Here is a 115,343-nt window from a genome sequence, read left to right as displayed (position 1 = left end):
CAGGACTTGAGCGGAATTGATCCAAAAACGATTCCGACAGATGATCCTGAGGTCATGAAAATCTTCCAAGGAACGGAACCTCTCGGTGTCACAGAAGAACAAATTGGATGTAAAACGGGAACACTTGGGATTCCAGAGTTTGGCACAAGGTTTGTTCGTCAGATGCTTGAGGATACAAAACCGACCACCTTCTCGGAGCTTGTTCAGATCTCTGGTCTATCTCACGGTACAGATGTATGGCTCGGCAACGCCCAAGAGCTGATTCATAATAAAACGTGTGAACTAAGCGAAGTGATTGGCTGTCGTGATGATATTATGGTCTATCTGATTTATCAAGGTTTAGAGCCGTCACTTGCCTTTAAAATCATGGAATCTGTTCGTAAAGGGAAGGGACTTCCTCCTGAATGGGAAGAAGAAATGAAGAATAATAACGTACCGAACTGGTACATTGATTCTTGTAAAAAGATTAAATACATGTTCCCTAAAGCCCATGCGGCTGCTTATGTATTAATGGCCGTTCGGATTGCTTATTTCAAAGTGCACCATGCACTTCTGTACTATGCGGCTTATTTTACCGTTCGTGCTGATGATTTTGATATCGAAACGATGACAAAAGGATCGAATGCGATTCGAGCGGTCATGGACGATATTAACTCAAAAGGTCTTGATGCATCACCGAAAGAGAAGAACCTATTAACTGTACTAGAGCTTGCACTTGAAATGTGTGAAAGAGGCTATCACTTTAAAAAAGTAGACCTATACCGATCAAGTGCCACTGAGTTTATCATTGATGGAGACGGGTTAATCCCGCCATTCAACTCCATCCCTGGACTAGGAACAAACGTTGCGTTAAATATTGTACGCGCACGCCAAGATGGTGAATTCCTTTCAAAAGAAGATTTACAAAAACGAGGAAAAGTGTCTAAGACCATCCTTGAGTATTTGGATCGTCAAGGCTGCTTAGAAGCACTTCCTGATCAAAACCAGCTTTCTTTGTTCTAATGTGAAAAATGAAGAGCGCCCTTAAAGGGCGCTCTTTTTTGTATATACAATAATATTATTATGTTAACTAAATATTTTAACTGGAATTATTTTCTTGTTGGTTCATATATCTTGATTTAACGTCGTGTTTTGAGAGAAGAGATTGTATGTCATTCTTTCTACCCAAATAGAGCAAAAAAGAGAATTTAGCCGTCTGAAATGTTCTCATACGACATATGATCATTTTGGGTACAGTCACATGAAGAATCAGGAGAAAACCCTCGGTGAGCGTCAAGCTGATGGCTGTTTACTATGCACATTTTTGAAACACGCTTGATTCTTTTCAACACTGTACAAAACACGAACGGAATGACAAGGAGGTGGTCATTTCTTGTTCAATGTTTCACGTTTAAGAAAACAGAAGGGGTGAGAAATAGGTACATGTCAGATTACAACTATGTAGAGGTGCTTCAAAAATCAATTTTGTTTTACGAAGCCCAGCGTTCCGGAAAGCTTCCTGAAAGCAATCGTCTTAACTGGCGAGGGGATTCTGGACTGGAGGATGGGAAAGATGTTGGTCATGATTTAACAGGCGGCTGGTACGATGCTGGTGATCATGTGAAGTTCGGGCTTCCGATGGCTTACTCTGCAGCCGTGCTTGCATGGACAGTCTATGAGTACCGAGAAGCTTACGAAGAGGCAGAACTGCTTGATGATATGTTAGATCAAATCAAGTGGGCAACCGATTATTTTTTGAAAGCCCATACAGGTCCAAATGAATTTTGGGCACAAGTAGGCGATGGGAACGCAGATCATGGCTGGTGGGGTCCAGCAGAAGTGATGCCGATGAACCGGCCAGCATTTAAAATTGATGAACATTGTCCAGGAACAGAAGTAGCCGCCCAAACCGCAGCCGCTTTAGCAGCAGGTTCAATTATTTTTAAAGAAACAGACGCGCCATATGCAGCAAAACTTCTCACCCATGCAAAGCAGCTTTATGCATTTGCTGACCAATATCGCGGTGAGTATACAGATTGTGTCACCAATGCGCAGCCATTTTATAACTCCTGGAGCGGCTATATTGATGAGCTCATTTGGGGTGGAATATGGCTGTACTTGGCGACAAATGACCAGACCTATTTAAACAAAGCACTAAAAGCAGTAGAAGAATGGCCGAAGGATTGGGATTATACGTTTACGATGTCGTGGGACAATACCTTTTTTGCTTCGCAAATTTTACTTGCGAGAATCACAAAGGAGAAAAGGTTTATCGAATCGACAGAGCGTAACCTCGATTACTGGTCCACGGGTTTTGTTCAAAATGGAAAAGTAGAAAGAATCACTTATACGCCTGGCGGACTAGCGTGGTTAGATCAATGGGGTTCACTTCGTTATACAGCAAATGCTGCATTTTTAGCGTTTGTGTACGCAGATTGGGTCTCTGATCAAGAAAAAAAGAATCGATACCAAACGTTTGCGATCAAGCAAACACACTATATGTTAGGGGATAATCCGCAAAATAGAAGCTATGTCGTTGGGTTTGGCAAAAATCCGCCGATGCATCCACACCATCGAACTGCACATGGCTCATGGTCTAATCAGCTGACAACTCCTTCTTCTCATCGGCACACGCTTTATGGAGCGCTTGTTGGGGGGCCTAATGCACAGGATCAGTATACCGATGACATCTCTGACTATGTATCAAACGAGGTAGCAACAGACTATAATGCCGCTTTTACTGGAAATGTAGCCAAAATGGTGCAGCTGTTTGGTCAGGGGCAGTCAAAGCTGCCGAATTTTCCGCCTAAAGAAAAAGTGGAAGATGAGTTTTTTGTAGAGGCAGCTGTCATGAGTAACGATACAACATCTACTCAGATCAAAGCCATTCTATACAATCGATCAGGCTGGCCGGCCAGAAGTAGTCAATCACTTTCTTTTAGATATTATGTCAATCTAAGCGAGATATTTGCGAAGGGATTCACTGATAAAGATATTCAAGTGACAGCTGTCTACAATGAAGGCGCTTCCTTATCTTCGTTAACGGTGTATGACGCATCATCCCATATCTATTTTACAGAAATCGATTTTACTGGCGTAGCTATTTTTCCAGGAGGCGAATCGCTTCATAAGAAGGAAATACAGTTCCGGTTATCTGCGCCAAATGGTGCGAATATATGGGATGCCTCAAATGATTATTCCTTTCAAGGATTAACATCCAATATGCAGAAAACAGCGAGAATTCCTGTTTTTGATCAAGGTGATTTAGTATTTGGTACGCTTCCGAATAAATAAATATAAAGGGTGAGGACATGACAAATAAAGAACGGTTTTTAACACTTTATCATCAAATGAAAAACGATGCGAATGGATATTTTTCAAAAGAAGGCATTCCGTATCATTCCGTTGAGACACTCATTTGTGAGGCACCTGATTACGGGCATATGACCACTTCAGAAGCTTACAGCTATTGGTTATGGCTTGAAGCATTGTATGGTCACTACACAGGCGATTGGAGCAAACTAGAAGCGGCTTGGGATAATATGGAGAAGTTTATCATTCCAGTAAACGAAGATGGACATGACGAACAGCCGCATATGAGTTCTTACAATCCATCTAGCCCAGCCACATACGCATCAGAGAAACCATATCCAGATCAATATCCGAGCCAGTTGACGGGTGCTCGCCCTGCTGGTCAAGATCCGATTGATCAAGAACTGAGGTCAACTTACGGAACGAATGAAACGTATTTAATGCACTGGCTTCTTGATGTAGACAACTGGTATGAATATGGGAATTTGCTCAATCCATCACATACAGCCGCATATGTAAACACATTCCAGCGGGGTCCGCAAGAATCCGTATGGGAGGCAATCCCTCATCCATCACAAGATGATAAAACGGCCGGAAAGCCCAATGAAGGTTTCATGAGCTTGTTCACAAAAGAAAATCAAGCGCCAGCCGCCCAGTGGCGCTACACAAATGCGACGGACGCTGATGCACGTGCGATACAGGCAATGTATTGGGCAAAGGAACTTGGCTATAATGGTTCAGCCTATCTTGATAAAGCGAAAAAGATGGGGGATTTCCTTCGTTACGGAATGTACGATAAATATTTTCAAACAATTGGAAGCGGAAAGCAAGGTAATCCGTATCCTGGAAATGGAAAAAGTGCATGTCATCACTTAATGGCATGGTATACCTCTTGGGGCGGGGGACTTGGAGAATATGCGAAGTGGTCATGGCGTATCGGAGCGAGCCATTGTCATCAAGGGTATCAAAACCCAGTCGCTGCCTACGCTTTATCCTCAGATAAGGGAGGCTTAAAGCCATCGTCACCGACTGGTGCAAGTGATTGGGAAAAGACGTTAAAGAGACAGCTTGAATTTTACGTCTGGCTTCAATCAAAAGAGGGAGCGATTGCAGGAGGTGCTACCAACAGCTGGAATGGAGACTATAGCGCTTATCCAGCAGGAAGAAGCACATTTTATGATATGGCTTATGAAGATGCGCCTGTTTACCATGATCCTCCGTCCAATAACTGGTTTGGAATGCAAGCATGGCCGATTGAGCGTGTAGCAGAGCTTTATTATATCTTTGCAAAAGATGGCGACAAAACATCTGAAAATTTCCAAATGGCTAAATCTGTCATCACAAAATGGGTCAACTATTCACTAGATTACGTTTTTATTGGCACTCGTCCTGTGTCAGATCAAGATGGATATTTTTTAGATGGTCAGGGTCAAAGAATTCTAGGGGGGACAAATGTTACTGTTGCTACGACGAGTGCACCTGGAGAGTTTTGGATTCCTGGGAATATAGAATGGAGCGGTCAGCCTGACACTTGGAGCGGGTTCCAATCTGCAACAGGTAATCCAAATTTAACGGCAGTTACAAAAGATCCTACTCAAGATACTGGTGTACTGGGCAGTCTCATCAAAGCACTCACATTCTTTGCTGCTGCAACACAGAAAGAGACAGGAAACTACACAGCACTTGGCATGAGAGCAAAAGAGACAGCGGCACAGCTCCTTGAGGTTGCTTGGAATTACAATGATGGTGTAGGGATTGAGACAGAGGAAGACAGAGAAGACTACCACCGTTTCTTTAAAAAAGAAGTGTACTTCCCAAATGGCTGGAACGGAACATTTGGTCAAGGAAATCAGATCCCTGGTTCTAGCACCATTCCTTCTGACCCGCAGCGAGGAGGTAACGGAGTGTATACGAGCTTTGCAGATCTTCGTCCAAAAATCAAGCAAGACCCAGCTTGGTCAGCACTGGAGAGTAAATATCAAGCATCTTTTAATGAAGCAACAGGCAAATGGGAAAACGGAGCGCCAAGTTTCACCTATCACCGTTTCTGGTCGCAAGTTGATATGGCTACGGCTTATGCAGAATACCATCGTCTCATAAACGAATAGAACGTAGTGCAGCTGCCGGCTTTTTTAGTCGGCGGTCTCCTCATGAGATAAATGAAGTGAAAGCAAAGGTGATGTCATTATGGTTAAAAAGAAAGAATTTATGAATCATTCATCGAATGGCGGATCACAGGAACAAGAAAATCAAAGCTGGAGAAAAGAAGCAAATGATCGAATCTTACAACATAGACAAAGAGAGCTTGTCATAAACGTCATTGATAAGGAACAAAAGCCAGTTGCCGGAATAGAGGTGGAAATAAAACAAATCAGACATGAATTTGCATTTGGTTCAGCAATGAATGACCAAGTACTATTCAATCAAACGTATGCTGATTTTTTTGTCCAACACTTTAATTGGGCTGTGTTTGAAAATGAGGCAAAATGGTATGCAAATGAGCCTGAAAGAGGGAAAATAACCTACGAAAAAGCAGATGCCATGCTGAATTTTGCCAATAGACACCAAATTCCAGTGAGGGGGCACGCCTTATTTTGGGAGGTAGAGGATGCCAATCCAAACTGGCTGAAATCATTACCGAATCATGAAGTATATGAAGCCATGAAAAGGCGGCTTGAGCATGCAGGCAATCATTTCAAAGGGAAATTCCGTCATTGGGATGTAAACAACGAAATGATGCATGGTTCATTTTTTAAAGACCGGTTTGGGAAACAGATTTGGAAATGGATGTATGAAGAAACGAAGAAAATTGACCCTCAAGCCTTGCTGTTTGTCAATGATTATAATGTAATCTCATACGGCGAACATCACGCATATAAAGCACATATCAATGAACTTCGTCAGTTGGGGGCACCAGTTGAGGCTATTGGAGTTCAAGGTCACTTTGAAGATCGAGTGGATCCAGTCGTTGTAAAACAAAGACTAGATGTGCTTGCTGAGCTGGGTCTACCGATATGGGTGACAGAGTATGACTCTGTTCATCCGGATGCCAATAGACGAGCGGATAACTTAGAAGCTTTATATCGGGTAGCCTTTAGTCACCCAGCCGTAAAAGGTGTGCTGATGTGGGGATTTTGGGCAGGTGCGCATTGGAGAGGTGAGCACGCAGCCATCGTGAATCATGATTGGTCGTTAAATGAAGCAGGCAGGCGTTATGAAAAGCTACTACAGGAATGGACGACACAAAGAGTGGAAAAAACAGATGCGAATGGCCAAGTGACATGTCCAGCGTTTCACGGGACGTATGAGGTTCGAATTGGTGAAGTAAGTAAAATGTTGCAGCAGCAGACGATTGAACTTGATTCAACTAAACAAACACCGCTTCAACTAGATATCATCGTACCAGTAGAATAAGAGATTGTGAGGAGAATGGAATGAAAAAATGGGTTCAACGGGTGGCTTGTTTTATGCTGCTGATCACTTTATGGGCGGGTTGGTTCACTCTGACCGTAAAGGCCTCCTCCTATGTGCAAACATCTGGTACACATTTTGTATTGAACAACCACCCATTTTACTTTGCTGGCACAAATAATTATTATTTCCATTACAAATCAAAAAAGATGGTAGATGCTGTTTTTGACGATATGAAGGCAATGGATTTAAAGGTTATTCGTATTTGGGGATTTCACGATGGTACCCCTCAAGAAAACTCAGTCTTACAATCTCGTCCAGGTGTTTATGAAGAATCCGGTTTTCAAAAACTAGACTATGCGATTTATAAAGCAGGGCAGGAAGGAATCAAGCTGGTCATCCCACTCGTGAACAATTGGGATGACTTTGGCGGGATGAATCAATATGTGAAGTGGTTTCAGGCAGGATCACATGATCACTTTTATACAGATCCTCGGATTAAAACAGCTTACAAAAACTATGTGCGCTATGTATTAGAGAGAACCAATACGTACTCAGGTGTTCAATATAAAGATGATCCTGCTATTATGACATGGGAGCTCGCCAATGAGCCGCGCGCTCAGTCAGACCCTTCGGGAGATATACTAGTAAACTGGGCAGATGAAATGAGTGCATGGATCAAATCAATTGACTCGAATCACCTTGTTGCAGTAGGAGACGAAGGGTTCTTTCGCATGACAGGTCATGACGATTGGTTTTACAGTGGGGGAGAAGGTGTTGATTGGGATCGTTTGACTGCTCTCCCTCATATTGATTATGGAACCTATCATTTATACCCGGATCACTGGAATCAGTCTGCTGTATGGGGAGTGAAATGGATCAAAGATCATATCACCCGAGGAAACGCAATTGGCAAACCTGTTGTATTAGAAGAGTTTGGCTATCAAAATCAAGCAGCCCGTCCTGATGTATATGATAGCTGGCTGAAGACAATTGAACAGCTCGGAGGCGCAGGTAGCCAATTTTGGATTTTAACAAGCATTCAAGACGATGATTCCCTCTACCCGGATTATGACGGTTTTCGAGTTTTAAAGGAGAGCCGGGAGGCAGGAATCATTCGTGAACACGCCAAAAGAATGAATGAAAAGAACTGATGAAGAATGCCTGTTTATAAGGAACTTCATTTGCATAAAAAAATTGGATATGGTATAGTTTTTATGGAAATGCTAACGATTACCGAGACAAGAGTGGGGAAACCCGCTCTTTTGTATTGAACAGGCAATTTTTGTCTCGACATTATTCATCCGTTTTCTGCTCCCCCTGCTCACAATAAAGCAGGGTTTTTATGCAGAATGATTGATAAGAGCGTTTATCGAAAGCACAAGGAGGAAGAGAATGAGCAAAAAAGTAGTGGATATCGTAAGCGACATGGTGCAGCCAATTTTAGATGGCTTACAGCTTGAACTCGTTGATGTTGAATTTGTCAAAGAGGGTCAAAACTGGTTCCTTCGCGTATTTATTGACTCTGACAAAGGCGTCGATATCGAGGAGTGTGCCAAAGTGAGCGAAGCCTTGAGCGAAAAGCTTGATGAGGCAGATCCAATTAGCCAAAACTACTTTCTTGAAGTGTCCTCTCCTGGAGCGGAGCGCCCATTAAAGAAAAAAGCTGATTTTGAAAAAGCACTTGGAAAAAATGTTTTCATGAAAACATACGAACCAATTGATGGTGAAAAGGCATTTGAAGGTGAGCTTACAAGCTTTGATGGTGAGATTGCAACAGTGACAGTGAAGATCAAGACAAGAAAGAAAGAGATCAATATTCCATACGAAAAAATTGCTAACGCAAGATTAGCAGTTTCGTTCAATTAACCTTTTCATTGATATAAGGGGGAACCATAAAAATGAGTAGTGAGTTGTTAGATGCCCTGACTGTTCTTGAGAAAGAGAAGGGCATTAGTAAAGAAATTATTATTGAAGCGATAGAAGCTGCACTCATTTCTGCATACAAGCGTAATTTTAATCAAGCACAAAATGTGCGTGTTGATTTAAACCGTGAAACGGGAACGATTCGCGTATTCGCAAGAAAAGATGTTGTAGATGAAGTGTATGATTCTCGCCTTGAAATCTCTGTAGATGATGCAGCAAATATCAACCCAAATTACATGGTTGGTGACGTGGTTGAAATTGAAGTCACACCAAAAGATTTCGGACGCATTGCAGCTCAGACAGCGAAACAAGTCGTGACGCAGCGAGTGAGAGAAGCAGAGCGAGGTGTGATTTACACTGAGTTTATCGATCGTGAGGAAGACATCATGACGGGAATCGTTCAGCGAATTGACAGTAAATTCATTTACGTGTCACTTGGCAAAATCGAAGCCCTTCTTCCGGTCAATGAACAAATGCCAAATGAGGACTACAAACCACATGACCGCATTAAAGTGTTCATTACGAAAGTAGAAAAAACAACAAAAGGACCACAAATTTATGTATCAAGAACACACCCAGGTCTTTTAAAGCGTTTATTTGAAATCGAAGTGCCAGAAATTTATGATGGTACTGTAGAGCTTAAATCTGTCGCTAGAGAAGCAGGGGACCGTTCTAAAATATCTGTTCGTACAGATGATCCTGATGTTGATCCAGTTGGTTCTTGTGTAGGACCTAAAGGTCAGCGTGTACAAGCAATTGTCAATGAGCTGAAAGGCGAAAAAATTGACATTGTTCATTGGTCGAATGACCCTGTTGAATTTGTTGCCAATGCGTTAAGTCCATCAAAAGTTCTTGATGTCATTGTAAATGAAGAAGATAAGGCGACAACTGTCATTGTCCCTGATTATCAGCTGTCATTAGCCATTGGTAAAAGAGGTCAAAATGCGCGTCTAGCAGCGAAATTAACGAGCTGGAAGATTGACATTAAAAGCGAAACAGATGCAAGAGAACTCGGTATTTTCCCAAGAACTGAAGACTCTGAATCTCTTTTCTTAGAGGCTGAACCAGTAGCTGAGGAATCTGACGAATAAGAGGTGATATAAAAGGTGAAAAGCCGAAAAAAAATCCCGCTTAGAAAATGCGTCGTGACGGGAGAAATGAAACCAAAGAAAGAACTGATTCGCGTTGTTCGTTCAAAAGAAGGTGAAGTGTCTGTTGACGCAACCGGAAAAATGAACGGGCGCGGCGCTTACCTTTCTCTCGATAAAGAAACCATTCTTGCGGCGAAGAACAAACGTAGTTTACAGCAGCAATTTCAGACACAGATTGACGAACACATTTTTGAAGAATTACTAGAACTAGCTGAAAAGGTGAAAAAACCTAATGACTGAATCTGAATGGTATCCTTTGCTTGGTCTAGCAAATCGAGCTCGTAAAGTCGTGTCAGGAGAAGATCTGGTGATCAAAGAAATTAGACATGCGCGTGCTAAGCTGGTTCTTCTTGCAGCAGATGCCTCATCCAACACAGAGAAAAAGGTATCTGACAAATGCAAATTTTACAATGTTCCGGTTAGAAAAGTTGAAGACCGTTCCGTTCTCGGACGTTCTATAGGGAAGGAAGCTCGCGTAGTTGTCGCTGTCACTGACCAAGGCTTCGCTAAGAAGCTCATAAGCTTGCTCGATTAATTTATTTGGGGGTGAACGAATGGCTAAAGTGAGAGTATATGAATACGCAAAAGCCATAGATGTTTCAAGTAAAGATATTATAGCAGCGCTTAAGGATATGAACGTGGAAGTGAACAACCACATGGCGACGCTTGAAGACGACACTGTGAAAAAGCTAGACGCTATCTATAAAAAAGCCAAAGCAAAAGAGACAGCTAACGAGAAACCCGCAGAACAAAAAAAACAATCATCTAACAAAAACAATGATAGAAAGAAGAATGACGTGCAGAATAATCAATTTAATAAAAACAAAAAAAACAACAACCAAAACAAAAACAAAAATAAACGCGGCGGCAACAACAAGGCGCAGCATCAGCAAGCAAGACCTGTGAAGCCGAAAAAAGAGCTTCCTGAAAAAATTGAATTTACAAATTCAATGACAGTCGGTCAGCTTGCTGACGAGCTTGGCAAAGAAACTGCTGAAATCATCAAAAAACTGATGATGCTTGGTGTTATGGCTACGATCAACCAAGAGCTCGACAAAGATACAGTCGAATTAATTGCTTCTGAATATGGTGTTCCAGTAGAAGAAGTCATCATTTTAGAAGAAACTGAACTTGAAAAGTATGAAGTTGAAGATAAAGAAGAAGATATGCAAGTACGCCCTCCAGTCGTAACGATCATGGGACACGTTGACCACGGGAAAACAACGCTTCTTGACAGCATTCGTAAAACGAAAGTTGTTGAAGGCGAAGCGGGTGGAATTACGCAGCATATTGGTGCATACCAAATTGAAGAAAACGGTAAGAAAATCACGTTCCTTGATACACCAGGACACGCAGCTTTCACTACGATGCGAGCACGCGGTGCTGAAGTAACAGATACGACGATCTTGGTCGTTGCAGCAGATGACGGTGTCATGCCGCAAACGATTGAAGCGATCAACCACGCAAAAGCGGCAGAGGTGCCAATCATTGTGGCTGTCAATAAAATTGACAAACCAACAGCGAACCCTGACCGCGTGATGCAGGAATTAACTGAGCATGGTCTTGTACCTGAGGCTTGGGGCGGCGAAACCATTTTCGTTCCTTTATCTGCAAAAACAGGTGAAGGCATTGACGAATTGATCGAAATGATCCTTCTTGTCAGCGAAGTAGCAGAACTAAAAGCCAACCCAAATCGTGCGGCAAAAGGAACTGTGATCGAGGCTGAGCTTGATAAAGGAAGAGGTTCTGTTGCAACCCTTCTCGTTCAAACTGGTACACTTCAAGTAGGTGACCCAATCGTTGTCGGAAATACATTTGGCCGTGTACGTGCAATGGTCAATGACATCGGACGCCGCGTGAAAACTGCAGGACCATCTACACCTGTTGAAATCACTGGTTTAAATGATGTACCGCATGCAGGGGATCAGTTCCTCGTATTCAAAGATGAAAAAACAGCTCGTCAAGTCGGTGAGGCGCGTGCGTCTAAACAACTTGATGAACAGCGTTCAGACAAAGCGAAATTATCTCTCGATGACCTATTTGAGCAAATCAAACAAGGTGATGTGAAAGATATCAACTTAATCGTAAAAGCAGACGTACAAGGTTCTGCTGAAGCACTGACGGCAGCTCTTCAAAAAATTGAAGTAGAAGGCGTAAAAGTGAAAATCATCCATACGGGTGTTGGAGCGATTACAGAATCTGATATCATTTTAGCAAGTGCTTCTAATGCGATTGTGATCGGATTTAACGTACGTCCTGATGGAAATGCGAAGAGCACAGCTGAAACAGAAAACGTAGATATCCGCTTACACCGCATCATCTACAAAGTCATCGATGAAATTGAAGCTGCGATGAAAGGGATGCTTGACCCTGAATATGAAGAAAAAGTCATCGGTCAAGTTGAAGTTCGTCAAACGTTCAAAGTATCAAAAATCGGTACAATTGCTGGTGGCTATGTCACTGAAGGTACCATTACTAGAGACAGTGGTATCCGCTTAATTCGTGATGGCGTTGTCATCTTTGAAGGTGAAGTCGACGTATTAAAACGATTCAAAGACGATGTGAAAGAAGTTTCACAAGGCTATGAATGTGGTATTACCATTAAGAAATACAATGATATCCGTGAAGGTGATGTCATGGAGTCATTCGTTATGCAAGAAATCGAAAGAAAATGATCGGTTATACCGAGTGTGAGTGTATGATCTATGATGCATCCTCACTGAAGGAAAAACGTGCGGTTCTGCAGCGTATCATGACAAGAACGCGCCATAAATTCAATGTGACCATTGCTGAAATGGACTATCAGGATACATGGCAGCGTACTTCGATCGGAATCGCCGTCATTTCCTCCTCCCGGGTTCAAGTGGAAAAGGAACTTCAGCGTGTGTTAAGCTTTATTGATTCTTTTCCGGAAATTGAACGAACGATCACGAAAACTGAGTGGTTTTAATTAGAGGTGATAAGATCATGAGTATGAGAGCAACCCGTGTGGGTGAGCAAATGAAAAAAGAATTAGGCGACATCCTTGGCAGAAAGCTAAAAGATCCAAGAATCGGCTTTTTGACTGTAACGGATGTTGAAGTATCCGGTGATTTGCAAATTGCTAAAGTCTATATTTCTGTTCTTGGCGACGAGAAGAAAAGAGAGGAAACCTTAAAAGGCCTTGCAAAGGCGAAAGGGTATATCCGCTCTGAAATTGGCAATCGAATCAGACTTCGCAAAACACCAGAGCTTCACTTTGAATTCGATGAGTCTGTAGACTACGGTAACCGAATTGAAAGCCTGATTGCTGAACTAAACACAAAAGATCACGAATAAGACGTTGAAATAAGGATAGGCGATGATCGTCTGTCCTTTTTCATCGTTTATGAAAGGAGAGAACGCAGGTGCAAAACGGTGTTCTTTTATTACATAAAGAAAGAGGCATGACCTCTCACGACTGTGTGTTTAAAGTGAGAAAGATTTTACACACAAAAAAAGTGGGACATACAGGGACACTCGATCCAGAGGTTTCAGGTGTTCTGCCTATTTGTATTGGACGAGCGACAAAAATTGTGGAGTACTTAACAGATAAATCGAAAACGTATGATGCGGAAATCACCATTGGATTTTCTACAACGACAGAAGACCAAACAGGTGAAGTAGTAGAAGAAAAAAAAGTGCCGGTACCGATGTCAGAAGATGACATTGATGCTGCGTTGAAACAATTTGAAGGAACCATTGAACAGATCCCCCCCATGTTTTCTGCTGTAAAAATTGGCGGAAAAAAGCTCTATGAATATGCAAGGCAAGGCAATGAAATTGAACGTCCAAGCCGTGAAATTACCATTCATCGCATCGAGCGGACAACACCTGTCACATTTGAAAATGGTAAAGTATCATTTAGATTCACCGTACTGTGTTCAAAAGGCACATATGTGAGAACGTTAGCCGTCGATATCGGAAAAAAACTTGGGTTTCCAGCCCACATGTCTCACCTCATTCGCATAGGATCTGGTGACTTTACGTTAGATGAATGTATCACTCTTGATGAGTTGCGGGAGATCAGCGAGAAAGGAACGGTTGAGGAACATCTTGTGCCGATCGAGCGTGCGCTCAATCATTTGCCGAAATGGGAGATAAATGATACATTAGCAAGTAAAGTGGAAAACGGTGCAGTCCTACCTATGCCTGATGAATTTGCTCATTTTGCAGAGGAAGATCGTGTCGCTGTCTTTGCTCCTTCAGGCCGTTGTATGGCGATTTATATGAAGCACCCGACCAAACAGAACCTGATGAAGCCGGCGAAGATTTTATCACAGGACAAGCAATCTTAAAGAAAAGGTGACCATCTCGTGAAGACTATACATATTTCACACCCACATACATTGAATCAAAAGGATCAAGTCCCGTCTGTGATGGCTTTAGGGTATTTTGACGGTGTTCACCTCGGACACCAAAAAGTGATTGATGCAGCGAAAAACATTGCGGAAAAAGAGGGTTTAGCTCTAGCTGTCATGACTTTTCATCCGCATCCATCACATGTTCTGCAAAAAGCACGTGAACCAAAAGACTTAATCACACCGCTTGAGGATAAGATTGATTTTATCGAACAATTAGGTGCTGACTACTTATACATTGTGCAATTCAGCGAAAGCTTTGCAGCACTGTCTCCTCAAGACTTTGTCGATCAATATTTGGACGAACTGAATGTGAAGCATGCAGTCGCTGGTTTCGATTTTACATTCGGCCGGTTTGGCGCAGGCACAATGGAAACGTTTGACGAATACGGGAAAGGGCGGATTGCTGCGACCATTGTACCTAAGCTTTCCAACCAAGACCGGAAAGTCAGCTCGACCCTGATACGTTCCGCATTGAAAAATGGAGACGTTGAATATGTGAGTGAGCTTTTAGGGAAACCGTATCAGCTGCGCGGCATTGTCATTCATGGAGATAAACGAGGACGCACGATTGGCTTTCCAACCGCCAATGTTGGTTTGTCTGCTGAATACATCATCCCGCCAACAGGCGTATATGCAGTGAGAGCGGAAGTGAAAGGCAAGGTGTATGACGGTGTTTGTAACGTTGGCTACAAACCAACATTTTATGAAAAACGTCCTGATCAGCCTGCGATTGAAGTGAACCTTTTTGATTTTAACGAAGAAATTTATGGTGAACCGATTAAATTACAGTGGTACAAACGGATTCGCAGTGAACAAAAATTTAACGGTATCCAAGAATTAACGGCTCAAATTAGTCAAGATAAAGAAGAAGCGATTCAGTTTTTTCAAAATCATCTTCATTAAACAAAAAAATCGCAGAAAAACCGCTCTATCATTTGCAAAATCGGCATATTTTTAGTATGATAATTCCTGTAGCTTTAAAACCACTTACTTGGCAGGCCGACTTCACCGACGGTTGCGAGGTAGATGGGGCTAACATGATTTGGAGGTGAAACAGGATGGCTATTACTCAAGAGCGTAAAACTCAATTAATTAATGAGTTCAAAACACACGAATCTGATACTGGATCTCCAGAAGTTCAGATCGCTGTCCTAACAGAATCAATTAACAACTTGAACGAGCATTTACGTACTCATAAGAAAGATCACCACTCACGTCGCGGTCTTTTGAAAATGGTAGGTAGACGTCGTAATCTTCTTACGTATCTACGTAATAAAGACGTAACTCGTTACCGTGAGTTAATTAACAAACTAGGCTTACGTCGATAATCGTAAAAAGCGGGAGGATTCCCGCTTTTTTATCGTATAATCACTAATATTTTATGGTTAAAATGTTGAAAGAATGGCAAAAACCCTTCTACATACAGCTTTCACATTGATATGTGAAAATCATTTTGTTCATAATAAGAAATAACCTAAAAACTTTACGACAAGAGAGGAGTTTATCACAGAATGGGACAAGAGAAACAAGTCTTCACCATAGACTGGGCTGGACGTCAACTGACAGTTGAAACTGGCCAGCTTGCAAAGCAAGCAAACGGAGCGGTTCTCGTACGCTACGGAGATACGGCTGTGCTTAGCTCAGCAACAGCTTCTAAAGAACCAAAACCACTTGATTTTTTTCCGCTCACTGTAAACTACGAAGAAAGATTATATGCAGTTGGTAAAATTCCTGGTGGTTTCATTAAAAGAGAAGGCCGCCCAAGTGAAAAAGCAATCCTTGCGAGCCGCTTAATTGACAGACCGATCCGTCCACTATTTGCAGACGGATTTAGAAATGAAGTACAAGTCATTAGTATTGTCATGAGTGTGGATCAAGATTGTTCATCTGAAATGGCTGCAATGTTTGGCTCATCTTTAGCTTTATGTGTGTCTGACATTCCATTTGAGGGACCAATCGCTGGCGTGACAGTAGGACGAGTAGATGGAAAACTCATCATCAACCCAAATGTTGAGCAGCTTGAACAAAGCGATATCAACCTTGTTGTAGCTGGAACAAAAGATGCAATCAACATGGTAGAAGCTGGTGCTGATGAAGTACCAGAAGAAACAATGCTTGAAGCTATCATGTACGGCCATCAAGAGATCAAACGCTTAATCGAATTCCAAGAAGAAATTGTGAAAGCTGTCGGTAAAGAAAAAATCGATATTCCTTTATATGAAGTCGATCAAGCATTAGCAGAGGAAGTAAAACAACTTGCTGAAGCGGATCTACTGAAAGCGATTCAAGTACATGAGAAGCATGCTCGTGAAGATGCCATCAGTGCTGTGAAAAAAGCTGTCGTTCAAAAATTTGAAGAAGAAGAGCGTGACGAAGCAACGATTAAACAAGCGAAGGATGTCTTAAACAAGCTTGTGAAAAACGAAGTTCGTCGCCTTATTACTGAAGAGAAAGTACGTCCAGATGGACGCGGCGTCGATCAAATCCGTCCACTTTCTTCAGAAGTAGGACTTCTTCCAAGAACGCACGGTTCAGGATTGTTTACAAGAGGCCAAACACAGGCACTCAGTATTTGTACATTAGGTGCACTTGGTGATGTACAGATTCTTGATGGTCTTGGTGTTGAAGAGTCTAAGCGATTCATGCACCATTATAACTTCCCACAATTCAGTGTTGGTGAGACCGGCCCAATGCGTGGTCCAGGCCGTCGTGAAATTGGACATGGTGCGCTAGGCGAACGTGCATTAGAGCCAGTCATTCCATCTGAAAAAGATTTCCCTTATACGGTTCGCCTTGTGTCTGAGGTGTTAGAATCAAACGGTTCTACTTCACAAGCAAGTATTTGTGCGAGCACACTTGCGATGATGGATGCAGGTGTTCCAATTAAAGCACCAGTTGCAGGGATTGCAATGGGACTTGTTAAATCTGGTGAATACTACACAGTGCTGACAGACATTCAAGGAATGGAAGATGCACTTGGAGATATGGACTTTAAAGTAGCAGGTACATCTAAAGGTGTAACAGCGCTTCAAATGGACATCAAAATCGATGGTCTATCAAAAGACATTTTAGAAGAAGCACTTCAACAAGCGAAAAAAGGAAGAATGGAAATTTTAGATAGCATGCTGTCAACGATTCCAGCTTCTAGAGGAGAATTGTCGCGTTATGCACCAAAAATCTTAACGATGACAATCAATCCAGATAAAATTCGCGATGTCATTGGACCAAGCGGTAAACAAATCAATAAAATCATTGAAGATACCGGTGTGAAAATTGATATTGAACAAGACGGTACAATCTTTATCTCTTCTACTGAAGAAGACATGAACCAAAAAGCGAAGAAAATCATTGAAGATCTTGTCAGAGAAGTTGAAGTTGGCCAACTTTACTTAGGTAAAGTAAAACGAATTGAAAAATTCGGTGCCTTCCTTGAAATCTTCAGCGGCAAAGATGGACTTGTTCATATTTCTGAGCTTGCACTTGAACGTGTTGGCAAAGTAGAAGATGTCGTGAAGATTGGTGACGAGCTACTCGTCAAAGTCACTGAGATCGATAAACAAGGCCGTGTGAACCTTTCTCGTAAAGCTGTTTTACGTGAAGAAAAGGAAAAAGAAGAAAAGCAGTCTTAATGAGAACAAATAAAATGTGTTAGAAGCCAGGTATCCGTGCCAGGCTTCTTTCTTTTCTTGCGCGTAACTATAGTTCTAGCTTGTTTCTCCCCATCATAATTTGTGGTAAAGGGGAGGGACAACCATTGAAAAAAACGATACCATTCTTTGTGTTTGTATTTTTACTGCTCGTGTCATATCAAACGATGAAGCAGCCGGCTGCTGTTACATATATGAATTCAATGAAAGAGCACGCCGAGGTAGCATCTGTTTCAAAACATATTCTGTATCAAGAGATCGAATCGAAGTCTTCTGACTATGAAGAGAAGCCGCAAAATGCTAAGATTGATAAAGTGTGGAAAAAGATGCCTGGTTTAAATGGACAGACAGTCGATATCGATGCTTCTTACGAAAAAATGAAAAAACAGGGCTCTTTCGATGAAAAGCTGCTTGTTTTTAAAGAAACAAAACCATCTGTCCATTTACATGAACTTGGTGCTGAACCTATCTATAAGGGACATCCAGACAAAAAGATGAATGCATTCTTGATCAATGTAGCTTGGGGCGACGAGCATTTAACAAAGATGTTGAATACACTAGAAAAGCATCAAGTGAAGGCAACCTTTTTCTTAGAAGGCAAATGGGTGAAAAACAGTCCAGACCTTGCTAAAAAAATCGTGGCAGATGGTCATGAAATTGGAAATCATTCATACAATCACCCGGATATGCGCACACTGACAAGAGAACGAGCATTAGAGCAGATGATTAAAACAAATCGCCAAATTGAAGAATCCCTTGGGAAAAAACCGATATGGTTTGCGCCTCCAAGTGGCAGCTTTAAAGAAGAAACAGTAAAGCTTGCGAAACAAGAAGGAATGGAAACCATTATGTGGACAGTAGACACGATCGACTGGCAAAAACCATCACCAGCTGTATTACAAAAACGAGTGCTTGGGAAAATTCACAATGGGGCGATGATATTAATGCATCCAACAGACGCAACAGCGAGAAGTCTTGACGCACTTATCATTCAAATCAAAGAAAGAGGATATGAATTAGGAACGGTTTCTGACCTCCTAAGTGAAAAAAGACATCCGTGATGCGATCTGTTTGTTGAATAGGAGGAGCAAAACTTGGTCAAAACGTATACATGCCAAAACGGAGTAAGAATTGTACTTGAAAACAATCCCACTGTAAGGTCTGTCGCCATTGGTGTCTGGATTGGAACAGGTTCTAGACATGAGACACCAGAAGTAAATGGGATCTCACACTTTTTAGAGCATATGTTCTTTAAAGGAACAAAGACGAGATCTGCACGTGATATCGCAGAATCCTTTGACCGCATTGGTGGTCAAGTGAATGCCTTTACGTCAAAAGAATATACTTGCTATTATGCAAAGGTACTTGATTCACATGCTGGGTATGCCCTCGATGTATTGAGTGACATGTTTTTCAACTCTGCTTTTGACGAAGAAGAGCTGAAGAAAGAAAAAAATGTGGTCTATGAAGAAATTAAAATGTATGAAGATACTCCTGATGACATCGTTCATGATTTGTTAAGTAAAGCCATTTACGGTGATCATTCATTAGGTTATCCGATTTTAGGGACAGAGGAAACACTCTCTACTTTTAACGGTGATTCCCTTCGAAAATATATGGACGAATTCTATACGCCGGATCGCGTCGTCATCTCTGTTGCAGGGAACGTCGATGACACCTTCATTCGTGAGGTCGAAACATTATTTGGCTCGTATGAAGGAAAGGGGAAAAAGCAGCCTGTCGAAGCCCCGCAATTCCACTATGACAAACTGACACGCAAAAAGGAAACAGAACAAGCGCACCTTTGCATGGGCTTTAACGGACTTCCTGCTGGAGATCAGGGCATCTATGACTTAATCGTCTTAAATAATGTTCTAGGCGGTAGCATGAGCAGCCGGTTGTTCCAAGACGTAAGAGAAGATAAAGGACTTGCGTATTCTGTATTCAGCTATCATAGTTCATTTGCAGATAACGGAATGCTGACGATCTATGGTGGAACTGGAGCGAAGCAGCTGAACCTGCTATCTGAAACCATCTTACAAACATTAGACGTCTTAAAACGTGAGGGAATTACGCAGAAAGAACTTGAAAACTCTAAGGAGCAAATGAAAGGCAACCTCATGCTTAGTCTTGAAAGCACAAACAGCAAGATGAGCCGAAATGGTAAAAATGAATTACTCCTTGGCAAACATCGTACGCTTGATGAAATTATTGATGAAATCAATCGCGTCTCATTAGACGGCGTGAACAATTTATCGAAAAGAATCTTTACAGAAGATTATGCTCTCTCGCTTATTAGTCCAACGGGTGATCAGCCATCATAATGTAAACAACACGGCAGACTTCTCAAGAGGTCTGCCGTTTATTGTATACCAAGAAGAAAGGGGCTCTGCGTTCATGAAACACGAAAAACTGAAACAGCTATCTCCGCTTCTTAAACAAGCCATCTCTTTCCGGCCGATGACATCTGGATTTTCGGGAGACCGCACCTTTTTGGTCACAACGCCTAGTGAAAAGCTAGTACTCAAGCTATCAGACATTCAGAAATATTCCAGTTTGAAAAAGAAAGCGTCCATTCAGCAGAAGTTAAAAAATCGAGGCGTTATTTGTTCTGAAGTGATGGAGGTCGGAGTGAGTGCTGAACAAAACTGTACTTTTCGTATTTTTCCATTTATCGAAGGAGAGATTGCTAGAGCATCTATTCATCTGCTCACAGAAGAAGAGCAGTATGAAATCGGAAGGCGGGCAGGCAGAGACTTGAGTATCATGCATACATTCGATGCCCCTTTTTATGCAGCCCCCTGGGATAAGAAGGTATTAGCGAAACATGAACGGTATGTACATGCCTATCAATCAAGTGGAGTGACCTTTTCCCATGATCAGTTCGTATTAGATTTTATTCAGTCACATGCTGATGCGGTAAAAGGGAGGCCAAACCAGTTCCAGCATGATGATTTTCATTTAGGGAATATCATTATACAGCGTCATCAATATGCTGGGGCGATCGACTTTGATCAATCCGACTGGGGTGATCCGATTCATGACTTTTATAAACTGTCTTTATTTAGTCGAGAAAGCAGCATTCCATTTTCAGCCGGGCAATTGGATGCCTATTTAAGCACCACGCAGGTAACACGTAATTTTTGGCTTCTTTTTTCCATTTATACAGCAATGAGTTGCTTTTCTTCTATTGTTTGGACGTTATCCTATGATCCGGGACATGTAAAAGATATGGTGAATCGAGTGGAGAGAATACTGTCAGACCATAATCGTTTTACTCAACTTATACCAGTTTGGTATGTAGATAGGCTTCATTCGTGACCTATAGAATGGCCCGGTCTATTCACCCTCTGTGCTGCATATATGATATGGAAGGGGAGTGATGCGATTTTGAGGCTGAGTGAGCTGTCAGGAAAAGAGATCGTCGATATTAAAAGAGCGGAGCGGCTTGGCGTGCTTGGACAAACCGACCTTGAAATAAATGAACAGGACGGTCAAATTACAGCACTCATCATACCTTCCGTCAAATGGTTTGGCTTTCGAAAACAAGGAAATGACATCCGCGTTCCGTGGAATCACATTCAAAAAATAGGATCAGATATGATCATTCTCGATGTGCCTGAAGAACTTCAGCCGCACGGAGAAAAAGAGCACCCATCATAAAAGGGTGCTCTTTTTCTTTTCTCTTCCCGATTTGTTCACAGGCTGAATCCTCTCCTCATATGCTGAAAGGGAGATTCGGAAAATATTACAGACTTTTTTAAATAAAGAAGGTGAACGGTCAGTATGTTGAGCGGTTTAACGGTTGCGGTGATCGGGGGAGATGCTAGGCAGCTTGAAATCATTCGCAAGCTGTCACAGCAGCATGCCAAAGTGTTTTTGGTCGGTTTTGATCAGCTGGATCATGGATTTATTGGTGCTGAAAAGCTGAAAATGTCAGAGCTTCCATTTGAGCAGGTAGACAGTATGATCCTTCCGGTATCAGGTGCTACAGACGAAGGGGTCGTTGCCACCGTTTTTTCAAATGAGAAGGTCGTGCTAGAAGCTAAATATTTAGAAAGAACCCCTGCACATTGTACCTTGTACTCAGGTATTTCTAATATGTACTTAGACAATATGGCAAAGCAGGTGAACCGGAAGCTTGTGAAGCTGTTTGAGCGAGATGATATTGCCATATATAACTCTATTCCAACAGTTGAAGGGATTATCATGATGGCTATTCAGCAAACGGACTATACGATTCATGGGTCACATGTCGCTGTTCTCGGACTTGGTCGAACAGGGCTCACCATTGCCCGCACATTTCGGGCGCTAGGTGCGGAAGTGAAAGTTGGTGCTGCGGATACAGCCCATTTAGCGCGAGCCTTTGAGATGGGACTTGATCCATTTTCAATGGACCGTTTAAAAGATGAAGTAACGGATGTCGACATCATCATCAATACGATTCCAAGCTTAGTATTAGATTCATCTGTCATCGTCAGCATGACACCAAAGACACTCATTTTGGATATCGCCTCCCGCCCAGGTGGAACAGACTTTGACTTTGCACAAAAGCATGGAGTGAAGGCACTTCTTGCACCAGGACTTCCAGGGATTGTGGCACCAAAGACAGCCGGGCAGATCATTGCAAAAGTGCTTTCTGGGCTCTTATGTGAACTTGCGGAGGAAAAAAGGGGGATGAAATCATGACTACACTAAAAGGGAAAAGAATCGGCTTTGGTTTAACAGGTTCTCACTGCACGTACGAAGCCGTTTTTCCGCAAATCGAATCACTCGTGAAAGAAGGGGCAGAAGTGCGTCCTGTCGTGTCATATACGGTGCAAAATACGAATACGAGATTCGGAGAAGGAGCGGACTGGATTGAGCGGATTGAGAAGCTGACAGGATTTCAAGCGATTGACTCAATCGTCAAAGCAGAGCCACTCGGACCAAAACTTCCACTTGATTGTATGGTCATTGCACCTTTAACAGGCAATTCAATGGCGAAATTTGCAAATGCACTGACAGACAGTCCAGTCTTAATGGCTGCTAAGGCGACCATTCGTAATCACCGCCCTGTCGTTTTAGGCATTTCCACCAATGATGCATTAGGTTTAAATGGTACAAATCTCATGAGACTCATGTCGACAAAGAACATTTTCTTTATTCCATTCGGCCAAGATGATCCATTCAAAAAACCGACTTCCATGGTAGCGCATATGGATCTACTGACGAAAACGGTAGAAGAGGCGCTCGAGCATAGACAAATTCAGCCCATTTTAATTGGAGCAAACGAATAATAGATTCACTAGAAAATCATGAAAGATTCAAAAAAGGTACTTCAAGCCTTGCTTTTCTATGGTAAAATAAAATGTAAAAAGTCATAGGATGGCCATCCGAAAGAAAAGAATCATGGATGGGTCGGAAGGAGTTTTACTGATGGGAAGAGGATTGCATGTAGCTGTAGTTGGAGCGACTGGAGCTGTCGGTCAACAAATGTTAAAAACACTAGCTGACAGAGATTTTGAAATGGATACACTTACCCTACTATCCTCAAAACGTTCTGCTGGAACAAAAGTGACATTCAGAGGTCAAGAGTATACCGTTCAAGAAGCAACACCTGAAAGCTTTGAAGGGGTCAATATTGCACTATTCAGTGCGGGAGGAAATGTTTCCAAAGCGCTAGCTCCTGAAGCAGTCAAACGAGGTGCAATTGTTGTCGATAATACAAGTGCTTTTCGTATGGACGAAAATACCCCTCTTGTCGTACCAGAGGTAAACGAAAAAGATTTGCATGACCATCAAGGGATCATTGCAAACCCTAACTGTTCAACGATTCAAATGGTGGCGGCGCTAGAACCGCTTCGTCAAGCGTATGGCATGAAAAAAGTCATTGTGTCTACTTACCAAGCAGTATCAGGTGCAGGACATGAAGCCATAGACGAACTGTACAGCCAGTCGCAAGCCATTTTAAATAAAGAAGATGTGAAACCAGAAGTCATGCCTTATCAAATTGCCTTTAATGCGATTCCGCAAATTGATAAATTCCAAGATAATGGCTATACATTTGAAGAAATGAAAATGATCAATGAAACGAAAAAAATCATGCATTTGCCAGAGCTGGAAGTAGCAGCAACATGTGTGAGACTACCAATTGAAACGGGTCATTCAGAATCGGTTTACGTTGAACTTGAATCAAATGACGCAACGGTTGATGACATCAAGTCCATCCTAAAAGATGCACCAGGCATCACATTACAAGATGATCCGTCTCAGCAAATTTATCCAATGCCTGCAGATGCTGTTGGTAAAAACGACGTATTTGTCGGCCGCATTCGGAAGGATTTGGATCGTCCAAATGGCTTCCATATGTGGATTGTATCTGATAACCTGCTAAAAGGCGCTGCATGGAACTCCGTTCAAATTGCAGAAAGCTTACGAGCATTAAAATTAGTTTAACATTCAATGGATGATGAGGACGAATAGAAGAGAGTTAGGCATCTTTCGCCTGCTCTCTTCTGTTACGTCAGAATGAACTTGGAGTGAAAACAGTGAAAATAATTGTCCAAAAATTTGGCGGTACATCTGTCAAAGATGATCAAGGAAGAAAAAGGGCACTTGCACATATCTTATCTGCAAAAGAGAAAGGCTATAAATCGGTCGTTGTCGTGTCTGCGATGGGACGAAAAGGCGATCCTTATGCGACAGATACACTGCTAGGTCTGCTTTACGGCAGTGCGCAGCATATGACAAACCGAGAAAAAGATTTACTCGTGTCTTGCGGAGAAAATATTTCAGCTGTTGTTTTTTCAAGTATGCTGAATGAAAACGGGCTAAAGGCTGTTGCGATGACTGGATCACAGGCAGGCTTTGTGACAGATAAAGAGCATACAAATGCGAAAATTATTGATATGAAGTGTGAACGTCTTGAGGCGGCACTTTCAGAGCATGATGTGGTTGTCGTTGCTGGATTCCAAGGCGCTGCAAAAAATGGAGACGTGACAACAATCGGACGAGGCGGCAGTGATACGTCAGCTGCTGCGTTAGGCGCTGCATTGCAGGCAGATTTCATCGATATTTTTACAGATGTAGAAGGGGTCATGACAGCAGATCCCCGTATCGTAGAAAATGCAAAACCACTGAGAGTCGTGACATACACAGAAATTTGTAACCTCGCATACCAAGGGGCAAAAGTCATTCACCCTAGAGCTGTTGAAATTGCCATGCAAGCAAAAGTACCAATGAGGGTCCGTTCAACATACTCTGATGATGAGGGCACACTCGTGACATCACACTACTCAGATAAAATGAGTCATGATGTGTACGACCGCCTGATTACGGGTATTGCACATGTCAATGATGTCACACAAATCAAAGTCCCAGCTAAAGAGGGACAGTACAGCGTACAAACAGAAGTCTTTAAAGCAATGGCAAATGCCCAAATTAGTGTCGATTTCTTCAACATTACACCGAGCGAAATCGTCTATACGGTGACAGGTGCAATGACTGAAAAAGCAACGGCGATCCTAAAAGATCTGGGCTATACGCCGATTGTCACGACAAACTGTGCAAAGGTATCAGCTGTTGGAGCAGGCATTATGGGTGTACCAGGTGTCACATCTAAAATTGTATCTGCACTATCTGAGCAAAATATTCCGATCTTACAGTCCGCTGACAGTCATACGACGATTTGGGTGTTAGTGAACGAAGAAAACATGAGAGCGGCTGTTAATGCCCTTCATGAAGTGTTTGAACTTTCAAGATAAATGTGATTGAATCATGATGAGGTGAAAAAAATGAATTTCGGAAATATCGCAACAGCTATGATTACACCTTTTGATAAAAAGGGCAACATTGATTTCCAAAAGCTATCAATTCTCATTGATTACTTGTTAAAAAACGGCAGTGACTCTTTAGTCGTTGCAGGGACAACAGGCGAATCGCCAACTTTATCGACTGAAGAAAAAGTCGCTCTTTTTCAGCAATCGGTGAAATTAGCAAATGGTCGTTGTAAAATCATTGCAGGAACAGGCAGTAATAACACAAATGCGTCTATTAAACTAACGAAAAAAGCAGAAGAAGCGGGCGTTGATGCAGTGATGCTTGTCGTACCTTACTACAACAAGCCATCACAGGAAGGCATGTATGCACACTTTAAAGCAATTGCCGAGTCTACATCTCTTCCTGTCATGCTTTACAATGTACCAGGAAGAACGGTTGCTTCATTAGCACCAGAAACAACGATTAAGCTTGCGCAAATACCGAACATTGTCGCAATCAAAGAAGCAAGCGGTGATCTAGATGCCATGACAAAAATCATTGCAGAGACACCAGAAGATTTTGACGTTTACTCTGGTGACGACAGCCTAACGCTTCCTGCGGTTGCGATTGGTGCAAAAGGAGTTGTCTCTGTGGCTTCTCATATTGTAGGCCTTGATATGCAGCAAATGCTAAAAAGCTACGCTTCAGGACAAACAGCGAATGCGGCATTGATTCATCAAAAGCTGGTGCCGATCATGAACCAGCTGTTCTCAGCGCCAAATCCAACGCCTGTCAAAACAGCTCTTCAGCTGAAAGGATTAGATGTCGGATCCGTTCGACTCCCGCTTTTACCTTTATCAGAAGAAGAGAGACTGAATTTAAGCAGCGTATTAAACAGCTGATCAAAACAAAAAAATTCGTAAGCGGTCATTCTCAGATGTCCCTGAGTATGACCGTTTTTTATACATAAACACTTTCTTAAAATGTGACTTCATCTTGTTTTCTAAAATTAGATTCAGTTATAATAGCATTAAGCGATGATGGACGGGCTTGAGACTAGGAGGATAAGAATTTTGAAAAAGAAAAATACAGAGAACGTAAGAATTATTGCACTGGGAGGCGTTGGAGAAATCGGGAAAAACTTATATGTCATTGAGATTGATTCCGACATATATGTTGTAGATGCAGGACTCATGCATCCAGAAAACGAAATGCTAGGCATTGACGTGGTCATTCCTGATATCTCTTATTTAACAGAACGAGCTGATCGGGTGAAAGCAATTTTTCTTACCCACGGACATGATGAAGCAATCGGAGGCGTATTCCATTGCTTAAGCAAATTGTCTGTACCAGTTTATGGCACGAAGCTGACCCTTGCGTTACTTCGAGAAAAGTTAAAGCAATACGGCTTCAATCAAAAAGCTGATTTGCGAGAGGTTCATGCAAAGTCAGTCATTACATTTGAAACAACAAAGGTATCATTCTTTAGAACGAATCACAGTATTCCTGATTCAGTCGGAATCAGCTTCAAAACATCTCTTGGTTCAATCGTATGCACAGGTGATTTTAAATTTGATCAAACCCCAGCGCTTAACCAAGCCTGTGACATTGGAGAGATTGCGAAAATTGGAAACAATGGCGTTTTAGCACTTCTTTCAGACAGTGCAAATGCTGAAAAACCAGGCTATACACCTTCTGAGGCGCTCGTCCAAGACGAAATCTCAAATGCGATGTACAATGCTGAAAACCGTGTGATTGTCGCTGTATCTTCGTCAAATATTAACCGTGTACAGCAAATCATTAATGCCACAAACCAAAATGGCCGTAAGCTTGCAGTAGCAGGGAAAAATATGATGACAACTCTTCAGCTTGCGATCAAACTTGGTTATGTGACAGCGGACGAAGAATTATTTGTTCCAGTCCAAGAAGTGAAAAAAATGGCGAAAAACAGTGTGGTCATTCTCACAGCAGGAAGCCACGGCGAGCCTCTCGCTGCTTTAACAAAAATGGCGAAACAAAATCACAAACAGCTTCATATTGAAAAAGATGACACGGTTGTGATTGCGTCTACACCTCTTCCAGGACAAGAACTTACCTATTCAAAAACGGTGGATTTCCTTACAAGAAGCGGAGCACAAGTGATTTTTGCTCAAAAACGTGTGCATGTATCTGGACATGGCTGTCAAGAAGAGTTAAAGCTTATGCTGAACTTACTGAAGCCAAAGTATTTAATTCCAGTAAACGGCGAATATCGCATGCAAAAAGCACATTCTCGTATTGCTGAAGAAGTGGGCATGAAACGAAGCGACATTTTCTTAATTGATAAAGGGGATGTTGTGGAATTTAGAGGTCAAAACGTCAAAATCGGTGAAAAAGTACATCAAGGGAACATTTTGATCGATGGTCTTGGTGTTGGTGATATTGGGAATATTGTCTTACGTGATAGACGCCTATTGTCTCAAGATGGCATCTTAATTGTGGTCATTACGCTCGATAAACAAAAGAAACAATTAATTTCTGGACCTGAGATCATCACAAGAGGATTTGTTTATGTAAGAGAATCCGAAGAGCTGATTGTGAAAGCAACAGAAATGGTCAAAGGGATTGTGAAAGAGCAAACGGAAAACTCAATTGTTGAATGGTCAACACTGAAACAATCCATGCGCGATGTACTAAATCAATTCCTATATGAAAAAACAAAACGCAAGCCAATGATCATTCCAATTATTATGGAAGTGTGATGAGAAAAGTCCAAAGAGCATAAGCTCTTTGGGCTTTAGATTGTTGACAAAGTGCTAAAATGAACTTTATTTTAGCACTTTGTCTTCTTTTTAGCGTGATAGAAAACCTTTGCAGTCTAGAAAGGACGAGCACCGGAGCGGAGCGAATTTGACATTCGTGAGTACCGAAGCGCAGGACTGCTGGCGAATGCGAGGGTTTGTCTACACGCTAAGCCCAAAGAGCACAAGCTCTTTGGGCTTTTTTGATGTGACATGATGAATGCGGATGGAATGTGGCGATCTTGTTCATAATAGGAGGAGAGTTTTTAGGAAAGGATGGAGACAAATGGACGAACAGAATGAACAGCAGCCTGAGCGAAAACCAGAAGAAAAAGATAGCATTATGAGTAAAATACAACAGCTTGGTGAAACAGCCGTCCCGCAGTTGTCACAAGATACAAACATACATTGCCTGACTATTATTGGACAAATTGAAGGGCACATGCAGCTACCGCCACAAAATAAAACAACCAAATACGAACATGTCATTCCACAAATCGTAGCAGTTGAACAAAACCCAAAAATTGAAGGACTTCTAATCATTTTAAATACAGTGGGCGGCGATGTAGAAGCAGGACTAGCTATTGCAGAAATGCTTGCTTCTTTATCCAAACCGACTGTATCCATTGTGCTTGGCGGCGGCCACTCTATTGGGGTCCCAATCGCCGTATCGTGTGATTATTCATACATTGCCGAAACAGCAACGATGACCATTCACCCTGTACGCTTAACCGGTCTAGTCATCGGTGTTCCGCAAACCTTTGAATACTTAGATAAAATGCAGGAAAGAGTCATAAATTTTGTCACGAGTCACTCAAACATTACAGAAGAGAAATTTAAAGAGCTTATGTTCTCTAAAGGCAATCTAACAAGAGACATTGGGACAAATGTCGTTGGCCATGAGGCGGCGGAATACGGGCTGATGAATGAAGTAGGCGGCGTTGGACAAGCGATTAAAAAGCTGAACGAGCTTATTGGAGAACGGGCAGCACAAAACGAGGGGCTGATCCAATGATTTTATATACACCTATGCCTTATGAAGCCATTTACGCTGAGGAACAAGGAGAACGCAAACTCCAGCAGGTAAACATTCAGGGCGTGCCAGTGATGGTTGAAATGAAAGAAGATGAAGCGGAAATCGTTCAAGTGATGAGTACGAATCCAATGGACTTTTTGAATCAGGAGCTTGCACCAGGTAAGCGATTGAAGTTACATTTAGGCACCAATCAAACCGACTCATATGAATGATTCTATGCTATAATAAAGGGAAAACTTACAACAAGATGCAGCCAAAACCAGGCTGCTTTCTTTCTGATCTTTTCGTAGGTTATATTTTCTTTTGTAGTAAGGTGATGAGTATGGCGAAAAAGAGAAAACGTAAAACAAGAAAAAAACAAAATAAACAGCTAAAACTGAAATATGAACTAAATGGGTTAGTCTGTATTGCCATAGCGATCATTGCCATTTTACAGCTAGGTGTAGTTGGACAAACCTTTGTACATCTATTCCGATTCTTTGCAGGTGAATGGTTTATTCTCTGCCTTATCGGATTATTTCTTTTTGGTGTGACGATCTTTTGGAAAAAACAAATTCCTGATTTACTGACAAGAAGAAAAGCAGGTTTATACTGCATCATTGCGAGTATCTTGCTTTTGTCACATGTGAAGCTTTTTCAGCATCTTTCAGCTGCAGGCGTGATAGGCTCTCAAAGTGTGATCAGAAATACGTTTGAATTATTCTTAATGGATATGAAAGGTGAGACAGGCTCGCCCGATTTAGGAGGCGGTATGATCGGTGCTGTATTATTTGCGGCCTCCTATTTCTTGTTTGCACAAGCAGGGTCGCAAATCATGGCCATTGTGCTAATGCTGATTGGAATTGTGCTGATCACAAACCGGTCACTGCAAGAAATGGTCAAAAAAGTGACGCTGCCTGTATCACAATTTTTGGTGAAGCAGTGGAAAGCATTTATTGAAGATATGAAAGGCATAAGGCAGGCGAAAAAGAATGCACCTGCGCAGAAAACAAGTGAAAAGAAAAAACGTTCACGCTTGCAAGAAGAGGCCGAAGAAGATCATGATCATATCTTGATCGAGGAAGGAGAGCAGGCTTCTGATAATCGTCAGCCGATTATCTCAAGTTTTGCTGATCGAGATGACATGCTCACATCGCCGGTTCAAAAAGATCAGCCGGTCAAAGAGCCAGATCCTCTTCAAGAAACTGTACAAGGCACTCCGTCTCCTGATACAGGGGATGAACCGAAAGAAGCTCCGCCTATGACGTTCACGGAGCTTGAAAATAAGGATTATGAGCTGCCATCGCTTGATATTTTAGCTGAGCCGCAGCATTCAGGTCAGCAAACAGATAAGAAGAATATTTATGAAAATGCAAGAAAGCTTGAAAAGACCTTCCAAAGCTTTGGTGTAAAAGCAAAAGTGACACAAGTTCATTTAGGGCCGGCCGTCACAAAATATGAAGTATACCCTGATGTCGGCGTGAAGGTAAGTAAGATCGTCAACTTGAGTGATGATTTAGCCCTTGCATTAGCTGCAAAAGACATTCGAATTGAAGCGCCGATTCCTGGTAAATCCGCCATCGGAATTGAAGTTCCCAACGCAGAAATTGCAATGGTTTCTTTAAAAGAGGTTTTAGAATCGAAACAAAATGACCGCCCAAATGCCAAACTGCTCATCGGACTGGGCCGAAATATTTCTGGTGAAGCTGTGCTGGCTGAAATGAACAAAATGCCGCATTTACTTGTGGCTGGCTCGACAGGAAGCGGAAAGAGCGTATGTATCAATGGCATTATCACAAGCATTCTCATGAGAGCAAAACCTCATGAAGTGAAGATGATGATGATTGACCCGAAAATGGTTGAATTAAATGTTTATAATGGCATCCCGCATCTGTTGGCTCCAGTTGTGACTGATCCTAAGAAAGCCTCACAGGCACTTAAAAAAGTGGTTAGTGAAATGGAGCGCCGTTATGAATTGTTTTCTCATACGGGCACAAGAAATATTGAAGGGTACAATGATTACATTAAACGAATGAATCAATCAGAAGAGGCGAAGCAGCCAGAACTACCTTATATTGTCGTCATTGTAGACGAGCTTGCTGATTTAATGATGGTTGCTTCCTCTGATGTAGAAGATTCCATTACAAGGCTTTCTCAAATGGCACGTGCTGCGGGGATTCATTTAATTATTGCTACACAAAGGCCTTCTGTTGATGTCATTACAGGTGTCATTAAAGCAAATATCCCTTCCCGTATTGCATTTAGCGTATCGTCACAAACCGATTCAAGGACCATTCTTGATATGGGAGGCGCAGAAAAATTGCTGGGCAGAGGGGATATGTTGTTCTTACCTGTCGGTGCGAACAAACCAGTTCGTGTACAAGGCGCCTTTTTATCAGATGAAGAAGTGGAACATGTCGTTGATCATGTCATCACGCAGCAAAAAGCACAATATCAAGAAGAAATGATCCCGAGTGAAGAAACGCAAGATCAGCTTGGGGCTGTGGACGACGACTTATATGATGAAGCAGTTGAACTGATCATTGGCATGCAGACGGCCTCTGTTTCTATGCTGCAAAGGAGGTTCCGCATCGGTTATACCCGTGCCGCACGTCTTATTGACGCAATGGAAGAGCGCGGGGTTGTCGGACCATATGAAGGCAGTAAACCGAGAGAAGTCCTCCTCTCAAAAGAACAACATGACGAGCTCTCTTCATAATTCGAAGAGAGCTTTCCTAACATGAAGTTAACGATTATTGATTATGTTAACTGGATGTCAGACTATTTATTTATTTGCAAAAACGTGATATAGTTATGTTCATCTTATCTCGGAATAAAGATTTCTCATCTTATCATTTGCATTGATTAGACGGAGGGAAAACATGTCGACCAAAACAGACAATCGCCATTTATATTTGAAAGTGATTGACCGTATTAAAGAAGATATTCAAACAGGTGTATATGCCGAAAAAGAAAAGCTCCCTTCTGAGTTTGAGCTCTCAAAGCTTTTAGGCGTTAGCAGAGCGACCCTTCGTGAAGCCCTTCGTATATTAGAAGAAGAGAAGTATTTAATTAGAAGGCATGGTGTGGGAACTTTCGTCAACTCAAGACCGCTTTTTTCTACTGGCATTGAACAGCTGACAAGTGTCACAAAAATGATTGAACAGGTCAATATGACGCCAGGTACCATCTTTTTGTCCTCACAAGAAGGAGAGCCGACAGAGAATGATGTCATTCGTTTTCAGTGTGATGAATCCGAGAAGGTTTTTTCAATGGAACGCGTTCGAACAGCAGATGGACAGCCAGTCGTCTATTGTTTAGATAAAATTCCGGTCAAACATCTTCCCGCTTCTTTTACTCATGAGGAAGAATCGCTTTTTGAGCTGTTTGGCAGAGAACCGCACAGCGGAATTAAATATGCAGTGGCAGACATCGAACCGATTGGTTATCACGATCAGGTTTCACCGATACTAGAATGTGACCCAGAAACAGCCTTACTATTACTGAAACAAATGCACTATGATCAAGATGATCAGCCGGTCTTATACTCGCTCAATTATTTTCGAGCGGATAAATTCAGCTTCCATGTCATACGTAAACGATTTTAACAAAGCAGTCGCTTCCATAGGCGGTTGCTTTTTGTTTGCCCATACATAAAACCCGTGAAACATGCCACACTAAACGTAACAGTATATAGAATTGGGTGAATGATGTTGGGCGAGAAAACGGTCAGTAAAAAGAATATTATTGCATTATCATCAGTGCCTCTAATCATGACGCTTGGGAACTCGATGCTAATACCCGTATTACCAGAGATAGAAAAGAAACTCTCAATCACTTCCTTTCAAGTGTCACTCATTATTACGGTATACTCCGTTGTGGCGATTTTATGTATTCCGATTGCCGGTTATTTATCTGACCGAATTGGGCGGAAAAAGGTACTTTTGCCGTGTCTTTTAATCGCAGGACTTGGAGGAGCTGTGGCAGCTGTTGCCTCAAGCATCATGAAAGAACCCTATATGTGGATTCTATTTGGCAGGGTCCTTCAAGGAGTTGGCTCAGCCGGGGCAGCACCTGTCGTCATGCCGTTTATTGGCGATTTGTTTCACGATGATGAAGAGGTAAGTGCGGGACTTGGAGCAATTGAAACTTCTAATACAGCTGGAAAGGTACTAAGTCCTATTATTGGGGCACTTCTCGCTTCTTGGTTTTGGTTTGTACCGTTTTGGTTCATTCCATTCTTTTCAATCATCAGCTTTGTGATGGTACTGTTTATGGTTGAATCCGCAAAGAAAGAGGAAGATCCGCCTACATTTAAAGAGTTTTTAAAATCAACAAAGACGATTTTTAAGCATGAAGGACGCTGGCTTTATGCCATTTTTGCTATTGGCGGTTTTATTATGTTTCTTCTTTTTGGCGTGCTCTTTTATTTATCAGATAACCTAGAGGCGGCGTATCAAATAACGGGTGTCAAAAAAGGCTTGCTGCTAAGCATCCCGCTCCTTTTTTTATCAATCAGCTCGTACATTGCAGGGAAAACAATTGGAAAAGAAAAGGGGAAAATGAGGATATTTCTCATCGTTGGTATGGCTCTTTTATCACTTTCGTATCTATTTTTATGGTGGAATCACAGTTTTTACGTGTTGTTTGTCTGCTTAAGTATTGGCGGCGTAGGGATCGGCATTGTGCTTCCAGCACTTGATGCGTTGATAACAGAAGGTATTGAAAAAGAGCAGTGCGGAACCATTACGTCATTTTATAGCAGTATGCGTTTTATCGGTGTTGCTTTAGGACCTCCAATTTACGCATTTCTTATGGATAAAGGAGACTCCATCGTTTTTATTCTATCGACCATATGTAGTCTCATTTCATTATTTTTGGTCCTCTTTTTCATCCAGCCAGATGAAAAGGATGAAAGTGAACAATTGAAAACGGTTTAAACATAGAAAAAAGACGGTATTTTGCCATCTTTTTTCTTTTTTATAAATTGACATGTAAAATTTTGATAGTTAAACTAATGTATAGTAATATCTTTTAAATTATCCCAAATAGGAGGTGTTCAAAAACATTCATTTTCTGTCTTTGTTTTAAGGCAGAAATTGAGCTCGTGGCTGATGATGGATATGCGTTTCTTCAACACGAAAGGACAATTGAATAGGTCATCCTGCCATTAGCACGTTGAAGGAGACGAAGTCAGCACTTCAGACACGCTCAAAAACAGCAAATTGATTGATGAACTAGAAGGAGCTTGAAGCAGCTATGTTGCAAATAATTAAAGCAAGATGGATTGTATTAATGGTGTGGATGATAACAGCTGTGATTCTGTTTATTACTGCGCCCAATTTAGAGGAATTAACAAGAGAAAAAGGGCAGTTAAAGGTTCCAGAGGGGACACCAACAGCTGAGGCACTTCACTTATTGGATAAGCTTTCAGATCATAATGGGAAAAAAGATACTGGTGTGATTGTATTCTCCGAACAACATTTGTTCCCTGCCAAAGAGCAGGAATTAAAAAAGGCTTTAGCTGCACTCATGACACATGCCCCAGAACTCCACATTGACGGAATTACTTCGTATTTTCATGTAGATCGTGACATTCAAAAACAACTTTTATCAAAGGATAAAAGTACACTTCTTGTTCCATTCAAATTCGACCACTACGAAACAAAAGCTGTGAAGGTTAAAGAACGAATTGAGGAAGTTTTAAAGCCCTACAACGTCTCATATGAAATGACAGGTCAAAAATTTGTGGACTCAGATGTCATTAAAAGCTCTCAACAAGGTCTGAAGAAAACTGAACTTATTACGATGATTTTTATTTTCTTTATTTTAATAATTGTATTCAGATCGATACTGGCACCTGTTGTTCCGCTTATTACGATTGGCATTTCTTATGCTGTCAGCCGGTGTATTGTGGCTTTTCTCGTAGAATATACACCATTTCCTCTGTCTAATTTCACTCAGATTTTTATGGTAGCTATTATGTTCGGTATAGGAACGGATTATTGTATATTACTTTTAAGCCGTTTTAAAGAGGAGATTGGTCAGGGGCGTGATGTCAAAGAATCAATTATCATCACGTATCAATGTGCAGGGAAAACAGTCTTTTTCAGCGGTTTAGCTGTGTTAGTCGGCTTCTCAAGTATTGGTTTCGCAAAATTCCAATTGTACCAATCAGCCGTCAGCGTTGCCGTAGGCGTTGGCATCCTGCTCATTGCACTTGTCACAATCGTTCCCTTTTTTATGTCGGTTTTCGGAAAATCCCTTTTTTGGCCGTCTAAAAGAGAAAACATTCGTCATCCACAAAGTAAGATTTGGGAATGGGCTGGACGCTTTTCATTTAAAAGACCGCTCATCAGCTTAGGTGTAGTTGCACTCATCACTGTTCCTCCGATTCTGATGTATGACGGCACTCTTTCTTATAATAGTTTAAATGAGATTGGGACAAAGTATGAGTCAGTGTCTGCATTTAATACGATATCTGAGCAATTTGGCTTTGGTGAAGCGCTGCCGCTGAATGTGCTTGTCGAAAGTGACAATGAGCTCGATAATCAAGAAAAGATCGTCATGATTGAAAAACTGACCCGTAAGTTAAATGACATTGAGGAAGTGAAAGCAGTTCGCAGTGTCACTCGCCCAGTTGGAGATGGGTTAAGTCAGCTCTACGTTACCTCTCAAGCGAAAGAGCTAGGAGGAGAGCTTGGGAAAGGTCACGAGGGCATCGGGAAAATTACAGATGGCTTGACCGAAACAAACTTAGCACTTCTCAAACAAAAACCAAAAATTGAAGAATCCGCTAAAGGGATTGATCAATTGATTGATGGGACAAAAGCTATCAAAGGCGGTATCGGAGAAGTGAGGAAATCACTCATTTCTTTAGAGGATGGTGTGAGGCGCAGTAAAGAGGGCGTAGGAACCATTCGCACTGAAATCAAACAAGCGAAAAAAGAATTAGAGCAAGAATACCGCAGAAGTGAAACCATGATTCAAGATCTTGAACGAGTCGTAAGCACACTGGAAGGTCACGCAACATCAAATGAGCAACTGATGACAACGATTAAAAAAGTGAAACAATCCTATGAAAACGTATCATTTGAAGGGCTTGAAAACCGGCTTCCAGAAATCAAAGACATGAATGAATATAAAGAAATCAAAAAAGTATTCAAAGACACAAAAGGAATGCTCGATCAAGCTGGAGAGCAAATGAGTGTCTATGAAGAGGAAGCATCTGCCTTTAAACAAAAGATCAAGAAAGCAGATCAAGTCATTCAAACGTTCTCAAGCAAGCAAAAAGAAATCAAACAACAAGTAAAGGCGCTGATGACAGGTCTAGATCAAATTTATGATGGTCTTGATGAAACGAATAAAGGCCAAAAACAGCTCATCAAAGAAATGCCTAAAATTGAAGATGGCGCAGATCAGCTGACAGATGGCCAAAAAGCCGTGAAAAAAGGGTTTAACCAGCTATCATCTAAACTATCACTATTAACAGATGGATTAGATGAAAGTATTTCCGGACTTGAGCAAGTAAAAAGCGGCTTTACCGAGGCAGACAGCTACTTAAAACAGCTTCAGGAAGCACCAGATGAAGAAGTAACGGGCTGGTTTATACCAGAAGAAGTATTGAAACGCCATGAGTTTAAGAAAATATTTAATACGTATATGTCCCCAGATCGCAAATTAACAACCTTTGAAGTAATTTTAAATGTAAATCCATACAGCAATGAAGCAATGAAAGGTGTAGCAAAAATCGAAGAAACCCTTGATCAATATTTACCTGTAAGTGGTTTGAAAAATGCCAATTACGGTGTATCTGGTATCTCCAGTTTAAATGTTGACTTAAAAGAAACGTCAGACGGTGACTTTATCAGAACGGTTATTTTCATGTTAATTGGTATCTTTATTATTTTAGTTTTATTACTAAGGTCAATCGTCATGCCGATATACTTAACACTTTCACTCATATTAACGTATTTTACATCCATTGGCTTAACAGAATGGATTTTCAAAACATTCTTTGGCTACGATGGTGTCAGCTGGGCTGTTCCATTTTTCAGCTTTGTGATCCTTGTGACCCTTGGCATTGATTATTCGATCTTCCTGATGGATCGCTTTAATGAATGGAAGGGAGAGCATGTTCAAGCATCCATGATATCAGCGATGAGAAATATGGGGTCCGTCATTATTTCAGCAGTTGCTATTTTAGCGGGTACTTTTGCTGCGATGCTGCCATCGGGTGTATTATCATTAGTTGAAATTGCAACGGTCGTACTCATTGGACTTTTATTATATGCTTTTGTTGTTCTACCACTCTTTATCCCGGTCATGGTTCGCATCTTTGGAAAATGGAATTGGTGGCCGTTTAGAATGAAATAACAACCTGCGTCTCTGCTTTTAGCAGAGGCGTTTTTATTTCCTATCCTTTCCTCTGATTGATATAATGACTATTAAATGGCTGTTTCACGTATATATCAGCTATGTTCTAATACATAATAAATAGGATGAACAAAGGAGGTTTCTCATGACGTACTTACAAGAGAAGACATTTGATACACCTGGTCTTCATACTCATATTGTCAAAACAGAAAAATTTAAAACCGTGACGATCCTTTTTAAAATGCTTGCGCCTTTATCCAAAGATGACGTCACCATGCGTTCCCTTTTCCCGCATGTGCTTTTAAGAGGAACAGAAAAAATGCCGAAAACGGGAGAGCTTCGTGCTTATTTCGACGAGCTCTATGGGGCGACCGTTTCCGCAGACATGGCGAAAAAAGGTGAAAATCACATCATTACCTTCCGTCTAGAAATGGCGAATGAAAAATATTTAAAGGATCAAACCCCTTTACTAGAAAAAGGGATTGCCTTACTTTCTGAACTTTTATTCCACCCGTACGTGGAAAACGGAGTATTTCATGAATTGTACGTTGAGCAAGAAAAACGAACATTGAAACAGCGCATTCAAGCCGTTTATGATGACAAAATGCGCTATTCAAACTTAAGACTTGTGCAGGAAATGTGTAAAGGTGAGCCATATGCACTGCACGTCAATGGTGAAATGGAAGACGTCGAAGCGATTACGGCAGAAGCGCTCTTTAAAGCATACGAACGTGCACTTAAGTCCAACCAGCTAGATCTCTATGTTGTGGGAGACGTTGATGAACAAGACATCAATCGAATGGTCTCGCAATACTTTAAAACAAGTGAAAGAGAGCCAGTCAAACAAAATACCGAATCATCAAGATCACAAATAGAGCCAAAAGAAGTCATTGATGAAGAGGACGTAAAACAAGGAAAGCTGAACATTGGCTTTCGCACACATACAACGATAGCAGATGAAGATTATCCGGCGCTGCATTTGTTTAATGGCATATTCGGCGGCTTCTCTCATTCAAAGCTATTTATCAATGTGCGGGAAAAAGCAAGTCTTGCGTACTATGCTGTTTCTAGACTTGAGAGCTTTAAAGGTTTGATGATGGTCATGTCAGGAATTGAAGTCGGCAACTATCAGCAGGCAGTAGACATTATCAAAGAACAATTTGATGCCATGCAAAAAGGCGATTTTTCTGATGAAGCAATTGAACAGACAAAGGCTGTCGTCAAAAATCAGCTGCTCGAAACCATTGATACGTCTTATGGAACAGCGGAATACTTATATCAGCATGCCGTCGTGCCAACAGGGGAGAGCCTCGATTCCTTTTTAGAAGCGTTAGACAGAGTGACAAAAGAGGACATCATCAAAGTGGGTCAAAAAATCGAATGGGATACGACCTATTTTCTTAAAGGAACGGAGGGTGCTTCATGACAGTGAAAACAATTCAATTCGACCAGCTGCAAGAAACGGTCTATCACGAAAAAATGGAGAGCGGACTTGACGTCTATGTACTGCCAAAGCAAGGGTTTAACAAAACCTATGCAACCTTTACAACAAAATACGGCTCTGTCGACAATGAATTTGTGCCTCTTGGCAAAGAAGACATGATCCGAGTGCCTGATGGAATTGCCCATTTCTTAGAGCACAAGCTGTTTGAAAAAGAAGATGGAGATGTGTTTCATACATTTAGTAAACAAGGAGCATCCGCAAATGCTTTTACGACATTTACGAGAACAGCTTACTTATTCTCAAGCACCTCAAATGTCGAACAAAACCTTGAGACACTCATTGATTTTGTGCAAGAACCTTATTTTACTGAAAAAACGGTCGAAAAAGAAAAGGGCATCATTGGTCAAGAGATTAACATGTATGATGACAATCCCGACTGGCGTTTATTCTTCGGTTTGATTGAAAATCTATATCAAGAGCATCCTGTGAGAATTGATATAGCTGGAACAGTAGAAAGCATCGCTCCGATTACAAAAGATCATTTGTATGAATGCTATGAAACGTTCTATCACCCAAGCAATATGCTTCTATTTGTTGTCGGTCCCGTTGATCCGAAGCAAATATTAGATCAAGTTCGAGCGAATCAGGCGAAAAAGCCATTTACAGACCAGCCAGAGATCAAACGAAAAGACATCAATGAGCCTGAAGGTGTGTACCGAAAAGAATATGAACTTCCAATGAACGTACAAGGCTCAAAATGTATGTTTGGATTAAAAACAAAGAATCCTCATAAAAAAGGCAATGAACTGTTAAAACATGAACTTGGCATGAATCTTATTTTAGAGACATTGTTTGGTAAAAGTTCTCTGCAATATGAGCGTATGTATGAAAAAGGCTTGATTGATGAGACATTCAGTTACGATTATACGGAAGAAGGCGGTTTTGGCTTTACTTCAGTTGGCGGAGACACAAATGACCCTGATCAACTCGCAGATGAATTAAAAGAAACGCTTCTTCAAGCAAAAAGCCTGATCACAGAAGAAAAGATTGAACTTGCTCGCAAGAAAAAAATTGGCAGCTTTTTAAAAGCGATGAACTCCCCGGAGTACATCGCCAATCAATTCACTCGATACGCATTCTTAGAAATGAGCTTATTTGATGTCGTGCCAGTACTGGAGCAAATCCAATTAACAGATATTCAGCAAATCTTAGACGAAGAAATTGATGAAGAACGAATGTCAGTTTTTAAAGTCGTACCGAAAGCAAAATAAATGAAAAAAAGACAAACTCAACGTATAAGAGTTTGTCTTTTTTGTGTCCAGCTAAAGAAATCGCTTTATATGCGAAGATATTGATTGACAATTGTTTGGGGATTTAGTTAAACTCTTTAATAGTTAAACAATCAAACTAAAGGAGCAGCATATGGTACAAAATAAAATTGCCCAGCTCATCCAGAGATATGCGGACGTCTATCTCATGATGGAAAAAAAAGTATCGAGTATGATCACGGAAAAGCTCGATAAAGAACTGACACTTGATCAATATTACTCGCTTCGATACATCAATTTACACCCAGGATGTACATCAACAGACCTTGCCATCGAATGTAATGTCAACAAAAGTGCTGTGACATCCATGACCAATCGTCTTTTTAATAAAGATTATATTTATCGAGAGCATGATCAAGCTGATCGAAGAAACGTTCATCTTTATGTGACACCCGAAGGAAAAGAAGTGGTCAGCCGAATGGAAAAGCAGCTTCAGGATCTTGTTCGGTCATATTTAGAAAAATTTGATGAAAAAGAAATCGAATCATTTATTCAAACATATGAAAAGATTTATCAAATTATCATCGAAGAGGAGGCACAACATAGTAATGAGAGCAATCATAAAGGGTAGATGGCTGATCACGATCCTTTGGGTCGTACTAGCGGCTGTATTATTAATCACCGCTCCTAATATGGCGCAATTAACAAAAGAAAAAGGGCAGATTTCTGTTCCAGATGGTTATCCCTCTTCCTACGCCGATCAATTATTAAAGAACATGTCTGAAAATGGGGATACGGAAAAATCGATCGTCATTGTCTTTCAAGGAAAGGATATCGTCAAAGAAAGAGAAGCCTCTTTAAAGAAAGCGATGGAGATTTTAGAAAAGGATCAAGATCTCCATGTTGAAGACATCACTTCTTATTTTGATGCAAACAAAGATATCAAAAAACAGATGCTCTCTAAAGATCAAACAACACTTCTTGTTCCAGTTACATACGACTCGAACAAAATCAAAGCATCCGATTTTAAAGAAAGAGTCAATGAAAAGCTTAAGAGCCTGAACCTGAAATTTGAAATGACAGGGCAGCCGCTAATTGACGATGATGTCATCACAAGCTCACAAGAAGGTCTGAAAAAAACAGAATTCATTACAATAGGGTTTATTTTAATTGTTCTTGTGCTTGTCTTTAGATCCGCAGTGGCACCGTTCGTTCCTTTAGTGGCCGTGGCGCTTTCCTATTTGGTCAGTCAATCCATTGTGGCTTACCTAGTAAAGTATGTTGATTTTCCGCTCTCGACCTTTACCCAAATTTTTATGGTCGCCATCATGTTTGGGATTGGAACCGACTACTGCATCCTGTTGCTAAGCCGGTTTAAAGAAGAACTATCTCACGGAAAAGATAAGATTGAGGCGATTATTACAACATATAAGACGGCAGGTAAAACCGTTTTATTCAGCGGAATTGCTGTCCTCATTGGTTTTACATGTATCGGTTTAGCTGAATTCCAACTGTATAAATCAGCTGTCGCCGTGGCGGTTGGTGTCGCCGTGTTAATTGTGGCACTGCTCACTGTCGTTCCATTCTTTATGGCGGTTTTAGGAAAAGTGTTATTTTGGCCGATCAAAGGCGATATTGCCCACCCGCAATCGAAAATGTGGGAAACAGCCGGCCGTTTTTCATTTAAGAAACCACTTCTCAGCTTGCTAATCGTTGCAATTATTACCCTTCCAGCGATTCTTATGTATAAAGGAACACTTTCATATAACAACCTAGACGAAATCGGCAATAAATACGAATCCGTCAATGCATTTAATACGATCTCTGACAAATTTGGACCAGGTGAAGCCCTTCCAGCAACCGTTGTCGTGAAATCATCCGATCTTTTAGACAATAACGAAGGTCTAATTGCTGTTGAAAAACTCAGTCGTGCGATTGAACAAACAGATGGCGTGAGTAAAGTGAGAAGTGCGACACGCCCTGTTGGAAAAGGACTGAATGATCTGTACGTGAAATCTCAAGCCAAAGAGCTAAATAGCGGACTTGATAAAAGTAACGAAGGGTTGAAAAAGATCCAAGATGGACTTGCGAAAGCGAGTAAATCTATTGAAGATCAAACTCCACAAATCAAATCATCAGGAAAAGGCATCAACCAACTCATTTCGGGTACTGAGTCGGTTCAAACGGGTATTCAAAACGTCGAGAAATCGTTAAGAAAACTAAAAGACGGTATCGATCAGAATAAACAAGGTGTTGCTAAAATTAAAAATGAAATAAAGGCAGCGAAAAAAGAACTAACGGATCAGGTTGCACAAGTAAACCAGCAAGTGGCCTTATATAAAAACATTTCCAAAGAATTAAAAGCAGCATTGGCACAAGTCGATACGTCATCCTCTGCCGCAGCGGATGTGAAAGCTTTGATCAGTCAAGCGAATAAACAGTTCAGTACACTTGAGCAGCAAATTCCGCAAGTGAAAGAAAATCAATCATATCAAGCCATCAAGGCTTCATATAAGGAACTTTCTACTACCTTGCAAGAAGGAGCCAAACAGGCTGACAGCTATGCAAAACAAGCAAAAGAAGCAAAAAAACAGCTTGAAGCAGCAGATGCTTTTATCGCAAAAGCTTCAGAGCAGCAAAAAGTGTTTACAAATCAAATTGATGAGCTGATTGCTGGCTTAGAAGCCATTGAAAACGGGCTAGATCAAACGTCTAAAGGCCAAGGAAAGTTAGCTGATAGTATGCCTAAACTTGCAAATGGAGCCGGCGACATCATTAATGGTCAAAAACAAATGAAAGAAAAAATTGGCGGCTTTGGTGACGATCTGACCAAGCTGACGGATGGTCTAAACAAAAGTGTCGACGGCCTTGAGAAAATTTCAAACGGCTTAATGGGTGCAGGAGACTACTTAGATGAACTGAAAAACGCACCAGATCAAGACATGGCCGGTTGGTTTATTCCAAAAGATGTCCTAAAAAATAAAGCATTCAAGCAAGTGTTCGATTCCTATATGTCGGATGACCGCAAAATGACAAAGATTGACGTCATTTTAGAAGACAATCCATATGGAAACGACGCCATGAAAACAATTAAACAAGTAGAAGCTTCGGTCAAACGTGCACTTCCTGAAACAAACCTAAAAGATGTTTCATTTGGCGTATCTGGTGTATCAAGTATGAACGCTGATTTAAAACAGCTGTCAGACCAAGACTTCAATAAGACGGTTCTTTACATGATGATCGGTATTTTCCTGATACTAGTGATTCTGTTCCGTTCTCTCGTGATGCCGCTTTACTTAGTGGGCTCGCTTATTTTGACATATTTTACAGCAATCGGTATAACCGAATTTATTTTCACTCATTTCTTCGGATATCCGGGCATCAACTGGGCTGTTCCATTCTTTGGATTTGTCATCTTAATGGCGCTTGGAGTCGATTATTCGATTTTCTTAATGGAACGTTTCAATGAATACAAAACAAAAGACATTCAGTTTGCCATGACTGAATCAATGAAAAATATGGGATCTGTTATTATGTCTGCTGCCGTCATTTTGGCAGGAACATTTGCAGCGATGCTGCCATCAGGTGTATTGTCACTCTTACAGATTGCAACACTTGTTCTCACAGGGCTTTTATTGTATGCGCTCGTTGTGCTACCATTGTTCGTACCTGTGATGGTCAAATTGTTCGGATCAGCGAATTGGTTCCCATTTAAACGAAAAGAATAAGGATTCCATAAAGAAAGTAGGAACAAAGTATGAGTCGTTGGGCACTGATTACTGGTGCCAGTGGCGGAATTGGGCAGGCGACAGCCAAAAAGCTTGCCCAAGAAGGCTGCCATCTGATGCTCCATTATCATCAAAATGAACAAGCGGCTAGTCGTCTTTCCGCTGATCTCAAAGAAACATATCAAGTAGAAACGCACGTCGTTCAAGCTGATTTAGCGAAAACAGGCGGAGCAGCAGAGCTTGTCAGCCGCCTGCCGCTTGATCCAGATATTCTTGTTTTAAATAGCGGAAAGAGTCATGTTGGTTTAGTGACAGATACTGAAAAAGAAGTTCTAGCCAGCATGGTGCAGCTTCATGTGACAAGTCCATATGAGCTTACCCAATCCATTTTGCCTGCCATGATCCAAAAAAAGTCAGGTCATATTATTGCGGTTAGCTCAATATGGGGGGAAACGGGTGCTTCGTGTGAAGTGCTGTATAGTATGGTCAAGGGTGCTCAAAATGCTTTCATTAAAGGGCTTGCCAAAGAGCTTGCCCCAAGTGGAATTAGAGCAAATGCAGTCTCACCAGGTGCGGTTCAGACTGATATGATGAAAAGCTTCACACAAGAAGACCTTGCGATGATGGAAGAGGAGATTCCACTCGGTCGTCTTGCCGCACCTGAAGAGATAGCCGATGCCATTTGGTTTCTTGCCTCCAAGCAGTCAAGTTATGTCACAGGTCAAATTTTATCTGTAAATGGCGGCTGGTACTGTTAAAAAACGTGTATAATTCGTCTCTCCATGACAAAAGCTATGGCTGTAATTCATCTTTTCGAATGGAGGAATCGACATGTCTGTACTTGAGAGCTGGGACCATTGGAAAAACTTTTTAGGTGACCGTTTAAATCATGCACAGGATAAAGGTTTATCAGATGATACCATCAATAACCTTGCGTATGAAATTGGCGGATACCTGGCTAATGAAGTTGAAGCAAAGAATGAGCAAGAAAGAGTACTTGCTGACCTTTGGAGCGTCGCATCAGAAGATGAGCAGCGCGCAATTGCCAATATGATGGTCAAACTGGTTGAAAATAATAGCTCGCACTAAACAAAAAGAGGGGTCGTTTGTGCCTCTCTTTTTATTTTAACTGTTTCACAACATTGTGCTTTCTAAAAATGTGAAAATGCTTTATGATAAAGGAAGGTAAAAATTTGCCACAATGAAGGGGGTAATATCATTTGGCAAAGCTCGAATGGTATTTTGAATATGAGATACAGGTGAACCGTCCCGGACTTTTAGGAGACATTTCTTCTTTAATGGGGATGCTTTCAATTAATATTGTGACAATTAATGGTGTTGATGTATCAAGACGCGGCATGCTTCTTCGATGTGACCACACAGATCAAATTAAGCGGCTTGAATCAATTTTAAATACAATGGAAACGATAAAAGTAACGAAACTAAGACAGCCAAAACTTCGTGACCGTTTAGCTGTTCGTCATGGAAGATACATTCAGCGTGATGCGGATGACAAAAAGACGTTCCGTTTTGAAAGGGACGAGCTTGGTCTACTTGTCGATTTTATGGCTGAATTATTTAAAAAAGAAGGACATAAATTGATTGGAATTCGTGGAATGCCGCGGGTTGGAAAAACAGAATCAATTGTTGCTTCAAGTGTATGTGCAAGTAAGAGATGGCTGTTTGTATCGTCGACTCTTTTGAAACAGACCATTCGCAGTCAGCTGATTGCAGATGAATACAGCCCAGATAACGTCTTTATTATTGATGGGATTGTGTCGACAAGAAGAGGTTCTGAAAAGCACTTACAGCTTTTAAGAGAAATTATGAGACTGCCTGCTACAAAGGTGGTAGAGCATCCAGATATCTTTATTCAAAATTCAGAATATACAATGGATGATTTCGACTACATCATTGAATTGCGTAATAGTGCAGACGAAGAAATTACATACGAGCACGCTGAAGAACCACAAGTGTTTGATCATTCTGGTTTTTCTGGCTTCGATTTTTAATATGGTAATGGTAGGTGTTTGTTTTGACTGAATTGGGAAAACGGCTCGTTGAGGCCAGAGAGGAAAAAGGGATGTCGCTGGAGGATCTGATGGCGGCTACCAAAATCCAAAAGCGCTATTTGCTAGCAATAGAACAAGGAAACTATGATATCATTCCAGGTAAATTTTACGTCAGAGCGTTTATTAAACAATATGCCGAAGCCGTTGGACTGAATCCTGAACAATTGTTCGAAGAGTTTCGTAAAGATGTACCAAGTACGTATAACGATGAAGTGTCTGATAAATTATCAAATATTAAACCGCAAAGAGAGCTGCCAAAGCCTGCCTCAAAGGTACTGGAGCTGCTTCCGACGATTTTAATCATTGGAGGGATCCTTGTGGTGATCGCTATCATTTATGTGATCGTTCAAGCGGTTAATCATGATAGCGGACAGAAAAATAATCAGGCGGCTCCTCAGCAATCAGAATCAAAATACGAAGTGTCTGAGGATTCATCGCTGGCAAAGGATCAAAAGAAAAAGGAAAAAGCTTCGTCAGATGATCAAGAAAAATCATCTGAAAAAGACGATTCCTCAAAGGATTCATCTAAAGGCGATGAAGATGTTTCTTTGAAGGCGACGAATACAGAGGGTTCTACGACAACGTATGAAGTATCAGGTGCAGAAGAGATGGAGCTAACCATTTCTGCCTCACAAGCTTCATGGCTTCGTGTGAGAGACGAATCTGGAAAAGTGCTGAAGATGGGTGAATTGAAAGATGGCGAATCGTTTAAAACAGACTTGACTGATCTTTCCCAAGTCGATATCCGCTTAGGAAATGCATCGGGAATCGATATTAAAGTCAATGACGAAACGCTGAAGTACGAATTAGACCCTAAAAACACCATGACACAAAACATTGTGATTGTGAATAAAGGAAAGGAAAAGTCATCTTAAGCAAGTAGATGACTTTTCTTTTGTTCCTACTATTATATACATAAAAAAATGCTTTATTGGAGGATTGGAATTCATGTTTAACTTACCGAATAAAATTACTCTTTCTAGGATCGCCTTGATTCCTGTGTTTATGTTGATTATGCTTGCTCCATTAGATTGGGGTGTTGCGCGCTTTGGTGACGTCAGCATCGAAGTCACTCACCTTGTTGGAGCGATCTTGTTTATTGTCGCTTCGACAACCGACTGGATTGATGGTTACTATGCACGTAAGCTCAATTTAGTCACAAACTTTGGTAAGTTTTTAGATCCGCTTGCAGATAAATTGCTTGTTTCAGCGGCTTTAATTATACTTGTTCAATACAATCTCACACCGGCATGGATGGCAATTGTAATCATTAGCCGTGAATTTGCTGTAACAGGTCTAAGGCTTGTCTTAGCTGGAGGCGGTGAAGTGGTCGCAGCCAATATGCTTGGAAAAGTGAAGACGTGGGCGCAAATCATTGCGATTTCGGCACTTCTTTTGCATAACCTGCCGTTTGAACTTGTATCATTCCCATTTGGTGATCTTGCTATGTGGGTAGCGGTGTTCTTCACTGTTGTCTCAGGCTGGGATTACTTTGCGAAAAACTGGGAAGCCTTAAAGAATTCTAACTAAAAAGGACGTGTACGCTTTGAAGTCAGAGAGAAAAGCAGAAATTATTGCAGTCGGTTCCGAACTTTTGCTAGGGCAAATTACGAATACGAATGCACAATTCATCAGCAAACAACTAGCTGAAATTGGTGTGAATGTTTATTACCACACAGCTGTTGGTGACAATCCAGAGCGTTTAAAAAGGGCCATTCAAGTGGCACAGGAAAGATCAAATTTTATTATCTTCTCAGGTGGTCTTGGACCAACGAAAGACGATTTAACAAAAGAAACCATTGCGAGTACGCTCGGTAAAGAGCTTGTGCTAAATGAAGAAGCATTTGAGTCTATTCAAGAATACTTCCGTAAAACCGGACGTGATATGTCGCCGAACAACCGTAAACAGGCGCTCGTTCTAGAGGGATCTGATGTGCTCGTAAACCGTTTCGGAATGGCACCTGGCATGTTTATACAAGAGGGAGATACGTTTTACATTCTGCTCCCTGGACCGCCAAGTGAATTGCACCCGATGTTTGAAAACGAAGCGAAGCCGCTTATTTCTGAAAAACTTGGCCTAAAGGAAAAAATCGTGTCTGTAGTCTTGCGTTTCTTTGGCATCGGTGAATCTCAACTGGAAACAGATCTTGAAGATTTAATTGATGCACAGACCAATCCAACGATTGCACCGCTTGCAGCTGACGGGGAAGTGACGCTAAGGCTGACAGCCAAGCATGAGGATGAAAAAGAAACAGAGCGTCTGTTAAAAGAAACAGAAGCACAAATTTTAGAACGGGTCGGCGAGTACTTCTACGGATATGGTGATACATCTCTGGCCTTTGAAGCTTCAAAGGCCTTGCATGAACACGGGAAAACAGTAGCAGCGGCTGAAAGCCTGACTGGTGGTATGTTTTCAGAGTGGCTGACAGATCTCGAAGGGGCATCATCCATTTTAAACGGCAGTGTGGTTTGTTACACAAATCAAGTCAAGCAGCAAGTGCTGGGCTGCCGTGAAGAAACATTGTCTTCTCATGGTGCTGTTAGCAAAGAGTGTGCGTTAGAGCTCGCAGAAGGCGTTAGAAAACTGACGGGAAGCGATATCGGTATTAGCTTTACAGGTGTGGCAGGTCCTGAACCACACGAAGGACAGCCGGTTGGAAAAGTATTTATCGGGCTATCGACAAAAGATCAGACAGACGTGTTTGAATGGATGTTTACTGGCAGTCGATCAGGCATTCGCAAGCGTGCTGTGAAATATGGTTTGCACCACCTTCTCAAATTATTAAAAGAAAGTTAATTTTGTTTTTTATGAGGTTTACTCCTTTATAAAAGAGCGTTTTTTCTAATAGAAACAGCTCTTTTCTTAAATAATCTGCCAAGAAAAAATCGAATATGTGTTCGTTTTTTTCTTGGCAAATGACGTAAAACAAGGTATAGTATAGATAGTGGAATTGATAAAGGAGGAAACAATAGAATGAGTGATCGTCAAGCAGCCTTAGATATGGCTCTTAAACAAATAGAAAAACAGTTTGGTAAAGGCTCTATTATGAAACTAGGAGAGCAAACAGATACACGTATTTCAACAGTACCTAGTGGTTCGTTAGCACTTGATACTGCGCTTGGAATAGGTGGGTACCCTCGCGGTCGTATTATTGAAGTATATGGTCCAGAGAGTTCTGGTAAAACGACAGTAGCACTTCATGCGATTGCTGAGGTTCAGCAGCAGGGGGGACAAGCTGCATTTATCGATGCGGAGCATGCGCTAGATCCAGTTTATGCTCAAAAATTAGGTGTCAACATTGATGAGTTGTTACTTTCTCAGCCGGATACAGGAGAACAAGCACTTGAAATTGCAGAAGCACTTGTTCGTAGTGGTGCAGTTGATATTGTTGTCATTGACTCAGTAGCTGCTCTTGTACCAAAAGCAGAGATCGAAGGAGACATGGGAGATTCACACGTTGGTCTTCAAGCACGTTTGATGTCTCAAGCACTTCGTAAACTATCTGGTGCTATCAACAAATCAAAAACAATTGCGATCTTTATTAACCAAATTCGTGAAAAAGTAGGGGTTATGTTTGGTAATCCTGAAACAACGCCTGGTGGACGTGCACTTAAGTTCTATTCATCTGTTCGTTTAGAAGTACGCCGTGCTGAACAGTTGAAACAAGGGAACGACATTATGGGGAACAAAACGAGAATTAAAGTTGTGAAAAACAAAGTGGCACCGCCATTCCGTATTGCCGAAGTAGACATTATGTACGGTGAAGGGATCTCGAAAGAGGGAGAAATCATCGACCTTGGAAGCGAACTAGATATCGTACAAAAGAGCGGGGCTTGGTATTCTTATCAAGAGGAACGTCTTGGACAAGGACGTGAAAATGCGAAGCAATTCCTAAAAGAGAATAAAGACATTCTTCTTATGATTCAAGAGCAGATCAGGGAGCACTACGGTTTGGATACAAACGGAGTGAAATCAACTGACGAAGAAGGACAAGAAGAATTGGAATTGAATGACTAAAAAGACGCTGAAAAGCGTCTTTTTTTTACAATTACATAACAGCTAGCGGGTCAAAAGTTCTGTCTTTGCTTGAAATAACGACTTACGCCTTAGTCTGACTAGCTTGACAAGTATTTCCGACACAATTACAATGGGAATGTATCACTTGTTTTTCTTAACATGATTGATAACTAATTTAAACTTGACAAGGGCAGTGAGGATCTCATTCCCTGTGAAGGCCCTGTATGTTGAGACACAAAACAATGTACATGCCGACACTTTATTTGTAAAACCAAGTTCATAGCAAGAGGAGGTGAAAATATGTCGCCTACGATGTTTACGATCATCTCCATTTTGCTGAGCCTAATCTGTTTAGTTGTTGGCTACTTTGTTCGTAAAACCATTGCAGAAGCAAAAATATCCGGCGCAAGAAACATGGCCGAACAAATTGTTGAGGATGCAAAGCGTGATGCGGAAGCATTGAAGAAAGAAGCGCTCTTAGAAGCGAAAGATGAAATTCATTCGTTTCGTGTAGAGGCGGAGCAAGAAGTTCGTGAAAGACGTAATGAGCTTCAAAGACAAGAAAACCGTTTACTTCAAAAAGAGGAAAACCTTGATCGCAAGGACGAATCTTTAGATAAACGGGAGTCCCTGTTGGAGAAGAGAGATCATTCTCTGAATGAACGACAACAACATATTGAAGAGATGGAAAGCAAAGTGGATGATATGATTCGTTTGCAGAAAGCTGAGTTGGAGCGTATTTCTAGTCTAACTCGAGATGAAGCGAAACAAATCATTCTGGATCAAGTTGAAAATGAGCTTTCCCACGACATTGCAGTCATGACGAAAGAATCTGAAAACCGGGCGAAAGAAGAGGCTGATAAAAAAGCGAAAAACATTCTTTCACTTGCGTTACAGCGTTGTGCAGCTGATCATGTAGCTGAAACAACAGTATCTGTAGTCAATCTTCCAAATGATGAGATGAAAGGTCGTATTATCGGACGTGAAGGACGAAATATCCGTACGTTAGAAACGTTAACAGGTATTGACCTGATCATTGATGATACACCTGAAGCTGTCATCTTATCGGGCTTTGATCCGATAAGACGTGAAACAGCGAGGATAGCTCTGGACAAGCTAGTCCAGGATGGACGTATTCATCCTGCACGAATTGAAGAAATGGTGGAAAAATCACGCCGTGAAGTCGATGATTATATCCGCGAGATGGGTGAGCAAACGACATTTGAAGTCGGAGTTCACGGTTTGCATCCGGATCTCATCAAAATTCTCGGTCGCTTAAAATTCCGTACTAGTTATGGACAAAATGTCCTGAAGCATTCAATTGAGGTTGCACATCTTGCAGGTCTCATGGCTTCAGAGCTTGGAGAAGATGCAAAGCTTGCAAAACGAGCAGGTCTTCTGCATGACATTGGAAAAGCCATTGATCATGAAGTAGAAGGAAGCCACGTGGAAATTGGCGTTGAGCTTGCGACGAAATATAAAGAGCATCCTGTTGTCATCAACAGTATTGCATCTCACCATGGTGACCAAGAACCGACATCTATTATCGCTGTTCTTGTTGCGGCAGCCGATGCATTATCTGCAGCACGCCCTGGTGCAAGAAGTGAGACGCTTGAAAATTACATTCGGAGACTTGAGAAATTAGAAGACATCTCTGAATCTTATGAAGGTGTTGAAAAATCGTTTGCGATACAAGCTGGACGTGAAGTGCGTATTATGGTGAAGCCAGATTCAATTAATGATCTTGAAGCTCACCGTCTAGCAAGGGATATTCGTAAGCGGATTGAGGACGAGCTCGATTACCCTGGTCACATTAAAGTGACAGTTATTCGAGAAACTCGCGCAGTAGAGTATGCAAAATAGAGCGGTGCGCTTAGCGCCGCTTTATTTTTTTGTGTAAATATGCAACACTGATAAGAAGATCATTTTATAAGAGAAAGGGTTCAAAACGTATGAAAATATTATTTGTTGGAGATATCGTTGGTTCACCTGGCAGAGATACACTGAAAGAATACTTGCCAAAGCTAAAGAAAAAATATCAGCCACACTTTACGATTGTCAATGGAGAAAATGCGGCTCATGGGAAAGGTCTTACTGAAAAAATCTATCACGAGCTGCTTCAAGCTGGGGCTGATGTGCTCACGATGGGGAACCACACATGGGATAAAAGAGACATTTTCGATTTCATCGATGATGCACCCCATATTGTTCGTCCGGCAAACTTCCCGCAAGGTACACCAGGGAAAGGGCTTACTTTTATTAAAAAACAAGGTAAAGAACTAGCTGTCATCAACTTGCAAGGCCGCACATTTTTACCTCCGATTGACTGCCCATTTCAAAAAGTAGATGAGCTCATAGCAGAAGCTTCAAAACGTACACCGTTTATTTTTATTGATTTTCATGGTGAAGCCACAAGTGAAAAGCAAGCAATGGGTTGGTATACAGATGGCCGTGCATCATGTGTCGTTGGAACACATACACATGTTCAAACAGCAGATAACCGCGTCTTGCCAAAAGGAACTGCTTATATTTCGGATGTTGGCATGACTGGTCCTTATGACGGTATTTTAGGTGTTGATCGGGAAACGATTATTAAACGATTTAAAACGAGCCTCCCTGTCCGTTTTGAAATTGCAGAAGGCCGCACGACATTAAGTGCAGTGATCGTAGAAATTGACGAATCGTCGAAAAAAGCTGTCAAAATTGATCGAATTTTGATAAATGATGACCATATTTTCTTTGAATAAATATTCACATATTTATTTCAGAAAAATATTAATCAGAAAGAAGGAATATGCGCCCTCTATCGTGAATATAGTAAAAATGGTAGGTAGCCTGCTATTTTTGAAAAACATTTTGGGGATGGATTTTCAAAAAAATAGCAACATCTAACAAAGATTGTTCTAATGAACACTCACTTATCCATTGTAAATTTAAGGGGGAGCAAAAATGGAAATTTTAAAAGTTTCAGCAAAGTCAAATCCAAATTCAGTAGCAGGAGCATTAGCCGGCGTTTTACGTGAACGCGGTGCAGCGGAAATACAGGCTATCGGCGCTGGAGCACTGAATCAGGCGGTCAAGGCTGTCGCCATTGCAAGGGGATTTGTTGCGCCTAGCGGAGTGGATTTGATATGCATTCCAGCCTTTACTGACATTCTTATCGATGGAGAAGAAAGAACAGCAATCAAACTGATTGTTGAACCACGATAATTCTAATTTTATTATTTTCAACCTGCTTACATCATGTAAGCAGGTTGTTTTTGTTTACCGCTATACATTTCTCATATAACATATTTCTTTCACAAAATAGATAGAAAATGACATATTAGAGCTTGCATTTTTTCACCATGATGATAAATTAAGATTAAGTTGAAAATACTTCATCAAAAATAAATATTTAAGTAGGTGAAATAATGATTGAAGCTTTTTTAAAAAGGGGAAAGCTTGTTTTTATTTTATTTTTTATCGTTCTCATTGCTGGAGGTTATTTGTTTACACAGCTTCCTAAACGAGAACTGCCAGAGTTTCAAGCAAATATTGTAACCATTTCGACTGTTTTCCCTGGTGCTGATGCAAAACAGGTAGAAAGTGATGTCACCAATAAGCTCGAGTCGGCCATTTCTGATATCAATGGTGTAGAGAAGACAAGCTCTGTTTCTGCTATTGGTTTCTCAAATATTGTGCTTGAAATTGATGATCAAGCCGATTTTCAAAAGGTGGCAAGTCAAATCAAGAGTGAAACCACAAATGCCGCCTCTTCTTTTCCAGATGGTGTGATGGAGCCAGATGTAAAGGATGAGTTTGGCAATGTGCCAGTTGGTTCTTATATGATTGTAGCAAGTAACTCATCTGATTTAGCAAAAAGTCAGGAATCGCTGCGTGCGTTAAAAGAAAAAGTGGAGGACATCAAAGGTGTTGATGGAGTCGTCATCAAAGGGTTCAATGACAAACAAGCAATATTGAACTTGGATTCAAGTAAACTGGAGGATAACGGGTTAAACGTGACCGATGTCACAAATGCCATCAATCAAGAATTTGACACATCCCCTCTAGGTGACGTCCAGGCAGATGGAGAAAAGGTCAAGCTGTCCATTGATGCCTATGATCGTTTAGATCAAATCAAAAAGATTGAGATCTTCTCAAAAACGAGCCGAGAGCCTGTTACAATCGGTCAGCTTGGTCGTTTAAAAGAAGTAGAAAAAGAGAAAAGTGATATCGTTTCATATAACGGAAAGCCAGCCTATTCATTTACAGTCAATATCAAGCCAGGACTGGATATTCCTAAAATGTATGACAAAGTCAGTGCGGTCATTGAAAAAGAGAAAGAGCTGCCAAATGGTGTGGATTGGATAGACTACTATTCACAAAAAAGTGAAGTAGATGCTATTTTTAACGATTTAATCAAAGAAGCGATCGTGGCTGTCATCGCCGTCATTGTCGTCACCACACTTGGTCTAACCATTGGTGGTGCGTTTATCGTTTCACTTGCGATTCCGCTATCCATAACGATCGGAACCATCCCGCTGCCGTTTTTACAAGTGGACCTTAATCAAATTTCAATTATTGGCTTTATCATTGCCCTAGGGATACTTGTAGATGACGCCATTGTCGTCAACGATAATATTTTAAGGCAGATGAAAAAATACGAAAGTCCGCTTAAAGGAACAATTGCAGGTGTAAAAGAAGTGGCTGGATCCATTTTAACGTCAACACTGGCAGTTGTCTTTGCCTTCTTGCCGCTTGTTTTCCTTTCTGGTGCGAACGGTTCATTTATTCGAGCGTTACCGTCTGTTCTAGTCACAACTGTACTTGCGTCAATGGTTATTTCATTGACACTTGTGCCAGTGTATCAATATACAGCAAACCGAAAAAGAAAGAACAAGAAGATTCAAAAGGAACCGGGCTTTTTAGGCAAACCATTAAAAAGATTAGCTGATTTTTATGCAGATCGAGTACTGACAAACATCGTGAAGCGGCCACTTCTCATTGGATTAAGTGGTTTGCTCGTTGCCACACTTGCCTTTTTGCTTATTTTCGCCACACCATTTGAGTTTTTCCCTGCGGCGAATAAGAAAGAAGTTGTTGTCACTGTGACACTTCCAAGTGAAACAACCTTAGATAAAACAAATGACACATTAGAGAAAATAGAACAAGAGATCAAACAGCAAAAAGGCATTGAAGAGACGGCCATTTTTGCAGGCGGCGGTGTGCCGAACTTGTTTAATGAAAGCATTTCAAACGCAAGTGATCATACTGGTCAGATTGTTGTCAGAGTAGACAATGAGCAGATGACAAGCAAAGCATTGATCGATCGTATGACAGAGCCATTGCGAAAGAAATTTAAAGATGCTGATATCTTTATGAAAACCATTGTTCAAGGTCCGCCAACTGGAGCGCCTGTGACCGTAACCATTGCAGGAGAACAATTTTCAAAGCTCGTGGATGTGAAAGAGAAGCTCACAAAAGAAATGAAAGAAAGCGGAGCGAGCCTGATCACAGACGATGTCAATCAGCCGGTGAAAACCATCTCATTTGAATTAAATCGTGACCGAATGGCAGAGGATGGGCTCACTGCTCAGTTTGTCAGCAGACAGCTTGGCCTTGTTACAGAAGGAATTCCATTAGGCACCTTTAAACAAGGAACAGATGACATCGACCTCGTAGTGAAACAAGACATGAGCACACATCAAAACGGACTGAAGCTAAAAGACATCAAGGTGCCTGTGAGTGCAAATGAAGGTGGCATGCCTCAACTGGAGCCGCTTAGCCGATATGTAAAGGAAAAAGAAACAGAGCAGTATGAAAGCATTCCTCATGAAAACGGGATGCCGACGATCACGTTAAAGGCATATCCTGGTACATCAGATACGTTTAAAGCCGATATGACAGAAGTCATAAATGAAGTTGGGAAAAGCGATGTAGCGAAGAATTTGACCATTTCTCAGGGCGGAGAAAATGAAGATCAAACCCAATTCTTTATTGAAATTAGTCTCTTATTTGGGGTAGTTTTGCTGCTCATTTATGTGACCATCGCTTTCCAATTCAATTCACTCATGCTTCCGCTATTAGTTCTTGGAACGGTTTACTTAGCGATATCCGGAGCCATTATTGGACTATTTGTCACTCAAACGCCGTTTAGCTTTATGGCCACAATGGGGATTGTCTCATTGGCAGGTATTGTTGTCCGAAATGCGGTCGTTTTGTTTGAATTTATTGAACAGCGGCGCAAGCAAGGTCTCGATCAACAGGCAGCTGTGATTGAAGCGGGGAGAGCAAGGATTAGACCTATTTTGCTGACAGCATTTACAGCACTTGTCGCTCTTATGCCCGTTGCTTTAAGTAATGATCCACTCTTTAAGCCGCTAGCGATCTGCATCGTATCAGGTGTCTTTTTCTCAACGATTCTGACACTACTGATTGTGCCGGCTTTATATGTGGCCGTTTCAAAAAAACGCTGACAACTTAAAAGCAAATCTCCGAATAAAAGGAGATTTGCTTTTTTTTTTTAGAAAAATATCTAAAAAAATATGTGGAGTGTTCATTTGTCTTCTCCTGAAAGACAGCGGTATTTACGTCTAAAATAAGACATGATAAGATCGGATTAGGAGAAGTTTTTTAACAAAGGGGTTGTACGTCATGTGTGGAACGATGAAAGCGATTGTCAAAAAAGAAAGCGCTTACGGAGCGGCGATGATGGAAATGCCGATTCCAGAAATAAGTGATCATGAAGTGCTCATCCAGGTAAAGGCTACATCGATATGCGGAACGGATGTGCATATTTATAATTGGGATGATTGGGCGAAGGGGAGAGTCAAAGCACCGTACATTTTTGGTCATGAATTCACAGGGGAAGTTGTCAAAACGGGGAACCAAGTCTCACGAGCAAAAGTAGGGGATTTTGTATCGGCTGAGACGCATATTGTCTGTAATCAGTGTTATATGTGTTTAACGGGTCAGCAGCATTTGTGCAGCGATACGAAAATTTTAGGGGTAGACATTGATGGCTGTTTTGCTGAATATGTCAAAGTACCAGAACAAAATGTGTGGCATAATCCAGCTCAAATGCCAGTGGAACTTGCATCTATTCAAGAGCCGCTTGGAAATGCTGTTCATACAGTTCTGCATACACCTGTTTCAGGAAAGTCAGTGGCGATTTTTGGCTGTGGTCCCATTGGTTTAATGGCGATTGCGGTTGCAAAAGCCTCCGGGGCTGTCCAAGTGTTCGCTGTTGATAAAAATGAATACAGACTGGATCTTGCCCGTAAAATGGGTGCAGATCATATCGTGGATATCGGAAAAGATGATCCTGTTGCCATGATCAAGCAGCTCACGCGGATGGAAGGGGCAGACGTGATGTGTGAGATGTCAGGACATCCCGTTGCGATTAATCAAGCACTCGAAGCTTGTGCAAATGGAGGGAAAGTGAATATACTAAGTTTGCCAGAGCGGCCGGTAACCATTGACATTACGAATCAAATTGTTTTTAGGGGATTAACCGTGCAAGGGATCACGGGGAGAAAAATGTTTGAGACGTGGCGTCAAGTATCTGAACTTTTAAGAACGAATACCATTGATGTACAGCCGGTTGTCACCCATACGCTGCCATTTGAAGATTTTGAAAAGGGATTTGAACTTATGAGAAATGGTACGTGCGGGAAGGTCGTACTGATCATGCCATCATATCAAAGGGGGACGAAATGATGAAAGAATTTACGTATTTACAAGATGAATTGGACACAATGAAGCAGCAAGGCACCCATCAAACACTGAAAGAAATCGATTCCAAACAATCATCCACGGTGACACTAAATGAACAATCCGTCATACAACTCTCTTCAAATAACTACTTAGGTCTCACCTCACATCCAAGGCTGATGAAAGCGGCAAAAGAGGCGATTGATGAATTCGGTGCTGGAACAGGATCTGTACGAACCATTGCTGGAACGATGACAATGCATGAACGGCTTGAAAAAAAGCTCGCAGCTTTTAAAAAGACAGAGGCAGCCCTTGTATTCCAATCAGGCTTTACGACCAACCAAGGGGTCTTATCCAGTATTCTCACAAAAGATGATATTGTCATTTCAGATGAGCTGAACCATGCATCAATCATCGATGGGATTCGCTTAACAAAGGCAGATAAAAAAGTATATGCTCATTCTAATATGGAAGAGCTTGAGAAAATTTTAAAGAAATCGATGAATTACCGCGTCCGTCTTATCGTGACAGATGGTGTGTTCTCAATGGATGGAGATATTGCACCGCTTCCTGAGATTGTAAGACTTGCAGAAACATATGATGCCTTTGTGATGGTAGACGATGCCCATGCGTCTGGAGTACTTGGTGAAAATGGCCGCGGAACAGTGAATCATTTTCAACTTGACGGCAGAGTACATATTCAGGTTGGCACACTTAGTAAGGCAGTTGGTGTGCTAGGCGGTTACGTCGCTGGTTCTGCCGTTTTAATCGACTACTTAAAGCATAAAGCAAGACCATTTTTATTCAGCACCTCACATCCGCCGGCTGTCACAAGAGCCTGTGAAGAAGCTATTGAAGTGCTGTTAGACGAACCGGAGCGCATTGAAACTCTTTGGGAGAACGCTGCCTATTTTAAAGAAAAAGTCATCGGTCTTGGATTTGAGGTGGCACCAACAGAAACGCCTATTATTCCAATGATGATTGGAGACGAGGCACTCACTTTCCGGTTTTCAAAAGCATTAATCGAGCGCGGCGTTTTCGCTCAAGGCATTGCTTTTCCAACTGTAGCGAAAGGAAAAGCGAGAATTAGAGCCATCATCACAGCTGAGCACACAAAAGAAGAGCTTGACCGTGCACTGACAATCATCGAAGAAGAAGCAAAAAAACTGAATATACTTGATTGAGAGAGCTGAGGCTCTCTTTTTCTTTTGATCAAGAGAATTGATGACTGTCCAGATGAATAGACATTTTTCATAGAAAAAACACATATGAATTTATTTTCAATTCACGACAAAATAGTCTATACTGTAGGGTGGAGCTTGGTTTGAAAGGAGTACAAATTCATGAATGAAGAGCAGAGAAAAGCGAGCGGACAAGTAAGTTCATCGGACAAAAAATCCGAGAAGGACTACAGCCAATATTTTGAAGCTGTGTACATTCCGCCTTCCTTAAAAGATGCAAAAAAACGGGGTAAAGAAGAAGTCGAATACAATCAATTTCAAATTGACGAGCGGTTTCAAGGGTTAGGGAACGGCCGCAAGTTTTATATTCGCACATATGGCTGTCAAATGAATGAGCATGACACAGAAGTGATGGCTGGTATTTTTATGGCGCTTGGTTATGAACCAACAAATTCGACTGAAGATGCGAATGTCATCTTATTAAACACTTGCGCCATTCGTGAGAATGCAGAAAACAAAGTGTTTGGAGAGCTTGGTCATTTAAAAGCATTAAAGCGTGAAAAGCCAGATTTAATCTTAGGCGTCTGCGGATGCATGTCGCAAGAAGAATCTGTCGTTAACCGTATTTTAAAGAAACACCCATTTGTTGACTTGATTTTCGGTACCCACAACATTCACCGCCTGCCAGAACTATTATCTGAATGCTACCTTTCAAAAGAAATGGTCATTGAGGTTTGGTCTAAAGAAGGCGATGTGATTGAAAATCTTCCGAGAGCCCGCCAAGGAAAAATTAAGGGCTGGGTGAATATTATGTACGGTTGTGATAAATTCTGTACATACTGTATCGTCCCTTACACGCGCGGTAAGGAAAGAAGCCGCCGTCCGGATGAAATTATTCAAGAGGTCAGACGCTTAGCAGCAGAAGGATATAAAGAAATTACCCTTCTTGGTCAAAACGTGAATGCGTATGGAAAAGATTTTGAAGACATGGAATATGGTCTTGGTCACCTAATGGATGAGCTGCGTAAAATCGATATTCCACGAATCCGTTTTACAACAAGCCACCCGCGTGACTTTGATGATCACTTAATTGAAGTGCTTGCCAAAGGCGGAAACCTTCTCGACCATATTCATTTGCCAGTTCAATCAGGAAGTTCTTCTGTGCTGAAACTCATGGCAAGAAAATACGATCGTGAACGTTACCTTGACCTAGTGCGCAAAATCAAAGAGGCAATGCCAAATGCTTCATTAACAACGGACATTATCGTTGGGTTCCCAAATGAAACAGATGAGCAGTTTGAAGAGACGCTTTCCCTCTATCGTGAGGTTGAGTTTGATGCGGCTTATACGTTCATTTACTCTCCAAGAGAAGGAACACCAGCAGCCAATATGAAAGACAACGTGCCAATGCGTGTAAAAAAAGAACGTCTGCAGCGCCTGAATGCACTCGTAAATGAAATTTCTGCGAAAAAAATGAAGGAATATGAAGGGCAGACTGTCGAAGTATTAGTAGAGGGTGAAAGTAAAAACAACCCTGAGATCCTAGCCGGATATACAAGTAAAAGCAAGCTTGTGAATTTTAAAGCACCAAAAGAAGCGATTGGCAACATCGTCAAAGTGAAAATCACACAAGCCAAAACTTGGTCTCTTGACGGAGAAATGGTTGGAGAAGCTATCGAGGTGAATTAAAATGACGCTTTATTCAAAGAAAGAGATTGTCGAGCGCGCAAGAGAGCTCGCAAAAATGATTTCTGAAACAGAAGAAGTTGATTTCTTCAAAAAAGCAGAAGCGCAAATCAATGAAAATACAAAAATTGCAGCGATCATTAATCAAATTAAGGCGCTTCAAAAGCAAGCTGTGAATTTAAAGCATTATGGCAAACATGAAGCCTTAAAACAAGTGGAAGAAAAAATTGATGCCCTGCAAGAAGAACTGGATGAGATCCCAGTGATTCAAGAATTCAAAGAATCACAAACAGAGGTTAATTCCCTGCTTCAGCTTGTAGCGCACACAATTTCTAATCAAGTAACGGATGAAATCATTCTTTCAACCGGCGGTGACCTCTTATTAGGAGAAACCGGTTCAAAAGTGAAAAACTCATCCCCAAGTTGCTCCATTAAATGAGAAAACCCCGCAGATGCGGGGTTTTTTGTTTTCTGATGTAAGAATTGCATACCTTCTTTCTCCTTCAGCTTCCATCAACCTCAATCTCCCACTCTCCAACTTTTCCAATTTTCAAGGCAAGTTTATGGGCGACCATGCATACACTGAAACAGAAATGAATTTAATTGAACATGAGACTCAAAATCGTGACACACTAGACGAATGCCCAGCATAAGATAAAACGATCAAGAACAAGGAGGCATGCCGGAATGTCTGAATACAGAGAAATTATTACAAAAGCGGTGGTTGCAAAAGGGAGGAAATTTACCCAAAGCACACACACCATTTCTCCATCGCAAAAACCAACCAGCATCCTAGGCGGTTGGATCATTAATCATAAGTACGATGCTGAAAAAGTCGGTAAAACAGTTGAGATTGAAGGTACATTTGATATTAACGTGTGGTATTCTTACGCAGACAACACGAAAACCGAAGTGGTCACAGAACGTGTAAAATATGTAGATATCATCAAACTGAGATATAAAGATAAAAACTTTCTTGATGATGAGCACGAAGTGATTGCGAAAGTCTTACAGCAGCCCAATTGCTTAGAAGTCACCATTTCTCCAAATGGCAATAAAATTGTCGTTCAAGCAGAGCGTGAATTCATTGCTGAAGTAGTAGGGGAAACCAAAATTGTTGTAGAAGTCAATTCAAGCTGGAAAGAAAAAGATGATCACGAATGGGAAGAAGAAGTGGATGAGGAATTAGAAGATATTCATCCAGAATTCCTCGCGGGTGATCCAGAAGAGTAATTGATGACTAGGGCGCATATCCCCCTAGTTTTTTTGTGCTTTGATCTAGGGAAAAAAGGTGAATTTTTATGCTATAATGAAAGATGGTATGAATTCGAAAGTAATATAGTGAGGGATTAGAAATATGGCAAGTTATACGCCCATGATACAGCAATATTTAAAGATCAAGGCAGATTACCAAGATGCCTTTTTATTTTTTCGCTTAGGCGATTTTTATGAAATGTTTTTTGATGATGCAAAAGAAGCAGCACAAGAATTAGAAATTACGTTAACAAGCAGGGATGGCGGGACGATTCCAATGTGTGGTGTTCCATATCATTCTGCGTCTGCATACATAGAACAACTGATAGAAAAAGGCTATAAAGTCGCCATTTGTGAGCAGGTGGAAGACCCTAAAACAGCAAAAGGTGTGGTCAAAAGAGAGGTCGTTCAACTGATTACACCAGGTACGGTCATGGACGGCAAAGGACTGAATGAAAACGAAAATAACTTTATCGCGTCTGTTTCCAGCTTTCAAAATGGCTACGGTCTTGCGCTTTCCGATTTATCAACAGGTGAAAACATGGCGGTTTTCATTGAACGGTTAGATGAAGTTGTGTCTGAAATTTATTCTGTCGGTGCAAAAGAGATTGTGGTATCAAAGCAGCTCGATGAAGAAACGGTGAAAACCCTGAAGGAACGCTGCCAAGCGACCATCTCATACGAAGATAGCGATGAATTAATAGATGAAGCTGAACGACTCGTTTCTCATCTTGACGAGCATCTGAAAATAGCATTTTTAACACTCTATGCATACTTAAGAAGAACGCAAAAAAGGAGTCTTGATCATCTTCAGCAAGTTCAAGTATTTGAGCTTGAACAAACAATGAAAATTGATCTTTACTCAAAAAGAAACCTTGAATTAACAGAAACCATCCGTTCAAAAAGCAAGAAGGGTTCTTTATTATGGCTCTTAGATGAAACAAAAACGGCAATGGGTGGAAGATTGCTGAAGCAATGGATTGATCGTCCGCTCATCCGCCTTTCACAAATCAAAGAACGCCAGGAAATGGTGCAAATTTTGATGGAACATTTCTTTGAGCGAGAGGATCTGCGAGAACGTTTAAAGCAAGTGTATGATCTTGAACGTCTAGCAGGCCGTGTGGCATTTGGAAATGTGAATGCCCGTGATCTTATTCAATTGAAAGAATCTCTCAAGCAAGTGCCGGCTATTAAAGAGCTTATCCATTCTCTCCCAGAGGATATGGCGAAATCTAGAGCAAATGACATTGACCCATGCGGTGATTTACTGGATTTATTAGAAGATGCTCTTTATGAGAATCCGCCGATGACGTTAAAAGAAGGCAATTTGATTAAAGACGGCTACAATGCAAAATTAGATGAATATCGTGATGCGAGCCGAAACGGGAAAGACTGGATTGCTCGTCTTGAACAGCAAGAAAGAGAATATACAGGCATTCGATCGTTGAAAGTCGGCTTTAATAAAGTGTTTGGCTACTATATCGAAGTGACCCGTGCAAATACGCATTTATTAGAAGAAGGCCGTTACGAAAGAAAACAAACCCTTGCCAATGCAGAGCGGTATATTACACCTGAATTGAAAGAAAAAGAAGCCCTTATTCTTGAGGCGGAATCAAATATTAGTGAATTGGAATATGAACTATTTTCTGCGCTTCGGGAACAAGTAAAAGCCTATATTCCTAGATTACAGTTGCTCGCAAAACAAATGAGTGAGCTTGATGCGCTGCAATGCTTTGCGACTGTGAGTGAAAAGCGGCGTTATGTCCGCCCTGAATTTTCATCAGATGAAGTGGAAGTCATTGATGGTCGTCATCCTGTTGTTGAAAAAGTGATGGATCATCAAGAGTATGTGCCGAATGACTGCCAAATGGGCAAAGGGAGACAAACCTTGCTCATTACTGGTCCGAATATGTCAGGGAAAAGCACATATATGAGACAAATGGCATTGATCTCGATTCTTGCGCAAATTGGCTGTTTTGTGCCAGCATCAAAGGCAACCCTTCCGATTTTTGATCAAATCTTTACACGTATTGGGGCGGCAGATGATTTGATTTCTGGCCAAAGTACTTTTATGGTAGAGATGCTCGAAGCAAAAAATGCGATGGTACATGCGACAAAGAACAGCTTGATTTTATTTGATGAAATTGGACGCGGGACAAGCACTTATGATGGAATGGCTCTTGCACAGGCAATCATTGAATTTGTGCATGATCATATTGGTGCCAAAACCCTTTTCTCCACTCATTATCATGAGCTGACGGTACTTGAATCCCAATTAAGCGAACTGAAAAATGTCCACGTACGAGCTGAAGAACATGAAGGGACAGTTGTTTTCTTACATCAAATCAAAGAAGGAGCAGCGGATAAAAGCTACGGCATCCATGTAGCGCAGCTTGCTGAACTGCCTGATGCGATCATTGATCGAGCCCAGACCATCTTAACAGAGCTTGAGAGCGGATCACATGAAGTGATTCCGCGCGTCTCTAAAGCCCCGAAAAAAGAAATGGCTGAGGAAAAGCAGCAGCTTTCTTTCTTTGAAGTGGAAGAAAAGCCGCAAACAAAACCTGTGCTGAAAAACAAAGATCAAGCAGTGATCGAAGAATTGAAGTCATTTAATTTAATGGATATGACACCGCTTGAAGCGATGACAAAGCTATATGAATTGCAAAAGAAATTATAATGTAAGGTGAGGTGAGCAAGAAATGGCAAAGATTATTCAGTTATCCGATGACCTATCAAATAAAATTGCAGCTGGTGAAGTGGTCGAACGCCCGGCTTCGGTCGTGAAGGAGCTCGTGGAAAATGCGATCGATGCTAGTAGTACTGTCATTGAAATCGATGTAGAAGAAGCAGGACTTTCTTCTATTAGAATTATTGATAATGGGGTGGGAATCGATGCTGAAGATTGTAAGCTCGCCTTTCAGCGTCATGCGACGAGTAAAATCAAAGATGAAAATGATCTGTTTCGTGTCAGGACGCTCGGTTTCAGGGGGGAGGCGCTGCCAAGTATTGCCTCCGTCTCTCACTTAGAAATGAAGACAAGTACCGGTGAAGGTGCTGGAACACACTTAGCTCTCCAAGGCGGGAAGATCATTTCGGAGAAAAAAACCTCTGGCCGTCGCGGCACGGAAATTGTGGTCACCAATTTATTTTATAATACACCAGCCCGTCTAAAATACATGAAAACTGTTCATACGGAGCTTGGCAACATTTCTGATGTTGTGAACCGAATTGCACTTGCTCATCCAGAAGTGTCGATTCGTTTGCGACATCAAGGAAAAGTGCTGCTTCAAACAAATGGAAACGGGGATGTGCGGCATGTGCTTGCGGCCATTTATGGAACGGCAGTGGCCAAAAAAATGCTGCCACTACATGTACAATCACTTGATTTTGAAGTGAAAGGTTATATTTCCTTACCAGAAGTGACAAGGGCATCACGTAATTATATGTCTTCTGTTGTCAACGGTAGATATGTCAAGCATTTCCCGCTGGTGAAAGCCATTCATGAAGGATACCATACACTGCTCCCAATCGGACGCCATCCGATTACATTTATTGAGATGAAGATGGACCCAATTTTAGTCGATGTGAACGTACATCCTTCTAAACTTGAAGTAAGACTAAGTAAAGAGCAGGAACTTCATGAGTTGATCAAACAAGGGATTAAAGACGTCTTTCAAAAGCAGCAGCTTATTCCAAGTGCTTCAGTGCCAAAAAAAGCACCAATGCCAGCAGTGAAAAATGAGCAGCAGTCCTTATCTTTTGATTCTAAACAAACAATGAATAGCCGAATGGAAACACCTGTTTCCTATGAGCCGGACTCGCTCGAATCGGCTGTATACGAGACCAGTCAGAACGACACATACGGGGTGCGTGAACCGGAAAGTACGGAAGCGACTTTACCAGCATCGTCTGAAGAAACGTTTGATCATGTATATGTAGAGGAATCTGCAGCTTCGCATGAACAACATGACGAAGTGATACTGGAAGACAGTGCAGCCCAGCATCAGGCTGAGAGTGAACGTGTCCCTGTGATGTATCCGATTGGACAAATGCACGGAACGTATATTTTGGCTCAAAATGAACGCGGTCTTTATATCATCGATCAGCACGCTGCCCAAGAGCGAATCAAGTATGAGTACTTTCGTGAAAAGGTAGGAGACGTTGAACAGGAAGTGCAAGAAATGCTTGTTCCATTAACCTTTCACTACTCAAAAAACGATATGTTGATTATTGAAGAGCATATCGATATTTTAGCAAAAGTAGGGGTCTTCTTAGAGCCATTCGGATCAGGCAGCTATATCGTTCGATCGCATCCGCAGTGGTTTCCTAAAGGAGAAGAGGCTGAACTCATCGAAGAAATCATTCAGCAAGTACTTGATGAAAAGCGTGTGGATATCAAGAAACTGAGAGAAGAAGCGGCGATCATGATGAGCTGTAAAGGCTCGATTAAAGCAAATCGTCATTTGCGCCACGATGAAATCAAAGCCTTATTAGATGAACTCCGGCAAACACAAGACCCATTTACATGTCCGCATGGTCGGCCGATTATAATTCATCATTCCACATATGAAATGGAAAAAATGTTTAAACGGGTGATGTAGAAGGATTTTAGCTGGTGGGTGAATCGGTTTGCCCACTAATTAATTTTTTAACCCGATAGTCTGTTTCGTGTTGTTGTGATGTGAAGATAAACATCCGCTGTCATGTTGTAAGGATAACCCCTTTCCTCAAATGGATAGGGGTTTTTGTTATTTGGTTATACGATTAAGTGAAGCGTGATATGAATGTAAAAAGGAGGGAATATGATGACATTTAAAAAAGCGTTCAATATAGGTTACTTTGTTTTGCTTTTATCTTTTTTTGTCGTATATTTTTTGCTTCCAGTCGATCAACTATTTACCGCAATTATGATCCTAACCTTACTATTTGGCGTATATCAATTTGTGATTTTTAAAAAACTAAAAGAGCAAAAATAATAATAAAAAACGCCATATGTGGTTTTGCCAACTAAATGATGACAGACCATCATGAGATATGGTGTAACAATTATATAAAATGCAGTAAACACAGCGGCGATAGTTGTGATAAATGAGAAAAAGCGCTCTAAGAGCGCCTTTTTTTGTTTAGCATCCGCAAGGATTTGGCGGTGTGACGACAACTGGCCGTTTATTAATATCAATCGTATCCTCTGCATAAAATGTGGAACCGATGCTGATCGCACGATTTTCTGCGCGGAACGTATATGTACCTGCAGCAGGAAGTACTTTATGAGAAAGTTGTAATGTATATTGGGAACTTCCGAATAAATCGAAACGAGCTGGAATGCGGACAGTTTTTCCATTGTTCAAAATGTAACTGTCTTTTAAAGCTTTTCCATTGATAATATCCTTTGTTGTGGCTTGAAAGCCTGCTGGTAAAGTAAATTCAACTGCACCAATACTTAGAACAGAATTTGGACGGTAAGTCAGGTCAATGTCAGAAAAAGACCATTCTTGTTTACTTGCTCCTGTGATTTTTGCATAAAGGGCAGCTGGCCTTGCATTCGTTGAAGCTTTGCTTTCCTCTGTTTTAGCCCCTTCAGCTGATGCGGCTAGCGGTACTGAGAGTGCCATGACCAATGTAAGCATCCCCATCATAATCATTGTCCATGTTTTCTTCATTTCTTCCTTCCCCCTTGGTTGATTATAGGTAAATAATAGATGATTACATCCATTATTTACCTACAAGGTTACCATATTCCTATATGTCATTAAATGGTATTTTATACCCTTATTTTGCTTGTTTTTTAGTAATAACGGGGTAGGAATGCATTTGGTTGGTTCATTCCGTAAGCATTTCCTGTCATATGATGATTTGCAGGCATCATCATTTGCATATCATGATAGCCGTATGGATGGTAGGGAGCCATACCATAACCGCCGTAGTGACCGAAGTGATGGTGATCGTTCATCTGTACATTTGAATAGGGTTCATACTGCTTCGTAAAAGGGGAATAGGCTGAATGATGATGCGGGTGGTGTCCGCTATAAGCATCTTTTTTACCGGTATGATAATGATTTGGCATATTCATATGGTCATGCATGTTTGGTGCGATCATATGCTCATGATTGGCTGTATACACATTTTCAAACGTGTGATAGGGATTTCCTTGATGGTAATGGTTGGTTTGGTTATTCATATTATTCATTTTGTATCTCATCCTTTTTTTCAGGTTGCCATATCTTATGAGCTGCACCTGTTTCATGAGCCTATCCATATGAAAGAAAAGAACGACATGTAACAAAAAAACCGGCTTTTCAGCCGGGAAAACAAAAAGCAGGTGCAGCGTCAAACACTAAAATGAGAAGCTATGTCTTTTTCTGCGACGCTTTTTACATCTGCTGCAGACACTTTTAGGAAAATAATGGGGATCGTAGCTTCTTGACGTATCCCAAAAATCGCTCTCAAACCAATCATCTTTTTTATGATAAAACTTCTTTTTTTCACATGGATCCATATGGTGATGATCGTCATGCTTTTTATAGCATTTTGAGTGGGAATGTTTGCTCTTGCATTTGCACATTGTCATCCCTCCTAAATGTGACTCAATGCTAGTATATGCAAGAAAGGTGTACGAGGACTGGATGGTGGCGCTCCTTTTGTAAAAAAAGGCTAATTCTTTAAAAACTCAAATAAAAAGAATTGACTAGTGCTAAATTAACATGATAAAATATAAATTTTTATCCTCTGCTGAAATGTGTTATAATGATATTGTGAATACTTTCGGAGGTGGCGGATTTGTTTCAAATAGGTGATAAAATTGTTTATCCAATGCATGGAGCCGGTGTGATTGAAGGAATGGAAGAAAAAGAGATTTTAGGTAAGACGCAGGAATATTTTCTGATTCAAATGCCGAATATGCAGATGATGGTCCCAAAAGGCAGAATCAATCAACTAGGTATACGTCCAGTAGCTGATCAAGCTACGCTGAAAGTTGTGATGAACAATTTTGCAGAAGAAACAAACGACGACACGCTTACTTGGAAGCAAAGATATGATGAAAATCTGAAAAAGCTAAAAACAGGTTCGATTGAAGATGGTGCAGACGTTGTCAAAGATCTGATGAGACGTAATCAGAAAAAAGCCTTAAATTCTAGTGAAAAGAAGATGCTTGAAGATGCACGGGGCATGTTAGTGAGCGAAATTTCACTTGCACAAGGCATGTCGCAAGATGAAGTGCTGACAGCATTAGAGAATGAATTAAGAGTTTAATGCTGGATATACAGAGACTGGCTGTAAACAGAAGGAGATATTCCTTTTGTTTACAGCTTTTTTATTTGAAAAAAGATGAAAATTCCCAATTTTGTAGGCGTTTTTGACTAAAACTAAAATGAGGTCATAGGATTTAGTTTTTACTTGCACATGAACCGTTTTAAAGAAGCCGAAAATACCTAGGGCAACATAAAAAAACAGGTAAGTTCTCCTGATTCATGAAAAGGAGCCGGACATTCTTTGAATTCTTTTAGCGATTGATAGTAAAATAATGCGATAAGATGACATCGAAGAGAATGAAAAGGAGCGGTGAAATGAAAAGACTACTCATAAGTGGATTCATCTTTCTCATCCTGTGTGCTCTTTTAATGGTGAAATGCAGCCATTCTATCCAAGAAAATAAAGAGCAAAAACAACATCATGAAGAAGTAGAAAAGTATAAGAAAGAGCGAAAAAAAGGGGATCAATATGAAAGTTTTAAACAGCTTATACGGCATGAAAGAGACGGCTATGAGATAGAGTTTCATGAAAAAGGAGGAAGTGACTTACTTGTCTTTTCTCCTCACGGCGGTGAAATTGAGCCAGGAACAAGTGAAATTGTAGAAGCATTTGAAAAGAAGTACTCTACGTATTTATTTGAAGGGACAAAACAAGACAACAATCGTGATTTGCATATCACTAGTACAAAATTCGATGAACCGATTTTGGTTCAAATGATTAAAACATATCCCTTTTCTATATCTATCCACGGCTATAAAAGTGATAGAAGACATACACTTGTGGGCGGGACAAACGAAAAAATGCAAGAAGCGGTTGTGCGAGAACTAAAAGACAGGGGCTTCTCCGCAGAGCTCGTGCAAAAAGGCGAGCGCCTCTCTGGAACGGATCCAAACAACATTAATAATCAAAATGCAAGTGGCGAAAGTGTCCAATTAGAAATTAGTACGGCGCAGAGAAAAGCCTTTTTTGACAACTTTGATACAAGAAAAGGAAAGAAAAAAGCATTTAGTCGCTATGTCAGTGGTTTAAAAGAAGTGCTTAGAGAATTCGACCCTTCTTCGTAGAAAAAAGGTTTTGATGGGCAAAAGTACTCTCTTTAAACTTGGTAAAAAAGATAGAAATGTGCAAAATCAACATAAAATATGAAATAAATGACAATTTGCCTTAAAATCATAAATTATGTAAAATAATAGTTATCAGTTTGATATGATAGAATGGGGCTGAAGTGGATGGCACACAAAATACCATCTTCCGAAGTAGGTGTAAAAATCAATCAATGGTACACACATATTTGCAAATTTGAAGTTGATCAGGCAAACGATATGAAGCGCCTTGTTGAAGAAGACATTCATGAGATGGAAGAAGATCAAGATTTATTACTCTATTATTCTCTCATGGATTTTCGCCATCAAATGATGCTTCAGCACTTAACGCCAGTCCATGCAGGGAATGAATCGCTTCAAGCGGTTTCTTTTCCAAAAGATATTGAAGAGGCAGAAGATGAGATGACGGGTTTATTGGGCTATTACTTTCATTTTTTCCATGGAATGTATGCATTTACCCAGCACCGGTATATCGAAGCCATTTCCTATTATAAGCATGCGGAACATCAGCTGATCTTAGTGACAGATGAGATCGAAAAAGCGGAATTTTATTATAAAATTGCTGAAGTATACTATCATATGAAACAAACCTATTTTTCTATGCATTATGCGAAAAAAGCGAGAGACATCTATAAGAAACATCAGCTTTATGGAAAAAGAAGCATTCAATGCGATTTTGTGATGGCAGGTAATTGGATTGATGTAAGTCAGCATCAAAAAGCGCTCCCGTATTTAGAAAAAGCTTTAAAAGTGTGTGAAGCAATGGAAAGAAAAGAATGCACATCTTATTTTAAGGCGATGGCCCTCAATAACTTAGGAACTTGTCATTATAGTATGGGAACCTATCATACAGCGACGGTCTTCTTTGAACAAGCCATTTCACTTTATCAAAAAGATCAAGCTGCAACGATGATCAAATCATTGTTTTCACTGGCTCTTACTTGTTTTAAACTCGAAGATATGGAGCGAGCGAGTGAGGCTATAAAGGAAGGCATGAATCAGGCATCTATATTGGGAGATGAAATTTATCAATTGAAATTCCAATTTTTACAGGCACTCTATATAGAAACAGACAGCTCTGAACAATTGAGATCAGCCCTTTTGGGACTACGAAACAAAAAAATGTTTGCTGATTTAGAGGAATTGGCACTTGATGCGGCTAATTATTATAAGGAACGCGACATGTACAAGGAATCTTCCACTTTTTTTGAAATTGTGATCGAAGCGCGTACGCACATTCAAAAAGGAGATGAGATGTATGAGAACGAAGCATAACATGTCAGCTGCTCAAGTAGAAGAAAGACTTCACACATAAAAACAGACAAAACAACACCCTTTACGAAAAACGTAAAGGGCTTTTTTATTTATTCTTGGATGGCTTTTTCTGCGTCGATGGCACCTGCTCCGTAAATCATTGGGTCCTCTCCAGACCACTTGCTTGTATTTTCTTTTAATAAGGCTTTGACTTCATCAGGTGTTAAATCTGGTGAATGCTCTAATAATAGTGCGCAGATACCGGCACAAATGGGTGTCGCCATCGAAGTGCCAGATAACGTCGTATAATCATCATCGACTCTACTTGATTTATCTAGTTTATCTAGGAATGATCTTGGTGATCTAAGAGAGACGATATTGACTCCTGGTGCGAGGAGGTCGGGCTTTGTTTCACCGTAGACCGTTGGACCTCTGCTCGAAAATGGTGCCACGACATCGTCACTTGATTCTGGCGTATTTCGATCATCATAGGCTCCGACCGTAATGACTTTTTGACTCACGGCAGGGCTTGCGATTGTTTGACTGTTAGGACCGGAGTTCCCAGCAGCAACGCATACAACAATCCCTTGATCCCAAGCTGCATTGACAGCGCGCACCATCGGATCGTCTTGTTCGTCATCATAACGCTGCGCATCGCCGCCTAGCGACATACTGATAATGTGAATTGGGTCATCAGGATGGTCTTCGTTGAACTGTATGCACCATTCAACACCTTCTATAATAGTAGAAAGTGATCCAGCGCCTTGTTTATTTAACACTTTTACCCCAATGATATTGGCTTTTGGAGCGGGTCCTTTGTATAAGCCGTCTGAGGCAGCTCCGTCTCCAGCCACATCCCCAGCGCAATGCGTTCCATGACCGTTATCATCGTAAGGTTTCGTTTTTTGTTTGACTAAATCTACAAAGTCGCGAATTCTTCCATCTAAGTCCTCATGTGGGTATATGCCTGTGTCAACGACCGCTACCGTAATGCCTTCACCGGTTAAGGTTGTGCCATTTCGAACGACTTCATCCGCATGACTTGATTGTGTCGCCACATCCAGCAGTGCATGTACCTGTCTGTCTAAATATATTTTGCGAATATGCTCCCCATTTGCTAAGAGTTCCTCTAAAGCAGCAGGGGTAAGATCAGCTGCGCAGCAGTTAATATGTGAAAAATGTTTTTTGATGTTTGTTTTTCTGCTTTTTTTCATTAGCTGCTTTGTGCTTTGAATACCTGCTTCGACTGCATCTTCTTTAAATTCAATGATGACCCGAAGCTTCTTGCTCTTCTTTAACCTTCCTTCAAAAAAACGATGAAGAAAACAAGGCGTCCACTTAAAAGGCTTATAGAGGTGAAGGACGGTCTCTCTTAAAGGCTGATCCAATTTACTAGCATGTGTTCTGACCATTTGTACCATGGAAAATCCAAACATGTGATGCCCTCCATTCTAGCTATCCATTCTCGTACACTCTTACGTTATGAACATGACAGCATCTTCGTTCGGATTCTTGTCCCTTCTTTTGTTCATATTGGCGTCTGACTCATTTCATCCAAAAAGAAAAAGCGTTTACATTTTGTAAAATAATAGAAAAAGGTGGAAATCATATCAAAACTGCCGATGATAGGTGGGAGAGTTCTTCTTAGAGAACCAGTAAAACAGAGGATTCTGCAGAAAAAAGGGGGTTCTAGACAGGGTCAATGCTCATACAAATGTGATTCATTCCAGATGAAAAAAACCAAATCAGCATAAAAAAAAGACGAATTAAAGAAAACAGACTGGGTAGGACTAGGTCATTTTAAACATAACTTCATTTGTTTGTCATACTATTCTAACTCTGTTTTCAATCAGGAAAGGCGTTTCTGTGTATATAAATGCAATTATCTTATTTTTGAGGAATCTCATGATCTAGAGTGTTATGATCAAATTTGAAGAGAAAATGTGGAAAAAATGAAAAGAAATGATGATTCAATATTAATCATAGAAACGGCTTAGAAATCTGTTAAAGGAGAACGGGAATGAAGAAGTTTTTTGCTTTGCTTCTCCTGCTTGTCATCGGATGGGGCGTCTATTATACCATGCAAGCACAGGAACATGATGAGCCAGTGTCATCAGGTGGAGAAGACGAAAGCGGTTCAAATGATATGTATCGAAATTTTAAAGAACTGGAAGAGAATGAATCAACAGATCATTATCAAATCACATCCAATCCAGTGCCCGGCAGCCGTCTTCTAGTGATGTCGCCTCATGGCGGGAGAATCGAAGGCGGCGTTAGTGAGATTGTCCATTTTTTTGATAACGATTTTTCTACGTACTTATTTGAAGGTTTTAGAGAAAATGCATCAGAACTTCATATTACAAGTACAAACTTCGATGAACCAATCGGAGTCGCACAGGCAAAAGCACATGATTATGTATTAGCTGTTCATGGATATAAAGGGGAGCCGGGAATTGACCACACCCTTGTTGGCGGAACAGACTATGACCGTGCTGAAAAAATTGTGAACTCATTAGAGCGCAACGGTTTTTCTGCTGAACTTGCAGTTGCACACGCAACCCTAAGCGGAACGAGCAATCATAATATTAATAATCTTACAAAAACAGGGCAAAGTGTACAGCTTGAGATTAGTAGAAGTCAACGGGAAGCGTTATTTGACAGTTTCGATTTTCGGCAGCGATCGAGTACAAAAAACGAGACGTTCTACCGGTATGTCAGGGCGATTCGAACGGTGCTGGATGAAGAATATACGTAAGGATGGTGCACATCTTAAGACAGCAAGGTGAATTCTTGTTACACTATAAAAAGTGATAACAAAAGGAGAGACAGATATGGCGCGTCATCATTTTCATCTTCAGGCAAGCTGGCCTGGTCTGCGTAACGATGTGGGGACAATCGAATGTGCACAGTTAAAGACGGAGATTTCCATTCCAAAAGAAATGGATGGACCGGGTATTGGAACAAATCCAGATGAGATGCTCCTAGGTGCAGCGGCCACATGTTATATCATTACACTTGCAGCCATGATGGAGCGGAGTCAATTAGAGAAAGAGGATCTATCGATGAGCTCTGAGGCAGTTGTCGATGTGACAAACGGTGTGTTTACATATGAGAAAATCATTCACCGTCCTGTCATCATTCTCAAAGAGTCTGCTACTGCACAGGACATAGAACGAGCTCGTAAGCTTGCACATAAAGCTGAAAGCTCATGTATGATCTCTAGAGCTGTGCAAGGGAATGTCCATATTTCTTTAGAAGAAACCATCAAAGCGGGTCATTAAGACAAAAAAGTCATTTTCTCTTGATTAATGGAGAAAATGACTTTTTTTATGACGTCCATTCGGTTTGATCGAATGGTTCTTTCTTTTCTTCCTTTTGTTTTTTGGATTGATTTAAGACAATGACGCCGCATATGACAAGTGCAAGACCAATGAATCCTTTCATATGAATGGTTTCGTTAAATAGTACGAGGCCCACAAGAGCAGTAAGTGCTGTACCGACCCCAGACCAAGTGGCATATGCAGATGACAGCTCAATTGTTTTGAGTGCCAAACTGAGAAAGGTAAAGGCGCACCCAAATCCGATCAGGACCCCCATACTCGGCAGCACCTGTGTAAAACCTTGCGAAAGCTTCAGCATCGTACTGCCAAAAACCTCTGTCAAAATGGCTCCTGTTAAATAAAGCATTCCTTTCATATCACTTCACATCCTTTAAGACATATTTAATAGTACGACCCCTGAAACAAGCATTGCCATTCCAATAAGTGCTTGACGGTTCAAGGTTTCTTTGAAAAAGAGCACGCCAAAAAAAGCCGTGAGGACGGTACCTACCCCAGACCATGTGGCGTAAGACATGCTAAGTGGAATGATATTAAGGGTCAATGACAGCATGTAAAAAGCAAGTGTATAGCCAGCGACAACGACAGCGCTAGGTTTAAAGCGTGTGAAACCATTTGATAGTTTCAGCATCGCTGCCCCAATCGCTTCTGAAAAAATGGCGATAGCCAAAAAAAGATATCCGAGGATCATCATCATCCCTCCTCTAAAATGTGTAAAATCCGATGAAGTAAAAGGGTTTTTTCCTCTCGATTCAATGGTTCAAGCTGAAACATTTCTGAAAACCATATGCCATCACAGGCAAGACGGATCAATTGGCTAAGTGCAGGGTCATTGATTTCCTCGGCTGCTTTTTCTTTAAATTCCGCATAAAAATGACGCCAAGGATTTAATAACGCTTCATCAAATGACATGGTTGCCAGCATACTTGTACATAGCTGTGTGGTGTTTTGCCTATCAAGATCATTTAATGTGGCCAATATATAGGCACGTACATAAGGCGCCTTTTCGTTTTTGTATGTTTCCTGATACGTGTCAAGCTGCTGACGAAAAGAGGCAACCGCATGCTCATTCATTTGCTGGATCAGGTCTTCCTTGCTCGAAAAATGATACAGTAGCCCGGCTTTGGTCATATTTGCATGTTCTGCCACCTGCTGAAGGGTGAGCTGACTCAATCCTTCTTTTAGAATGGTGTGAGCTGCTGCCTCAAAAATTTGTTCTTTTTTCGTTTTAGACATAAAAAAAACACCTACTTTACTGAACGGTCGGTAAAGTAAATGTTAACCTATGAAAAACAAATGTGTCAATCGATTCATTTTATAAGAGGATGTTTTCACTAAATCGTCATAATTAATAATAAGGGTATGGTCCATATGGCGGGTATGGCGGTGGATAAGGATAACCATAGCCATATCCTGGAGCAAGAAGCGACCCAGCTAGAAGCCCTCCAGCAAAACCACCTAAAAATGGCGGTCCAAAAAATCCAGGTCTCCCATAGCCAAAACCAGGGCGCCCAAAACCAAACCCAGGTCTTCCAAAACCAAATCCAGGGCGTCCAAATCCAAAAGGTCTTCTCATCTCATCTTGAACAAACGGTGCGTCAAAATAATTCATAAAAAAAGACTCCTTTCACATAAAATCACTGTAACTGACATCAGTGTATTCGAGTGGCCCACTTGTGTTTGGGTGAATGCCTAAAATAAGGAGGAATATAAAAAATGGGCCTGTATCCGTCTGATTGGGCTAAATGTCCACCTCATGCTCATGCTTATAAAGCGCGAACGGATGTAACAGAAGAACATTATCATTTAATAGAAGGTATTTCTCAGCCTGTGAATGGAAGCAGTACCGACAGACATACTCATTATTACCGGGGGATCACGTCATTTGAAAGAGGGCATTTTCATAGATATTATGGCGTCACTGGACCTGCTATCCCAAGAGTGGACGGGACGCACTATCATGAAATTGAGGAAGTCACGTTTTCTGCCTATACCGATTCTGTCCCGATTCCATACGGGGGAGTCGTTTACAGTCCAGATGAAGAAAGGCCAACGCATAAGCACCGTTTAAAAGGAAAGACATATGAAGTGGTCGGGAATGAACCACTTGGCTGGTGACGAGGAGTATATAGGAGAGAAAGAGAAGTTATGCTATACTGTAGGCAGTTTGTAAAAGAGAGTGATGTTATGAAAAAACAACCAGTGATTGTATTAGTAGGTCCGACGGCTGTCGGAAAAACAAAGCTGAGCATTGATATAGCGAAAGCATTTAATGGAGAAATTATCAGCGGGGATTCCATGCAGATCTATAAAGGGATGGATATTGGCACAGCGAAAATCACCCCTGAAGAAATGAATGGCGTTCCGCACCATTTAATCGATATTAAACAACCGGATGAATCGTTTTCTACAGCTGAATTTCAGCAGCTTGTCCGCTTAAAAATCAAAGAGATTGCTGCGAGAGGAAAAACGCCCATGATTGTTGGTGGAACTGGGCTATATATTCAGTCTGTTTTATATGATTACACGTTTACTGATGAGAAAAGTGATCCTGCTTTTAGAGAAGAGATGACGCTGTTTAAGCAGCAGCATGGACCGATCAAGCTGTATGAAAAGCTAAAAGAAGCCGATCCTGACGCTGCAAAAGCGATTCATCCGAATAACGTCCGCCGCGTGATCAGGGCCCTTGAAATCATCCATACAACAGGTCAGAAAATGTCTGATATGCAAAACGGGCATCAAGAAGTTCCTCTGTATGACACTGCCTTCATTGGGCTGAAAATGGACCGAGAGCTTTTGTACGAGCGCATTCATCAAAGAATTGATATGATGTTAGATGAAGGCTTAATTGAAGAAGTGAGCGCACTTTATCAATCTGGTTTGAAAGATTGTCAGTCTGTTCAAGCGATTGGTTATAAAGAGTTGTATGCCTATTTTCAAGGCAACTGCTCACTTGATGAAGCCATCCAGCAATTAAAACAAAATTCCCGAAGATATGCGAAGCGTCAGTTTACGTGGTTCCGTAATAAAATGGATGTCACCTGGTTTGATATGACACCACCTTGCCACTTTTCGGACAAAAAAGAGGAAATTTTCGCATATATAGCAGGAAAGCTTGGACTTAAAGCGAAACTGTAGTTATCAGAATCAAGGAGGACGAAACATGAAACCGATTAATATTCAGGACCAATTTTTGAATCAGATCCGCAAAGACAATACATTTGTCACAGTATTTTTACTGAATGGCTTTCAGCTTCGCGGTCAAGTAAAGGGATTTGACAATTTCACGGTGCTGCTTGAGACAGAAGGGAAGCAGCAGCTTATTTATAAACATGCGATTTCAACATTTGCACCTCAAAAAAATGTAAATCTTGAATTAGAATAAACACCCGTGTTCACCAATAGCCCCATGCAGCTGCGAATAAACCGGCCGAAACCCGCTACGTTTTTTGTCAGTGCAGAGGGGCTATTTTGCATGCCATGAAACTTTTCTGTCCAAGTTGCGTATAAATCCTTATTGGACATTTAAAAGGGTGAGGGGATTTATATGGAAAATGCAGAGCTTGAATTAAGAAGGATTAGAGTGATCCTTCTTTTGATTGGAATCGTTGTCTTATTTGGATCATGCACCATCTCGAACATCGAAACGAGACAAGAAAGTTGGCATAACCATTCTGGTGAGCATGATGGGAGCCGTGTTGATGGTCTTTTGCCATCATCTGTTGCGCTAAAAAATAATCACATTGCTGTTGTGAAAGATGATGAAGTACATGTATACCGGTTTGATGAAAAAGAAGGAGAGCTGACGCTCATTACGACAAAGTACATAGATGAATGGGATGAAGATGATGGTGATAGTGAAGACTTTGATGAAGAGTAAGCACGTAAATTTACAAATGAATGTGAAGTCGCTACACTATAAACATGCATCAGACATCTAGACAGAAAAGGATGAGTTCATGACACACAAAATTAAAATTAATCATTGGGAACAAACTTGTGAAGATGACTCCTGTTTCGAATATGGAACAAGTGTTTCTGTAAACGGGAAAGAGTTAGTAAGAGAAGCCTCGATCGTCTCTGCGCTTGAAGCGGTGCTGAAAGAATTAGGTGTTGAAGTGGAAATAACAGAAGTGTCAGAAGATTTACAGTGCGATGCCTACAAAAAATAAAACAAAAAGTCTAGTCTACTAAGCGATTTTTTTTCGTGTTATGATAGATTTCGGTTTCAGTTGAATAGGGAGTAGGGCAGTCTATTTTTAGAACCTGCTCTGCTCTATTTATTTGAACGTACGAGTTCGGCTATGAATGTTCGGCCGGGTTGGTTGATTTTTTTCGTTTCGAGCATCTATATATTGTGTTTTGAAAAAACATAGTATACTATATATAGTGAATAACGAAATGATCAACAATACTAAAAACTAGGTCGTGATGGAATTGATTCAAATCGTATTTGATTCAAAAACAGGAAATGTTCAACGCTTTTTGGACAAGACCCCTTTTACAGACAAACGAAAATTGACTGGAGAAGAGTTTTTGGATACGCCGTTTATTCTCGTCACCTTTACGACAGGATTTGGACAAGTCCCTGGTACCACTCAGTCATTTTTAGAGAAAAATGCGCACCTTTTACTAGGTGTAGCGGTGAGTGGGAACAAAGTGTGGGGAGATAACTTTGCCAAAAGCGCCGATACGATTTCTAAACAATATCAAGTTCCTATTTTGCACACCTTTGAACTAAGCGGAACAAAAAGGGATGTTGAATTGTTTACACAGGAGGTAGAAAGAATTGTCACAAAATCAGGTTCCAAAGTGGATACAATTAAATAACGAGATTATGATTCAAAAAGAAGGAAAGTTTCAGTTCGACAAGGACAAAGAAGCTGTACATAGTTATTTCGTAGATTATATTAATCAAAACACGGTCTTCTTTCATAATCTAGAAGAGAAGATTGATTACTTAATAGAAAACGACTACTATGAGGAAGAATTTTTAAGACAATACAGCATGTCAGATATTAAAGAAGTATTTGAAGCTGCATATGCCAAGAAATTTAGATTCCCATCATTTATGAGTGCGTTTAAGTTTTACAATGACTATGCACTGAAAACAAATGACAAAAAGAAAATCCTTGAACGCTATGAAGACCGCATTTCAGTTGTGGCTCTTTTCTTTGCGGGTGGAGACAAAAAGAAAGCACTTGAGTTTGTGGAACTGATGATCAACCAAGAGTATCAGCCAAGTACACCAACATTCTTAAACGCAGGCCGGAAAAGACGTGGTGAGCTGGTGAGCTGCTTCTTGCTTGAAGTGAATGACTCATTAAACGATATTTCAAGAGCCATTGATATTTCCATGCAGTTGTCTAAATTAGGCGGCGGCGTCAGCTTGAACCTTTCAAAGCTTCGTGCGAAAGGTGAAGCGATCAAAGATGTAGAAAATGCGACCAAAGGTGTCGTAGGCGTCATGAAACTTCTTGATAATGCATTCCGATATGCAGATCAAATGGGACAAAGACAAGGTTCAGGCAGTGCGTACTTGAATATTTTCCACAGAGATATTAATGATTTCTTAGATACGAAAAAAATCTCTGCGGATGAAGATGTTCGTGTGAAAACACTTTCGATCGGCGTCGTCATCCCAGATAAATTTATCGAGCTTGCTAGAGAAGATAAAACAGCTTACACATTCTATCCTCATACAGTTTATAAAGCTTATGGACAGCATCTTGATGAGATGGATATGGAAGAAATGTATGACGAGCTTGTAGAAAACCCGAAAGTCAAAAAAGAAAAAGTCAATCCGAGAAAACTTCTTGAAAAATTAGCTGTTCTGCGCTCAGAATCAGGCTATCCATATATCATGTTCCAAGATAATGTGAATAGAGAGCACGCACTGAACCATATTTCACGTGTGAAATTCTCAAACCTTTGCTCAGAAGTACTTCAAGCTTCAGAAGTCTCTTCTTACACGGACTATGATCAAGATGATGAGATCGGACTTGATATTTCTTGTAACCTTGGTTCTTTAAATATCATGAACGTGATGAAAAACAAATCCATTGAAAAAACAGTCAAGCTTGCAACGGACTCACTCACACTTGTGTCTGAAACAACAGATATCCGCAATGCACCAGCTGTTAGAAAAGCGAACAAAGCGATGAAGTCAATTGGACTTGGTGCGATGAACCTTCATGGGTATTTAGCTCAAAACCAAATCGCTTATGAAAGTGAAGAAGCAAGAGATTTTGCTAATACGTTCTTTATGATGGTGAACTATTACTCCATTAAGCGTTCAAGTGAGCTTGCAAAAGAAAAAGGGGAAACATTCCACCGTTATGAGGGCTCTGGTTATGCAACAGGTGAGTACTTCAATAAATACGTAGAAAATGATTTCACTCCAAAAACAGAAAAAGCAGCTGCGCTATTTGAAGGCATGCACATTCCAACAAAAGAAGATTGGGCAGCACTCAAAGACTTTGTAGCGGAAAATGGCATGTACCATAGCTATCGATTATGTATTGCACCAACAGGTTCTATTTCGTATGTTCAATCGGCAACAGCGTCTGTGATGCCAATTATGGAACGTATTGAAGAAAGAACATACGGAAACAGCAAAACGTATTATCCAATGCCAGGACTTTCAGCACAAAACTGGTTCTTCTATAAAGAAGCATACGATATGGACATGTTTAAAGTGGTCGATATGATCGCAACCATTCAGCAGCACGTCGATCAAGGAATCAGCTTTACATTATTCCTAAAAGATACGATGACAACGCGTGACTTAAACCGCATCGATCTTTATGCACACCATAAAGGCATTAAGACACTTTATTATGCAAGAACGAAGGATACAGGGCAGGAAGGCTGTCTTTCTTGTGTTGTTTGATTAAAGGAGAGTTTAACGTGACAAAAATTTATGATGCAGCCAACTGGTCAAAACACGAAGACGATTTTACACAAATGTTTTACAACCAAAACGTCAAGCAATTCTGGCTTCCAGAAGAGATTTCCTTAAACGGGGACCTTTTAACATGGAAATATTTAGGTGAAGAAGAGCGAGATACGTACATGAAGGTACTGGCTGGACTGACGTTACTTGATACAGAACAAGGAAATACAGGAATGCCGATAGTGGCTGAACATGTGGACGGTCATCAACGTAAAGCCGTGTTAAACTTTATGGCCATGATGGAAAATGCCGTGCATGCAAAATCATACTCAAATATCTTCATGACGCTTGCACCGACTGAAACGATTAGTGAAGTATTTGAATGGGTCAAGAAAAATAAATTCTTGCAAAAGAAAGCAGATATGATTGTAGGTCTGTACCGTTCCATTCAAAAGGATGACCCGATTTCCTTATTTAAAGCAATGGTTGCTTCAGTGTATTTAGAAAGCTTCCTATTCTATAGCGGCTTTTACTACCCGCTATATTTCTACGGTCAAGGAAAGCTCATGCAAAGTGGTGAAATCATTAACTTGATTTTGCGCGATGAAGCGATTCACGGTGTGTATGTTGGATTATTAGCACAAGAAATTTACAACAAACAAACACCTGACGTGCAAAAAGAGCTTTATGATTTCTCTATCGATCTGCTTAATGAGCTTTATGAAAATGAACTTCATTACACTGAGGATATTTATGACCAAGTCAATTTATCGCATGATGTGAAAAAGTTCATTCGTTACAATGCCAATAAAGCGTTAATGAACCTTGGATTTGCCCCTTACTTTGAAGAAGAAGAGATCAACCCAATTGTATTGAACGGACTCAATACAAAAACAAAGTCACATGACTTCTTCTCAATGAAAGGGAACGGCTACAAAAAGGCAACAGTTGAGCCGTTAAAAGATGACGATTTCTTCTTTGGAGATGAATCATAATTAAAACGCAAAAGTCAAAACGCATCACTCGTTTTGGCTTTTTGCCATTTCTAACAATGTGTTACATACTGGAGGTTACCGAACATGGGAAAAATGGACGAAATGATTTTAGTTGCACCGCGCGCACGCGTGTTCCAAAACGAAACACTTGCGTTTAATGGTGTGAATAGTGAAGAGAAAACAATCAGCACCATTATGAAAGAAATCGAAGAACACTTCGAGCAGATGCGAAGAGGCGATGCAGAAGAAAATCCTGACTTCAAACAGCCGATACCTTATGTCGTAATTAAGCGTGAGGACGAAGTGTATGTATATGAAAGACTTCAAGGCGGGGGAGAGACGCGCTTACATCATAAGTTATCTCTTGGCTTTGGCGGTCATATGAATTTCATTGAAGGAAAAAATTTTGCTGAGATTCTAAAAGAAAATACCGATCGTGAACTGGACGAGGAACTTTCGATTCAAGAAGAAGACAAACTTGAGATGAAAACCCTTGGACTCATTAATGATGATGACAACAGTGTCGGCCGTGTGCACATCGGACTGTTATCAGCCCTTGAATTATCGCCAGGTGCTCATGTAGAAGTAAAAGAAACAGATCAAATCTCAGGAAAATGGATGAAAGTAACAGATTTGAAAAAGCCTGAGTACTTCGATCGTCTTGAAACATGGTCTCAATTTGTCGTGAACATTTTAGCATAATTGGATAGACAACAAACCGGCTCTAAAGATGACTTGAGCCGGTTTGTTTTTTAGATTATTGAAAAACGAATGCGTCGTGACCGGCCTGCTTTAATCGAGCGACGAGGTCATCTGCATTTTGCTTTGAACGGAAAGCGCCAGCTTGGACTCGGTACATGCCGCTATCCAGTACGACCAGCGCTTCAAATCCTTTGGATCTGAGTGTAGCTGCTAGTTCATCCGCATTGGCTTTGACCTTGAAAGCCCCTGCTTGCACTTTATATAGGTTACTTGCTTTTTTTTTCAATTGAAGGGCTTTTTCTAATCCAGTGGCATGAGCACGAGCGATCCCTTGAAGGAAAGTAGCGTTACGGAGCTTATTTGCATCAGCTACCGTATCAATGAAACCGTTTTCAGTTAAAATGGCAGACATAGAAGTTTCCCGCAGAACGTGGAAGTTCGCCGTTTTCTTGCCGCGGTCGGCAAAATCAACGGAGCGGACAATCTCATCATGAAGGGCATTGCGATACGTGGTGGTTGGTGCTGAAACGCCAGGGTACACATAACTTTCAAAACCTGTGCCTCCGCCAGCATTAATATGAATAGACACGAAATAGTCAGCTCCCCAGCTGTTTGCCGCATTCGTACGCTGGGATAACGTGACGGATTGGTCAATTGAACGACTTAAGCGGACGGAAACCCCATCATATTCACTAATCAACATATCTCTCAGAAAAAGCGCAATTTGCAGTGTGATATTTTTCTCCAAAAGTCCATTAGCAGCAGCTCCAGAATCTGTTCCTCCGTGGCCAGGATCAATAAAAATTTTCACCATCTATTCATCACCTCGTCTTTATTTTATGAGGAAATAGAAAAATTGCCTGTACAAAATGCGGAAATCATTGAGACTCTTTTCTGCACAATTTGGGAAGAAAAAGCGCCATTTTTCTAAGAAAAAACAAATTGTTGGTTTGTCCGCCCGAAATGGATGAATACAATGGAAATAGCACATCATTTCCTGGGAAACCGCACAATCCCCTACAATAACCGGTATCTCGGGTCATTTTGACAGTAAACCGATGCTAGTGCGGGCGATTGTCACGATTACAGCTCCACCCGAATAGATTATAGAGAGAAGAGCGAGAGGTGAATACGTTGGAGCGAGCTGTCACATATAAAAATAACGGCCAAATCAACATTATACTTAATGGACAAAAGCAAGTATTGGTTGATGCAGATTCAGAGGCAGAATACTTAGAGGCCTTGCAAAAAAATGAGGCCAAACACAGCATCTTACGAGAAATAGAACGAGAAATGAACAGCCTTGTCGGGATGGATGAAATGAAACGAAACATAAAAGAAATTTATGCTTGGATTTTTGTCAATCAAAAAAGACAAGAACAAGGATTAAAGGTAGGAAAACAAGCGCTTCATATGATGTTTAAAGGAAATCCTGGCACAGGGAAAACAACGGTTGCACGGCTTGTCGGGAAGCTTTTCTTTGAAATGAATGTTCTTTCAAAGGGGCACTTAATTGAAGCAGAACGAGGAGATCTAGTTGGAGAGTACATTGGACATACAGCTCAAAAAACAAGAGATTTGATTAAAAAATCACTAGGCGGCATTTTGTTCATCGATGAAGCCTATTCTCTTGCCCGCGGAGGAGAGAAGGATTTCGGGAAAGAAGCGATTGATACCCTTGTAAAACATATGGAGGATAAGCAGCATGAATTCATCCTCATCTTAGCTGGATACTCCAAGGAAATGGATCATTTTCTTTCTCTAAATCCTGGTCTGCAATCGAGATTTCCGATCAATATCAACTTCCCAGATTATACGGTCGATCAGCTGATGGATATTGCAAAACGAATGATGGCCGATCGGGAATATGTCTTTACCCAAGAGGCAGAATGGAAACTGCGAGACTATTTAATGCACATCAAGAGCACAACGAGTCCTGCCAAATTCAGCAACGGCCGTTTTGTGCGAAACACCATTGAAAAAGCGATCCGAACTCAGGCGATGAGGCTGCTTCTTGTGGATCATTATGATAAAAAAGATTTACTTACGATTAAAAGCCATGATCTGCAAATGAAAGAGGATACGCCTTCTTGAAATGGCGTATCCTTTTTGTAAAGAGACAAGAAATTAAACCTTCCGAATGGTGGTATACGTGTGATGTGTTTGGTATGATGGTACTACTGAAACTTAAGTACAGAAAGGAAACAACTGACGTTGAATGAACATGAAATGATCGAAAAAGCGATCCTTGTCGGCTGTCAACTGCCGCATATAACGGATGAACGCTTTCAATATTCTATGGAAGAATTAGCTTCCTTAACCAAAACAGCTGGCGGTGAAGCTGTCAGCATCATGACACAAAAAAGAAATAGACAGGACAGCGCGACTTACATCGGAAAAGGGAAAGTGGAAGAGCTTGAAGTGCTTTGCGACGAGTTAGACTGTGACGTTATTATTTTTAACGACGAGCTTTCGCCTAGCCAGTTAAAAGCTTTGGCGACTGCCTTAGATGTGAAAATCATTGACCGTACGCAATTGATTCTAGACATCTTTGCCAAAAGAGCCCGTACAAGAGAGGGGAAGCTGCAAATAGAGCTTGCCCAGCTTCAGTATGCCTTGCCGAGACTGAGTGGACAAGGGATCAGCCTTTCAAGACAAGGCGGCGGAATTGGCGCAAGAGGTCCAGGTGAAACAAAACTTGAAACAGACAGACGTCATATTCGAAACCGCATACACGAAATTCACGGACAACTGTCTGCAGTCAAAGAACACCGCACGAGATACCGGGAACGACGGAAGAAAAATGGCGTATTCCAAATCGCTATTGTCGGGTACACAAATGCCGGGAAATCTACATTGTTTAACCAGTTAACAGAAGCGGATAGCCATGAAGAAGATTTGCTGTTTGCTACACTTGACCCAATGACGCGTAAAATGACACTTGAATCTGGCTACAGTGTGCTGATTTCCGATACAGTTGGTTTTATTCAAGACCTTCCAACCACACTGATTGCAGCATTTCGTTCCACTCTTGAAGAAGTAAAAGAAGCAGACTATTTGCTTCATGTGATTGATTCTTCGAATGAGGATTATGAAGGGCACGAACGAACGGTTCATAAGCTTTTAGAAGAATTAGAAGCTGACCGTATTCCGATGCTGACTGTCTATAACAAAAAAGACCAAATCCGGCCGGATTTTATCCCTTCCTCAAAGCAGCGCCACATTTTAATCAGTGCTAGGCGCGAGGAAGATGTGAAGCGGTTAAAAGCGGATATCATGGCTGAACTGAAAAAAGATTTTTTAAAGCCATATCATGTAAGGATTCCGGCATATGAAGGGAAACTCATATCTGCCTTAAAGTCAGAAACCTTGGTGGAATCACTGGAATTTCAAAAGGAAGCAGAGCTTTATGACATCACTGGATTTAGTGGTGAGGAGCAAACCATATTAGGACAAATCAAGAAGTATATGTTGTAGGAAAGGAATTAAATCACGATGTTTCACACTTTAAAACATGGCACCATTTTAGAAAAAATAGCAGCAGAAGCAGAACAAGACATTTCACAAATACATCAGCAAATTGATCGAAAGAGCGAACAAAATGAGTGGCGGGTTCTTGAAAGCTACCGGAAACATAAAGTCAGCGACTCTCATTTTAACCCGACAACTGGTTATGGCTACGATGATATGGGAAGAGACACATTAGAAAAGATCTATGCGGATGTATTTGGAGGGGAAAGCGGTCTTGTACGCCCGCAGATCATTTCTGGAACACATGCCATTTCCATCGCCTTATTCGGTGTGCTAAGACCTGGCGATGAATTGATCTACATGACGGGGAAACCTTACGATACCCTAGAAGAGATTGTCGGGATTCGCGGCAAAGAAGGGACAGGCTCATTAAAAGATTTTCAGATCGATTACAAAGCCATTGATTTGCGTCAAGATGGATCTGTCGATTTCCACAAAGTCAAAGAATCTATTTCCCAAAAAACAAAAGTCATCGGGATTCAGCGTTCTAAAGGTTATGCGTCAAGACCATCCTTTACAATAGAAGAAATTGAACAAATGATTTCATTTGTGAAAGACATCAATGAGGACATCATTGTGTTTGTTGACAACTGTTATGGTGAATTTACTGAGTTGCAAGAGCCGTGTCATGTGGGCGCAGACCTTATGGCAGGTTCTCTCATTAAAAACCCAGGCGGCGGCCTTGCCAAAACGGGTGGCTACATCGTCGGAAAAGAAAAATGGGTAGAAGCTTGCTCTTATCGAATGACATCTCCAGGCATCGGCAGTGAAGCGGGTGCATCGCTGTATGCGCTTCAGGAAATGTATCAAGGATTTTTCTTAGCGCCGCATGTTGTTGCACAAAGTTTAAAAGGTGCCGTGTTTACAGCGCGTTTTCTTGAAAAACTCGGGTTCCAAACAAACCCGTCGTGGAATGCGAAAAGAACCGACTTGATTCAATCTGTAGAATTTGGAGACCCTAAAAAAATGATTGCATTTTGTCAGGCGATTCAATATGCATCACCGATTAACAGTCATGTCACACCGCATGCGAGCTATATGCCGGGATACGAGGACGATGTTATTATGGCAGCGGGCACATTTGTCCAAGGAGCCAGCATTGAATTATCAGCTGATGGTCCGATTAGACCGCCGTACACAGCCTATGTACAGGGCGGTCTCACGTATGCCCATGTGAAAAATGCCATTTGCAGTGCTGTAGATGCCTTATTAGAGCAAGGTTTTATTGAAGTGCCTGCTCGATAAAAAAATCCATGTTAATATTCCTAACATTTCGTTGACACATAATATAACATGACATATAATAAATTTAAGCAAAGAGGAGGAGACAGTTGAGATGAGTGATAACATTCGCCGCTCAATGCCTTTATTCCCAATTGGGATTGTCATGCAGCTAACAGAATTATCTGCAAGACAAATTCGCTATTATGAGGAAAATGGTTTAGTATTTCCAGCTAGAAGTGATGGGAATCGCCGATTATTTTCTTTCCATGATGTTGATAAATTACTAGAAATCAAAAACCTCATCGAACAAGGTGTAAACATGGCAGGAATCAAAAAACTTTTTGCCAAAGCTGAGGCAGAAAATCCATCGTCTGAAACAAAGACAGAGGAGAAAACCACAGCGAAGCACAACTTGACAGATGATGAACTCAGGAAGCTACTGAAGAAGGAACTCATTCAGGCTGGACGTTTCCAACAAGGAACGACCTTTAGGCAGGGGGATATGTCAAGGTTCTTCCGTTAACCAATTAGCAAAAGCATTGCTATACACATTTTACCTTTTGTAGGGGAGGAGTTTTACGAAATGGCAAAGTACACAAGAGAAGATATCGTAAAATTAGTAAATGAGGAAAACGTAAAGTACATCCGTCTGCAATTTACAGACATTCTCGGAACAATTAAAAATGTTGAGATTCCTGTGAGCCAGTTAGAAAAAGCTCTCGATAACAAATGTATGTTTGATGGTTCATCTATTGAAGGGTTTGTACGTATCGAAGAATCAGATATGTACCTATATCCAGATCTAAACACGTTTGTTATTTTCCCTTGGACAGCAGAAAAAGGTAAAGTTGCACGCTTTATTTGTGACATTTATAAGCCAGACGGAACACCATTTGATGGAGACCCTCGTAACAACTTAAAGCGTATCTTAAAGGAAATGGAAGAACTAGGATTTAGTGATTTCAACCTTGGACCTGAGCCAGAATTCTTCTTATTTAAATTAGACGAAAAAGGCGAGCCAACGCTCGAACTAAACGATAAAGGTGGATACTTTGACCTTGCACCAACAGATTTAGGTGAAAACTGCCGCCGTGACATCGTGCTTGAGCTTGAAGAAATGGGCTTTGAAATTGAAGCGTCTCACCACGAAGTAGCACCTGGACAGCATGAAATTGACTTCAAATATGCAGGCGCTATCCGTTCTTGTGATGACATTCAAACGTTCAAACTCGTTGTGAAAACAATTGCGAGAAAGCACGGACTTCATGCGACATTCATGCCAAAACCATTGTTCGGTGTAAACGGATCTGGTATGCACTGTAACCTATCATTATTTAAAAATGGTAAAAACGCATTCTTTGATGAGAAAGCAGACTTACAATTAAGCGAGACGGCTAGACACTTTATCGCAGGTATTGTGAAGCACGCAACAAGTTTCACAGCGGTCACAAACCCAACGGTGAACTCTTACAAACGTCTTGTACCTGGTTATGAAGCACCTTGCTACGTAGCATGGAGTGCACAAAACCGCAGCCCATTGATTCGTATTCCAGCATCACGCGGCATTAGCACACGTGTAGAAGTACGCAGTGTAGACCCATCTGCAAACCCATACCTTGCACTAAGTGTATTACTTGCAGCAGGTCTTGACGGCATCAAAAACAAACTAGACGCACCAGCGCCAATCGACAGAAACATCTATGTCATGGACAAAGAAGAGCGCCTTGAAAATGGCATTGCTGACTTACCTGCAACACTTGCAGAAGCACTTGAGCTGCTCAAGTCAAACGAAGTCATGATCAACGCACTAGGCGACCACTTATTCGAGCACTTCATCGAATCAAAAGAAATCGAATGGGATATGTTTAGAACCCAAGTACACCCATGGGAACGCGATCAGTATATGTCTCAGTATTAATCAAGAAATCCCCTTGGAGCCATTGGCTTCAAGGGGGATTTTTGTTTTTGTGGGTGTTTCTATAAGCGAGTGTTGGAGGCGGATCCTTATGTATATTATAATCACCTTTTTTAACCGGCGCCACAGGTGCAACAGGAGATACAGGAGAGATGGGACTTACTTCAACTTGATACCAAATTCTCGAAAAGAAAAATCTGAATTGTAAGAGTGTTTAAAGCTTGATACAGAAGCGATAGAACAGTTGATACAAATATATCTTGAAGCAGATAACGTGGCTTTAGACTTTTGCTAAAAAAGGCGTACAAATTACAGTTCATTACTTAATTGAAGTAAAAGCGGAAACAGTTGAAATCAATGGTAATAAATTCTCTGAGAACTATTACTTAGAACTACATACACTTAATTTGAAAGATATATGAATATTAAATGTGAAGCATTAAATGCCAAAATGACACCGTTTGAGTTATTTTGATGAACGGTAAGATTAGTGATATAAATAAACAGCTTTCTGAGTTCACCAAGTTTATTAATTCAAACATGGAATAAATCGAGAAGTCTATCTCTAACAATTTGATTGATAAACTTAAAGAGGCTTCAAATGCTCTCGGTGTTGTAGTTAAGGGTAATACAACTGGACAAAAGATCGCTCGTTTTAAGACTGGTGGATCAGTTGGTAAAGTACCAGCCCAAGGCGCTTTAGCTGTAGTAGATGATGGAGAAATTGTCCTCAATAAACAAGACTCAGTTAACATGCTTAAAGCTGTCGAATTGCTTAGAGAAACAAAGATAGAAGATCGAAGTATGGGAGCAATAGCAAAGAGCTACGAGTCAATACGAAGTATGTTTAACAACGTTGCTTCTTCAGTAGCTATTCCTAAACTTTCTGTTCCAGGATTTGAAGTGTCAGAGACTAAGAATGGTACCAACAATTATTCAGTGAATATGCACATCGATAAAATGGTCGCTGATGAAAAAGGGGCTAATAACGCACTGCAAGCAATTCGCCAGGGATTAAAACAAATGAAAGGTAAGGTCTAATAGGTGTATAGACTGTATTCTATATACCTATTTTTTTGTTTGTTTTTTCCAAGATTTTGAGAGATAATTGAAATTGAAAGTTTTTGTTTTCATCGAGAGTTAATGAAGACATAGGAATCTTTATAAAATCATTCTTTTAATGGGGTATTAATATGACGAAAAGAATCCATATTTGATCGGAGGATATAATGATAGCTGATAAAATTGAACTAGTGCTAAAGCAGTTGAGTGAGTCGAATTATGATAGAGTTATTTTTGATGGTCACTGGGGCATTGGAAAAACTAAGCACGTTAAAGATTACACCAAGGCTAATCCAGAGAATTCATGTTACGTTTCTCTGTTTGGAAAAAAGAGTTTAAAGGAAATTGTTGAAGAAATATATTTCAAATCATTGCAAGATGATGCAAAAGGTAAATTTAAAGAATACTTAAATAAATCTGCTAAAAAATTGGAGGATGTCAATTTTTCATACCTGGGTATATCTCTATCGATTCCGTTGTTAAATGATACCTACTCTAGGATGTTTTCAGAATTAGAGGAAAAGCAATCATACATAATCATATTTGATGACTTGGAAAGAAAAGATGATGAATTAAGTCTAAAAGAATTCTTGGGACTAATTGATAACCTTGGAAACATAAAAGGAATCAGAGTTGTGCTAGTAGCTTTCTCAGATAAATTCAATGATGTTGACATGCAAGTATTTAATGATTTTAAAGAAAAATCAATTGACCGTATTTACTGTATTGATAAATATTCTGAAAACGCTCCTTTTAACATTCTTGAAACAGATAAATGGTTTGCAATTAAAAATATTGCTGCTTTATTAAATTTTAAGAACTTGAGGACATTCCAAAAAACAAACCTATTCATAGAAGAAGTTCTAAGTGTGCTGGGAAATGAAGTGTTTAGTGATAAGTTTACAAAAGAAGATATCTATAAAATGTGCTTTGCCACAATAGTGTATTTCGTTGAACATAATGGTGAAAAGCTTTTATTAGATGAGGATATAAGAAATAGCTTAAATACAGAAAGTGATATAACTGATTACATTGACGGATTAATAATAAAAAACACATTAGACAATATGATGAGTAAAAGCATACTGTTCCATATAATTAGATGGTATGAAACTGGTGAATATGACATTAAAGCAATCAAAAATGAGATTAAACTTATAAATTCTTTCATACATGAAAACCCTATCAATCATTTGTCATCTGAAAATGAGGTTTTAAATGTAATTTGTAAAGCAAAACGTTTTTTTGAAGATATTAATGGTGAAGAAAGTATAGAAGATGTAATTTTAATGATTAATAATGTTGTAGACTGGGCAGACATAATTCAAGTCGAAGACGAATTCGAAAAAGAAGCTTTTCTTCAAAAAATCAAACCGAATATATCTAAACATGTTAATATAGAAAAAACTTTATTTGAAAATGAGGTTATCATGAGAAGATATGCTTCAACAGGAAAAAATAAAGCAACTGCATTAATTTCACTAATTAACAATAATATTATTTTTGAGTTTTATGATCAGTTAACAGATAAAATCATTGAATGTTTAAATGAGAAGAAATTCAGTTCAAATGGGTACCTTAAAAAACTTTTTGAATGTGTATTATCAATTGGTGATCACCGCCCAGAAGTTTGGTGCCAAATAATTAAAAAAATAGAAAATAATGAATACTTCTTTCCGTTGCCCATGGGAAAGGTCAGTCAAGATCATTGGGATTGGTGTCTAATAAATAATGAATTAATCAAGAGAATTGATGAAAATTTTAAAAAAGACTTCTTCAAAGAGTACCAAAAAAATGTTAAGAATAGGGTAAGTGAATTTCAAGACTTAATGTTGCAACACAGGATAAATTTATTTCGTTGGGATGAGCAAATACCTGCAATGTTAAACGATTAAATAACGACATACTAATGTCCTTTAGTTAATGTCTACATTCATTTTTAAATAAAAGAAGTATTTTGAAGGAAGTAGGGGAGGGATTAATATGAAAGTATCTTTAAATGATGTTAGACCAGGAATGTGAGAAAAAGAACCCTATAATTTGGGGGTTCTTTTTTATTTTTAGACTTTTTTATATTTGTACATTAGGTGTGAGGCGAAATCATAAAACTCTTTTGAAGCCATAACTTCTTTAATGAATTTTTCTACTTCTGGTGTTACCTGTGTAGTGATTCTATAGTTCGCGATTGCTTCTTTTCTCTTCTTTGATTTGTTTTCGTGTTGTTCGCTCATGTTGATTAACCTCGGTAAATTTAGATTCCATATGTGCTTCTTTTATGATTATATTTGCTAATTCTTGATAGAATTGATCTTCTGTAACTACATCACCATATACTTGAGGGAAGATGGCTATTGAGTAGGGCTTTCCAGGAAAAGTTAATGTTTTTACTGTATTCTTTTTTGCATCCTCAAAGATTTCCTTCCAATTTCCTCTATTAGTTTTGACCACGATAAAACTCCTCTAATTAATTTTCTAAAATTAATAATAAGAAGAATAGAGGAGAGGGTCTATATGTAAATGATGGTAATAAAAAACCACCTACACATGAATGTAAGTGGTCATTTGTACAACTACCTAAAAGTATACTTCAATCCCATTAAGTAGAGTCATTGTTTGCTCGTTTTCTAGAAACGATGTTTAGAACAAGCATGAATATAAACAATATACCTCCAACTATCCCTGTGATTATTTCATCTTTTGAAGCAAAGTTCACAATGGTGATAATTAAAATGGCGATTGCACCTAGTAAGGATAAGTTATTTTTCATAAAAAAATCCCCTTTCTGAAACATATTGTACTATAGAAATATTTTTACATAAATGGTAAAATTATATCAATATTGATATATTAGGAGGAATAGAATGAGAAAACTAAGAAATTACATCTACATAATGGTGTCCGTCTTTTTATTTTCAATGGTTGCGCCAAGTTTTGCAAGTGCCATTGATACTAGTGATGCAGCTCCCACTAAAAATGAGCGTTTAGCTGACAGTGAGATGTTTGATCAAACCGAGAATGTCCTTAAATCAATTGAAAAAATCCCCAATGCTGTTTTAGGTAAGGGGATAGAAGCTACTGCTGAATGGTTTGAGAAAGAAACAGGTTTGTTCGTGTCTATTTATTACAGAGAAGGGGAAAGCTTTTTGAAGTTTGGAGAACAAGACCCTAATGTAATTAGAACTTCTAATGTTGCAGGTTGCGTTACTGCAGTTGGCATTGCATTAGTAAACAATGCTTTTTCATTCACTAAAATTACTAAAATAAAGTCTGCTCTAAAGGCACTCGGTGGGACAACTAAAGCTGTAAAAAAGATAAAAAAGCACTATGATGAATACCGATACGGTGGTTTTTCAAGATACAAAGCTATGGATAAGGCTTTACATGATGCATCAAAAGGTTTGAATAAAGATGTTAAAGACGCTCTTCTAGACTTCTTTAGCTTGACAGGTATCGTAGCAAACTGTTTTTAAAGAAATTTATCTTAAAAGTATACTCAAACAAGCGAGAAATAACTCGCTTGTTTTTATTTTCCTTTATCTTCAATTCGTGTCAAAGAATCCTCAATCTTGCCTAAGTGTGTAGACATCTTCAAAGCCTTCATGCAACTGATTACGCATCTCATTAAGTACATTAAGAATTTGTTCGGTCATTTCAATTCACCTCTGACCAATTATAATAATGCTCATTTTCTTCCAGCTTGGTTACTGTGGATTTAATTTCTTTCACATCTTGTTTAATGGTTGATACGTCCGCAGCCAATTGTTCAATCAATTTGAATAATTTTTCGTCCATTTTGCTTACCTCTAAATTTATTTGTATCACCATTGCAATTGTTTTGTTTAATAAATTTCAAAAAATAAAAAGCAATACTTTTGCTTAAGAGTCTTCATTGATTTCTTCTAATTCAACTACATCGTGTATTTCACATTCTAGATATTCGCAAATTTTAATTATAACCCCTAACGATACAATCTCACCTTTAGACATTTTGGCAAGCGTTGCAGAAGAAATGTCCGTATCATTTCTAAGATCGGATTTTTTTTTGTCTTTCCTTATCAAAGTGATTTCCATTGGTTTATAACTTGGTCTTAATCTCACTAAAACACACCTCTTCATTATAATCAACTATTTAGATTGTAACATATAATGTTTAATTATCTAAAAAATAAATTTCAAAAAAGTATTGATTAATGTTTATGTGTGTTTTATTATATGTTTAGTAAATTAAACAAAAACAAAAAGTAAATAAACATTATGTTAGGATGATTAAATGAATCGTATTACAATCGTTCAAACGGAATTCAACACACAAGAAATAAACAATCTTTACTCAGCAATCATAGTGAAAGAAGGTTGTGCAGTTGGGGAGTGTGATGGCCAGATTGTTCTAGCTGAAATCACTCAACGAACTGACGGTAACTATGATGAGGGAGCGATCTGGTATATAGGAAGAAACGTTCCATATGCAGACTTAGAAACGTTTGCTGAGGTCGTTTCTCATCTATTGAAACAAATCACGCTTTGGGAAGTCTTAACCGATTTGAGGATATTAGAACCGAAGAATCAAGAAACAGAATTTGATTGTATAATCCTTGATCCAAACAAACCAATTAAAAAGGGGAAATGAACATGTTAAACAATGTTAATCCAAACTGGAAACTATCTGTAGGTCAAAGAGTACAAACGTTATACGGACTAGGCACGATTGAAGAAGTACATAGCAATGATCAATATGGAGTCGCTGATGATGAGTACAACATGCTTGATATTTATGGTCGTGATGAGTTAGCTGTAGTGGGATTAAATTAATGGGGAAGCTGTTTAGAAGGTTCATAGATGAGTTACTGTTTTTAACAATCATGAGCATAACAGGACTATTCCTACTGCTCATGATCGTCATTTCTAGCTGATTAGAAAAGTGTTGGCGCACAATCTAATCTGATGGGTTGGTACACTCCCATGATACCAGCCCATTCTAACTTATTTTTAATCTATATTCAATATTTCGCATTATGACCTCATTTAAACATAGGTCGTGCATTTCTTGAGGTAAGTAGAGTTTACCTCATCTAACTAAATAGAATCAGTCTATACTCCTGGATCAAGGTGTTGTCTTTAGTGATGCCAAATTTAAGGGTAAGGCTGTCGTGGAATGCGCTAACACACGTTAAACTTGAAAGGGTAGTGACTCAGCCGATGCGATAAATGAGGATAGGATACCACTATGCTTCCCTATTTGCACATGTATCTGAAAGGCGAAAGCTGCCATTAAGTGCTGTACGAAGGATGGGTGTATCGTTTCTGACGATGCAGGATAAGCCATAAGTAAAAGAGTCCAGATATGGGCTTTCTGAAACTGTTAGGGACACTTGAGACAGTAGGCTTGTTTGGGGAATAACCAACGGCAAATAGGGTGACACATACGGATACCATAAGCTTGATATACTATCAAGTTAGTCAGTCGCCTGTCTGAGTTTGTTTATTTTTTTACAAGCAAATTCAGGCAGACAACTTGTTCAGCCGTTGTCCATTGCTTTCAACCTATCAAGCCAAAAAGCAAACGACAAGTTAAGACTAATAGTGCAGGAAAATCACTGACGTCACGTGATTTGGAATTAAAGGGAGTAGTCCTAACTGACACCCTATCTGTATAACACTATGACGGTCATCAGACTCTTATTTAGGGATAAGTAAAGGAAAATAAAAGAAAAAATTGGTGAGTAAAAACCAGCTGTGTGATAAAATAGTCCTTATTACAAGCGGTGTAGTTTTATTTGAACGCCAAAGCCAAAAGGGGATGCGTAGTTGATTTTTACATATTGTGCTGTGCTTATCAATTTAAATATTTTAAGAATAGGGTATACAGGAGATGACTATGAATGAGTTGGGACTATACTACGTCTAAAGAAGGACCATGTGAATGTGGGCGGGGATTTAAGTATTGTATCTTTGGTACAAATGATTGGTTACAGACAAGTATAAGCTACCATGATGATTGTGATTATTGTAATCCTAAAATTGTTCTTAGCGAAAAAATACGAGAGCAAATAGATTCGTATAAACATAGGGCTTCGGCTTCGTGGAATCAGGGTGTGGAAATAGGCAGAGAAATGGATAAAGAATACGAACAAGCAAGGATTGTATCGGGTGAACGGAAATTTAAAACTCGGGAAGCAAGTATGAAGCAGAGAGGTAGGTTATTAACCAATCCTCTAGTCAACAAAAAACTAGTTGCTTTACATGAAAAACTGATTGAACTGGAAAAAGAGTCATCCATGTACAGCAATAAAGCTAATAAATTGGAACAGGAGTATACGAACAAAGCAATAGAGAAAGCAAGGGATGAAATAGTGAAATGGGAAGCTCAAAATAAAGAATAGACAGAAGGATCCCACCAAAGATATCTATTACACTTTAATTGAAATTTATGACATGCCACTAAGAAATGAAATTATAGCTTCATTGGAAAATAAAGAAATAGATGTTATTAAAATTTTTGAATAAAATTATTCTTTTATATGAAAGAGAGAGTTGAGACTATGCCACGAGTTTTAGAAGAAGAAATTAAAAGTTTGATTAAACTTGGCTATGAAGGAGAGTATTGGGATTATAAAGAAAAATGGCATAAAGACAATGATAAACTAGTACATGATGTTCTTTGTTTTGCTAATACTTCTCATGACAAAGATTGCTTTATTATTGTTGGAGTTTCAGACTCTGGTGAGATAAAAGGTTTGGAAAAAGATGAAATGAAAAAGCAAGCGGATTTAATTGATTTATTAAGTTCACTAAAATTTGCTGGTGAAACCCCAAAACTTAACCTGTTTTCTTTTATTGTCGATGGGAAGCATATTGATGTATTGGTTATTAAAAATTCATTGGCTGTCCCTTATTTTTTAAATAGTCGTTATAAAGGGATTAACCAAGGGTTGATTTATAGCAGAGAGGGAGATAGAAATACACCGATAGTTGAAAATTCATCCTTAGAGATAATTGAATCATTGTGGAAGAAAAGATTTAGTATAGATAAAACAGGCATAGAAAGATTTAATATTCTCTTAGATAGCCCATCAGAATGGGAAGAAACTGACACGGGTTTCTATAACCTTTTTAATCCTGAATACACACTTGAATATGGAGAATTGCGAGACGGTAAACCAGCTTTTTATTCATACACCATGGATAATGAAAGCACGGTTTATCAAGATATTAATTTAAAATTTAACGGAACAGTATTAAAAACCTTTGATACTGCGATATTAGATGGAGGACGTTATACAGCAGTAACACCTGAAAGAGATGTGATAAATTTTAATTATAAAGAAAGATATCTTTTTAGATATTATACGAAAGATAGTTTATTGTATAAATTAAATAAATTTCTTTATGATGAAAATAATGATGAAGAGAGAATAGCCAAGAGTAATTTATTTGAAGTTGTATTACTATTTGAATCAAGAGAAGAAAAGGATGCTTTTATGGTGTACATTAAAGAAAATCAAGAAATTTTTGATGCGAAATTTTCTAAAACGCCTACATCTACATCCTATTTCAATTCAAATGATGAAGGTATGCGGAAGCTTCTAATTACTGGTAAGGTGCTAAAAGAGTTGCAAAGAAGCTTTATTAAATAAGATAAAAAAATTAAATAAAAGAAGTACTTGAAGGTGATCAAGTTTAATTGGCAGTCAGGGAGATGTTACCCTGTCTGCTTGTTTTAATTAAACACTAATGAAGTTTGTTAAAAACAAAGGGTGGAGCATGGTGCTAGCACCTTATTCGTCGTTCTGTAATTTTTAAATTGACGTAAATAAAAAAATGAAAGTAGGAATTAAATGTTAAACATCAAAAATGATGAAGGAGAAGTTAGAAAACTTTACATAGATGAATTGGAGAAACACTTAAATAAGCTCGACAATGAAAAACTGTTTTGGAATACTAAGGAGCTAGAATATCAGACAAGTATGTGTATGAACACTATGCAAAAAGAATTTTTCTTTGATGAAGATTTCCCAAAAAGAAAGATAGGGAACAAGTGGTATTATCCTGTAGCCCAAACTAAAGAATTCTTATTAAAATGGATTAATAATCAGTAAATCAATGGGGCTAATTTCAATATGATTTTGACCACCAAATTGACCACCATTTGACCACCGATGGATAATTTAAGATGAGTTAAGATGAGGGTTCTATCTGTCAAAACGTTGATTTAATAGGGTTAAGAAGCTATAATTACATATATTAAGCAATAAATTATGTTCCGCACCCAAGTACACCCATGGGAACGCGATCAGTATATGTCTCAGTATTAATAAAGAAAACCCCTTGGAGCCATTGGCTTCAGGGGGTTTTTGTGAGTGTTTCTTATATTTTAAAATGAAGCAGGCACCACCCACCATTCACCCACAAAAAAGTGATAAAAAACCACTCCATTATCTTGGAGATATACTCTTCATAATTATTCATTGAATCTGTGTCTATTTTTTCTAGTATGAGGTCCAAGCCAACGAAGCTGTACCTATGCACAAAGATGAGAAGCAGCTACTAATGATTAGATTGCCCTCAAAGTGTGCAAGACGATTCTGACGAGAATGATTAAAAAGAAGAGGAAGACGGGGCTGCCTAAGATGGCACGCAAACGATCAAAACGGTGGTTCCTACTTTATCGCTTAGGGGATGGACATCGTGTTCATCTCTATGAACTGCTTAGTCGGATCAGGAAAAGGTGGAGGATTATCAGATGAAAAACAAATTCTTAGAAGGAGACTGGATTAAAGCATCTAAGAAAGGAAAAAGAGAACAACTTAATAAAGCAGGTTATGTACTTAAAGTAGCCGAGGATGATATTTTAGTAAGGTTCCTTAGTGGTAATACCTTGGTTGTTCCAAAGTCTTAGGCTGAAAATTTGGATGAGGCACTTATTGTTGTAATATCATCGGTTGGGAATTATGGGTTACAAGAAAAGAGTGATATACTCTACCCTGCTAAATTTGAAGGTGTTTTTTGCTGTAGGAGCATTAAATATGAACGGTGATATATGGAAAGGGACAACTGTAGGTAATGGATTAAATGTGTTACTTCCGGGGCATTATATAAAAAGTTATTCAAAAGATGGTTCTTTTTTATATAGTAGTGGTACTTCAATGGCGGCTGCCTACATGGCAGGTCTTGCTGCTCTCTTTTTTGAAGAATATTCTTCTTATAATAAATCCACAATCTCTAAAAAATCATGGGAAAAAATCAAAAATTCAGATAAAATAAATGGGTATTCAGTTATGGATACAGTTAAATTTTTTTGAGAAACTAGGGTTTATATGAAGAATAAGCTTATTTTAGTAGTACTGTCTTTTATTCTATGTTTTCCGCGGTGACTCCAGCATATTCTTAGAGCGTAACTTCACTGAATAGTGAACTTGTGGTTAGTGATCAATTGATTGAACAAAATACGAGGATACCAGTATAGATGTTTCAAACTTTAATAAAGAATTTGACTTTCTTTTGAATGATCCAGTATTTATTGAAATAGAAGAAACTTTAGCGTTACAGAGTCAGAATGCTGAATTGAAAGAAGACAGTGTAACTGGTCAATGGATACCGGTGGTGGCTGCTGCTTTAAGATTATTAATTTCTCAAGTTGGAAAAAAGGGAATGCAAAAAGGATGGAAAGTAGCTAGACCATATGTGCAGAAAGCATTAAAGGCGCCTCAAAATCGTATTATTGATGGCCCTGGATCAGGAGGGCGCATTATACAGGTACGTAGCAATAAAACCACTATTCAGACTAGATTATGCACCTATAAAACATGGAAGACCTGCTGTTCTGCATTATCATGTTCCACCAAATCTAAAAGATCATCATGTTATTTTCTAAAGGGGAGATCAACGTTGCTTAACTTAGACGATACAATGCATTTGCATGTAGGCTATTATGAAAATGATTTAGATTATGAAGGAGTGTTTTTAAAAAGTTTAGATTCAGGGAAATGGTTATTGTTTTTTTATCAAGAAAGCTATGGTATAAAACTTGAACAAAAATATGAAAAATATGATGATTTTGTTTTGTTGGTTGGAGAGTATAATATTGATGATGAAGATATTGAGGATAAAGGTGATGCATTGTTCGAACAATTTCTAAAAGAAAATGGTTTAATAAAAGCATAGCGTTTTTGTGTGATACGTTACAATAAATAAAATGATATAGAAGAAGATATCTTTATCTGTTTAAAGACTGTTATGTAGACTTTAAAACTTTTCTAGAAGTATATTGATTCTGAAGGCGATGCGTTTTGGGAATAATAGAACCAAAGTGTCCATGTTTATGGGCACTTTTTTTATTTTCATTGCCGAGAAAAAGCGAACATGAATATTTTGTCCAGAAAGAAGAACCTGCGGACGCTGATCATTGGGCGCTTTAAGTGCCACACAATGGGTGTCCACTTTTATGTTGTGTTTTTTGTATCTTTACTCCTATTTAATGACAGCCATCACGTTGGTAAAATTGACCTTGTTAATGGATAGGAGGGAGTGACTTCTTCTGGGGAAGATACTTGATGCTAAAGCACTAATCAGTGCCATGGACGCAAGGGCGAAACATTATCAGGAACTCCGCGAACAAATGATTGATTTAAAAAAGGCACTACAAGGCGTGGCAAACCTCGGTGATGATTTCACTGGAAAAGGTGCGGTTAACATTAAAAGCTTTTATAAAGAACTGGCGGGTAATGTGGACATGTTTATCAGCTTTATTGATAAGCAAAAAGCGTTCCATGAAGGTGTTTCTGGTACGCTTGATGATACGAGCTATGGCGGGGACACCTTCGTAGAAGAACACTTTTTAGACAACGCTGTACATATGGGCATCAAAAACGCCAAAAGCATTGTGAAGGATCAAAAAAATGCTCTTAAAACGATTTTTGAAGATATCGATGACCTCATTCCACTGGAGGTATTCGATAGCAAAACCAAGCCTTATTCCGCAGCGTAAGGAAGGTGGGAAGAGGGTAACACTTAAGCATTTCCTCCAATTATTGAAAGGGTCGAAGCACTTTTAAAAGCATGTCCGTTATCTTTGAGTACCCTGAAGATTAAAAAGTACGCAACTTCTGAATGGGAAGTTGCTCTATGTTATTTACTCCTAAAATAACTCAAGATGGCATTTATAATTAAGGTGATCACAGATGCAATCAGTAAAGATATACTGATTGCACCCAGTCCTAAACCTTCCCACTTTCCTACGAAAAAACTGATTAATAATAAGATCATACTGATGAAGATGAGAATTGATGGTATTCCATACTGTAAAGGTGCATTCTTTCTTTTAAAGATCAAAGAAACACTCAGTATAACAATCGTAAGAATAACTGTTAGCAGCCAAAATGATGACATTTATTGACCTTCCTTCTTTTAAAATATATGAAATTATTTTATTTCCTCATCCATTACTTTCTTATACTTTTCAAATTTAGAATCTTTCATTTCTCCGTTCATTTGTAATAGAAAATTCCCTTTTGAATAGGTGTGAGAGAAGAACATAGATCCAGCATTGCCTAACTCATCATAATAGGATTTCGCCTGCTGTAAATCAGTTTCATTTCCAAATTTAAAAATCCTTCCGCCAGCATTTTCACCTAAGGAAGGAACGAGAATTCTTTTTCCTTCTTCTCTTATATTTCCAAACTCTTTTTGTTTAAGATCAGATGGTTTTTCTGCTTCAAGGCCAGCACTTTTAAAAGCTTCAATAATATTGGCTGTCGTGAGCTGTTTTTCATTTGATGCTGCGCTACTGCAAGCTGTTAGCATCATTAAACAAATAAAAATGAATATAGATAATTTCTTCATATTGGATCCTCCTGATTTTTAGGTGCAAAGGAAATTTTACATGAAGTACCTTCTTTTTACTATCGTTTCGACAAAAATAGACAACGTGAATGACTAAGTAACTAAGGTTCTTCTTTTATTTTGCCTAAATTGTTAAATATACTCAGCAAGATGGTATACTTATGTGCATATTTTACTAGGAGGCATTCATCTTGAAATCATTTTGGGAAATAGACGAGGAAGGTTACTATACGTTAAAAAAGATCAACGAAGCAGAAATAGCTAAAGCTGAAAAGAAACTTGGTGTCACTTTGCCAGATACATATAAAAAGCTCATATTAGAGCAGAATGGTGGTAATACCATTCATAATGCTTTTCCAACCACTCACTCTAATTCATGGGCTGAGGATCATATTCAATTTAATCACCTGCTGGGAATTGCTGAAGATGAAGGAATTATGGATAGTGCCTATTTAATAAAAGAGTGGGAGCTGCCAGAAGGGCTTGTTTTGATTTTTGGGGATGGTCACACTTGGGTAACGATGGATTATCGAAAAACGAAAGAGAATCCTGCAATTCATTATTTTGATGTTGAGATGGAAGAAGACTTTAAATTAGCAGATTCCTTTGATGAATTCATTGAAAGGCTTTATACAGCTGAGTATACTGTTGATGAGGAAGCAGCAGCGGCTGAATATGAACTTTCTGAAGATCATTTAAGTAAAGAAGAACTCGAAGCTATATTTGAATTGGACGTGCTTGATGAAGGTAATCTGTATAAAATTCAATATTACCCGATGGTTGATTTGAACGAAATTGAATGGTTTTTTAAAAAGATGCAATTTCACATTGAAAATACAAAAGATGAAGATGATCTTTATGAAGTAGCTTCTACGATTAACAACGCTCTCTTATTGAATCCAAATATGCCAATCAACGATAAAATTAATGAGATTTTACAGCAAATAGCTAAATTTCTAGAAAAAAATGATGAACCACTATTAGTGAATCTCGGAGAACATATTGCGATGAAAACAAGTTTCCTTTATTAAGCTTTGATCTGGTATAGGCTGTCCATACTGGTGGAAGCTCATTTTAGGGAAAAATGCAAAAGAGAGCATTCTGTCTAGAGTTGCTCTCTATATTACATCTGTTTTTATTAATCAGTAATTCAGTGCTTAAAAATCCAATAAATCAAGGTTGATGATCCACGAAGACATATAAAGACAATATAGTACACTTGTGGGAACGCGATCAGTATATGCCTCAATATCACTTCTAAGCAATTCTTCATGTTTTGAAGAGGAAACGCTTCTTCTATGTAATAAACTTACGCTAGAAAACATTTGTTACTTCTTGTGTTACAGTATACCTATGTTTAACTATTCACTGCCATGTCATTCCTATTTTAATGCGTTCTACACAAAACATACCTTTTATGAATAAACATTATTGTATTTTGCGGGATACCGAAAACTTTTAAAATAAGTACCTTGTCTTTACATATGTTGTAAATGTCATGTTAAAATTATACAAAGGAAATGATAGCAAGGGGGTAATGGAATGTCGAATTTGATTGCTTCTGTAGATGTAGCAAACACTCTCAACAAATGGTATTTACATATTAAAAAGAGGGAAGTTTCACAAGCAGTAGAGTTGAGGGATGAGATTCAAGATATGTTAGACGAAATGGAAGAAAATCAAGATGTTTTACTCTATTTCAATATTCTTGATTACAGGTTTAAGGTACTGATGGAAGATTTAGTGGGGCAACCAACCATAACAGAAAGTGAAAGAGTCAAAACAGATGACATGCTAAGGTTTTACTTTTATCTTTTTAAAGGTATGTATGAGAGTGCAAAGAATAACTATTCAGAAGCTCTAGTCCTATTCAGAGTAGCTGAGAGACAACTGGACAAGGTACATGATGAAATTGAAAAGGCTGAGTTCCATTATAAAATTGGTACACTCTACTATTTCAATAAGGTCACGCTCCTTTCTCACCATCATCTACAAACAGCAAAGGACATCTACAAGGGTCATGAAGGCTACAGCATACAGACCATAAACTGTAATATGTTGTTGGCACTGAATTTGATTGATGATGGTAGACTAGACAAAGCTGAAAAAATGCTTTTGGATTGTGTTGAGAAACTGATTGAAAAGAATGATAAGAGATTGTTAGCGTTAGCTTATTATGATCTAGGATTTCTAAAAATTCAGGATGACCACCATATAGAAGCAATTGAATATTTCAACAAAGCAATTTCCGCAGATGATTTAAAACAGTCAGCTCCCGTTTCATACTTACAATGTGCTTATGAATTTGCAAGATCAAGCTATAAATCAAATCAGTTGGATCAGGCAATAAGTTGGGTTGCTGAGGGGAAAGCCTTTTCTAAAGAACAGCAGAACACAAACTTTATTTTAAAATTCAATATCCTTGAGAAATGTTATACAACACCACAGGAAAGCTCTGAGGATATTAAGAAAGAACTAGGACTTTTGGAAGAAAGAAAAGCATATGTTGATATAGAGGCTTTAGCTCCTGATGTTGCCTCCATTTATAAGAAGTTAAATCTTTATGAAGAAAGTAACTATTTCTTGGAATTGGCTTTAAAATCTTGTACGCTTATAGGAAAGGAGGTCATATGATCATGAAAAAAGTAATGATGATGATTACTACTGCTTTGCTATTAGGTACAATTCTAGGAATGCCTGCTGTACAACAAACTCAGGCAGATGCGAAAAATGAGATAGTGTTACTTTCCTCAAGAGGTGCAGGATCATAAAAGGGATAGGGTTTTAATTCATCACTGCGAAGTATAATTGTTTAAAAAATGATAAAGTGGATTAAAGTGTCAGGCTCCTTATGGTATAAAAAAATATGCCATAAAGGAGTCTTTTTTATATTAGATGCTCCATTTGCTTTGATGGCAGCGTATAGAGATACTAAAAAACAAATGAATTTATTAAGCTTTTTGAAGAGGAAACTTTTAATGTCAGTTAGAGGAACTCTAGGTATTACCCAAATTCACTGTATATATTTATGCGAGAGCTGTATAAAGCATGGATTCTGAAAAGCTGAAAAAATGTATGAAGAATTTCAAGATGTTTTTATGAAGAAAGAGAAGAAAACAATTTGAGGTAAAAACAAATATAGTACATACTTTCAATTTCTTTCAATTTTGTTACTTAAATCCTAAATATGGAACTGACTGTAGAATGTTGAAACTGATTGTTTTATAATTTCACGGTAACATAACTTTCTCTGGATTGTAATTAAAAGTATAAAACGTAAGTGAAAGTATATCGGAGGATTTGGATGATAAAAAAAGAAGTTTTTCAAATAATTTTGTTTACAGTCCTTTTAGCAATTTTTCTTTATCAAGGTGTACAAAGAGATTTTCCTTTTGAATATCTGATTACCTTAGTTGTGTGCTATGTTGCTGTAATAGTTTATAGAATTATAAAAGTAATGAAATATAAAAAGGAGCAAAGTACAGTTAAGTAGTTTGAGCTATTTTTGTTTGCGGTATCCGCAATCACTATTGGGATCAGACGTTTGAGGTCATGGCTCTTTGGCATGTTGACATTTAACTTCGGAGGTGCTTTTATATGTCTATTCAAGTGAACGATGATGATGTTTTAGAGATGTGTAATATATATGCTCAAGAAACTCATCACAGAGAAGCATTGATTTTAGGAAACAGGAAGGGTCTATTGGAATTAAAAAATGCGATAGATCAGGCTTTAAAAACTGGTAGTGCTGTTGCAAATTTATACCCATCTGATTTTGAAGGGTATGAAACTTGTATTGCTCTAGTGGATGATGAAAAGCAGTTTGAGAAATTAATTACTCCTTATGTAGAGGAATATACACAAGATGATGATGCGATTGATCCAATTGATATTATTAAAGACTACGATTCCAAAAAAGAAAAACTCTTATAATAGGGTTTTTCTTTTTTTAGTGGAGTATAGTTTCACCTTTTTTAGCTTTGTGTTTACTTGGAGTAAGGGATGGAGAAAGTTATGTAGGTGTGAAAATAAATAAATGGTAAACAGAATATTACAGGGTGGCATTACAACCCCAAGTGATTTGAGATGCAAAAAATTAATAAGTGTCTTAATGATTGCTATCATAATTTGATGAAGTTGTGATGGAGTTTGAACGTGAAAGTAATCTATGTGAGTACTGCCTACCGAAGTGTAGACTATAAGAGCAACTTTGCTAAATCATTTTTGAAAGGTCTTAAAAAATATGATATCGTTGAGAAAAAATTGTTGGGGGGATGTAAATGAAACGCACATTATATATGTTGTTAGGAGCCATCATTTTAACTTATTTTACTTTGATTTTACCTTTTTCAAAAATATACAACAGTGGACTGTTTGAAGTATTGTCTTTTTGGTTAATTCTAATCTTTGTATTTTCTTATAATAATAAAAACCATACTTGAGATATTTACGATTTTTTCTTTATATGGTAGTGTGTGGGCGGAGGTGTTTGGGATGAAAATCAGGTTCATACTCATTTTACTAGCTTTCGTATTCTCATTGACAATGTTTGGGGGTATTTCAAGTGCAAAAAGTAAGGAAACTAAAGATAATACAAGCCAAGAACATTCAGTCAAACTTGAAGTTGTCAAGTCTACTACATATTATAATTCACTAGATGGAGAACGAATTGAATATAATTCTGAGAATGAAAAGCGGATTGCAAAAACAAAATTAGAGGACATAAAGAAGTATAAAAAGCTCACAGGAAAAAGTATTTCATACGAAGATGTAGGGTTGAAAGATAATGGTGATTTAGGAGAATCTGATAAAATACATACCTTATCATCTTTACCGCCAACCGATCCGGCAACAAATAGCAAACTGCTTATTTCTCAACAAGTTTTTTATAAAGGTACATCTGGAACTAATTATAAATATCAATATCATTCTTATGCCGAATGGTTTAAAAAGCCTGTTAACCATAAAAAAGATGCGTTTGCAGTAGCTTGGGATACATCTGCAGTCCCTTTATCAGGTACTTTTGAGGGGTATTGGCAGCAACAAAAGGCCGTTGCTGATGGTAAAGGTGGCCTCACACATGTAACAGAAGATAAACAACTATCAGCTGATACAGACTCATACAAAAATTATGGTCATGGAGTTATTCTTTCACCTGGCTATGGAGATACTCAATTTATAACAATGGATAGAGATGTACTTGTTCCAAAGTCTAAAAAAGGAGATCCTGCAAATATTATCACAAAATATCATCACACTTATGCAACAATAAATGGTATTTCCATTAGTGTTGGCCCAGCTTCAATAAGTTTTAGTGATAGTTGGGGAGATGATTTAGTTACAGAATATAGCTTTGTATATGGAGATAGATAAGAGAAGAGGGAAGCCCTTCTCTTTATTAGGATTCCTTATTAATTCCTATTGATAACAGCATCTCATTCAATGAGTATGTTCAAATTCTTCAAAATTGGTTAAAAAACGATAAAGTGGATTAAAGTGTCAGGCTCCTTATGGTATTCTAGTAAAAGAATATGCCATAAAAGGAGTCTTTTTTATATGAAAATATTAGATGCTCCATCTTTACTATCAGCTGTAGAACAGAGATCAAAGGCCTATCATGAGCTTCAAGAAGAAATGAAACTTGTGAAAAAAGCATTAAAAAGTGTGTCGGGCTTAGGTGATGAATTTACTGGAAAAGGTGCAGACAATATCAAATCTTTTTATGAGGATCTTGCGCTGTACACAGACACATATCTTGATTTTATCGATATGCAGAAAGCTTTTTTAGATGGGGTGAAAGGAAAGCTTGATGATGAATCATTAGGCGGGAGTACTTTTATTGATGAGCACTTTTTAGACACTCAATTGAAACAAGGGATTCAGAACAATAAAGATATGGTCAAAGAACAAAAAGAGGCACTTTCCACTATTTTTGATGATATTAGTGATTTAATTGAATTACATACTTTTTCAAGTAAAGAGGTCAATGAACATTTAGACGATGCGAACAAAAAAAGAAAAGAGACCATTGAAGTTTTACATCAAATAGACAATGATTTAAAAACGGAATACGCAAAGTCAGAAGCGGTTGAGAACCACCTCAACACTTTTTATGCAAAGATGATGGCTGCTACTGGAAAAGGAAAGAATGCGCAGCCAATGTATTATGATGCAAAAGCATTTCATGAGACAGACGTGTACAAGAACCATGATCAAATTGATGCTCAAGTAAAAGCCTATTTAAAGGTGAAAAACGAAGAAAAAGAAAAACGAAGAATCAAAGAATTGAAAGAAAAGCTCAATGATCCTTCGTGTCTATCAGAAGCGAAATACTTTGAGATTGTAGACGAGATCGGATATGAGAATCTCACATATGATCAAAAAATGTATTACAGCCAGCTTCTCCAAATCAAAGCTCAGGAAGAGGCCTCGGAGGTATTTATTGATAGTGTCAAAGGTGCTGCAGTTGGTCTATATGATGTGGCAAAAGATACAGTAGTTGGCATCTACGATCTTGTGACAGATCCTGGAGGTGCCGTTGAATCTGTCGTAACGGCTGTTTCTCATCCAATTGAAACGTCGAAAGCGATTGGAAAATCTATTTCTGATTCATTCCAAAAAGAGGTCATTGAAGGTGATGCCTACTCGAGATCACACTGGTTCGCCTATGCGACTGGTTCTCTAGCAGAAATTGTCTTTGGGTCTAAAGGGGCAGGAGCCATCACAAAAACAGGGACAACAGCGGCCAAAACAACAGTGAAGAAAGGCCTTGAACAAGGAGCAAAATCATTAGATAGAGTCTCTATTCCTGGTCTATTGCCATATTCACCAAAGTTTCAAATGGCTGGTGGACCGAAGCTCCCGTACAATGTATTTGATGGAGAAAATCTCAAAAATAAACTCCTCTCCATGGCAAAGCGTCTAGACAACAACTCAGGATACGGTACCTCTCAGACAGGCAGAAGATTACCAGCACCTAAATCACCACCGACCGTTGTCAGTTACGGAGAGCACTATGTGCGATGGAAACGCAAAAAGGTATTAAAACCGAATGTCGTTTATTCAACAAAGCAAGGTTACACCTACACAACAGATCACTATGGCCGCATTGTCAAAGTCGAAGCAAGTGATTTAAAATATGGAGAGATGAAAAGAAACCAATATGCTCAATCCAATTCAGGAAAGCCGGATCGATTACTGGATGATGATGGAGGGCATTTAATTGCATCTATTTTTAAAGGGTCTGGGGATATTGATAACCTACTTCCGATGAATTCCCAGATTAATCGTAGTGGCGGGAAATGGTATAACATGGAGCAGGAATGGTTGGCTGCACTCAAAGAGATTCCACCTAAACATGTAGAGGTAAGTATTGAGCCTATTTATCAAGGTGATTTGCTAAGACCTGATAGTTTTTTTGTGGAATATAAAGTAGGAAAAAGTTATGTTCAAGAATTTATCAAGAATCAACCTGGAGGTTAAAGATAATGGAATCAATAGAACACTATTATAAAAAGATAGCAGAATCAATTAATGAATTAATACCATATGATTGGGATAAAGTTTGGATGTATGCAGAAATCCTTGATGATTCGGCTGGAATTACATTTTGTTTCAACGAGACTAATAGTGAAGAGTATGTTTATGGACATGAAATTCCACTTAAATATAATGTAAGTAAGTCAACATACATTCATTTATTATACGAACTAAGTAAAACTTTTGAAGAATTGAAAAAAGCATATATACAAAATGATTTAGGTGCTTGGACAACAGCTACCCTACAATTAGATAAAACAGGGAAATTCTCGATTGATTATGGCTATGAAGATATTTTATCTATAGGGCTTTATGGTATCCAGAGAAGAGCCGTATGGGAGTATAAAACGTTCGGGTTTTTACCAGAAGACGAGAAAGATAAAGAAGCTGTGCTAAATTATTTGAAAAATAAAGAAGAAAATAGCAAATAGCAAATGACCCTCCAAATGAATGAAGGAGGGTTTTTGTAATATTTGTTTCATAAGAATTTCCCATTTTACCTATTTAAACCGATAAACCGTCACTTCACACTCACCAAGGACCTCTTCTATCATCTCTCGAACAACCGTCCAATCGCCACCTGCCAAGCCGCAGCCGATCCCATAAGGAATGGCGATAGAATGAAGGAGGTTCTCTTCATTTGGATTTGTCACTGTCTGTTTTAGATGTTCAAAGCAGCTGCGTAATGCGTCGTCATCTGTTTGTTTTGTTTTTCTTCCGTATCCAACTTGAGCGAATAAGTTGGCAATGGTTTTTCCGTCGTTTGTTGTGATGAGCTGGACGGAGCTTAATAAGTCATCTCCTTGTTCTGCACATAAACGTTTATAGTCTTTATACACATTTGGGTATTTGCTTTTGATTTGCTTTGCTAATCCTGCTCCCATGACACCCTTACAATTCACTTGGTGACAGATGATATCTTCTTCTGCGTCTAAAATATTGCCTTCTATCGTTTTGATCATTTCAAGTCATCCCTTTTCAATAAAATGCAAACTTATGTTCTATTATATCAGTTTTGGTGACATTATTTCATTACAAAAAGCGCTTGGAGTTTAAAAAATGGATACGTCCATGCGATCAAATGATCAAAAACAGTCCATGACATCTAAAATTATGAAAGATAAAGAAGAAATAGTAAGGAGAGCCTTATGGATAAAATAGAAACAAAACGGTTAATTCTTAGACCATTTCGCGATGAAGATGCACCTGGAATGCTTGCATACTTATCTCATCCAAGAGTAAATTGTTTTCTGGATGATCAAATCTCTACATTAGAAGAAGCGGTCGCTAAGGTGCAAAAAAGAAAAGCAGATCACTCTTATATGGCGATTTGTTTAAAAGAAAGTCAGTTGATTATCGGTGAACTGTTTCATTTAAAAGATAAGCCTGACACGTATTCAATTGGCTGGAATTTTCATGCGTTATATGAAGGGAAGGGATATGCCCGTGAAAGTGCAGAAGCTCTCTTGTCATATCTATTTGTCAATCAAGGAGCAAGGCGCTTATATGCATATGTAGAAGATGACAATGATCGATCTCAAACATTATGTGAGCGTTTAGGCATGAGGAAAGAAGGCCTCTTTCTTGAGTTTGTTTCATTTACTACAAATGAGGATGGCACCCCTAAATATGACAACACCTATCAATATGCTTTGCTGAAAAAAGAATGGGAGCAGTTTCATTCTAAATAGTGCTTTGTTTCTTTGTATCCGGATGACAACGAAGTGACAAAAATGTGAGATGATCCCTTTATTTTGTTCGCTCGATCGATGTCACGGGCTTCTTTTTTCATTTATCCTTTTCCTAAACGAAGCAAAAGGAATGAAATGAGATGCAGGAGTTTAATGAACGGGTATTTCGGTCGATTAATCAACTTAGTATGAATCACGATGTCTTAAATCCAGTTCTTATTGGATTGGCTGAATATTCAGTGATGTTCATTGCGATCATGTTTTTGATCATGTGGTTTCAAAATCGGAGCAGAAGAAACAGATGGATGATGATATCTGCTGGGTTGACCTTTATTTTGGCAGAGATGCTAGGGAAAATCGCTGGGCTCTTTTATTCCAATCAGCAGCCCTTTGCAGAATTGAATCATGTTAATCTTTTAATCGAAAAGGAAGTGAACAACTCTTTTCCGAGTGATCACACCATTTTTATTTTTTCCATTTGTATGGTCTTTTGGCTTTTCCACAAGCGTCGTATTTATTGGCTTTTCATTGCCTGCGCTGTAGGATTTTCAAGGATTTGGGTAGGTGTTCATTATCCATTTGATGTGTTGGCTGGTGCTATGATCGCCTGTTTAACGGCGGTAACCGTTGTTTATCTGCCGCTATTCCAAAAGGGCGTCAGCCTGCTTCTGTCGTGCTATGAATGGGTGGAGCAGAAATGGACAGGAGAGAGAACCAAATAATATGTAAGTCCATGAAAAAACACCCCAATCTGTTATGAAATCAGATCGGGGTGTTTATTACTTTCGCCAAAATGTAGTACAATCTGCTTTGTCTTCAATGTTAAATTCGATGATTTTTTTAAGTAGAGGATAGTCAATCGGTAAGCTTTCCTTCATCCGAAACATCTTTTTTCCATGGTCATAACCAGCTTGTACAATATCTGCTGAAAAGTGATCAATCCCTTTTCCTTCTGGTGCGACAGAAATGTGGTGTTTTGCGACGCTAAATCCGATAATAAATGTGCCATGATCTGTGAACATGGGCTGATTCCAAGCAATTCTTGGCTCTAATTGAGGGAATGTGTCTGAAATCCATTGTAAGATGTCTTGCATGCGCTGTTTCAGCTCTGGATGACCGATATTGCTTACATATTCTTCAAAAACCTGCATTGTTTTCATCCTCCATATTCATCAAGCCTCAGACGGGATTCGAACCCGCACTCCTTTCGTAAGCATAGGCTAGGGGGCAACACGCTTCCCTACGGAATTTCACCGACAGGAGTTTCACCTGTCTCAGCTCATTTGCTTTTCGGTGCTTCTGAAACCCTTGCCTTGCGACCCGCTAGCTACAATTGTTTTACGGCGCTCTTCCCTTCTAGAGCTACTGAGGCACGGAAGTTCTTGTTCATATTATATAGAGAAACTTGAAAAATGAAAAGCTATGCTCATCATCTAATCCAATCGCACAAAATAGTCAAAGGCACATATGATAAAAGACCATATAGTTATGTATACAGCATGGAATTGGGCTGATTGAAAGTGACAAACCTGTTGATGAGTAAACTAAAAGAGATAAACAATCAAACAAAATTAGAAGGCTTTACTCACAAACGTTCGATGAGTTCTCCCTTTTTGCTCACCATGGAAGATGGGGAACCTTTTTACTCATGGGTGTTTTTTGAAAGAAGTGTGTTTAAGACTTGCTATTTTTCTTTGAGCTCTATCAATGAAAAGCAGAATTGCGTGCTGTTGGAACTTCTTGTACCGTGCTGCAATAGATCAACATGCTGTCAAAAAGTTTTGTATCGATCCAGTTCGAAAATTCTTGTAGATCTTTCTTTTTTATGTGGAATGATTGAAGTAGAGCTTCCTGTATATGATGCGCTTATTTTAAAGAATATAGAATCTCACCACATCTTTCTTTGTTTTTCCACATCGCCCAGTTCGGTGGAAGTATGGCGGAATGAAACGAAATTTCTCAATACGGCAACTGTTGTGTTGCATCATCAAGATCATCAGGATGTACCAGTCGCTATTAGGATTCAAACTGGTACATTTTGTTATGATCTTCTTGTCCAAAAAGGAGAAAGTCGTGCGATTACTGTGAAAGATGTGAAATTTATCTTAAAATCTCCATCAACTGAAAGTGTGCAAGCACGATTAGACATGCAAATCAACATGGTGAAAAAAAGAAAAATAAAGCTTTGAAGCTGTGATAATCGCACAATCTTCAAAGGTCAATGGATCATAGTCTATCAAGACTAGGTTGAAGGAGGGTTAAAATGGCTATTTTAGGCGGATGTAGTAATGAACAAGCGGGCTTTGTAAATGATGCAGTATGCTTCACACTTGATTTAGCAGCAGCAGCTGATGCAGTTGTCGTCTGGACAGATGGAACACCTTATGTCATAAACGGAACCATCATGGTGGAAAACAATGGGATTGTGGCTGTAGCACCTACTGTGGCTTTAGAGGTAAACGGTACAGCAGTTCCTGATTTCACGGTACCGCCAGGAGAGAGTCGATCCATTACGCTCAGTGATCTGAACTCGATTGGGATTTTAGCTACTGGTGGAACCTCGACTGGAAGTATTGTCGTTTCGTTTTCTCTCAATTATCAGTATTAGTGTGTATGTCTTGAAAATTCCACAGTTTGAAAGTAGTGTGAGACATGTGCGCCCAACTTAATATGTGTGGAGGAATAACTGGTCCGACTGGAGCCACGGGTTCAACCGGAGTAACTGGCCCAACGGGAGCCACAGGTTCAACAGGAGTAACCGGTCCAACGGGAGCCACGGGTTCAACAGGAATAACTGGTCCAACGGGAGCCACGGGTTCAACCGGAGTAACTGGCCCAACGGGAGCCACGGGTTCAACAGGAATAACTGGTCCAACGGGAGCCACGGGTTCAACCGGAATAACTGGTCCAACCGGAGCTACGGGTTCAACCGGAGTA

113 protein-coding genes and 3 pseudogenes (1 of these 116 running past the window's edge) are annotated in these 115,343 nt (G+C 39.7%); 100 read left to right on the top strand and 16 right to left on the bottom strand.

Annotated elements, in window-relative coordinates; translation table 11 throughout:
* The 55 genes from ACTJJQ_RS03515 to ACTJJQ_RS03245 all read left to right on the top strand — a co-directional run.
* Nucleotides 1-1,002 carry the 3' portion of a PolC-type DNA polymerase III gene (locus tag ACTJJQ_RS03515; protein ID WP_440599958.1) on the top strand. Its footprint begins 3,312 nt before the window's first position, so only the last 1,002 of its 4,314 coding nucleotides appear in the window; its start codon lies off the left edge, out of view; the stop codon is at nt 1,000-1,002.
* A gap of 420 nt (nt 1,003-1,422) precedes the next feature.
* On the top strand, nt 1,423-3,273 hold the full coding sequence (locus tag ACTJJQ_RS03510; protein ID WP_440599957.1) for a glycoside hydrolase family 9 protein: 1,851 nt from the start codon (nt 1,423-1,425) through the stop codon (nt 3,271-3,273).
* 17 nt (nt 3,274-3,290) lie between these two features.
* Nucleotides 3,291-5,399, top strand: coding sequence for a glycoside hydrolase family 48 protein (locus ACTJJQ_RS03505; protein WP_440599956.1), 2,109 nt, complete (start codon nt 3,291-3,293; stop codon nt 5,397-5,399).
* A 79-nt stretch (nt 5,400-5,478) separates the two neighbouring features.
* Nucleotides 5,479-6,705 (top strand): endo-1,4-beta-xylanase, encoded by a 1,227-nt coding sequence (locus ACTJJQ_RS03500; protein ID WP_171465333.1) that lies wholly within the window; start codon nt 5,479-5,481, stop codon nt 6,703-6,705.
* A 20-nt stretch (nt 6,706-6,725) separates the two neighbouring features.
* Nucleotides 6,726-7,856, top strand: coding sequence for a glycoside hydrolase 5 family protein (locus ACTJJQ_RS03495; protein WP_336749807.1), 1,131 nt, complete (start codon nt 6,726-6,728; stop codon nt 7,854-7,856).
* A gap of 241 nt (nt 7,857-8,097) precedes the next feature.
* Nucleotides 8,098-8,571 (top strand): ribosome maturation factor RimP, encoded by a 474-nt coding sequence (gene rimP / locus ACTJJQ_RS03490; RefSeq protein WP_008344744.1) that lies wholly within the window; start codon nt 8,098-8,100, stop codon nt 8,569-8,571.
* 32 nt (nt 8,572-8,603) lie between these two features.
* Nucleotides 8,604-9,719: a transcription termination factor NusA gene (gene nusA, locus ACTJJQ_RS03485; RefSeq protein WP_007499530.1), complete on the top strand. Its 1,116-nt coding sequence runs from the start codon at nt 8,604-8,606 to the stop codon at nt 9,717-9,719.
* 15 nt (nt 9,720-9,734) lie between these two features.
* Entirely contained in the window at nt 9,735-10,019 is a 285-nt protein-coding gene (gene rnpM / locus ACTJJQ_RS03480; RefSeq protein ID WP_008344742.1) for an RNase P modulator RnpM, read from the top strand.
* Complete coding sequence (locus tag ACTJJQ_RS03475; RefSeq protein WP_007499528.1) at nt 10,012-10,314, top strand: YlxQ family RNA-binding protein; 303 nt, start codon at nt 10,012-10,014, stop codon at nt 10,312-10,314. The genes rnpM and ACTJJQ_RS03475 overlap by 8 nt, the downstream gene beginning before the upstream one ends.
* A gap of 19 nt (nt 10,315-10,333) precedes the next feature.
* On the top strand, nt 10,334-12,454 hold the full coding sequence (gene infB / locus ACTJJQ_RS03470) for a translation initiation factor IF-2 (RefSeq protein WP_007499526.1): 2,121 nt from the start codon (nt 10,334-10,336) through the stop codon (nt 12,452-12,454).
* Nucleotides 12,451-12,729, top strand: coding sequence for a DUF503 domain-containing protein (locus ACTJJQ_RS03465; RefSeq protein ID WP_017359071.1), 279 nt, complete (start codon nt 12,451-12,453; stop codon nt 12,727-12,729). Before infB ends, ACTJJQ_RS03465 begins: the two co-directional genes overlap by 4 nt.
* A gap of 17 nt (nt 12,730-12,746) precedes the next feature.
* Nucleotides 12,747-13,097 carry a 30S ribosome-binding factor RbfA gene (gene rbfA, locus ACTJJQ_RS03460; RefSeq protein WP_007499525.1) on the top strand — a complete coding sequence of 117 codons (351 nt, stop codon included), beginning with the start codon at nt 12,747-12,749 and terminating at the stop codon, nt 13,095-13,097.
* A gap of 68 nt (nt 13,098-13,165) precedes the next feature.
* Entirely contained in the window at nt 13,166-14,095 is a 930-nt protein-coding gene (gene truB, locus ACTJJQ_RS03455; RefSeq protein WP_440599955.1) for a tRNA pseudouridine(55) synthase TruB, read from the top strand.
* A gap of 18 nt (nt 14,096-14,113) precedes the next feature.
* Complete coding sequence (gene ribF / locus ACTJJQ_RS03450; protein WP_025207344.1) at nt 14,114-15,064, top strand: bifunctional riboflavin kinase/FAD synthetase; 951 nt, start codon at nt 14,114-14,116, stop codon at nt 15,062-15,064.
* Between the two features lie 155 nt (nt 15,065-15,219).
* The gene (gene rpsO / locus ACTJJQ_RS03445; RefSeq protein ID WP_008354438.1) at nt 15,220-15,489 is read left to right on the top strand and encodes a 30S ribosomal protein S15; all 270 of its coding nucleotides are present in this window, start codon (nt 15,220-15,222) and stop codon (nt 15,487-15,489) included.
* Nucleotides 15,490-15,672: 183 nt separating this feature from the next.
* Nucleotides 15,673-17,790 carry a polyribonucleotide nucleotidyltransferase gene (gene pnp / locus ACTJJQ_RS03440; protein WP_007499522.1) on the top strand — a complete coding sequence of 706 codons (2,118 nt, stop codon included), beginning with the start codon at nt 15,673-15,675 and terminating at the stop codon, nt 17,788-17,790.
* Nucleotides 17,791-17,915: 125 nt separating this feature from the next.
* On the top strand, nt 17,916-18,869 hold the full coding sequence (locus ACTJJQ_RS03435; RefSeq protein WP_144610110.1) for a polysaccharide deacetylase family protein: 954 nt from the start codon (nt 17,916-17,918) through the stop codon (nt 18,867-18,869).
* A 33-nt stretch (nt 18,870-18,902) separates the two neighbouring features.
* The gene (locus ACTJJQ_RS03430) at nt 18,903-20,132 is read left to right on the top strand and encodes a M16 family metallopeptidase (RefSeq protein ID WP_007499520.1); all 1,230 of its coding nucleotides are present in this window, start codon (nt 18,903-18,905) and stop codon (nt 20,130-20,132) included.
* A 73-nt stretch (nt 20,133-20,205) separates the two neighbouring features.
* Nucleotides 20,206-21,129 (top strand): aminoglycoside phosphotransferase family protein, encoded by a 924-nt coding sequence (locus ACTJJQ_RS03425; RefSeq protein WP_058213772.1) that lies wholly within the window; start codon nt 20,206-20,208, stop codon nt 21,127-21,129.
* A 69-nt stretch (nt 21,130-21,198) separates the two neighbouring features.
* The gene (locus tag ACTJJQ_RS03420) at nt 21,199-21,471 is read left to right on the top strand and encodes a YlmC/YmxH family sporulation protein (protein ID WP_008344726.1); all 273 of its coding nucleotides are present in this window, start codon (nt 21,199-21,201) and stop codon (nt 21,469-21,471) included.
* Between the two features lie 123 nt (nt 21,472-21,594).
* Complete coding sequence (dpaA, locus tag ACTJJQ_RS03415) at nt 21,595-22,497, top strand: dipicolinic acid synthetase subunit A (protein ID WP_007499517.1); 903 nt, start codon at nt 21,595-21,597, stop codon at nt 22,495-22,497.
* Nucleotides 22,494-23,087 carry a dipicolinate synthase subunit B gene (dpaB, locus tag ACTJJQ_RS03410; protein ID WP_008344723.1) on the top strand — a complete coding sequence of 198 codons (594 nt, stop codon included), beginning with the start codon at nt 22,494-22,496 and terminating at the stop codon, nt 23,085-23,087. The genes dpaA and dpaB overlap by 4 nt, the downstream gene beginning before the upstream one ends.
* Nucleotides 23,088-23,226: 139 nt before the next feature.
* A complete protein-coding gene (gene asd, locus ACTJJQ_RS03405; RefSeq protein ID WP_041090413.1) occupies nt 23,227-24,246 on the top strand; it encodes an aspartate-semialdehyde dehydrogenase in 1,020 nt (339 codons plus the stop codon).
* Nucleotides 24,247-24,338: 92 nt separating this feature from the next.
* Nucleotides 24,339-25,553 carry an aspartate kinase gene (gene dapG / locus ACTJJQ_RS03400; protein ID WP_025207348.1) on the top strand — a complete coding sequence of 405 codons (1,215 nt, stop codon included), beginning with the start codon at nt 24,339-24,341 and terminating at the stop codon, nt 25,551-25,553.
* A 30-nt stretch (nt 25,554-25,583) separates the two neighbouring features.
* A complete protein-coding gene (gene dapA, locus ACTJJQ_RS03395; protein WP_039166632.1) occupies nt 25,584-26,450 on the top strand; it encodes a 4-hydroxy-tetrahydrodipicolinate synthase in 867 nt (288 codons plus the stop codon).
* Nucleotides 26,451-26,621: 171 nt separating this feature from the next.
* Nucleotides 26,622-28,289: a ribonuclease J2 gene (gene rnjB / locus ACTJJQ_RS03390; RefSeq protein WP_008344715.1), complete on the top strand. Its 1,668-nt coding sequence runs from the start codon at nt 26,622-26,624 to the stop codon at nt 28,287-28,289.
* 325 nt (nt 28,290-28,614) lie between these two features.
* A complete protein-coding gene (locus ACTJJQ_RS03385; RefSeq protein ID WP_326378245.1) occupies nt 28,615-29,343 on the top strand; it encodes a ClpP family protease in 729 nt (242 codons plus the stop codon).
* Nucleotides 29,340-29,576, top strand: a complete 237-nt coding sequence (locus tag ACTJJQ_RS03380; protein ID WP_008344712.1) for a YlzJ-like family protein — start codon at nt 29,340-29,342, stop codon at nt 29,574-29,576. Before ACTJJQ_RS03385 ends, ACTJJQ_RS03380 begins: the two co-directional genes overlap by 4 nt.
* Before the next feature lie 110 nt (nt 29,577-29,686).
* The gene (locus tag ACTJJQ_RS03375) at nt 29,687-32,062 is read left to right on the top strand and encodes an FtsK/SpoIIIE family DNA translocase (RefSeq protein WP_414834737.1); all 2,376 of its coding nucleotides are present in this window, start codon (nt 29,687-29,689) and stop codon (nt 32,060-32,062) included.
* A 163-nt stretch (nt 32,063-32,225) separates the two neighbouring features.
* The gene (locus tag ACTJJQ_RS03370) at nt 32,226-32,951 is read left to right on the top strand and encodes a GntR family transcriptional regulator (protein ID WP_008344706.1); all 726 of its coding nucleotides are present in this window, start codon (nt 32,226-32,228) and stop codon (nt 32,949-32,951) included.
* A 102-nt stretch (nt 32,952-33,053) separates the two neighbouring features.
* Entirely contained in the window at nt 33,054-34,283 is a 1,230-nt protein-coding gene (locus ACTJJQ_RS03365) for an MFS transporter (RefSeq protein WP_440599998.1), read from the top strand.
* Between the two features lie 319 nt (nt 34,284-34,602).
* The gene (locus tag ACTJJQ_RS03360) at nt 34,603-37,719 is read left to right on the top strand and encodes an MMPL family transporter (RefSeq protein WP_440599954.1); all 3,117 of its coding nucleotides are present in this window, start codon (nt 34,603-34,605) and stop codon (nt 37,717-37,719) included.
* 145 nt (nt 37,720-37,864) lie between these two features.
* Nucleotides 37,865-39,145, top strand: a complete 1,281-nt coding sequence (yfmF, locus tag ACTJJQ_RS03355; protein WP_440599953.1) for an EF-P 5-aminopentanol modification-associated protein YfmF — start codon at nt 37,865-37,867, stop codon at nt 39,143-39,145.
* Entirely contained in the window at nt 39,142-40,434 is a 1,293-nt protein-coding gene (gene yfmH, locus ACTJJQ_RS03350) for an EF-P 5-aminopentanol modification-associated protein YfmH (RefSeq protein WP_440599952.1), read from the top strand. The genes yfmF and yfmH overlap by 4 nt, the downstream gene beginning before the upstream one ends.
* Nucleotides 40,435-40,585: 151 nt before the next feature.
* Nucleotides 40,586-41,062: a MarR family winged helix-turn-helix transcriptional regulator gene (locus ACTJJQ_RS03345; protein WP_024720380.1), complete on the top strand. Its 477-nt coding sequence runs from the start codon at nt 40,586-40,588 to the stop codon at nt 41,060-41,062.
* Nucleotides 41,040-44,159, top strand: a complete 3,120-nt coding sequence (locus ACTJJQ_RS03340; protein ID WP_440599951.1) for an MMPL family transporter — start codon at nt 41,040-41,042, stop codon at nt 44,157-44,159. Before ACTJJQ_RS03345 ends, ACTJJQ_RS03340 begins: the two co-directional genes overlap by 23 nt.
* Nucleotides 44,160-44,188: 29 nt before the next feature.
* Nucleotides 44,189-44,917 (top strand): elongation factor P 5-aminopentanone reductase, encoded by a 729-nt coding sequence (ymfI, locus tag ACTJJQ_RS03335; protein WP_440599950.1) that lies wholly within the window; start codon nt 44,189-44,191, stop codon nt 44,915-44,917.
* 73 nt (nt 44,918-44,990) lie between these two features.
* Complete coding sequence (locus ACTJJQ_RS03330; RefSeq protein ID WP_099680613.1) at nt 44,991-45,248, top strand: DUF3243 domain-containing protein; 258 nt, start codon at nt 44,991-44,993, stop codon at nt 45,246-45,248.
* 131 nt (nt 45,249-45,379) lie between these two features.
* Nucleotides 45,380-46,171, top strand: coding sequence for a DUF3388 domain-containing protein (locus ACTJJQ_RS03325; protein WP_003211480.1), 792 nt, complete (start codon nt 45,380-45,382; stop codon nt 46,169-46,171).
* 23 nt (nt 46,172-46,194) lie between these two features.
* Nucleotides 46,195-47,106 carry a helix-turn-helix domain-containing protein gene (locus ACTJJQ_RS03320; RefSeq protein ID WP_440599949.1) on the top strand — a complete coding sequence of 304 codons (912 nt, stop codon included), beginning with the start codon at nt 46,195-46,197 and terminating at the stop codon, nt 47,104-47,106.
* Between the two features lie 73 nt (nt 47,107-47,179).
* Entirely contained in the window at nt 47,180-47,761 is a 582-nt protein-coding gene (gene pgsA / locus ACTJJQ_RS03315) for a CDP-diacylglycerol--glycerol-3-phosphate 3-phosphatidyltransferase (protein ID WP_008344688.1), read from the top strand.
* 16 nt (nt 47,762-47,777) lie between these two features.
* Nucleotides 47,778-49,028 carry a competence/damage-inducible protein A gene (locus ACTJJQ_RS03310; protein ID WP_007499480.1) on the top strand — a complete coding sequence of 417 codons (1,251 nt, stop codon included), beginning with the start codon at nt 47,778-47,780 and terminating at the stop codon, nt 49,026-49,028.
* Nucleotides 49,029-49,205: 177 nt separating this feature from the next.
* Nucleotides 49,206-50,249: a recombinase RecA gene (recA, locus tag ACTJJQ_RS03305; protein ID WP_007499478.1), complete on the top strand. Its 1,044-nt coding sequence runs from the start codon at nt 49,206-49,208 to the stop codon at nt 50,247-50,249.
* Between the two features lie 300 nt (nt 50,250-50,549).
* Nucleotides 50,550-52,112, top strand: a complete 1,563-nt coding sequence (rny, locus tag ACTJJQ_RS03300; protein WP_003211958.1) for a ribonuclease Y — start codon at nt 50,550-50,552, stop codon at nt 52,110-52,112.
* 89 nt (nt 52,113-52,201) lie between these two features.
* Nucleotides 52,202-52,996: a TIGR00282 family metallophosphoesterase gene (locus ACTJJQ_RS03295; RefSeq protein ID WP_008344680.1), complete on the top strand. Its 795-nt coding sequence runs from the start codon at nt 52,202-52,204 to the stop codon at nt 52,994-52,996.
* A gap of 202 nt (nt 52,997-53,198) precedes the next feature.
* Nucleotides 53,199-53,459, top strand: a complete 261-nt coding sequence (gene spoVS / locus ACTJJQ_RS03290) for a stage V sporulation protein SpoVS (RefSeq protein ID WP_003211281.1) — start codon at nt 53,199-53,201, stop codon at nt 53,457-53,459.
* Nucleotides 53,460-53,662: 203 nt separating this feature from the next.
* Complete coding sequence (locus tag ACTJJQ_RS03285) at nt 53,663-56,707, top strand: efflux RND transporter permease subunit (protein WP_440599948.1); 3,045 nt, start codon at nt 53,663-53,665, stop codon at nt 56,705-56,707.
* Between the two features lie 178 nt (nt 56,708-56,885).
* On the top strand, nt 56,886-57,950 hold the full coding sequence (gene tdh / locus ACTJJQ_RS03280) for an L-threonine 3-dehydrogenase (protein ID WP_178896756.1): 1,065 nt from the start codon (nt 56,886-56,888) through the stop codon (nt 57,948-57,950).
* Complete coding sequence (locus tag ACTJJQ_RS03275; RefSeq protein WP_123766738.1) at nt 57,947-59,128, top strand: glycine C-acetyltransferase; 1,182 nt, start codon at nt 57,947-57,949, stop codon at nt 59,126-59,128. The genes tdh and ACTJJQ_RS03275 overlap by 4 nt, the downstream gene beginning before the upstream one ends.
* Before the next feature lie 159 nt (nt 59,129-59,287).
* Entirely contained in the window at nt 59,288-60,814 is a 1,527-nt protein-coding gene (miaB, locus tag ACTJJQ_RS03270; protein ID WP_007499471.1) for a tRNA (N6-isopentenyl adenosine(37)-C2)-methylthiotransferase MiaB, read from the top strand.
* 1 nt (nt 60,815) lies between these two features.
* Nucleotides 60,816-61,250: a RicAFT regulatory complex protein RicA family protein gene (locus ACTJJQ_RS03265; protein ID WP_008344661.1), complete on the top strand. Its 435-nt coding sequence runs from the start codon at nt 60,816-60,818 to the stop codon at nt 61,248-61,250.
* Nucleotides 61,251-61,498: 248 nt separating this feature from the next.
* Complete coding sequence (gene cotE / locus ACTJJQ_RS03260; protein WP_007499466.1) at nt 61,499-62,044, top strand: outer spore coat protein CotE; 546 nt, start codon at nt 61,499-61,501, stop codon at nt 62,042-62,044.
* Nucleotides 62,045-62,168: 124 nt separating this feature from the next.
* Entirely contained in the window at nt 62,169-64,745 is a 2,577-nt protein-coding gene (mutS, locus tag ACTJJQ_RS03255) for a DNA mismatch repair protein MutS (RefSeq protein ID WP_440599947.1), read from the top strand.
* Nucleotides 64,746-64,767: 22 nt separating this feature from the next.
* On the top strand, nt 64,768-66,669 hold the full coding sequence (gene mutL, locus ACTJJQ_RS03250) for a DNA mismatch repair endonuclease MutL (RefSeq protein WP_217967188.1): 1,902 nt from the start codon (nt 64,768-64,770) through the stop codon (nt 66,667-66,669).
* A 204-nt stretch (nt 66,670-66,873) separates the two neighbouring features.
* Entirely contained in the window at nt 66,874-67,044 is a 171-nt protein-coding gene (locus ACTJJQ_RS03245; protein WP_167493203.1) for a hypothetical protein, read from the top strand.
* A gap of 147 nt (nt 67,045-67,191) precedes the next feature.
* Here the strand turns inward: ACTJJQ_RS03245 and bslA are convergent, their stop codons facing one another.
* On the bottom strand, nt 67,192-67,728 hold the full coding sequence (gene bslA, locus ACTJJQ_RS03240; protein WP_024720390.1) for a biofilm surface layer hydrophobin BslA: 537 nt from the start codon (nt 67,726-67,728) through the stop codon (nt 67,192-67,194).
* A 125-nt stretch (nt 67,729-67,853) separates the two neighbouring features.
* Nucleotides 67,854-68,255, bottom strand: a complete 402-nt coding sequence (locus ACTJJQ_RS03235; RefSeq protein ID WP_186316899.1) for a hypothetical protein — start codon at nt 68,253-68,255, stop codon at nt 67,854-67,856.
* A 590-nt stretch (nt 68,256-68,845) separates the two neighbouring features.
* On the opposite strand from ACTJJQ_RS03235, the gene ACTJJQ_RS03230 reads away from it, so the two are divergent.
* The 3 genes from ACTJJQ_RS03230 (at nt 68,846) to ACTJJQ_RS03220 (ending at nt 71,697) form a co-directional block, all read left to right on the top strand.
* Nucleotides 68,846-69,319, top strand: a complete 474-nt coding sequence (locus ACTJJQ_RS03230; RefSeq protein WP_007499456.1) for a CarD family transcriptional regulator — start codon at nt 68,846-68,848, stop codon at nt 69,317-69,319.
* A gap of 314 nt (nt 69,320-69,633) precedes the next feature.
* Nucleotides 69,634-70,383, top strand: a complete 750-nt coding sequence (locus ACTJJQ_RS03225; protein WP_008344021.1) for a poly-gamma-glutamate hydrolase family protein — start codon at nt 69,634-69,636, stop codon at nt 70,381-70,383.
* A gap of 165 nt (nt 70,384-70,548) precedes the next feature.
* Nucleotides 70,549-71,697 (top strand): Rap family tetratricopeptide repeat protein, encoded by a 1,149-nt coding sequence (locus tag ACTJJQ_RS03220; protein WP_008344020.1) that lies wholly within the window; start codon nt 70,549-70,551, stop codon nt 71,695-71,697.
* Nucleotides 71,698-71,786: 89 nt separating this feature from the next.
* On the opposite strand, the gene ACTJJQ_RS03215 is transcribed toward ACTJJQ_RS03220, so the two are convergent.
* Nucleotides 71,787-73,112, bottom strand: a complete 1,326-nt coding sequence (locus tag ACTJJQ_RS03215; RefSeq protein WP_017367283.1) for a S8 family peptidase — start codon at nt 73,110-73,112, stop codon at nt 71,787-71,789.
* A gap of 584 nt (nt 73,113-73,696) precedes the next feature.
* Here ACTJJQ_RS03215 and ACTJJQ_RS03210 point away from each other — a divergent pair.
* Together ACTJJQ_RS03210 and ACTJJQ_RS03205 are read left to right on the top strand one after the other, a co-directional pair.
* Nucleotides 73,697-74,431 carry a poly-gamma-glutamate hydrolase family protein gene (locus ACTJJQ_RS03210; RefSeq protein ID WP_007499447.1) on the top strand — a complete coding sequence of 245 codons (735 nt, stop codon included), beginning with the start codon at nt 73,697-73,699 and terminating at the stop codon, nt 74,429-74,431.
* 76 nt (nt 74,432-74,507) lie between these two features.
* A complete protein-coding gene (locus ACTJJQ_RS03205) occupies nt 74,508-74,957 on the top strand; it encodes an OsmC family protein (RefSeq protein WP_035700836.1) in 450 nt (149 codons plus the stop codon).
* Nucleotides 74,958-75,003: 46 nt separating this feature from the next.
* Here the strand turns inward: ACTJJQ_RS03205 and erbB are convergent, their stop codons facing one another.
* The 4 genes from erbB to ACTJJQ_RS03185 form a co-directional block, all read right to left on the bottom strand.
* Nucleotides 75,004-75,372 carry an SMR family multidrug efflux transporter EbrB gene (gene erbB, locus ACTJJQ_RS03200; RefSeq protein ID WP_007499443.1) on the bottom strand — a complete coding sequence of 123 codons (369 nt, stop codon included), beginning with the start codon at nt 75,370-75,372 and terminating at the stop codon, nt 75,004-75,006.
* A 15-nt stretch (nt 75,373-75,387) separates the two neighbouring features.
* On the bottom strand, nt 75,388-75,705 hold the full coding sequence (gene erbA, locus ACTJJQ_RS03195) for an SMR family multidrug efflux transporter EbrA (protein ID WP_017367286.1): 318 nt from the start codon (nt 75,703-75,705) through the stop codon (nt 75,388-75,390).
* A 2-nt stretch (nt 75,706-75,707) separates the two neighbouring features.
* Nucleotides 75,708-76,250: a TetR/AcrR family transcriptional regulator gene (locus ACTJJQ_RS03190; protein WP_008344015.1), complete on the bottom strand. Its 543-nt coding sequence runs from the start codon at nt 76,248-76,250 to the stop codon at nt 75,708-75,710.
* A 112-nt stretch (nt 76,251-76,362) separates the two neighbouring features.
* Complete coding sequence (locus tag ACTJJQ_RS03185; RefSeq protein WP_017359036.1) at nt 76,363-76,626, bottom strand: hypothetical protein; 264 nt, start codon at nt 76,624-76,626, stop codon at nt 76,363-76,365.
* 104 nt (nt 76,627-76,730) lie between these two features.
* Here ACTJJQ_RS03185 and ACTJJQ_RS03180 point away from each other — a divergent pair, with 104 nt between their 5' ends.
* The 9 genes from ACTJJQ_RS03180 to ACTJJQ_RS03140 all read left to right on the top strand — a co-directional run bounded on the left by ACTJJQ_RS03180 (nt 76,731) and on the right by ACTJJQ_RS03140 (nt 83,606).
* Nucleotides 76,731-77,132 carry a YmaF family protein gene (locus ACTJJQ_RS03180; RefSeq protein ID WP_007499437.1) on the top strand — a complete coding sequence of 134 codons (402 nt, stop codon included), beginning with the start codon at nt 76,731-76,733 and terminating at the stop codon, nt 77,130-77,132.
* Between the two features lie 69 nt (nt 77,133-77,201).
* A complete protein-coding gene (miaA, locus tag ACTJJQ_RS03175; RefSeq protein WP_017359035.1) occupies nt 77,202-78,152 on the top strand; it encodes a tRNA (adenosine(37)-N6)-dimethylallyltransferase MiaA in 951 nt (316 codons plus the stop codon).
* Nucleotides 78,153-78,177: 25 nt separating this feature from the next.
* Entirely contained in the window at nt 78,178-78,399 is a 222-nt protein-coding gene (hfq, locus tag ACTJJQ_RS03170) for an RNA chaperone Hfq (RefSeq protein ID WP_003211269.1), read from the top strand.
* Nucleotides 78,400-78,561: 162 nt separating this feature from the next.
* On the top strand, nt 78,562-78,894 hold the full coding sequence (locus ACTJJQ_RS03165; RefSeq protein ID WP_041092163.1) for a YmzC family protein: 333 nt from the start codon (nt 78,562-78,564) through the stop codon (nt 78,892-78,894).
* A gap of 79 nt (nt 78,895-78,973) precedes the next feature.
* Nucleotides 78,974-79,186: a hypothetical protein gene (locus tag ACTJJQ_RS03160; protein ID WP_003212415.1), complete on the top strand. Its 213-nt coding sequence runs from the start codon at nt 78,974-78,976 to the stop codon at nt 79,184-79,186.
* A 265-nt stretch (nt 79,187-79,451) separates the two neighbouring features.
* The gene (nrdI, locus tag ACTJJQ_RS03155; protein WP_017359034.1) at nt 79,452-79,844 is read left to right on the top strand and encodes a class Ib ribonucleoside-diphosphate reductase assembly flavoprotein NrdI; all 393 of its coding nucleotides are present in this window, start codon (nt 79,452-79,454) and stop codon (nt 79,842-79,844) included.
* Nucleotides 79,804-81,906 carry a class 1b ribonucleoside-diphosphate reductase subunit alpha gene (gene nrdE / locus ACTJJQ_RS03150; RefSeq protein ID WP_017359033.1) on the top strand — a complete coding sequence of 701 codons (2,103 nt, stop codon included), beginning with the start codon at nt 79,804-79,806 and terminating at the stop codon, nt 81,904-81,906. The genes nrdI and nrdE overlap by 41 nt, the downstream gene beginning before the upstream one ends.
* Before the next feature lie 17 nt (nt 81,907-81,923).
* The gene (gene nrdF, locus ACTJJQ_RS03145; protein WP_008344010.1) at nt 81,924-82,904 is read left to right on the top strand and encodes a class 1b ribonucleoside-diphosphate reductase subunit beta; all 981 of its coding nucleotides are present in this window, start codon (nt 81,924-81,926) and stop codon (nt 82,902-82,904) included.
* Nucleotides 82,905-82,988: 84 nt separating this feature from the next.
* On the top strand, nt 82,989-83,606 hold the full coding sequence (locus ACTJJQ_RS03140; RefSeq protein ID WP_058213759.1) for a hypothetical protein: 618 nt from the start codon (nt 82,989-82,991) through the stop codon (nt 83,604-83,606).
* Between the two features lie 55 nt (nt 83,607-83,661).
* Here the strand turns inward: ACTJJQ_RS03140 and ACTJJQ_RS03135 are convergent, their stop codons facing one another.
* A complete protein-coding gene (locus tag ACTJJQ_RS03135) occupies nt 83,662-84,420 on the bottom strand; it encodes an N-acetylmuramoyl-L-alanine amidase (protein WP_008344009.1) in 759 nt (252 codons plus the stop codon).
* A gap of 320 nt (nt 84,421-84,740) precedes the next feature.
* Here ACTJJQ_RS03135 and spoVK point away from each other — a divergent pair, with 320 nt between their 5' ends.
* The 8 genes and pseudogenes from spoVK to ACTJJQ_RS03095 all read left to right on the top strand — a co-directional run bounded on the left by spoVK (nt 84,741) and on the right by ACTJJQ_RS03095 (nt 93,233).
* Nucleotides 84,741-85,700, top strand: coding sequence for a stage V sporulation protein K (spoVK, locus tag ACTJJQ_RS03130; protein WP_008344008.1), 960 nt, complete (start codon nt 84,741-84,743; stop codon nt 85,698-85,700).
* Nucleotides 85,701-85,820: 120 nt separating this feature from the next.
* Nucleotides 85,821-87,083, top strand: coding sequence for a GTPase HflX (gene hflX, locus ACTJJQ_RS03125; RefSeq protein WP_017359031.1), 1,263 nt, complete (start codon nt 85,821-85,823; stop codon nt 87,081-87,083).
* 18 nt (nt 87,084-87,101) lie between these two features.
* Nucleotides 87,102-88,382: a methionine gamma-lyase family protein gene (locus tag ACTJJQ_RS03120; RefSeq protein WP_017367292.1), complete on the top strand. Its 1,281-nt coding sequence runs from the start codon at nt 87,102-87,104 to the stop codon at nt 88,380-88,382.
* Between the two features lie 91 nt (nt 88,383-88,473).
* Nucleotides 88,474-88,884 carry a MerR family transcriptional regulator gene (locus ACTJJQ_RS03115; RefSeq protein ID WP_007499423.1) on the top strand — a complete coding sequence of 137 codons (411 nt, stop codon included), beginning with the start codon at nt 88,474-88,476 and terminating at the stop codon, nt 88,882-88,884.
* Between the two features lie 60 nt (nt 88,885-88,944).
* Nucleotides 88,945-90,279, top strand: coding sequence for a type I glutamate--ammonia ligase (gene glnA / locus ACTJJQ_RS03110; protein ID WP_007499421.1), 1,335 nt, complete (start codon nt 88,945-88,947; stop codon nt 90,277-90,279).
* A gap of 281 nt (nt 90,280-90,560) precedes the next feature.
* Nucleotides 90,561-90,680: pseudogene (locus ACTJJQ_RS03105) on the top strand (hypothetical protein); the annotation flags it as partial.
* A gap of 169 nt (nt 90,681-90,849) precedes the next feature.
* Complete coding sequence (locus ACTJJQ_RS03100) at nt 90,850-91,317, top strand: hypothetical protein (protein WP_045035115.1); 468 nt, start codon at nt 90,850-90,852, stop codon at nt 91,315-91,317.
* Between the two features lie 188 nt (nt 91,318-91,505).
* The gene (locus ACTJJQ_RS03095) at nt 91,506-93,233 is read left to right on the top strand and encodes a hypothetical protein (RefSeq protein ID WP_045035114.1); all 1,728 of its coding nucleotides are present in this window, start codon (nt 91,506-91,508) and stop codon (nt 93,231-93,233) included.
* Between the two features lie 277 nt (nt 93,234-93,510).
* Here the strand turns inward: ACTJJQ_RS03095 and ACTJJQ_RS03090 are convergent, their stop codons facing one another.
* Entirely contained in the window at nt 93,511-93,786 is a 276-nt protein-coding gene (locus tag ACTJJQ_RS03090; protein WP_045035224.1) for a hypothetical protein, read from the bottom strand.
* Between the two features lie 148 nt (nt 93,787-93,934).
* Complete coding sequence (locus ACTJJQ_RS03085; protein WP_202394277.1) at nt 93,935-94,105, bottom strand: hypothetical protein; 171 nt, start codon at nt 94,103-94,105, stop codon at nt 93,935-93,937.
* A 94-nt stretch (nt 94,106-94,199) separates the two neighbouring features.
* Here ACTJJQ_RS03085 and ACTJJQ_RS03080 point away from each other — a divergent pair, with 94 nt between their 5' ends.
* A complete protein-coding gene (locus ACTJJQ_RS03080) occupies nt 94,200-94,808 on the top strand; it encodes a hypothetical protein (protein ID WP_243825140.1) in 609 nt (202 codons plus the stop codon).
* A gap of 181 nt (nt 94,809-94,989) precedes the next feature.
* Here the strand turns inward: ACTJJQ_RS03080 and ACTJJQ_RS03075 are convergent, their stop codons facing one another.
* On the bottom strand, nt 94,990-95,130 hold the full coding sequence (locus ACTJJQ_RS03075; protein WP_440599946.1) for a hypothetical protein: 141 nt from the start codon (nt 95,128-95,130) through the stop codon (nt 94,990-94,992).
* A gap of 84 nt (nt 95,131-95,214) precedes the next feature.
* Entirely contained in the window at nt 95,215-95,436 is a 222-nt protein-coding gene (locus tag ACTJJQ_RS03070) for a helix-turn-helix domain-containing protein (RefSeq protein WP_440599945.1), read from the bottom strand.
* Nucleotides 95,437-95,608: 172 nt separating this feature from the next.
* On the opposite strand from ACTJJQ_RS03070, the gene ACTJJQ_RS03065 reads away from it, so the two are divergent.
* The 9 genes and pseudogenes from ACTJJQ_RS03065 to ACTJJQ_RS03025 all read left to right on the top strand — a co-directional run.
* On the top strand, nt 95,609-95,965 hold the full coding sequence (locus ACTJJQ_RS03065; RefSeq protein ID WP_045035220.1) for a hypothetical protein: 357 nt from the start codon (nt 95,609-95,611) through the stop codon (nt 95,963-95,965).
* 2 nt (nt 95,966-95,967) lie between these two features.
* Entirely contained in the window at nt 95,968-96,147 is a 180-nt protein-coding gene (locus ACTJJQ_RS03060) for a hypothetical protein (protein WP_045035219.1), read from the top strand.
* A gap of 1,070 nt (nt 96,148-97,217) precedes the next feature.
* Entirely contained in the window at nt 97,218-97,718 is a 501-nt protein-coding gene (locus tag ACTJJQ_RS03055) for a hypothetical protein (protein WP_045035218.1), read from the top strand.
* A gap of 159 nt (nt 97,719-97,877) precedes the next feature.
* Nucleotides 97,878-98,972 carry an AlbA family DNA-binding domain-containing protein gene (locus ACTJJQ_RS03050; RefSeq protein ID WP_045035217.1) on the top strand — a complete coding sequence of 365 codons (1,095 nt, stop codon included), beginning with the start codon at nt 97,878-97,880 and terminating at the stop codon, nt 98,970-98,972.
* Nucleotides 98,973-99,173: 201 nt separating this feature from the next.
* On the top strand, nt 99,174-99,434 hold the full coding sequence (locus ACTJJQ_RS03045) for a hypothetical protein (protein WP_045035216.1): 261 nt from the start codon (nt 99,174-99,176) through the stop codon (nt 99,432-99,434).
* A 644-nt stretch (nt 99,435-100,078) separates the two neighbouring features.
* On the top strand, nt 100,079-100,234 hold the full coding sequence (locus tag ACTJJQ_RS03040) for a hypothetical protein (RefSeq protein ID WP_440599944.1): 156 nt from the start codon (nt 100,079-100,081) through the stop codon (nt 100,232-100,234).
* Between the two features lie 52 nt (nt 100,235-100,286).
* Nucleotides 100,287-100,637 (top strand): S8 family serine peptidase, encoded by a 351-nt coding sequence (locus ACTJJQ_RS03035; RefSeq protein WP_440599943.1) that lies wholly within the window; start codon nt 100,287-100,289, stop codon nt 100,635-100,637.
* A 199-nt stretch (nt 100,638-100,836) separates the two neighbouring features.
* Nucleotides 100,837-101,499 carry a DUF3986 family protein gene (locus ACTJJQ_RS03030; RefSeq protein WP_440599942.1) on the top strand — a complete coding sequence of 221 codons (663 nt, stop codon included), beginning with the start codon at nt 100,837-100,839 and terminating at the stop codon, nt 101,497-101,499.
* A gap of 373 nt (nt 101,500-101,872) precedes the next feature.
* Nucleotides 101,873-102,301: pseudogene (locus ACTJJQ_RS03025) on the top strand (T7SS effector LXG polymorphic toxin); the annotation flags it as partial.
* A gap of 161 nt (nt 102,302-102,462) precedes the next feature.
* Here ACTJJQ_RS03025 and ACTJJQ_RS03020 read toward each other — a convergent pair.
* The gene (locus ACTJJQ_RS03020) at nt 102,463-102,723 is read right to left on the bottom strand and encodes a YesK family protein (protein ID WP_144740195.1); all 261 of its coding nucleotides are present in this window, start codon (nt 102,721-102,723) and stop codon (nt 102,463-102,465) included.
* A 33-nt stretch (nt 102,724-102,756) separates the two neighbouring features.
* Complete coding sequence (locus tag ACTJJQ_RS03015) at nt 102,757-103,176, bottom strand: stress protein (protein ID WP_144740192.1); 420 nt, start codon at nt 103,174-103,176, stop codon at nt 102,757-102,759.
* 191 nt (nt 103,177-103,367) lie between these two features.
* Here ACTJJQ_RS03015 and ACTJJQ_RS03010 point away from each other — a divergent pair, with 191 nt between their 5' ends.
* From ACTJJQ_RS03010 to ACTJJQ_RS02975, 8 genes are all read left to right on the top strand, one after another.
* A complete protein-coding gene (locus tag ACTJJQ_RS03010; RefSeq protein WP_440599941.1) occupies nt 103,368-104,207 on the top strand; it encodes an SMI1/KNR4 family protein in 840 nt (279 codons plus the stop codon).
* Nucleotides 104,208-104,718: 511 nt separating this feature from the next.
* Nucleotides 104,719-105,810 carry a Rap family tetratricopeptide repeat protein gene (locus ACTJJQ_RS03005; RefSeq protein WP_046343587.1) on the top strand — a complete coding sequence of 364 codons (1,092 nt, stop codon included), beginning with the start codon at nt 104,719-104,721 and terminating at the stop codon, nt 105,808-105,810.
* Between the two features lie 2 nt (nt 105,811-105,812).
* Nucleotides 105,813-105,947, top strand: coding sequence for a hypothetical protein (locus ACTJJQ_RS03000; protein WP_274517989.1), 135 nt, complete (start codon nt 105,813-105,815; stop codon nt 105,945-105,947).
* Between the two features lie 533 nt (nt 105,948-106,480).
* Nucleotides 106,481-106,669: a hypothetical protein gene (locus ACTJJQ_RS02995; RefSeq protein WP_017357918.1), complete on the top strand. Its 189-nt coding sequence runs from the start codon at nt 106,481-106,483 to the stop codon at nt 106,667-106,669.
* A 104-nt stretch (nt 106,670-106,773) separates the two neighbouring features.
* On the top strand, nt 106,774-107,109 hold the full coding sequence (locus ACTJJQ_RS02990; protein WP_008343962.1) for a hypothetical protein: 336 nt from the start codon (nt 106,774-106,776) through the stop codon (nt 107,107-107,109).
* A gap of 561 nt (nt 107,110-107,670) precedes the next feature.
* On the top strand, nt 107,671-108,549 hold the full coding sequence (locus ACTJJQ_RS02985) for a hypothetical protein (RefSeq protein ID WP_008343961.1): 879 nt from the start codon (nt 107,671-107,673) through the stop codon (nt 108,547-108,549).
* 183 nt (nt 108,550-108,732) lie between these two features.
* On the top strand, nt 108,733-110,658 hold the full coding sequence (locus ACTJJQ_RS02980; RefSeq protein WP_008343960.1) for a T7SS effector LXG polymorphic toxin: 1,926 nt from the start codon (nt 108,733-108,735) through the stop codon (nt 110,656-110,658).
* 5 nt (nt 110,659-110,663) lie between these two features.
* Nucleotides 110,664-111,146 carry an immunity protein YezG family protein gene (locus tag ACTJJQ_RS02975; RefSeq protein ID WP_008343959.1) on the top strand — a complete coding sequence of 161 codons (483 nt, stop codon included), beginning with the start codon at nt 110,664-110,666 and terminating at the stop codon, nt 111,144-111,146.
* Between the two features lie 69 nt (nt 111,147-111,215).
* Here ACTJJQ_RS02975 and ACTJJQ_RS02970 read toward each other — a convergent pair whose 3' ends face one another.
* Nucleotides 111,216-111,677 (bottom strand): macro domain-containing protein, encoded by a 462-nt coding sequence (locus ACTJJQ_RS02970; RefSeq protein WP_008343958.1) that lies wholly within the window; start codon nt 111,675-111,677, stop codon nt 111,216-111,218.
* A 186-nt stretch (nt 111,678-111,863) separates the two neighbouring features.
* Here ACTJJQ_RS02970 and ACTJJQ_RS02965 point away from each other — a divergent pair, with 186 nt between their 5' ends.
* The gene (locus tag ACTJJQ_RS02965; RefSeq protein ID WP_046526678.1) at nt 111,864-112,406 is read left to right on the top strand and encodes a GNAT family N-acetyltransferase; all 543 of its coding nucleotides are present in this window, start codon (nt 111,864-111,866) and stop codon (nt 112,404-112,406) included.
* A gap of 140 nt (nt 112,407-112,546) precedes the next feature.
* Nucleotides 112,547-113,128 (top strand): undecaprenyl-diphosphatase, encoded by a 582-nt coding sequence (locus ACTJJQ_RS02960; protein WP_007499393.1) that lies wholly within the window; start codon nt 112,547-112,549, stop codon nt 113,126-113,128.
* 57 nt (nt 113,129-113,185) lie between these two features.
* Here ACTJJQ_RS02960 and ACTJJQ_RS02955 read toward each other — a convergent pair whose 3' ends face one another.
* Nucleotides 113,186-113,557 (bottom strand): iron chaperone, encoded by a 372-nt coding sequence (locus ACTJJQ_RS02955; protein ID WP_017357912.1) that lies wholly within the window; start codon nt 113,555-113,557, stop codon nt 113,186-113,188.
* Nucleotides 113,558-113,941: 384 nt separating this feature from the next.
* Between ACTJJQ_RS02955 and ACTJJQ_RS02950 the strand changes: the two genes are divergently transcribed.
* The 3 genes and pseudogenes from ACTJJQ_RS02950 to ACTJJQ_RS02940 all read left to right on the top strand — a co-directional run.
* Complete coding sequence (locus ACTJJQ_RS02950) at nt 113,942-114,595, top strand: CotZ-related putative spore coat protein (protein WP_008343953.1); 654 nt, start codon at nt 113,942-113,944, stop codon at nt 114,593-114,595.
* A 74-nt stretch (nt 114,596-114,669) separates the two neighbouring features.
* Nucleotides 114,670-115,014: a DUF3992 domain-containing protein gene (locus ACTJJQ_RS02945; RefSeq protein WP_008343952.1), complete on the top strand. Its 345-nt coding sequence runs from the start codon at nt 114,670-114,672 to the stop codon at nt 115,012-115,014.
* Nucleotides 115,015-115,058: 44 nt separating this feature from the next.
* Nucleotides 115,059-115,343 (top strand): annotated as a pseudogene (locus ACTJJQ_RS02940) (hypothetical protein); the annotation flags it as partial.

Source organism: Bacillus sp. 22483 (genome assembly GCF_052044605.1).
Classification (GTDB): domain Bacteria; phylum Bacillota; class Bacilli; order Bacillales; family Bacillaceae; genus Bacillus; species Bacillus altitudinis.
The sequence above is the reverse complement of the archived record's forward strand: the minus strand, read 5'-3'. Positions and strand labels throughout refer to the sequence as shown.

Coding starts and splice junctions, on each gene's coding strand:
- ACTJJQ_RS03510 (WP_440599957.1), top strand. CDS start 1,423: ATGTCAGATTACAACTATGTAGAGGTGCTTCAAAAATCAATTTTGTTT.
- ACTJJQ_RS03505 (WP_440599956.1), top strand. CDS start 3,291: ATGACAAATAAAGAACGGTTTTTAACACTTTATCATCAAATGAAAAAC.
- ACTJJQ_RS03500 (WP_171465333.1), top strand. CDS start 5,479: ATGGTTAAAAAGAAAGAATTTATGAATCATTCATCGAATGGCGGATCA.
- ACTJJQ_RS03495 (WP_336749807.1), top strand. CDS start 6,726: ATGAAAAAATGGGTTCAACGGGTGGCTTGTTTTATGCTGCTGATCACT.
- rimP (WP_008344744.1), top strand. CDS start 8,098: ATGAGCAAAAAAGTAGTGGATATCGTAAGCGACATGGTGCAGCCAATT.
- nusA (WP_007499530.1), top strand. CDS start 8,604: ATGAGTAGTGAGTTGTTAGATGCCCTGACTGTTCTTGAGAAAGAGAAG.
- ACTJJQ_RS03475 (WP_007499528.1), top strand. CDS start 10,012: ATGACTGAATCTGAATGGTATCCTTTGCTTGGTCTAGCAAATCGAGCT.
- infB (WP_007499526.1), top strand. CDS start 10,334: ATGGCTAAAGTGAGAGTATATGAATACGCAAAAGCCATAGATGTTTCA.
- ACTJJQ_RS03465 (WP_017359071.1), top strand. CDS start 12,451: ATGATCGGTTATACCGAGTGTGAGTGTATGATCTATGATGCATCCTCA.
- rbfA (WP_007499525.1), top strand. CDS start 12,747: ATGAGTATGAGAGCAACCCGTGTGGGTGAGCAAATGAAAAAAGAATTA.
- rpsO (WP_008354438.1), top strand. CDS start 15,220: ATGGCTATTACTCAAGAGCGTAAAACTCAATTAATTAATGAGTTCAAA.
- pnp (WP_007499522.1), top strand. CDS start 15,673: ATGGGACAAGAGAAACAAGTCTTCACCATAGACTGGGCTGGACGTCAA.
- ACTJJQ_RS03425 (WP_058213772.1), top strand. CDS start 20,206: ATGAAACACGAAAAACTGAAACAGCTATCTCCGCTTCTTAAACAAGCC.
- dpaA (WP_007499517.1), top strand. CDS start 21,595: ATGTTGAGCGGTTTAACGGTTGCGGTGATCGGGGGAGATGCTAGGCAG.
- dpaB (WP_008344723.1), top strand. CDS start 22,494: ATGACTACACTAAAAGGGAAAAGAATCGGCTTTGGTTTAACAGGTTCT.
- asd (WP_041090413.1), top strand. CDS start 23,227: ATGGGAAGAGGATTGCATGTAGCTGTAGTTGGAGCGACTGGAGCTGTC.
- dapA (WP_039166632.1), top strand. CDS start 25,584: ATGAATTTCGGAAATATCGCAACAGCTATGATTACACCTTTTGATAAA.
- ACTJJQ_RS03385 (WP_326378245.1), top strand. CDS start 28,615: ATGGACGAACAGAATGAACAGCAGCCTGAGCGAAAACCAGAAGAAAAA.
- ACTJJQ_RS03380 (WP_008344712.1), top strand. CDS start 29,340: ATGATTTTATATACACCTATGCCTTATGAAGCCATTTACGCTGAGGAA.
- ACTJJQ_RS03375 (WP_414834737.1), top strand. CDS start 29,687: ATGGCGAAAAAGAGAAAACGTAAAACAAGAAAAAAACAAAATAAACAG.
- ACTJJQ_RS03370 (WP_008344706.1), top strand. CDS start 32,226: ATGTCGACCAAAACAGACAATCGCCATTTATATTTGAAAGTGATTGAC.
- ACTJJQ_RS03365 (WP_440599998.1), top strand. CDS start 33,054: ATGTTGGGCGAGAAAACGGTCAGTAAAAAGAATATTATTGCATTATCA.
- ACTJJQ_RS03360 (WP_440599954.1), top strand. CDS start 34,603: ATGTTGCAAATAATTAAAGCAAGATGGATTGTATTAATGGTGTGGATG.
- yfmF (WP_440599953.1), top strand. CDS start 37,865: ATGACGTACTTACAAGAGAAGACATTTGATACACCTGGTCTTCATACT.
- yfmH (WP_440599952.1), top strand. CDS start 39,142: ATGACAGTGAAAACAATTCAATTCGACCAGCTGCAAGAAACGGTCTAT.
- ACTJJQ_RS03345 (WP_024720380.1), top strand. CDS start 40,586: ATGGTACAAAATAAAATTGCCCAGCTCATCCAGAGATATGCGGACGTC.
- ACTJJQ_RS03340 (WP_440599951.1), top strand. CDS start 41,040: ATGAGAGCAATCATAAAGGGTAGATGGCTGATCACGATCCTTTGGGTC.
- ymfI (WP_440599950.1), top strand. CDS start 44,189: ATGAGTCGTTGGGCACTGATTACTGGTGCCAGTGGCGGAATTGGGCAG.
- ACTJJQ_RS03330 (WP_099680613.1), top strand. CDS start 44,991: ATGTCTGTACTTGAGAGCTGGGACCATTGGAAAAACTTTTTAGGTGAC.
- pgsA (WP_008344688.1), top strand. CDS start 47,180: ATGTTTAACTTACCGAATAAAATTACTCTTTCTAGGATCGCCTTGATT.
- recA (WP_007499478.1), top strand. CDS start 49,206: ATGAGTGATCGTCAAGCAGCCTTAGATATGGCTCTTAAACAAATAGAA.
- rny (WP_003211958.1), top strand. CDS start 50,550: ATGTCGCCTACGATGTTTACGATCATCTCCATTTTGCTGAGCCTAATC.
- ACTJJQ_RS03295 (WP_008344680.1), top strand. CDS start 52,202: ATGAAAATATTATTTGTTGGAGATATCGTTGGTTCACCTGGCAGAGAT.
- spoVS (WP_003211281.1), top strand. CDS start 53,199: ATGGAAATTTTAAAAGTTTCAGCAAAGTCAAATCCAAATTCAGTAGCA.
- ACTJJQ_RS03285 (WP_440599948.1), top strand. CDS start 53,663: ATGATTGAAGCTTTTTTAAAAAGGGGAAAGCTTGTTTTTATTTTATTT.
- tdh (WP_178896756.1), top strand. CDS start 56,886: ATGTGTGGAACGATGAAAGCGATTGTCAAAAAAGAAAGCGCTTACGGA.
- ACTJJQ_RS03275 (WP_123766738.1), top strand. CDS start 57,947: ATGATGAAAGAATTTACGTATTTACAAGATGAATTGGACACAATGAAG.
- miaB (WP_007499471.1), top strand. CDS start 59,288: ATGAATGAAGAGCAGAGAAAAGCGAGCGGACAAGTAAGTTCATCGGAC.
- ACTJJQ_RS03265 (WP_008344661.1), top strand. CDS start 60,816: ATGACGCTTTATTCAAAGAAAGAGATTGTCGAGCGCGCAAGAGAGCTC.
- cotE (WP_007499466.1), top strand. CDS start 61,499: ATGTCTGAATACAGAGAAATTATTACAAAAGCGGTGGTTGCAAAAGGG.
- mutS (WP_440599947.1), top strand. CDS start 62,169: ATGGCAAGTTATACGCCCATGATACAGCAATATTTAAAGATCAAGGCA.
- mutL (WP_217967188.1), top strand. CDS start 64,768: ATGGCAAAGATTATTCAGTTATCCGATGACCTATCAAATAAAATTGCA.
- ACTJJQ_RS03245 (WP_167493203.1), top strand. CDS start 66,874: ATGACATTTAAAAAAGCGTTCAATATAGGTTACTTTGTTTTGCTTTTA.
- bslA (WP_024720390.1), bottom strand. CDS start 67,728: ATGAAGAAAACATGGACAATGATTATGATGGGGATGCTTACATTGGTC.
- ACTJJQ_RS03235 (WP_186316899.1), bottom strand. CDS start 68,255: ATGAATAATATGAATAACCAAACCAACCATTACCATCAAGGAAATCCC.
- ACTJJQ_RS03225 (WP_008344021.1), top strand. CDS start 69,634: ATGAAAAGACTACTCATAAGTGGATTCATCTTTCTCATCCTGTGTGCT.
- ACTJJQ_RS03220 (WP_008344020.1), top strand. CDS start 70,549: ATGGCACACAAAATACCATCTTCCGAAGTAGGTGTAAAAATCAATCAA.
- ACTJJQ_RS03215 (WP_017367283.1), bottom strand. CDS start 73,112: ATGTTTGGATTTTCCATGGTACAAATGGTCAGAACACATGCTAGTAAA.
- ACTJJQ_RS03210 (WP_007499447.1), top strand. CDS start 73,697: ATGAAGAAGTTTTTTGCTTTGCTTCTCCTGCTTGTCATCGGATGGGGC.
- ACTJJQ_RS03205 (WP_035700836.1), top strand. CDS start 74,508: ATGGCGCGTCATCATTTTCATCTTCAGGCAAGCTGGCCTGGTCTGCGT.
- erbB (WP_007499443.1), bottom strand. CDS start 75,372: ATGAAAGGAATGCTTTATTTAACAGGAGCCATTTTGACAGAGGTTTTT.
- erbA (WP_017367286.1), bottom strand. CDS start 75,705: ATGATCCTCGGATATCTTTTTTTGGCTATCGCCATTTTTTCAGAAGCG.
- ACTJJQ_RS03190 (WP_008344015.1), bottom strand. CDS start 76,250: ATGTCTAAAACGAAAAAAGAACAAATTTTTGAGGCAGCAGCTCACACC.
- ACTJJQ_RS03185 (WP_017359036.1), bottom strand. CDS start 76,626: ATGAATTATTTTGACGCACCGTTTGTTCAAGATGAGATGAGAAGACCT.
- ACTJJQ_RS03180 (WP_007499437.1), top strand. CDS start 76,731: ATGGGCCTGTATCCGTCTGATTGGGCTAAATGTCCACCTCATGCTCAT.
- miaA (WP_017359035.1), top strand. CDS start 77,202: ATGAAAAAACAACCAGTGATTGTATTAGTAGGTCCGACGGCTGTCGGA.
- hfq (WP_003211269.1), top strand. CDS start 78,178: ATGAAACCGATTAATATTCAGGACCAATTTTTGAATCAGATCCGCAAA.
- ACTJJQ_RS03165 (WP_041092163.1), top strand. CDS start 78,562: ATGGAAAATGCAGAGCTTGAATTAAGAAGGATTAGAGTGATCCTTCTT.
- ACTJJQ_RS03160 (WP_003212415.1), top strand. CDS start 78,974: ATGACACACAAAATTAAAATTAATCATTGGGAACAAACTTGTGAAGAT.
- ACTJJQ_RS03140 (WP_058213759.1), top strand. CDS start 82,989: ATGGGAAAAATGGACGAAATGATTTTAGTTGCACCGCGCGCACGCGTG.
- ACTJJQ_RS03135 (WP_008344009.1), bottom strand. CDS start 84,420: ATGGTGAAAATTTTTATTGATCCTGGCCACGGAGGAACAGATTCTGGA.
- ACTJJQ_RS03120 (WP_017367292.1), top strand. CDS start 87,102: ATGTTTCACACTTTAAAACATGGCACCATTTTAGAAAAAATAGCAGCA.
- ACTJJQ_RS03115 (WP_007499423.1), top strand. CDS start 88,474: ATGAGTGATAACATTCGCCGCTCAATGCCTTTATTCCCAATTGGGATT.
- glnA (WP_007499421.1), top strand. CDS start 88,945: ATGGCAAAGTACACAAGAGAAGATATCGTAAAATTAGTAAATGAGGAA.
- ACTJJQ_RS03095 (WP_045035114.1), top strand. CDS start 91,506: ATGATAGCTGATAAAATTGAACTAGTGCTAAAGCAGTTGAGTGAGTCG.
- ACTJJQ_RS03085 (WP_202394277.1), bottom strand. CDS start 94,105: ATGAAAAATAACTTATCCTTACTAGGTGCAATCGCCATTTTAATTATC.
- ACTJJQ_RS03080 (WP_243825140.1), top strand. CDS start 94,200: ATGAGAAAACTAAGAAATTACATCTACATAATGGTGTCCGTCTTTTTA.
- ACTJJQ_RS03075 (WP_440599946.1), bottom strand. CDS start 95,130: ATGGACGAAAAATTATTCAAATTGATTGAACAATTGGCTGCGGACGTA.
- ACTJJQ_RS03065 (WP_045035220.1), top strand. CDS start 95,609: ATGAATCGTATTACAATCGTTCAAACGGAATTCAACACACAAGAAATA.
- ACTJJQ_RS03060 (WP_045035219.1), top strand. CDS start 95,968: ATGTTAAACAATGTTAATCCAAACTGGAAACTATCTGTAGGTCAAAGA.
- ACTJJQ_RS03055 (WP_045035218.1), top strand. CDS start 97,218: ATGAGTTGGGACTATACTACGTCTAAAGAAGGACCATGTGAATGTGGG.
- ACTJJQ_RS03050 (WP_045035217.1), top strand. CDS start 97,878: ATGCCACGAGTTTTAGAAGAAGAAATTAAAAGTTTGATTAAACTTGGC.
- ACTJJQ_RS03045 (WP_045035216.1), top strand. CDS start 99,174: ATGTTAAACATCAAAAATGATGAAGGAGAAGTTAGAAAACTTTACATA.
- ACTJJQ_RS03040 (WP_440599944.1), top strand. CDS start 100,079: ATGAAAAACAAATTCTTAGAAGGAGACTGGATTAAAGCATCTAAGAAA.
- ACTJJQ_RS03035 (WP_440599943.1), top strand. CDS start 100,287: ATGGGTTACAAGAAAAGAGTGATATACTCTACCCTGCTAAATTTGAAG.
- ACTJJQ_RS03020 (WP_144740195.1), bottom strand. CDS start 102,723: ATGTCATCATTTTGGCTGCTAACAGTTATTCTTACGATTGTTATACTG.
- ACTJJQ_RS03015 (WP_144740192.1), bottom strand. CDS start 103,176: ATGAAGAAATTATCTATATTCATTTTTATTTGTTTAATGATGCTAACA.
- ACTJJQ_RS03005 (WP_046343587.1), top strand. CDS start 104,719: ATGTCGAATTTGATTGCTTCTGTAGATGTAGCAAACACTCTCAACAAA.
- ACTJJQ_RS03000 (WP_274517989.1), top strand. CDS start 105,813: ATGAAAAAAGTAATGATGATGATTACTACTGCTTTGCTATTAGGTACA.
- ACTJJQ_RS02995 (WP_017357918.1), top strand. CDS start 106,481: ATGATAAAAAAAGAAGTTTTTCAAATAATTTTGTTTACAGTCCTTTTA.
- ACTJJQ_RS02990 (WP_008343962.1), top strand. CDS start 106,774: ATGTCTATTCAAGTGAACGATGATGATGTTTTAGAGATGTGTAATATA.
- ACTJJQ_RS02985 (WP_008343961.1), top strand. CDS start 107,671: ATGAAAATCAGGTTCATACTCATTTTACTAGCTTTCGTATTCTCATTG.
- ACTJJQ_RS02980 (WP_008343960.1), top strand. CDS start 108,733: ATGAAAATATTAGATGCTCCATCTTTACTATCAGCTGTAGAACAGAGA.
- ACTJJQ_RS02975 (WP_008343959.1), top strand. CDS start 110,664: ATGGAATCAATAGAACACTATTATAAAAAGATAGCAGAATCAATTAAT.
- ACTJJQ_RS02970 (WP_008343958.1), bottom strand. CDS start 111,677: ATGATCAAAACGATAGAAGGCAATATTTTAGACGCAGAAGAAGATATC.
- ACTJJQ_RS02965 (WP_046526678.1), top strand. CDS start 111,864: ATGGATAAAATAGAAACAAAACGGTTAATTCTTAGACCATTTCGCGAT.
- ACTJJQ_RS02960 (WP_007499393.1), top strand. CDS start 112,547: ATGCAGGAGTTTAATGAACGGGTATTTCGGTCGATTAATCAACTTAGT.
- ACTJJQ_RS02955 (WP_017357912.1), bottom strand. CDS start 113,557: ATGCAGGTTTTTGAAGAATATGTAAGCAATATCGGTCATCCAGAGCTG.
- ACTJJQ_RS02950 (WP_008343953.1), top strand. CDS start 113,942: ATGAGTAAACTAAAAGAGATAAACAATCAAACAAAATTAGAAGGCTTT.
- ACTJJQ_RS02945 (WP_008343952.1), top strand. CDS start 114,670: ATGGCTATTTTAGGCGGATGTAGTAATGAACAAGCGGGCTTTGTAAAT.